General features: G+C 55.9%; 106 protein-coding genes, 4 pseudogenes and 1 riboswitch (1 of these 111 only partly in view). Of the genes and pseudogenes, 54 read left to right on the top strand and 56 right to left on the bottom strand.

All coding sequences use genetic code 11. The annotated features are described in order from the left end of the window. The first annotated feature begins 155 nt into the window (after positions 1 to 155). The 3 genes from QMQ05_RS16440 to QMQ05_RS16430 all read left to right on the top strand — a co-directional run bounded on the left by QMQ05_RS16440 (position 156) and on the right by QMQ05_RS16430 (position 3,199). Positions 156 to 1,148 (top strand): substrate-binding domain-containing protein, encoded by a 993-nt coding sequence (locus tag QMQ05_RS16440; protein ID WP_345471808.1) that lies wholly within the window; start codon positions 156 to 158, stop codon positions 1,146 to 1,148. Between the two features lie 73 nt (positions 1,149 to 1,221). After that, positions 1,222 to 2,286: an ABC transporter permease gene (locus QMQ05_RS16435; RefSeq protein ID WP_345471807.1), complete on the top strand. Its 1,065-nt coding sequence runs from the start codon at positions 1,222 to 1,224 to the stop codon at positions 2,284 to 2,286. A gap of 19 nt (positions 2,287 to 2,305) precedes the next feature. After that, positions 2,306 to 3,199 carry an ATP-binding cassette domain-containing protein gene (locus tag QMQ05_RS16430; RefSeq protein WP_345471806.1) on the top strand — a complete coding sequence of 298 codons (894 nt, stop codon included), beginning with the start codon at positions 2,306 to 2,308 and terminating at the stop codon, positions 3,197 to 3,199. Positions 3,200 to 3,272: 73 nt separating this feature from the next. Here QMQ05_RS16430 and QMQ05_RS16425 read toward each other — a convergent pair whose 3' ends face one another. Next, the gene (locus QMQ05_RS16425; protein ID WP_345471805.1) at positions 3,273 to 4,274 is read right to left on the bottom strand and encodes a Gfo/Idh/MocA family protein; all 1,002 of its coding nucleotides are present in this window, start codon (positions 4,272 to 4,274) and stop codon (positions 3,273 to 3,275) included. Between the two features lie 29 nt (positions 4,275 to 4,303). Further along, the gene (locus tag QMQ05_RS16420; RefSeq protein ID WP_345471803.1) at positions 4,304 to 5,188 is read right to left on the bottom strand and encodes a sugar phosphate isomerase/epimerase family protein; all 885 of its coding nucleotides are present in this window, start codon (positions 5,186 to 5,188) and stop codon (positions 4,304 to 4,306) included. 508 nt (positions 5,189 to 5,696) lie between these two features. Between QMQ05_RS16420 and QMQ05_RS16415 the strand changes: the two genes are divergently transcribed. The 11 genes from QMQ05_RS16415 to galK all read left to right on the top strand — a co-directional run bounded on the left by QMQ05_RS16415 (position 5,697) and on the right by galK (position 20,088). Continuing rightward, positions 5,697 to 7,172, top strand: coding sequence for a sugar porter family MFS transporter (locus QMQ05_RS16415; RefSeq protein ID WP_345471801.1), 1,476 nt, complete (start codon positions 5,697 to 5,699; stop codon positions 7,170 to 7,172). Positions 7,173 to 7,398: 226 nt separating this feature from the next. Beyond that, positions 7,399 to 8,460: a LacI family DNA-binding transcriptional regulator gene (locus QMQ05_RS16410; RefSeq protein ID WP_345471800.1), complete on the top strand. Its 1,062-nt coding sequence runs from the start codon at positions 7,399 to 7,401 to the stop codon at positions 8,458 to 8,460. A 164-nt stretch (positions 8,461 to 8,624) separates the two neighbouring features. Continuing rightward, entirely contained in the window at positions 8,625 to 10,238 is a 1,614-nt protein-coding gene (locus QMQ05_RS16405; RefSeq protein WP_345471798.1) for a xylulokinase, read from the top strand. A gap of 73 nt (positions 10,239 to 10,311) precedes the next feature. Then, a complete protein-coding gene (locus QMQ05_RS16400) occupies positions 10,312 to 10,989 on the top strand; it encodes an L-ribulose-5-phosphate 4-epimerase (protein WP_434063204.1) in 678 nt (225 codons plus the stop codon). Between the two features lie 7 nt (positions 10,990 to 10,996). Continuing rightward, positions 10,997 to 12,508 carry an L-arabinose isomerase gene (araA, locus tag QMQ05_RS16395; RefSeq protein ID WP_345471797.1) on the top strand — a complete coding sequence of 504 codons (1,512 nt, stop codon included), beginning with the start codon at positions 10,997 to 10,999 and terminating at the stop codon, positions 12,506 to 12,508. 184 nt (positions 12,509 to 12,692) lie between these two features. Continuing rightward, positions 12,693 to 13,862 carry a multiple monosaccharide ABC transporter substrate-binding protein gene (gene chvE / locus QMQ05_RS16390; protein ID WP_345471795.1) on the top strand — a complete coding sequence of 390 codons (1,170 nt, stop codon included), beginning with the start codon at positions 12,693 to 12,695 and terminating at the stop codon, positions 13,860 to 13,862. Between the two features lie 90 nt (positions 13,863 to 13,952). After that, on the top strand, positions 13,953 to 15,491 hold the full coding sequence (gene mmsA / locus QMQ05_RS16385) for a multiple monosaccharide ABC transporter ATP-binding protein (protein WP_345471793.1): 1,539 nt from the start codon (positions 13,953 to 13,955) through the stop codon (positions 15,489 to 15,491). Further along, the gene (mmsB, locus tag QMQ05_RS16380) at positions 15,488 to 16,669 is read left to right on the top strand and encodes a multiple monosaccharide ABC transporter permease (RefSeq protein WP_345471791.1); all 1,182 of its coding nucleotides are present in this window, start codon (positions 15,488 to 15,490) and stop codon (positions 16,667 to 16,669) included. The genes mmsA and mmsB overlap by 4 nt, the downstream gene beginning before the upstream one ends. A gap of 127 nt (positions 16,670 to 16,796) precedes the next feature. Continuing rightward, a complete protein-coding gene (locus tag QMQ05_RS16375) occupies positions 16,797 to 17,723 on the top strand; it encodes an aldose 1-epimerase family protein (protein WP_345471789.1) in 927 nt (308 codons plus the stop codon). 62 nt (positions 17,724 to 17,785) lie between these two features. Further along, the gene (galT, locus tag QMQ05_RS16370; protein ID WP_345471787.1) at positions 17,786 to 18,895 is read left to right on the top strand and encodes a galactose-1-phosphate uridylyltransferase; all 1,110 of its coding nucleotides are present in this window, start codon (positions 17,786 to 17,788) and stop codon (positions 18,893 to 18,895) included. After that, complete coding sequence (gene galK / locus QMQ05_RS16365) at positions 18,892 to 20,088, top strand: galactokinase (RefSeq protein ID WP_345471786.1); 1,197 nt, start codon at positions 18,892 to 18,894, stop codon at positions 20,086 to 20,088. Before galT ends, galK begins: the two co-directional genes overlap by 4 nt. Before the next feature lie 529 nt (positions 20,089 to 20,617). On the opposite strand, the gene QMQ05_RS16360 is transcribed toward galK, so the two are convergent. The 3 genes from QMQ05_RS16360 to QMQ05_RS16350 form a co-directional block, all read right to left on the bottom strand. Continuing rightward, entirely contained in the window at positions 20,618 to 20,848 is a 231-nt protein-coding gene (locus QMQ05_RS16360; protein ID WP_345474794.1) for a type II toxin-antitoxin system RelE family toxin, read from the bottom strand. A gap of 16 nt (positions 20,849 to 20,864) precedes the next feature. Next, entirely contained in the window at positions 20,865 to 21,092 is a 228-nt protein-coding gene (gene relB / locus QMQ05_RS16355; protein ID WP_345471784.1) for a type II toxin-antitoxin system RelB family antitoxin, read from the bottom strand. 120 nt (positions 21,093 to 21,212) lie between these two features. After that, complete coding sequence (locus QMQ05_RS16350) at positions 21,213 to 22,979, bottom strand: GNAT family N-acetyltransferase (RefSeq protein ID WP_345471782.1); 1,767 nt, start codon at positions 22,977 to 22,979, stop codon at positions 21,213 to 21,215. Positions 22,980 to 23,029: 50 nt separating this feature from the next. Between QMQ05_RS16350 and QMQ05_RS16345 the strand changes: the two genes are divergently transcribed. After that, entirely contained in the window at positions 23,030 to 23,836 is an 807-nt protein-coding gene (locus tag QMQ05_RS16345) for an alpha/beta fold hydrolase (protein ID WP_345471780.1), read from the top strand. Here QMQ05_RS16345 and QMQ05_RS16340 read toward each other — a convergent pair. Continuing rightward, a complete protein-coding gene (locus QMQ05_RS16340) occupies positions 23,833 to 24,807 on the bottom strand; it encodes a Gfo/Idh/MocA family protein (protein WP_345471778.1) in 975 nt (324 codons plus the stop codon). The genes QMQ05_RS16345 and QMQ05_RS16340 overlap by 4 nt on opposite strands. 262 nt (positions 24,808 to 25,069) lie before the next feature. Between QMQ05_RS16340 and QMQ05_RS16335 the strand changes: the two genes are divergently transcribed. Further along, positions 25,070 to 26,218: an intradiol ring-cleavage dioxygenase gene (locus QMQ05_RS16335; RefSeq protein ID WP_345471776.1), complete on the top strand. Its 1,149-nt coding sequence runs from the start codon at positions 25,070 to 25,072 to the stop codon at positions 26,216 to 26,218. Here the strand turns inward: QMQ05_RS16335 and QMQ05_RS16330 are convergent. Then, positions 26,164 to 26,718, bottom strand: coding sequence for an XRE family transcriptional regulator (locus QMQ05_RS16330; protein WP_345471774.1), 555 nt, complete (start codon positions 26,716 to 26,718; stop codon positions 26,164 to 26,166). The two genes, QMQ05_RS16335 and QMQ05_RS16330, sit on opposite strands and share 55 nt — an antisense overlap. A 32-nt stretch (positions 26,719 to 26,750) precedes the next feature. Between QMQ05_RS16330 and QMQ05_RS16325 the strand changes: the two genes are divergently transcribed. Continuing rightward, on the top strand, positions 26,751 to 27,677 hold the full coding sequence (locus QMQ05_RS16325) for a DMT family transporter (protein WP_345471772.1): 927 nt from the start codon (positions 26,751 to 26,753) through the stop codon (positions 27,675 to 27,677). Between the two features lie 117 nt (positions 27,678 to 27,794). Further along, positions 27,795 to 28,676 (top strand): alpha/beta hydrolase family protein, encoded by an 882-nt coding sequence (locus QMQ05_RS16320; RefSeq protein WP_345471770.1) that lies wholly within the window; start codon positions 27,795 to 27,797, stop codon positions 28,674 to 28,676. Here the strand turns inward: QMQ05_RS16320 and QMQ05_RS16315 are convergent. Both QMQ05_RS16315 and QMQ05_RS16310 read right to left on the bottom strand, forming a co-directional pair. Further along, complete coding sequence (locus QMQ05_RS16315; RefSeq protein WP_345471768.1) at positions 28,657 to 29,451, bottom strand: carbon-nitrogen hydrolase family protein; 795 nt, start codon at positions 29,449 to 29,451, stop codon at positions 28,657 to 28,659. The two genes, QMQ05_RS16320 and QMQ05_RS16315, sit on opposite strands and share 20 nt — an antisense overlap. Beyond that, positions 29,451 to 30,491: an aldo/keto reductase gene (locus QMQ05_RS16310; protein ID WP_345471767.1), complete on the bottom strand. Its 1,041-nt coding sequence runs from the start codon at positions 30,489 to 30,491 to the stop codon at positions 29,451 to 29,453. The genes QMQ05_RS16315 and QMQ05_RS16310 overlap by 1 nt, the downstream gene beginning before the upstream one ends. 194 nt (positions 30,492 to 30,685) lie before the next feature. Here QMQ05_RS16310 and QMQ05_RS16305 point away from each other — a divergent pair, with 194 nt between their 5' ends. Both QMQ05_RS16305 and QMQ05_RS16300 read left to right on the top strand, forming a co-directional pair. Further along, on the top strand, positions 30,686 to 31,282 hold the full coding sequence (locus tag QMQ05_RS16305) for a TetR family transcriptional regulator (RefSeq protein WP_345471765.1): 597 nt from the start codon (positions 30,686 to 30,688) through the stop codon (positions 31,280 to 31,282). Between the two features lie 103 nt (positions 31,283 to 31,385). Continuing rightward, positions 31,386 to 33,242, top strand: a complete 1,857-nt coding sequence (locus tag QMQ05_RS16300; RefSeq protein WP_345471763.1) for an ABC transporter ATP-binding protein — start codon at positions 31,386 to 31,388, stop codon at positions 33,240 to 33,242. Between the two features lie 433 nt (positions 33,243 to 33,675). Here QMQ05_RS16300 and QMQ05_RS16295 read toward each other — a convergent pair whose 3' ends face one another. Next, positions 33,676 to 34,410 carry a hypothetical protein gene (locus QMQ05_RS16295; protein WP_345471761.1) on the bottom strand — a complete coding sequence of 245 codons (735 nt, stop codon included), beginning with the start codon at positions 34,408 to 34,410 and terminating at the stop codon, positions 33,676 to 33,678. A gap of 126 nt (positions 34,411 to 34,536) precedes the next feature. After that, positions 34,537 to 35,370: a hypothetical protein gene (locus QMQ05_RS16290; protein ID WP_345471759.1), complete on the bottom strand. Its 834-nt coding sequence runs from the start codon at positions 35,368 to 35,370 to the stop codon at positions 34,537 to 34,539. A gap of 416 nt (positions 35,371 to 35,786) precedes the next feature. On the opposite strand from QMQ05_RS16290, the gene QMQ05_RS16285 reads away from it, so the two are divergent. Continuing rightward, positions 35,787 to 37,037 carry an MFS transporter gene (locus QMQ05_RS16285; RefSeq protein ID WP_345471757.1) on the top strand — a complete coding sequence of 417 codons (1,251 nt, stop codon included), beginning with the start codon at positions 35,787 to 35,789 and terminating at the stop codon, positions 37,035 to 37,037. Here QMQ05_RS16285 and QMQ05_RS16280 read toward each other — a convergent pair. After that, the gene (locus QMQ05_RS16280) at positions 37,034 to 37,807 is read right to left on the bottom strand and encodes an IclR family transcriptional regulator (RefSeq protein ID WP_345471755.1); all 774 of its coding nucleotides are present in this window, start codon (positions 37,805 to 37,807) and stop codon (positions 37,034 to 37,036) included. The two genes, QMQ05_RS16285 and QMQ05_RS16280, sit on opposite strands and share 4 nt — an antisense overlap. 344 nt (positions 37,808 to 38,151) lie before the next feature. On the opposite strand from QMQ05_RS16280, the gene aceB reads away from it, so the two are divergent. From aceB to QMQ05_RS16265, 3 genes are read left to right on the top strand one after another with little or no spacing between them, the layout of a single operon-like run. Continuing rightward, entirely contained in the window at positions 38,152 to 39,783 is a 1,632-nt protein-coding gene (aceB, locus tag QMQ05_RS16275) for a malate synthase A (protein WP_345471753.1), read from the top strand. After that, the gene (locus tag QMQ05_RS16270; RefSeq protein ID WP_345471751.1) at positions 39,780 to 41,033 is read left to right on the top strand and encodes a DUF6986 family protein; all 1,254 of its coding nucleotides are present in this window, start codon (positions 39,780 to 39,782) and stop codon (positions 41,031 to 41,033) included. Before aceB ends, QMQ05_RS16270 begins: the two co-directional genes overlap by 4 nt. A gap of 10 nt (positions 41,034 to 41,043) precedes the next feature. Next, positions 41,044 to 41,880, top strand: a complete 837-nt coding sequence (locus tag QMQ05_RS16265) for a bifunctional allantoicase/(S)-ureidoglycine aminohydrolase (protein ID WP_334122733.1) — start codon at positions 41,044 to 41,046, stop codon at positions 41,878 to 41,880. Positions 41,881 to 42,206: 326 nt separating this feature from the next. On the opposite strand, the gene QMQ05_RS16260 is transcribed toward QMQ05_RS16265, so the two are convergent. The 3 genes and pseudogenes from QMQ05_RS16260 to QMQ05_RS16250 form a co-directional block, all read right to left on the bottom strand. Next, positions 42,207 to 42,488 (bottom strand): hypothetical protein, encoded by a 282-nt coding sequence (locus QMQ05_RS16260; RefSeq protein WP_345471750.1) that lies wholly within the window; start codon positions 42,486 to 42,488, stop codon positions 42,207 to 42,209. A 722-nt stretch (positions 42,489 to 43,210) separates the two neighbouring features. Beyond that, positions 43,211 to 43,450 (bottom strand): annotated as a pseudogene (locus tag QMQ05_RS16255) (Txe/YoeB family addiction module toxin); the annotation flags it as partial. 24 nt (positions 43,451 to 43,474) lie between these two features. Then, entirely contained in the window at positions 43,475 to 43,717 is a 243-nt protein-coding gene (locus tag QMQ05_RS16250; RefSeq protein WP_345471748.1) for a type II toxin-antitoxin system Phd/YefM family antitoxin, read from the bottom strand. 179 nt (positions 43,718 to 43,896) lie between these two features. Here QMQ05_RS16250 and QMQ05_RS16245 point away from each other — a divergent pair, with 179 nt between their 5' ends. Then, positions 43,897 to 44,088, top strand: a complete 192-nt coding sequence (locus QMQ05_RS16245) for a hypothetical protein (protein WP_345471746.1) — start codon at positions 43,897 to 43,899, stop codon at positions 44,086 to 44,088. Positions 44,089 to 44,252: 164 nt separating this feature from the next. Here the strand turns inward: QMQ05_RS16245 and QMQ05_RS16240 are convergent, their stop codons facing one another. Both QMQ05_RS16240 and QMQ05_RS16235 read right to left on the bottom strand, forming a co-directional pair. After that, entirely contained in the window at positions 44,253 to 45,320 is a 1,068-nt protein-coding gene (locus tag QMQ05_RS16240; RefSeq protein WP_345471744.1) for a CobW family GTP-binding protein, read from the bottom strand. 93 nt (positions 45,321 to 45,413) lie between these two features. After that, entirely contained in the window at positions 45,414 to 46,112 is a 699-nt protein-coding gene (locus tag QMQ05_RS16235) for a maleylpyruvate isomerase family mycothiol-dependent enzyme (RefSeq protein WP_345471742.1), read from the bottom strand. A 203-nt stretch (positions 46,113 to 46,315) separates the two neighbouring features. Between QMQ05_RS16235 and QMQ05_RS16230 the strand changes: the two genes are divergently transcribed. Further along, on the top strand, positions 46,316 to 48,091 hold the full coding sequence (locus tag QMQ05_RS16230; RefSeq protein WP_345471740.1) for a plasmid pRiA4b ORF-3 family protein: 1,776 nt from the start codon (positions 46,316 to 46,318) through the stop codon (positions 48,089 to 48,091). Positions 48,092 to 48,101: 10 nt separating this feature from the next. Here the strand turns inward: QMQ05_RS16230 and QMQ05_RS16225 are convergent, their stop codons facing one another. From QMQ05_RS16225 to QMQ05_RS16210, 4 genes are all read right to left on the bottom strand, one after another. Then, a complete protein-coding gene (locus QMQ05_RS16225; RefSeq protein ID WP_345471738.1) occupies positions 48,102 to 49,451 on the bottom strand; it encodes an LCP family protein in 1,350 nt (449 codons plus the stop codon). A gap of 174 nt (positions 49,452 to 49,625) precedes the next feature. Further along, entirely contained in the window at positions 49,626 to 50,513 is an 888-nt protein-coding gene (locus QMQ05_RS16220) for a LysR family transcriptional regulator (RefSeq protein WP_345471736.1), read from the bottom strand. Positions 50,514 to 50,658: 145 nt separating this feature from the next. Then, positions 50,659 to 50,817 (bottom strand): hypothetical protein, encoded by a 159-nt coding sequence (locus tag QMQ05_RS16215; protein ID WP_345471734.1) that lies wholly within the window; start codon positions 50,815 to 50,817, stop codon positions 50,659 to 50,661. Positions 50,818 to 50,916: 99 nt separating this feature from the next. After that, positions 50,917 to 51,939, bottom strand: coding sequence for a LacI family DNA-binding transcriptional regulator (locus tag QMQ05_RS16210; protein WP_345471732.1), 1,023 nt, complete (start codon positions 51,937 to 51,939; stop codon positions 50,917 to 50,919). A 247-nt stretch (positions 51,940 to 52,186) separates the two neighbouring features. On the opposite strand from QMQ05_RS16210, the gene QMQ05_RS16205 reads away from it, so the two are divergent. Genes QMQ05_RS16205 through QMQ05_RS16185 form a run of 5 tightly spaced genes read left to right on the top strand, consistent with a single transcriptional unit; the run spans position 52,187 to position 58,624 of the window. Beyond that, positions 52,187 to 52,534 (top strand): L-rhamnose mutarotase, encoded by a 348-nt coding sequence (locus tag QMQ05_RS16205; RefSeq protein WP_345471730.1) that lies wholly within the window; start codon positions 52,187 to 52,189, stop codon positions 52,532 to 52,534. Positions 52,535 to 52,564: 30 nt separating this feature from the next. After that, positions 52,565 to 53,737, top strand: a complete 1,173-nt coding sequence (gene rhaI, locus QMQ05_RS16200) for an L-rhamnose isomerase (RefSeq protein ID WP_345471728.1) — start codon at positions 52,565 to 52,567, stop codon at positions 53,735 to 53,737. Next, positions 53,738 to 55,045: an MFS transporter gene (locus QMQ05_RS16195; protein ID WP_345471726.1), complete on the top strand. Its 1,308-nt coding sequence runs from the start codon at positions 53,738 to 53,740 to the stop codon at positions 55,043 to 55,045. Positions 55,046 to 55,085: 40 nt separating this feature from the next. Continuing rightward, positions 55,086 to 57,143, top strand: a complete 2,058-nt coding sequence (locus QMQ05_RS16190) for a bifunctional aldolase/short-chain dehydrogenase (RefSeq protein WP_345471724.1) — start codon at positions 55,086 to 55,088, stop codon at positions 57,141 to 57,143. Further along, entirely contained in the window at positions 57,140 to 58,624 is a 1,485-nt protein-coding gene (locus tag QMQ05_RS16185) for a rhamnulokinase (RefSeq protein WP_345471722.1), read from the top strand. The genes QMQ05_RS16190 and QMQ05_RS16185 overlap by 4 nt, the downstream gene beginning before the upstream one ends. 238 nt (positions 58,625 to 58,862) lie before the next feature. Here QMQ05_RS16185 and QMQ05_RS16180 read toward each other — a convergent pair whose 3' ends face one another. The 5 genes from QMQ05_RS16180 to QMQ05_RS16160 form a co-directional block, all read right to left on the bottom strand. Next, positions 58,863 to 59,114 (bottom strand): hypothetical protein, encoded by a 252-nt coding sequence (locus tag QMQ05_RS16180; protein ID WP_345471720.1) that lies wholly within the window; start codon positions 59,112 to 59,114, stop codon positions 58,863 to 58,865. A gap of 640 nt (positions 59,115 to 59,754) precedes the next feature. Continuing rightward, positions 59,755 to 60,405 carry a class I SAM-dependent methyltransferase gene (locus tag QMQ05_RS16175; RefSeq protein ID WP_345471718.1) on the bottom strand — a complete coding sequence of 217 codons (651 nt, stop codon included), beginning with the start codon at positions 60,403 to 60,405 and terminating at the stop codon, positions 59,755 to 59,757. A gap of 103 nt (positions 60,406 to 60,508) precedes the next feature. Beyond that, entirely contained in the window at positions 60,509 to 62,188 is a 1,680-nt protein-coding gene (locus tag QMQ05_RS16170; protein WP_345471716.1) for a cytochrome b/b6 domain-containing protein, read from the bottom strand. After that, on the bottom strand, positions 62,188 to 63,171 hold the full coding sequence (locus QMQ05_RS16165; protein WP_345471714.1) for an electron transfer flavoprotein subunit alpha/FixB family protein: 984 nt from the start codon (positions 63,169 to 63,171) through the stop codon (positions 62,188 to 62,190). Before QMQ05_RS16165 ends, QMQ05_RS16170 begins: the two co-directional genes overlap by 1 nt. Before the next feature lie 13 nt (positions 63,172 to 63,184). Further along, positions 63,185 to 63,961, bottom strand: a complete 777-nt coding sequence (locus QMQ05_RS16160) for an electron transfer flavoprotein subunit beta/FixA family protein (RefSeq protein WP_345471712.1) — start codon at positions 63,959 to 63,961, stop codon at positions 63,185 to 63,187. Between the two features lie 146 nt (positions 63,962 to 64,107). On the opposite strand from QMQ05_RS16160, the gene QMQ05_RS16155 reads away from it, so the two are divergent. Continuing rightward, positions 64,108 to 65,217: a hypothetical protein gene (locus QMQ05_RS16155; protein ID WP_334122752.1), complete on the top strand. Its 1,110-nt coding sequence runs from the start codon at positions 64,108 to 64,110 to the stop codon at positions 65,215 to 65,217. A 162-nt stretch (positions 65,218 to 65,379) separates the two neighbouring features. Next, on the top strand, positions 65,380 to 65,838 hold the full coding sequence (locus QMQ05_RS16150) for a hypothetical protein (protein ID WP_345471709.1): 459 nt from the start codon (positions 65,380 to 65,382) through the stop codon (positions 65,836 to 65,838). Here the strand turns inward: QMQ05_RS16150 and QMQ05_RS16145 are convergent. From QMQ05_RS16145 to QMQ05_RS16135, 3 genes are all read right to left on the bottom strand, one after another. Beyond that, positions 65,835 to 66,245 carry a DUF1801 domain-containing protein gene (locus QMQ05_RS16145; RefSeq protein ID WP_345471707.1) on the bottom strand — a complete coding sequence of 137 codons (411 nt, stop codon included), beginning with the start codon at positions 66,243 to 66,245 and terminating at the stop codon, positions 65,835 to 65,837. The two genes, QMQ05_RS16150 and QMQ05_RS16145, sit on opposite strands and share 4 nt — an antisense overlap. 1 nt (position 66,246) lies before the next feature. Further along, positions 66,247 to 67,644, bottom strand: a complete 1,398-nt coding sequence (locus QMQ05_RS16140; RefSeq protein WP_345471705.1) for an MFS transporter — start codon at positions 67,642 to 67,644, stop codon at positions 66,247 to 66,249. Between the two features lie 377 nt (positions 67,645 to 68,021). After that, on the bottom strand, positions 68,022 to 69,641 hold the full coding sequence (locus QMQ05_RS16135; protein ID WP_345471702.1) for an HNH endonuclease: 1,620 nt from the start codon (positions 69,639 to 69,641) through the stop codon (positions 68,022 to 68,024). Positions 69,642 to 69,813: 172 nt separating this feature from the next. Between QMQ05_RS16135 and QMQ05_RS16130 the strand changes: the two genes are divergently transcribed. Next, entirely contained in the window at positions 69,814 to 70,155 is a 342-nt protein-coding gene (locus QMQ05_RS16130; RefSeq protein WP_345471700.1) for a DUF1801 domain-containing protein, read from the top strand. A gap of 142 nt (positions 70,156 to 70,297) precedes the next feature. After that, a complete protein-coding gene (locus QMQ05_RS16125) occupies positions 70,298 to 71,908 on the top strand; it encodes an AMP-binding protein (protein ID WP_345471698.1) in 1,611 nt (536 codons plus the stop codon). Between the two features lie 38 nt (positions 71,909 to 71,946). Here the strand turns inward: QMQ05_RS16125 and QMQ05_RS16120 are convergent, their stop codons facing one another. The 3 genes from QMQ05_RS16120 to QMQ05_RS16110 are packed head-to-tail and all read right to left on the bottom strand — an operon-like array spanning position 71,947 to position 73,392. Continuing rightward, positions 71,947 to 72,555, bottom strand: a complete 609-nt coding sequence (locus QMQ05_RS16120; RefSeq protein WP_345471696.1) for a TetR/AcrR family transcriptional regulator — start codon at positions 72,553 to 72,555, stop codon at positions 71,947 to 71,949. Continuing rightward, positions 72,524 to 72,958 carry a hypothetical protein gene (locus QMQ05_RS16115; RefSeq protein ID WP_345471694.1) on the bottom strand — a complete coding sequence of 145 codons (435 nt, stop codon included), beginning with the start codon at positions 72,956 to 72,958 and terminating at the stop codon, positions 72,524 to 72,526. Before QMQ05_RS16115 ends, QMQ05_RS16120 begins: the two co-directional genes overlap by 32 nt. Then, positions 72,952 to 73,392 carry a hypothetical protein gene (locus QMQ05_RS16110; protein ID WP_345471692.1) on the bottom strand — a complete coding sequence of 147 codons (441 nt, stop codon included), beginning with the start codon at positions 73,390 to 73,392 and terminating at the stop codon, positions 72,952 to 72,954. The genes QMQ05_RS16115 and QMQ05_RS16110 overlap by 7 nt, the downstream gene beginning before the upstream one ends. Between QMQ05_RS16110 and QMQ05_RS16105 the strand changes: the two are divergent. After that, positions 73,286 to 74,220, top strand: a pseudogene (locus QMQ05_RS16105) (P1 family peptidase). The gene QMQ05_RS16110 and the pseudogene QMQ05_RS16105 overlap by 107 nt on opposite strands. 131 nt (positions 74,221 to 74,351) lie before the next feature. Here QMQ05_RS16105 and QMQ05_RS16095 read toward each other — a convergent pair. Beyond that, on the bottom strand, positions 74,352 to 75,047 hold the full coding sequence (locus tag QMQ05_RS16095) for a fasciclin domain-containing protein (protein ID WP_345471641.1): 696 nt from the start codon (positions 75,045 to 75,047) through the stop codon (positions 74,352 to 74,354). Between the two features lie 163 nt (positions 75,048 to 75,210). After that, a complete protein-coding gene (locus QMQ05_RS16090; RefSeq protein ID WP_345471688.1) occupies positions 75,211 to 77,073 on the bottom strand; it encodes an AMP-dependent synthetase/ligase in 1,863 nt (620 codons plus the stop codon). A gap of 551 nt (positions 77,074 to 77,624) precedes the next feature. Between QMQ05_RS16090 and QMQ05_RS16085 the strand changes: the two genes are divergently transcribed. After that, a complete protein-coding gene (locus tag QMQ05_RS16085; RefSeq protein ID WP_345471686.1) occupies positions 77,625 to 78,494 on the top strand; it encodes a DUF1295 domain-containing protein in 870 nt (289 codons plus the stop codon). Between the two features lie 399 nt (positions 78,495 to 78,893). On the opposite strand, the gene QMQ05_RS16080 is transcribed toward QMQ05_RS16085, so the two are convergent. From QMQ05_RS16080 to QMQ05_RS16055, 6 genes are all read right to left on the bottom strand, one after another. Next, positions 78,894 to 79,634 (bottom strand): type 1 glutamine amidotransferase domain-containing protein, encoded by a 741-nt coding sequence (locus QMQ05_RS16080; protein WP_345471684.1) that lies wholly within the window; start codon positions 79,632 to 79,634, stop codon positions 78,894 to 78,896. 440 nt (positions 79,635 to 80,074) lie between these two features. Next, positions 80,075 to 80,578, bottom strand: coding sequence for a hypothetical protein (locus QMQ05_RS16075; RefSeq protein WP_345471682.1), 504 nt, complete (start codon positions 80,576 to 80,578; stop codon positions 80,075 to 80,077). An 80-nt stretch (positions 80,579 to 80,658) separates the two neighbouring features. Beyond that, positions 80,659 to 81,210 carry a DUF6286 domain-containing protein gene (locus QMQ05_RS16070; RefSeq protein WP_345471680.1) on the bottom strand — a complete coding sequence of 184 codons (552 nt, stop codon included), beginning with the start codon at positions 81,208 to 81,210 and terminating at the stop codon, positions 80,659 to 80,661. Next, on the bottom strand, positions 81,207 to 81,578 hold the full coding sequence (locus QMQ05_RS16065; protein WP_345471678.1) for an Asp23/Gls24 family envelope stress response protein: 372 nt from the start codon (positions 81,576 to 81,578) through the stop codon (positions 81,207 to 81,209). The genes QMQ05_RS16070 and QMQ05_RS16065 overlap by 4 nt, the downstream gene beginning before the upstream one ends. Before the next feature lie 5 nt (positions 81,579 to 81,583). Continuing rightward, entirely contained in the window at positions 81,584 to 81,760 is a 177-nt protein-coding gene (locus QMQ05_RS16060) for a hypothetical protein (protein ID WP_345471676.1), read from the bottom strand. Between the two features lie 52 nt (positions 81,761 to 81,812). After that, positions 81,813 to 82,319, bottom strand: coding sequence for an Asp23/Gls24 family envelope stress response protein (locus tag QMQ05_RS16055; RefSeq protein WP_345471674.1), 507 nt, complete (start codon positions 82,317 to 82,319; stop codon positions 81,813 to 81,815). A 112-nt stretch (positions 82,320 to 82,431) separates the two neighbouring features. On the opposite strand from QMQ05_RS16055, the gene QMQ05_RS16050 reads away from it, so the two are divergent. Beyond that, positions 82,432 to 82,974: an RNA polymerase sigma factor gene (locus QMQ05_RS16050; protein ID WP_345471672.1), complete on the top strand. Its 543-nt coding sequence runs from the start codon at positions 82,432 to 82,434 to the stop codon at positions 82,972 to 82,974. Then, positions 82,971 to 83,540, top strand: coding sequence for a hypothetical protein (locus QMQ05_RS16045; RefSeq protein WP_345471670.1), 570 nt, complete (start codon positions 82,971 to 82,973; stop codon positions 83,538 to 83,540). Before QMQ05_RS16050 ends, QMQ05_RS16045 begins: the two co-directional genes overlap by 4 nt. Positions 83,541 to 83,584: 44 nt before the next feature. Here the strand turns inward: QMQ05_RS16045 and QMQ05_RS16040 are convergent. Further along, positions 83,585 to 84,145: pseudogene (locus QMQ05_RS16040) on the bottom strand (recombinase family protein). Positions 84,146 to 84,624: 479 nt separating this feature from the next. Here QMQ05_RS16040 and QMQ05_RS16035 point away from each other — a divergent pair. Both QMQ05_RS16035 and QMQ05_RS16030 read left to right on the top strand, forming a co-directional pair. After that, positions 84,625 to 85,863 (top strand): hypothetical protein, encoded by a 1,239-nt coding sequence (locus QMQ05_RS16035; RefSeq protein ID WP_345471668.1) that lies wholly within the window; start codon positions 84,625 to 84,627, stop codon positions 85,861 to 85,863. Positions 85,864 to 86,007: 144 nt separating this feature from the next. Next, a complete protein-coding gene (locus tag QMQ05_RS16030) occupies positions 86,008 to 86,838 on the top strand; it encodes a hypothetical protein (RefSeq protein ID WP_345471666.1) in 831 nt (276 codons plus the stop codon). Between the two features lie 288 nt (positions 86,839 to 87,126). On the opposite strand, the gene QMQ05_RS16025 is transcribed toward QMQ05_RS16030, so the two are convergent. The 4 genes from QMQ05_RS16025 to QMQ05_RS16010 all read right to left on the bottom strand — a co-directional run bounded on the left by QMQ05_RS16025 (position 87,127) and on the right by QMQ05_RS16010 (position 91,550). After that, positions 87,127 to 88,086, bottom strand: a complete 960-nt coding sequence (locus QMQ05_RS16025; RefSeq protein ID WP_345471664.1) for a GGDEF domain-containing protein — start codon at positions 88,084 to 88,086, stop codon at positions 87,127 to 87,129. 464 nt (positions 88,087 to 88,550) lie between these two features. Continuing rightward, entirely contained in the window at positions 88,551 to 88,940 is a 390-nt protein-coding gene (locus QMQ05_RS16020; protein ID WP_345471662.1) for a hypothetical protein, read from the bottom strand. A 110-nt stretch (positions 88,941 to 89,050) separates the two neighbouring features. Then, positions 89,051 to 90,625 carry a bifunctional diguanylate cyclase/phosphodiesterase gene (locus QMQ05_RS16015; RefSeq protein ID WP_345471660.1) on the bottom strand — a complete coding sequence of 525 codons (1,575 nt, stop codon included), beginning with the start codon at positions 90,623 to 90,625 and terminating at the stop codon, positions 89,051 to 89,053. Continuing rightward, a complete protein-coding gene (locus tag QMQ05_RS16010) occupies positions 90,540 to 91,550 on the bottom strand; it encodes a hypothetical protein (RefSeq protein WP_345471658.1) in 1,011 nt (336 codons plus the stop codon). Before QMQ05_RS16010 ends, QMQ05_RS16015 begins: the two co-directional genes overlap by 86 nt. A gap of 133 nt (positions 91,551 to 91,683) precedes the next feature. Between QMQ05_RS16010 and QMQ05_RS16005 the strand changes: the two genes are divergently transcribed. Beyond that, positions 91,684 to 91,848 (top strand): hypothetical protein, encoded by a 165-nt coding sequence (locus QMQ05_RS16005; protein WP_162989161.1) that lies wholly within the window; start codon positions 91,684 to 91,686, stop codon positions 91,846 to 91,848. Positions 91,849 to 92,177: 329 nt separating this feature from the next. On the opposite strand, the gene QMQ05_RS16000 is transcribed toward QMQ05_RS16005, so the two are convergent. Next, positions 92,178 to 94,046, bottom strand: coding sequence for a hypothetical protein (locus QMQ05_RS16000; RefSeq protein ID WP_345471653.1), 1,869 nt, complete (start codon positions 94,044 to 94,046; stop codon positions 92,178 to 92,180). Between the two features lie 359 nt (positions 94,047 to 94,405). Here QMQ05_RS16000 and QMQ05_RS15995 point away from each other — a divergent pair, with 359 nt between their 5' ends. Beyond that, positions 94,406 to 94,714: a type II toxin-antitoxin system Phd/YefM family antitoxin gene (locus tag QMQ05_RS15995; protein WP_345471651.1), complete on the top strand. Its 309-nt coding sequence runs from the start codon at positions 94,406 to 94,408 to the stop codon at positions 94,712 to 94,714. After that, positions 94,711 to 95,277, top strand: coding sequence for a type II toxin-antitoxin system RelE family toxin (locus QMQ05_RS15990; protein ID WP_345471649.1), 567 nt, complete (start codon positions 94,711 to 94,713; stop codon positions 95,275 to 95,277). The genes QMQ05_RS15995 and QMQ05_RS15990 overlap by 4 nt, the downstream gene beginning before the upstream one ends. 206 nt (positions 95,278 to 95,483) lie before the next feature. Here the strand turns inward: QMQ05_RS15990 and QMQ05_RS15985 are convergent, their stop codons facing one another. Continuing rightward, positions 95,484 to 95,894: a hypothetical protein gene (locus QMQ05_RS15985; protein ID WP_345471647.1), complete on the bottom strand. Its 411-nt coding sequence runs from the start codon at positions 95,892 to 95,894 to the stop codon at positions 95,484 to 95,486. Positions 95,895 to 95,912: 18 nt separating this feature from the next. Here QMQ05_RS15985 and QMQ05_RS15980 point away from each other — a divergent pair. Further along, positions 95,913 to 96,245 (top strand): annotated as a pseudogene (locus tag QMQ05_RS15980) (transposase); the annotation flags it as partial. A 107-nt stretch (positions 96,246 to 96,352) separates the two neighbouring features. Here QMQ05_RS15980 and QMQ05_RS15975 read toward each other — a convergent pair. The 3 genes from QMQ05_RS15975 to QMQ05_RS15965 form a co-directional block, all read right to left on the bottom strand. Next, on the bottom strand, positions 96,353 to 97,912 hold the full coding sequence (locus QMQ05_RS15975; RefSeq protein WP_345471645.1) for a molybdopterin-dependent oxidoreductase: 1,560 nt from the start codon (positions 97,910 to 97,912) through the stop codon (positions 96,353 to 96,355). A gap of 138 nt (positions 97,913 to 98,050) precedes the next feature. Then, entirely contained in the window at positions 98,051 to 98,854 is an 804-nt protein-coding gene (locus tag QMQ05_RS15970) for an anti-sigma factor (protein ID WP_345471643.1), read from the bottom strand. 721 nt (positions 98,855 to 99,575) lie between these two features. Further along, positions 99,576 to 100,271, bottom strand: coding sequence for a fasciclin domain-containing protein (locus QMQ05_RS15965; RefSeq protein WP_345471641.1), 696 nt, complete (start codon positions 100,269 to 100,271; stop codon positions 99,576 to 99,578). Between the two features lie 288 nt (positions 100,272 to 100,559). Here QMQ05_RS15965 and QMQ05_RS15960 point away from each other — a divergent pair, with 288 nt between their 5' ends. After that, positions 100,560 to 101,996 (top strand): glycosyltransferase family 2 protein, encoded by a 1,437-nt coding sequence (locus QMQ05_RS15960; RefSeq protein WP_345471639.1) that lies wholly within the window; start codon positions 100,560 to 100,562, stop codon positions 101,994 to 101,996. Next, a complete protein-coding gene (locus tag QMQ05_RS15955) occupies positions 101,993 to 102,217 on the top strand; it encodes a hypothetical protein (protein ID WP_345471637.1) in 225 nt (74 codons plus the stop codon). The genes QMQ05_RS15960 and QMQ05_RS15955 overlap by 4 nt, the downstream gene beginning before the upstream one ends. On the opposite strand, the gene QMQ05_RS15950 is transcribed toward QMQ05_RS15955, so the two are convergent. Next, the gene (locus QMQ05_RS15950) at positions 102,179 to 102,874 is read right to left on the bottom strand and encodes an EAL domain-containing protein (RefSeq protein ID WP_345471635.1); all 696 of its coding nucleotides are present in this window, start codon (positions 102,872 to 102,874) and stop codon (positions 102,179 to 102,181) included. The genes QMQ05_RS15955 and QMQ05_RS15950 overlap by 39 nt on opposite strands. Before the next feature lie 131 nt (positions 102,875 to 103,005). On the opposite strand from QMQ05_RS15950, the gene QMQ05_RS15945 reads away from it, so the two are divergent. After that, positions 103,006 to 104,046: a GGDEF domain-containing protein gene (locus QMQ05_RS15945; RefSeq protein WP_345471633.1), complete on the top strand. Its 1,041-nt coding sequence runs from the start codon at positions 103,006 to 103,008 to the stop codon at positions 104,044 to 104,046. A gap of 9 nt (positions 104,047 to 104,055) precedes the next feature. Here the strand turns inward: QMQ05_RS15945 and QMQ05_RS15940 are convergent, their stop codons facing one another. After that, complete coding sequence (locus QMQ05_RS15940; protein WP_345471631.1) at positions 104,056 to 105,546, bottom strand: SulP family inorganic anion transporter; 1,491 nt, start codon at positions 105,544 to 105,546, stop codon at positions 104,056 to 104,058. Between the two features lie 396 nt (positions 105,547 to 105,942). Then, positions 105,943 to 107,382 (bottom strand): MFS transporter, encoded by a 1,440-nt coding sequence (locus QMQ05_RS15935; protein ID WP_345471629.1) that lies wholly within the window; start codon positions 107,380 to 107,382, stop codon positions 105,943 to 105,945. Positions 107,383 to 107,452: 70 nt separating this feature from the next. Here QMQ05_RS15935 and QMQ05_RS15930 point away from each other — a divergent pair, with 70 nt between their 5' ends. Both QMQ05_RS15930 and QMQ05_RS15925 read left to right on the top strand, forming a co-directional pair. Further along, the gene (locus QMQ05_RS15930) at positions 107,453 to 107,923 is read left to right on the top strand and encodes a MarR family winged helix-turn-helix transcriptional regulator (RefSeq protein WP_345471627.1); all 471 of its coding nucleotides are present in this window, start codon (positions 107,453 to 107,455) and stop codon (positions 107,921 to 107,923) included. Positions 107,924 to 108,198: 275 nt separating this feature from the next. Next, positions 108,199 to 109,380, top strand: a complete 1,182-nt coding sequence (locus tag QMQ05_RS15925) for a glycerate kinase (RefSeq protein WP_345471625.1) — start codon at positions 108,199 to 108,201, stop codon at positions 109,378 to 109,380. On the opposite strand, the gene QMQ05_RS15920 is transcribed toward QMQ05_RS15925, so the two are convergent. Further along, positions 109,365 to 110,207: an SDR family oxidoreductase gene (locus tag QMQ05_RS15920; protein ID WP_345471623.1), complete on the bottom strand. Its 843-nt coding sequence runs from the start codon at positions 110,205 to 110,207 to the stop codon at positions 109,365 to 109,367. The genes QMQ05_RS15925 and QMQ05_RS15920 overlap by 16 nt on opposite strands. Before the next feature lie 158 nt (positions 110,208 to 110,365). Here QMQ05_RS15920 and QMQ05_RS15915 point away from each other — a divergent pair, with 158 nt between their 5' ends. Then, positions 110,366 to 110,902 (top strand): hypothetical protein, encoded by a 537-nt coding sequence (locus QMQ05_RS15915; protein ID WP_345471621.1) that lies wholly within the window; start codon positions 110,366 to 110,368, stop codon positions 110,900 to 110,902. Here the strand turns inward: QMQ05_RS15915 and QMQ05_RS15910 are convergent. Then, positions 110,899 to 111,093, bottom strand: a complete 195-nt coding sequence (locus QMQ05_RS15910) for a hypothetical protein (protein ID WP_345471619.1) — start codon at positions 111,091 to 111,093, stop codon at positions 110,899 to 110,901. The two genes, QMQ05_RS15915 and QMQ05_RS15910, sit on opposite strands and share 4 nt — an antisense overlap. Positions 111,094 to 111,232: 139 nt before the next feature. On the opposite strand from QMQ05_RS15910, the gene QMQ05_RS15905 reads away from it, so the two are divergent. After that, complete coding sequence (locus QMQ05_RS15905) at positions 111,233 to 112,306, top strand: CdaR family transcriptional regulator (protein ID WP_345471617.1); 1,074 nt, start codon at positions 111,233 to 111,235, stop codon at positions 112,304 to 112,306. A 74-nt stretch (positions 112,307 to 112,380) separates the two neighbouring features. On the opposite strand, the gene QMQ05_RS15900 is transcribed toward QMQ05_RS15905, so the two are convergent. Further along, positions 112,381 to 112,737 carry an SdpI family protein gene (locus QMQ05_RS15900; RefSeq protein WP_345471615.1) on the bottom strand — a complete coding sequence of 119 codons (357 nt, stop codon included), beginning with the start codon at positions 112,735 to 112,737 and terminating at the stop codon, positions 112,381 to 112,383. Between the two features lie 275 nt (positions 112,738 to 113,012). Continuing rightward, a riboswitch (SAM riboswitch) is annotated at positions 113,013 to 113,103 on the top strand. A 68-nt stretch (positions 113,104 to 113,171) separates the two neighbouring features. Here QMQ05_RS15900 and QMQ05_RS15895 point away from each other — a divergent pair. Beyond that, positions 113,172 to 114,212 carry a substrate-binding domain-containing protein gene (locus tag QMQ05_RS15895; RefSeq protein WP_345471613.1) on the top strand — a complete coding sequence of 347 codons (1,041 nt, stop codon included), beginning with the start codon at positions 113,172 to 113,174 and terminating at the stop codon, positions 114,210 to 114,212. After that, positions 114,196 to 114,374, top strand: the 5' end (the start) of a protein-coding gene (locus QMQ05_RS15890; protein WP_345471611.1) for a sugar ABC transporter ATP-binding protein. It continues 1,360 nt past the right edge of the window; 179 of the gene's 1,539 nt are visible here — the first part of the coding sequence; its start codon is at positions 114,196 to 114,198; its stop codon lies beyond the right edge, outside the window. Before QMQ05_RS15895 ends, QMQ05_RS15890 begins: the two co-directional genes overlap by 17 nt.

Here is a 114,374-nt window from a genome sequence, read left to right as displayed (position 1 = left end):
CTTCACATCCTTATGTCTTTACAAAGTGTTGACGGATCGCCATTCATGTCGCACACTTTAGACAACTTGTGATTCACGTCACGGGATTTTGATTAGACGGCCCACTCCTGGGGACTAGCGGGGTGCGCTGACGGATTCCTGAAGGGGAAACAACAATGGGAAAGCCAACTTGGCGCAAACTCGCGCTAACTCTCGCCATCGTGCCCGCTCTGGGCTTGGCAGCCTGTTCATCCACGGGAGGACGCCAACCGGTAGCTGAAGCGGATTCGGGCGGGACTGTGGCAACGACAGACCGCATTAAGATTGCAGTCATTACCCACGCACCTCCGGGGGATACCTTTTGGGACATTGTCCGTAAAGGAGCCGAAGAAGCAGCGGTCAAAGACAACGTGGAACTTCAGTATCTTGGAGATCCTGAAGGCGGACGTCAGTCCCAACTCATTGAGCAGGCTATTGACCAGGGCGTTGACGGTATAGCCGTGACTCTGGCCAAACCAGATGCGATGAAGGGAGCCTTGAAAAAGGCCACCGATGCAGGAATTCCCATCGTTAGCCTCAACGCTGGCGAAGACCGTTTCAAAGACCTAGGAGCTTTCGCTCACTTCGGCTCAGATGAGCAACTCGCTGGCGAAGCCGCCGGCGAAAAACTCAAGGAAGCTGGCATCTCTAATCCCATCTGCGTCATTCAAGATCAGGGGCATGTCGGTCTTGAAGCGCGCTGTGCCGGCGTGAAAAAAGTCGTCCCCGGAACCGAAGTGCTCTATGTGCAAGGCACCGACATGACGCAAGTCGAGTCCACCACAACTGCCAAGCTACAGGCGGACAAGAAGGCCGACGCCATCATCGGACTGGGAGCCCCAATCACGATGACCCTGATCAAGTCCAAGGCGACCGCAAATTCAGATGTTGAGATTGCATCATTCGACATGAATTCTCAGCTGGTTCAGGAGATTACCGCGGGTAACGTGCTGTTCACCGTGGACCAGCAACCTTGGTTGCAGGGGTACATGGCTGTTGACGCGCTGTGGCAGAACTACCGGGGTGGGTTCACCATCGGTGGCGGACAAGCAACGTTGACCGGCCCGGCCATTGTTGACAAGACCGTGGCAGAAAAGATCACCAGTTTCGCAGAAGAAGGCGTCCGCTAGCCACGTCCCGCGACGCGCGCCTTACAAAACTCGCTTATTTGCTGGCGCGCAGCAAGGACACGGAGGAAAACTCATGACATCTCTAACAGCTTCACCCTCGCATAAGAAAACTACTGCGGCCCCGGATGAGCGGGTCGGTAAAAAGAGCACGCTGTCCATCCTGCTGGGACGACCTGAAATCGGTGCCTTAGTTGGTGCCGTGGCACTATTCATCTTTTTCGCCATAGTCGCTCCGGTGTTCTTGGCCCCTGCTTCCTTGGCCACCGTCCTATACGGAGCATCAACCATCGGAATCATGGCGGTAGGTGTATCGCTACTGATGATTGGAGGCGAATTCGACCTTTCCACCGGTGTCGCCGTGATCTCGTCCGCGCTGAGCGCCTCGCTGATCTCATGGTATTTCGGCTTGAATGTCTGGGTCGGAGTCGTCTTGGCGTTGCTGGTTTCTTTGCTGATTGGATTCATCAACGGGATCATTCTGATCAAGACCAAGCTGCCTTCATTTATTGTGACTCTGGCCAGTTTCTTGATGCTCACCGGTTTGAACCTCGGTTTGACCCGCGCCATTGGTGGTTCGGTATCCTCACCATCCATTGCCGACATGGAAGGTTTTCAAAGTGCCAAGGCGATCTTTGCCTCTTCGGTGAGTATTGCTGGAATCGATGTGAAGGTGACGGTCTTTATCTGGCTAGCAATGGTCATCATTGCCTCGTGGATCTTGCTCCGCACCAAAGTGGGCAACTGGATCTTCGCCATCGGTGGCGATGAAAAGGCTGCTCGTGCCGTCGGTGTCCCAGTGGTTCGCACCAAAATAGGTCTTTTCATGGCTGTCGGATTCTGTGGTTGGGTTCTGGGCATGCATAACCTGTTCGCCTTCGACGCCGTGCAGTCCGGTGAAGGCATTGGTAACGAATTCCTGTACATCATCGCCGCAGTGATTGGTGGTTGTCTGCTCACTGGTGGTTACGGCTCAGCCATTGGCGGCGCTATCGGTGCCTTTATCTTCGGGATGGCCAATAAGGGCATTGTGTATGCCGAATGGAACCCGGACTGGTTCAAGTTCTTCCTGGGCCTGATGCTGTTGCTGGCCACAGTGGTCAACATCGTGGTGAAAAAACGCGCGGAATCCAGCAAGTAGGAAGCCAAGGACAATAATCATGAAAACTCGTAAAAACAAGAAGACCGAAGAGCTGTTGGGAAAGCTCGAGCCGAAGACCAGCGATAACCTGCTGACGCTCAAAGGCGTGGGCAAGCACTACGGCAGCATCATCGCTCTACGTGGTGTCGACATGGTGGTTGATCCAGGAAAGGTCACCTGCGTGCTCGGCGATAACGGCGCCGGTAAGTCAACGTTGATCAAAATCATTGCCGGGCTACACCAACATGATGAAGGCGACTTCAAACTGCATGGTTCCTCCATCAAACTCAAGAGTCCGCGAGTTGCCCTGGATGCTGGCATTGCCGCGGTCTACCAAGATCTGGCAGTTGTGCCACTGATGCCCATCTGGCGCAACTTCTTCCTCGGCTCGGAATTGACCAGCGGCGTGGGACCGTTCAAGAAGCTCGATGTGCAGAAAATGAAGGACATCACCAAGCAGGAACTCTCCGACATGGGGATTGATCTACGCGACGTGGAACAACCGATTGGGCAGCTTTCAGGTGGTGAGCGACAATGTGTGGCTATTGCTCGTGCCGTTTATTTCGGCGCTAAGGTCCTCATCCTTGACGAACCAACGGCCGCCCTGGGCGTCAAGCAATCCGGCGTGGTGCTTCGCTACATCCTTCAGGCGCGAGATCGTGGTTTGGGCGTCATCTTCATTACGCACAACCCGCATCACGCTTATCCGGTGGGAGACTCGTTCCTGCTACTCAAGCGCGGTAGGTCCATTGGGTACTATTCCAAGTCGGAAATCACCGTAGAAGAACTGACCGCGCAGATGGCCGGTGGGGCCGAACTGGCCGAACTGGCTCATGAGCTTGAACAGCTTGGCGGACATGATGAAGAGCTGGCTGAGGCAGAAGCCGGCGTCAATCCACAAGTAACTGCCTAATACAACATAGAAGCCAAAGCTTGGGCGTCAACACCCGTGGTGAAGACGCCCAAGCTTTGGCTGTTTTTGGTTCTCAGAGCGAGTAGTCAACGATCTCGCTATGTCCCGAAGAAATAGAACGTGTGGCTGCCTGAGCGATAGCCTGAGACTTAAGGCCTTCTCGAAGGGAAATCGGCACTTCGCCGTCTTCCTCAAGGGCCTGAACAAAGGCTCCCAAGCTGGCAGCGTAAGTTGGTTGCACTCTGTCGAACCAGTTGCTGTGCAAGCCGTGGGACTGCGCTGCCTGCCCGCGCAATATGCTGACGTGACCCGAACGCTGCCGTTCCGATTCGGCCATAGCATCAGAGCCGAGGACTTCTATGTGCTCGTCATAGCCGTAGTTGGTATGGCGAACGCAATCAATTTGAGCAAGTGCACCACTGGGGAAGGCCAGCGCGGAGATTGAAGTGTCGACGTCACCAAATTCAGCAATTTCTGGCGCGCTCAGTGCCGAACCAAATGCATGCACCCGGACAGGGTCTTGGCCTGAAATCCAACGAGCCAAATCAAAAAAGTGCACTGCCTGGTCCCGGAACTGTCCACCAGAAGTTTTCAGATAATCCAAGGGTGGCAAGGCTGGTCCACGAGAAGTTAACTGAAGTAAGGCGAGTTCTCCGATTTCCCCCGAGCTCACAAGATCCTTGAGCTCCGCGTGGGCGCGATCGAAACGACGGTTGAAATTGACCATGGCCTTGATTCCTGCGCGTTCAACATAGGCCACTGTCGACTTAGCTGTTTCAAGGTCCAAGTCAATTGGCTTTTCAACGAGAGCCGCTAGGCCCGCGTCTGCTGCATAACGGAGGTTTTGCGCATGGGAATCTGTGGACGAGGCGATAAAAACTGCATCAAGGTCGTCGTTGTCGAAAATCTGATCTAGGCTGGTCGCTGCTTTTGCCCCATGTTGTGAGGCCAGTCCAGCGGCTCGCTGTGGGTCAATGTCATAAATCAGTTTGAAATCAACGTCGGGGTGAGAGGCCAGGTTCTGTGCGTGTACCGAGCCAATGAAACCCGCGCCGATGAGGGCAAATCTTTGCATGGAGAGATCCTTTAAAGAAGGTATTGGAGTTAGGAAGTCATGATGTCTAGGAGGTTGCGCATGGTGCTGGCGACCTTATGGAAATCGTGTTCATTGGCACGGTCGGAAAACATTTCAGAAACCCACCAACCGTCATAGCCAGTCGACTTAATTGCGTCCACCCATTGCTGCAAAGGGATGGCGCCACCCCCGATCACAACATTGCGATGTACATCCTGGGTTGGAACCTCATGTTCACGATCAAGATCCAAACCGTCAGAGATGTGTGCCGCCTTGATGAGTTCCTTGGGCAGCGCAGCGACTTCCTCCAAGGTGTCGCCGACGGTCCAAAAATGCCACGTGTCTAAGGCGATGCCAATATTGTCTCGGCCGCAGCGTTCGATAATTTCAAGTGCTTGTCGGCACCGATTGATATTGGACCAGGCTAGTGGTTCCAAATAGATCTCTAAGCCATGGTCGGCAGCGATGCTAGCCGCAGCAGAAACGTTATTGGTTGCAACGCTGATGGCTTCGGCCTCTGAGAGGCCGAGCGTGCCGCGATAACGAGTATCGGATTCCGTGAGTTTTCCTGCTTTGAAGTCCTTGACTACATTCCAGTCCACGGGTCCGGTGCACATTTGAAGAATGGGTGCACCAACGACTGTAGCGATTTCAGCCATGCGTTGGACCTCTTGGAGCATCTCTTCGCGGGCAGTGCCCTGGCGTTCTAGATCGAGTACGGCACCAATCCCGGTCACTTCAAGACCATCGAGCATATCGGGCAGTGTGTTTACCGAGTAGCCAGCGTCGAGGTAACGGTAGAGCTTTGGACTCTGTAATTCGATACCGCCGAATCCAGCCGATTTTGCTGTGGCGATGTCAGTTGCAACGTTTCCGTAGAAACTAGTTGTAACGTTCATGGAGAGTTTTGCCATGGGTCCTCCCGGACTTTGAGAGCGGTAAATAAACAATCTATGTACAGTTGTCAGTACAAAGTCATAAGGAATCCTATGCCTTACCCATGCGGAAAGATAGGGATTTGTCCGAAGAATTTTTCTGGCCGAACTTCTTGTGCCGGAATAGAGCACGGCCTCAGGAATAATCCATTGCCAGGCTAGGTTCGATGCCGGTTCGATGCCGACAAATAAAGGACGGCGCGGTGCCTTCACGTTGACAAATGAACACTGCGAAGTCCCCCTGATCCGAACAACCAGGAGAGTTTGGACGGGACGGGAATTGATGAAATTATTATGACGGGCGAGAGGGGCGTACTACCCCTGTCGATTCACGCTTGAGGGACCCTGTTGCTGCCATAATACGTTGAATTTAAACGCAGACGGCCGACTCCTTGCAGACCCAACGGGCCGGACGGAATATCACTGAGCGGCGCCATGCAGAATCGAATAAAAGCGAACGGATCGCACATGATCCGAAAGGGGTTCCATGTCCAATGCTCAGGGCCATTCTGCCGGAACGCACTTACCGTCGCTGACCCGTGGCCCGCATACAAAGCGCCTAGGTCTGATCTCTCTCATCGCTTGCTTCGGTGGACTGCTCTTTGGCTATGACACCGGTGTAGCAAACGGCGCCGAAGGTCCCATGGCAATGGAGCTAGGGCTGAACCTGCTACAAGTGGGCGTCGTGATTAGCTCCTTGGTGTTTGCCGCGGCGGTTGGAGCGCTCATCGCGGGGCAAGTCGCCGACTCATGGGGCCGACGTAAAACCATCATTGCTCTGGCTGTGCTGTTCTTCGTGGGAACCCTCTTTGTGGTGTTCTCTCCCGCGGGCCCGGAACCAGGAACGTTCTCCCCAGCAGGGTTCAGTGTCCTGGTGGCTGGAAGAATCATGCTCGGACTGGCGGTAGGCGGTGCATCCACCGTGGCTCCCGTTTACCTTGCCGAGATGGCACCGTATGAGATTCGTGGGTCCATCACCGGCCGTAACGAGCTTGCCATTGTTTCTGGCCAGCTAGCCGCCTTCGTGATGAACGCAATTTTAGATACCTGGCTGGGTGAGAGCATGGACGGCGTCTGGCGCATCATGTTTTCCATCTGTGCCTTGCCGGCCCTCGTTCTCTTTTTCGGGATGCTGCGTATGCCCGAATCTCCACGTTGGCTCGTGGAGAAGGGAAAGTATGACAAAGCACTGGAGGTGCTGAACACCGTACGCTCGCCCGAGCGGGCGCTCGCCGAGGCCCGCGAAATCCAGGCAGTCACCGATAAAGAGCGACAGAAGAATAAGCCCTTAGGTATCAAAGCGGTGCTGACCAACAAGTGGTTATTGCGCATTGTCGGGGTTGGCATCGGTGTGGCGACCATGCAGCAGCTCACCGGAATTAACTCCATCATGTACTACGGAACACGAGTACTAGAAGAGGCCGGCATGACGGCTCAGCAGGCGGTCTTAGCCAACATTGCTTTCGGAGTCGTTGCTGTTGTTGGCGGTGTGTTTGCCTTGCGCAATATGGACCGTCTTGATCGCCGAACAACCTTTATGATCGGGCTGACTCTGACCACCACCTGTCATCTGTTGGTGGCCTTCGCCAGCATGCTGCTACCGGTCGGAAGCGCGCTGCGTCCTATCGTCATCCTGATTCTGGTGGTGGCTTTCGTAGCTTCGATGCAGACTTTCTTGAGCGTTGCAGTCTGGGTATGGTTGGCCGAGATTTTCCCCCTGCACATGCGTGGTTTGGGTATCGGTATCTCCGTGTTCTTTGGCTGGGGGACCAATGGTGTGCTGACACTCTTCTTCCCCTCCCTGGTCTCGGGTGTGGGAATCACCGGCTCCTTCTTTATCTTTGCTGGGGTTGGAGCAGTGGCTTTGTACTTCGTAGCCACCCAGGTTCCAGAAGCCCGTGGGCGGACCCTAGAAGCGCTCGAAGAAGCTGTTTCTAGCGGTGCTATTTACCGGAGTCGATAAGTGGCAAACGCCTCTGTGGGCACCAACATTGTTTTTTGATCGTGTTTCGAAATCCAAGAATTTTCGACACTCCTCATCTTCGAGTAAGTCAAGGAAAGCCCCTGTAATCCTGCGGATTTTTCTTCCAGAATAAACATATGCACAAAGTAGAATATTATTTCCCAGTGGCTGTTTTAGCTTTGTTGTACCCGAGGTAACAGTAGTTAAAACGCGCGTCTTTGCAATAATGACCGTTGTGAACATTGCTCAGCCCGGACAAGGGCGTCCAGGAAACCGACCACCGTCGATGGCGGACGTAGCGGCTATGGCCGGAGTGTCCCATCAGACGGTCTCCCGCGTGCTCAACGACCATCCAAATGTCAGAGCGGGCACGCGAGACCAGGTGCTGGATGCAATCCGCAAGCTCGGATATCGACGCAACCGAGCAGCCCGTGCACTGGCGACTTCACACTCCAGCACTATCGGAATTCTGACCATCGGGAGTGAATTCTTCGGGCCGCAATCCACCGTGTTGGCCATTGAAGCGGCCGCCCGTGCACAAGGCTATTTCGTCACGGTGACCGCCCTAGACCGATACGACGCTTACAGTGCCAGCGAAGCCCTAAACCACCTGGTGGATCAAGGTGTTGAAGGCGTGGTTATGGTTGCGCCATTCGAAAAAGTGATCGAGGCGCTTGATGATGCCGGACTCACGATTCCGGTGGTGGTAGTTGCCGCCCGAACCAATGTGCCCGAGGCAGATCCGGCTCACTACGTCTATGTTGACCAGCGCGAGGGAGCCCGTCAGGCCACCGGACACTTGCTGTCGTTGGGGCACCGAAAAATTGCGCACGTCTCTGGACCGACCGGCTGGTTCGATGCCACCGAACGCCAGATCGGTTGGCAGGAAAAAATGTTGGAGGCCAAAGCTCCAATCATCGAGGTGCCTGCTGAATCCTGGCAGGCTCAGAGTGGATATGAGGCAGGTAAGCGTCTGGTTGATTCGGTGCGTGCCGGTGAAGTTAGCGCGGTGTTCGCAGCCAACGACTACCTTGCCACCGGCGTTTTGCGCGCCTTCTGGGAAGCGGATCTGGAAGTTCCTACCGATGTATCGGTGATTGGCTTCGACGACCTGCAAATTTCGAACTTCCTCATCCCGTCTTTGACCACGGTGCGCCAGCCATTCCGCGATGTTGGCCATGCCGCGCTAACCGAATTGTTGGACGGTGCCACGGCGGATAAGACCCCGAAGGTGATTGTTCCAACACTCGTGATTCGAGCAAGCACGGCCCCGCCGAAGTCTAGCTAAGCGGGCCCGACGTCTCGGCGATTCAACTTTCGGTGTTGCGCATCACAAAATGTTAGCGCTAACATTGCATCGAGGTTTTGTTCTGCTTCACGTGTTTTCCCAAGCACGCAAGCAGGTAACGATGGCGATGGCGCTGCTCATTGAGCTGTGCGAACGGAGAATTCATGGCAACACAGCTCAACGGGTCTACCGCCCACGAGATCATTGACAACGGTCAGGCAGTGCTGGGTATCGAGTTCGGCTCAACAAATATCAAAGCCAGCCTGATCGGACCTGACCACCAGCAATTGGCCAGCGGAAGCCACGCTTGGGAGAACCAATACCAGGACAAGAACTGGACCTACTCCCGCGAAGCGATCATCAGTGGCCTGCAGGACTGCACGGCCCAGGTATTGGCCAATGCCCAGGAACGTCACGGGGTGCGCCCAACGAACTTCGGGGCGATTGGTATTTCCGCGATGATGCACGGTTACTTGGCCTTCGACGCCGAGGGCGAGCTGTTGGTTCCCTTCCGAACCTGGCGCAATACCTCGACCGCCGACGCTGCAGCCCAGCTCAGTAAAGAGTTGAACTTCAACATTCCACAACGCTGGTCCGTAGCCCACTACTTCCAAGCTCTCCAGAATCGTGAAGAGCACGTGTCACAGGTTGCTCGCCTGAACACGCTGGCCGGATTTGTCCATGAATTACTCACTGGAGAATTTGTGCTCGGCGTGGGTGATGCCGCGGGGATGTTCCCTATCGACCCGGCCACTGGCAGCTACGACGCACAGATGCTCTCCGCCTTTGATACGCTGGCCGCGCAACATGGTGCCACCACCAAACTGGCCAAGTTGTTGCCTGCCTCGGTGCCGGCAGGTGCCGATGCCGGAACGCTCAGTGAGGCTGGAGCATTACTGCTTGATCCCAGTGGTCAGCTGAATGCCGGTAGCCCCTTGTGCCCACCGGAAGGTGATGCCGGCACCGGCATGGTGGCCACCAATTCGGTGGCTCAGCGCACTGGCAACATTTCCGCGGGAACTTCAATCTTTGCCATGGTGGTTCTTGATCAGCCGCTGCAAGAAGTGCACCACGAAATTGACGTGGTCACCACCCCTGACGGACATCCGGTGGCGATGGTTCACTGCAATAACGGTGCCAGCGAATTTGCGGCCTGGGCCCAGGTCTTCGGTCAGTTCGCCCAAGCATTGGGCAGTGAAGCCGATGAAAACACCATCTTTGAGACCTTGCTTCGGGCTGCCTTGGAAGGTGCGGCAGATGGGGCAGGACTGCTGGCCTACAACAATCTTTCCGGTGAACCAGTCGTTGATTTGGCTGAAGGACGCCCGGCAATACTGCGCACTCCCGATTCCACCTTGAACCTGCATAACCTCATGCGCGCTCAGGTCTACGCCATGTTTGCCACCCTGAGTCTGGGGTTGCGGGTGCTGGCCCAAGAGGGAGTGGAGGTGAAGCAGATGTTTGCCCACGGTGGCATCTTCCGTACCGCTGGTGCGGCCCAGCGACTGCTGGCTGCCGCGATCAACACACCGGTTCTTGTGGGCGAAAGTGCCGGTCACGGCGGCGCATGGGGTATCGCCGTGCTCGCCGCGTACCGACGTCGGGTCCTTGATGGATTACAAGATTCTTTGCCCGAATTCTTGAATTCTGAGGTCTTTGCCCAGGCCCAGTTACATCATGCTGACCCGGTGGAAGAAGACCGTGCGGGATTTGAGGCCTACCTGCAAAAGTACGAGGCCGGTTTGGCCATTCAGCGCACTGCCATCACTGCCATCTAGGCACAAGAAAAGTTTTGAACGAAAAGAGAAACCCATGAATCAACAACGAACCTTGCAGAGCTATCCGCTCTCCATGCGTGAAGAAGTTCAGCGGGTCCGCCAGGTCGTTGCTGACCTGCATGCGGAGCTTCCCCGTTATGAACTGGTGGTCTGGACGGCGGGCAACGTCTCCCAGCGGGTGCGCCACCCGGAAATTGCCGACGGCAGCGAAGATCTTTTTGTGATCAAGCCATCGGGAGTTTCGTATGATGATCTGACTCCTGAATCCATGGTGGTGTGCACCCTGGATGGTCAACTTCTGGAAGGCGAGCATTCGCCTTCCTCGGATACTGCCGCTCACGCCTACACCTACGAGCACATGCCAGAAGTTGGCGGTGTGGTGCACACGCACTCCACCTATGCGACCGCCTGGGCCGCTCGTGGAGAAGACATTCCTTGCGTACTGACCATGATGGCCGATGAATTTGGTGGTCCCATCCCCATTGGTCCTTTTGCCATCATCGGTGATGACTCCATTGGCCGCGGCATTGTCTCGACATTAAGCGAATCACGCAGCCCCGCGGTGCTCATGGCCAATCACGGTCCTTTCACCATTGGCAAGGACGCACGAGCGGCCGTCAAAGCTGCCGTGATGTGTGAGGAAGTGGCCCGCACCGTGCATATTGCACAGCAGCTCGGGGATCCACAGCCGATTGACCCCGCAAAAATTGACTCGCTCTACGAGCGCTACCAGAACGTATACGGACAGTAAGGACATCATGGCTAAGGCATATAACGACAAAGAAATCTGGTTCTTCACCGGAAGCCAGGACCTATACGGCGAGGAAACCCTGCGCCAAGTGGCGCAGCAATCCACTGAGGTGGCCCAAACGCTCGACGCGTCGCCTGAGGTTCCAGCCAAGATTATCTGGAAGCCAGTGCTCAAAGATTCTGAATCCATCCGCAAGGCAATGCTGGAAGCAAACTCGGATGACAAGGTGCTCGGCGTCATCACCTGGATGCACACCTTCAGCCCAGCCAAAATGTGGATCAATGGTCTCAAGGCCCTACAAAAGCCACTGCTGCACCTGCACACCCAGGCCAATGTTGAGCTTCCATGGGACACCATCGATTTCGACTTCATGAACCTGAATCAGGCCGCGCACGGTGACCGCGAATACGCCTATCTCGCCACCCGTTTGGGGACGGCTCGAACCACCGTGGTGGGCCACGTGTCCAACCCGGTCGTGGCCCGTCGCGTGGGAACCTGGGTCCGTGGAGCTGCCGGCTACAACGCCGTGCAGAACCTGAACCTGGTACGTTTTGGCGACAATATGCGCAACGTTGCCGTCACTGAGGGGGATAAGACCGAAGCCGAGATTCGCTTTGGTGTTTCGGTGAATACCTGGGCGGTTAATGACCTGGTCGAAGCCGTGGAAGCTGTGGCCGAGACCGACATCGACGCCCTCGTCGCCGAGTACGAACGTGACTACGACGTTGTCGAAGAGCTGCGTGCCGGCGGGGACCGCCACGAGTCGCTTCGCTACGCGGCCCGGCAGGAAATCGCCTTGGAAGCGTTCCTCAGTGAAGCCAATGCCATGGCCTTCACGACCAACTTTGAGGATCTGGGCGGGCTGAAGCAGTTGCCTGGCCTGGCCGTGCAGCGCCTGATGGGCAAGGGTTATGGCTTTGGTGCCGAAGGTGACTGGAAGACCGCCGTGCTGGTGCGCGCGGCGAAGGTGATGGGCCAGGGCCTGCCCGGTGGCGCCTCGTTGATGGAGGACTACACCTATGACCTGAGTGGGGGTAGTGAGCTGATCCTCGGTGCCCACATGCTGGAGGTTTGTCCTTCGTTGACCACCACCAAGCCACGCGTGGAAATCCACCCACTGGGCATTGGCGACCGTGAAGATCCGGTACGCATGGTCTTTAATGCTGACGCGACACAGGGTGCCGTGGTGGTTTCCATGGCCGATATGCGTGAGCGCTTCCGTCTGACCGCCAATGTGGTTGACGTGGTGACCCCACCGGCGGATCTGCCACACCTGCCTGTGGCTCGCGCCGTGTGGAGCCCGCGACCAAACTTCAATATCTCTGCTGAATCGTGGCTGGCTGCCGGGGGAGCGCACCATACGGTGATGTCTACCGCCGCCGGTATCGAAGCCTTCGAAATTTTTGCTGAAATTGCCGGTACAGAACTGCTGGTCATTGATGAAGAAACCACGCGAAGGAACTTTGCACAGCAAATTCGCGTCAACCAGAGTTACTACCGACTCGCTCAGGGTTTCTAGTTCTACCCCGTATTTCCGCGGTTTTTTGCTCCGGCGGAGCGCAAATTTTGGGCTCCGCCAGCGCAATGAGTAAGGAATCTTAATTTATCTGCAGTTAGGGGTGGCCTAATCTGCCATGTTAGCGCTAACATGGTGTGAGCCCAGTCTCACTCGCACAGAGTGGCACATTTTCAAGGAGGAAAAGATGGCATGGAATAACTGGACCCGCAAGGCTGCAGCGACCGTTGGTTCCCTCGCATTGGTTACCGCACTGGCAGCCTGTGGCGGCAGTGGTGCAGGTGGCGGCGCAGGCGCCGGAGACGGCGAATCAAAGGCGCCGGAGGACATCCAGGTAGGCGTAGCAATGCCTACCGAAACTTCCGAACGCTGGATTGCTGATGGTGCGTCCGTCAAGAAGCAGCTCGAAGAAGCTGGCTACACCGTTGACCTACAGTTCGCGAACGACGACATCCCTACCCAGCAGCAGCAGATTGACCAGATGATCACCAAGGGTGATGACATCTTGGTAGTTGCCTCGATTGACGGCACCGCACTATCCACCCAGCTGCAGGCAGCAGCCGACGCCAACATCCCGATCATCGCCTATGACCGTTTGATCAATGGCACCGAAAACGTTGACTTCTACGTCACCTTCGACAACTACAACGTCGGCGTACAGCAGGCTACCTCGCTGCTGACCGGTCTTGGACTCTTGGATGCCGATGGCAAAAAGACCGACAAGAAGGGCCCGCTGAACGTTGAGCTCTTCGCAGGTTCCATCGATGACAACAACGCACACTTCTTCTGGAAGGGTGCCATGGATACGCTCCAGCCATACCTCGATGACAAGACCATTGTCGTGAAGTCCGGCCAGACCGACATCCAGCAGGCAGCAACCCTGCGCTGGAGCCAGGAAGAAGCCCAGTCGCGCATGGAGGACTTGATCACCGCTCACTACGCCGGTGGCAAGACCAAGATCGATGGCATCCTCTCGCCATTTGATGGCATCTCCCGCGGTGTGATCACCGCACTGTCCAACGCTGGCTACGGCAAGACCATGAAGGCTGGCCTGCCAGTAGTCACCGGTCAGGACGCTGAAATCGCCTCGGTGAAGCTGATTGATGACGGAGTTCAGTACTCCACCATCTTCAAGGACACCCGCAAGCTGGCCACCCAGGCAGTCGACGCTGTCAAGGCCTACGCCGGTGGCGGTGAGCCAGAAGCCAATGACACCGAAACCTACGACAACGGCAAGAAGGTTGTCCCATCCTTCCTGCTGGATTCGGACATCGTGATCAAGGACAACATCAAGTCCCTGCTCGTTGATTCCGAGTACTACACGGCAGAAGAAGTAAAGGCCGGTCAGAGCAAGTAGTTTCCCGCACTCCGCGCTGGCCGCAACATCAAGGTGTTGCGGCCAGCAACGGGTAGGGTGCTCACAGCACACAGCAAGGACGTGCGCACTATGGACAGCACCATCCTGCAAATGCAGGAAATCTCCAAGACTTTCCCCGGGGTCAAGGCGCTCGACGGCGTCAACCTGTCGGTTCGCAAGGGCGAAATTCACGCCATCTGCGGCGAAAACGGGGCCGGCAAATCCACCCTCATGAAGGTACTCTCGGGCGTTTACCCGCACGGCAGCTACGAGGGCAAGATCATCTACGAAGGCCAAGAACTTAAAGCCTCGAATATCAAGGATTCCGAAGCCCAAGGCATCGTCATCATCCACCAGGAACTGGCCCTGGTGCCCTACCTCTCGGTGGCCGAAAACATTTTCCTCGGCAACGAAACCTCCAAGGGCGGTTTCATCGACTGGAACGAAACCAACCACCGCGCCGCACAGCTGCTAGCCCGAGTGGGTCTGGATGAACTTCCGGTGACCCAGGTGGGACAGCTGGGTGTGGGTAAGCAACAGCTGGTGGAAATCGCCAAGGCCCTGAGCAAAAACGTTAAGCTGCTGATCCTCGATGAGCCGACCGCTGCGCTGAACGACGATGACTCCGAGCACCTGCTCAACCTGCTGCGCGGACTACGCGACCAAGGCATCACCTCAATCATCATTTCGCACAAGCTCGGCGAAATTGAAGACATCGCCAATACCACCACCATCATCCGCGACGGCCAATCCATTGAAGCCCTGGACATGGCCGACCCGACCTCCAACCAGAACCGCATCATCCGCGGCATGGTAGGGCGCGAACTCTCCTCACGCTACCCGGACCGCGAACCAGAAATCGGGGACGTGGTCTTTGAGGTGCGCGACTGGTCGGTCCAACACCCGGTCCAGCAGGACCGCACCGTGGTGGATCACGCCTCACTGTCCGTGCGCGCCGGAGAAATCGTGGGCATCGCAGGACTCATGGGTGCCGGACGCACCGAACTGGCGATGAGCATCTTTGGGCACAGCTACGGTCGGAATATCACCGGCAGCGTGCTGATGGGCGGCAAGGAAGTTGATACCTCCACCGTGGGCAAGGCCATTAAAGCCGGCATCGCCTACGTCTCCGAGGACCGCAAGAAGTTCGGGCTAAACCTGATCGAAGATATTCGCGTGAACACCACCGCGGCCGGGCTGGGGAAAATCTCCTCCAACGGCTTCGTGAACTCCAACCGCGAAATCCAGATCGCCGAACACTACCGCAAGTCCATGCGCATCAAGACCCCCAATGTGATGGCGAAGGTCGGCAACCTCTCCGGCGGTAACCAGCAGAAAGTGGTGCTGGGCAAATGGTTGCACACCGCACCGGAACTGCTGATCCTCGACGAGCCCACCCGCGGCATCGACGTCGGCGCGAAATACGAAATTTACACCATCATTAACGAGCTGGCCGCAGCCGGCAAGGCGGTTCTGGTGATCTCCTCCGAACTGCCCGAACTGCTAGGCATCTGCGACCGCATCTACACCCTGGCCTATGGCCGGCTGACCGGCCAACTGCCGGTGACCGAAGCCACCCAGGAACGCCTCATGGAACTCATGACCATCGAGAAGGAAAGTACCCGATGACGATCACCACCGAGTTGAAGGATATCTTCACCAAGAATTTGCGCACCTCGGGCATTTACATTGCCTTTGTGCTCATCGTGGCACTCTTCAGCATCCTGACCAACGGGCTGCTGTTGAGCCCCACCAACATCACCAACATCGTCCTGCAGTACTCCTACGTGCTGATCCTGGCCCTGGGCATGATCATCGTGATTGTCGCCGGGCACATTGACCTCTCGGTTGGTTCCCTCGTGGCATTAACCGGCGCGGTATCCGCGGTGCTGGTCATCAAAAACGATATGCCCTGGTGGGTCGGTATGCTCGCCGGTATCGCGGTGGGCGCACTGTGTGGTTTGTGGCAGGGCTTCTGGGTCGCCTATGTGGGCATCCCCGCGTTCATCGTGACCCTGGCTGGTATGTTGCTCTTCCGCGGTTTGACCTACGAAGTGCTCAACAACGTCTCCCTCTCCCCGTTCCCGGGTGAATATGGTCAGATCGCCGGTGGCTTCCTCAACGGTCTGCTGGGCGGATACGGCTTTGATACCTTCACCCTGGTCATCGGCGTGATCGCTGTGGTCGGTCTGGTGTACTCGCAGTGGCGTAACCGTCAGGGACGCGTGAAGTACGGGCAGAGCGTTGAATCCCTGGCCATGTTCCTAGGCAAGAACCTGCTGATCGCTATCATCATCCTCTGGTTCTTCTGGCAGATCGCCACCAGCCGTGGCATGCCGATCGTCCTGATCATCCTGGCCGTGCTGATCCTGGGCTACAACGTGCTGACCACCAAGACCGTCTTTGGTCGCCACGTGTACGCCATCGGCGGCAACCTTTCGGCCGCCAAGCTCTCGGGCGTGAACGTGAAGAAGATCAACCTGTGGATCTTCATCAACATGGGCCTGCTCTCGGGCATCGCCGGCGTGGTCTTCTCCTCGCGCTCCAATGGTGCCCAGCCCGGCGCTGGCAACATGTTCGAGCTGGACGCGATCGCCGCCTGCTTCATCGGTGGCGCTTCCACTACCGGTGGTGTCGGCCGAGTGACCGGCGCGATCGTCGGTGGCCTGGTCATGGCGGTGCTGTCCAACGGCATGCAGCTGATGGGTGTGGGTGCTTCCACCCAGCAGATCGTCAAGGGCATCGTGCTGCTGCTGGCCGTGGCCTTCGACATCTACAACAAGCGTCGCGCAGGCGCTACTCACTAAGTCGCGGCCCCGCGCAGTGTACGACTGGGCCCTTCTGCACCGGCGTGTGGAGGGGCCCAGCGTGCGCTAACACCCAAGAACTCGCACTTTGAATCGCACCAGCTAAGAAAGAGGAATCATGCCCAGCGTGAGCGAAGCACAGGTTGGCAGCGTCAACGGCCAGATCATTAAGCTGACCGCCCACGGCTTCAATGCCGAAATCGCTAGCCTCGGCGCGAGCCTAGTCAGCCTCCAATACCAGGGACGAGACCTGGTGCGATCCTTTGACCCCCAGCACCCCCGCCCGGTTTTCTCCGGAGCGATCCTCGCCCCCTGGCCCAACCGCATCACCGATGGCCGCTATACCTGGGACGGGGAAGCCCGACAGTTGCCGATCACCGAGGTTGACCGCTCACATGCCCTGCACGGGCTGGTGGTCGACACGGAGTTCACCGTTGACCAGCACAGTGCTGAATTCGCCGAGTTCCGCACCACCATCACCCCGAGCGAAGGCTACCCCCATCACCTGCAACTGGTCATTGGCTACGGGTTAGAAGCCGATGGCTTGCGCACCACCGCCACCGCCACCAACCTTGCAGATGCGCCGGCACCTTTTGGCTGGGGATCGCACGCTTACCTGGTGGCCCCGGGAGAGCAGTTGAACAACTGGACGTTGAGCCTGCCGGCCCACAAGATTCAACTCACCGAAGGCGAACGCCTGCTACCCAAAGAGGTCATCGAAGTCGCCGGCACCGAGTTCGACTTCCGCACCCCACGAGAACTGGGCACCACCTTTATTGATCATGCCTACACTGCCCTGGAATTTGATGCCCAGCATCTGACCCGCGCAGTACTCACTGATGAGCACGGGGTCGGTTCACAGATCATCTGGGATGACACCTGCCCCTGGGTACAGATCCATACCGCGGACCGTGATGAGCCTGAACTGGACCGTACCGGACTAGCCATTGAACCGATGACCTGCCCGCCGGGGGCCTTTAATTCCGGTGAGGACGTGATCCGTTTGGAACCAGCGACCATCCACCAGGCCGGCTGGTTGATCGGCCCGGCCTAGGCTCGTTGGATGAACCGACTTGCTTGAACCCACCGACTTGAGAAGTATCTGGAGACATTGCCATGCCGCAGGGCAACGCAGCACATGAAATCACCCATCGGGTGCACCACCTCGCCGACGGACGCGAAGCGATCTTCTTCGCTGACGCTACTTCGACCGTGCCCGAACAGGTCGTTGACACCCGAGCCTTGGATCCACGCGGTGAGCCCGGGGAACTACGCTTCGACCGGTTGACCGGGGACTGGGTGGCTGTGGCAGCCCACCGCCAATCGCGCACCTATCTGCCGCCCAAGGACCAGTGCCCGCTGTGTCCAAGTGTGGGTTCACGTGAAAGCGAAATCCCCGCCGAAGATTTTGACGTGGTGGTCTTTGAAAACCGATTCCCCTCACTGGGCCCGGCGCTAGGACAGGTGCCAGAACGCGCGGAGAATCAGGTGCCGGTACCGGCTTACGGGCGCTGTGAAGTGGTGGTCTTTACCCCGGATCACAACGGGTCTTTTGCTTCACTGAATGATGAACGTGCCCGTACCGTGATTGAAGCGTGGGCGCAGCGCACCCAAGAGCTCTCGGGGATGGAAGGCATCGCCCAGGTCTTCCCTTTTGAGAACCGCGGGCAGGATATTGGTGTTACCTTGCACCACCCTCATGGTCAGATTTACGCCTACCCGTACCTGACACCTACGGCCCGCAAGATGGCAGAACAGGCGGTCAAACATCTTGAGGCTACCGGTCGTACGCTGCTCGGAGACATCCTCGAATTTGAGCAGGCTGAAGGTACTCGCATGGTGGTGCAGGGTGAACACTTCTCTGTTTTTGTTCCCTATGCAGCGCGCTGGCCGCTGGAAGCCCACCTGGTTCCACACCGCCACGTGCCAGACTTTGCAGCGTTAAACGACGAAGAAAAAGACGAGCTCGCGATCATGTATCGAGATCTCTTGCGTCGTTTTGATGCACTCTATGACACCCCAACTCCTTATATCGCCGCCTGGCATCAAGCCCCGCTGGCTGCCCCAGAGCGTGCCGCCTCACGGTTGCATCTGCAACTGACCAGCCCGCGTCGAGCTGCCGACAAACTCAAGTTCCTCGCCGGGTCTGAGGCGGCGATGGGAGCTTTTATTAATGACGTACCAGCCGAAGCTACGGCAGCAAGATTGCGTGAGGTCACCCCGTGAGCATTAGTGACAGCCAAGAGCATGCGGCCCGCGTGGCCGCACTACGAGAAAAGTTCACCAAGACTTTCGGACATCATCCGGAAGGCATCTGGCGTGCCCCGGGACGAGTAAACCTGATCGGTGAACACACCGACTACAACATGGGATACGTCCTGCCCTTTACCATCGACAAGAACGCCTTGGTAGCCATCCGTCGCAAGTCGCAACTGGAACCAGAGAGCACAACACTTCACTTCGCCTCAACCTACGGTCAGGCGGACTCGCTTCCCATCACCTCCATCACTATTGATGAGTTAGTGCCGCGTGCGGTCCCAGGATGGGCAGCCTATCCGGCGGCCGTGGTGTGGGTACTGAACCAGCTGGAGGGTGTTGAACTATCAGGGTTTGAGCTATTGGTGGACTCGGATGTTCCCGTGGGCTCGGGATTGTCCTCCTCGCACGCCCTAGAAGTTGGGACCATTGTTGCTCTGAACGATCTCTATGATCTGGGGCTCTCGCTCACCGAAATGGCTCAGCTGACCCAGCGCGCCGAGAACGAATTTGTGGGTGCCCCGACCGGGATCATGGACCAGAGCGCTTCATTAATGTCGCAGGCGCAGCATGCGTTGTTCTTGGATTGCCGTTCCATGCAGGCGCAGAATGTGCCGTTGCCCTTGGCGGAAAATGACGCGGTGGTATTGGTCATTGATACGCGGGTGGAGCATTCGCATGTTGATGGTGGTTATGCTGCGCGTCGACGAAGCTGCGAAGAAGCCTGCGAAGTTTTGAAAGTAGACGCTCTTCGCGAGGTAAGCGATGTTGCCCAGCTTGAGGGCATTGAAGACCCGGTGATCAAGCGCCGCGCAAAGCATATTGTCACCGAGAATCAGCGAGTCTTGGATACCGTCGAGGTTCTGCGCGAAGGTAACCTCAATGCTGTCGGCGAGCACTTGTATCAGTCTCATGTTTCCATGCGGGATGACTATGAGATTTCTAGTGAAGAACTTGATGCCGCTGTGGAAGCAGCGATGGGGGCTGGAGCGATAGGTGCCCGGATGACCGGTGGTGGCTTTGGTGGCAGTGCCATTGCCTTGATTCACCGCGACCAGGTGGAACCGGTCAGCCAGGCGGTATTAGAGGCTTTTGAGCAGGCCGGTTATGTACAGCCGAATATCTTCGCCGTGGTGGCTGACGAGGGGGCCGGCCGCGCGTAGATGGTGGGGCCGGTGACATCATGGTGAAGATTGTGTTGTCTCAGACTTGTTTGAGCGCCCCTGAAGTGGGCCTGTCTGGTGGATTGCCTACAGCCCGTAGTCAATGGACATTAAGTAACTGGGAAAACGCCTCAGATATCGTAGCTCTGGCTCCATAGATGGTGTGAAGGAATCTGGGGCGTACGACGAGCTCATGGGATTTTCGGCCGCAGAGAAATACAGCTTGATGGCAAGAATTCTGGCAAGACCATAACTTCATTCAAGAAATAACTTGAATCAGGCGAGCAACTAAATTTATTTCCCTCGGGGTCTCTTCTGTCGGAGGATTTACCTGCTAGACAATGCCTCTGCCTGTCACCCGTCGCAGCGCTTCGGAACGGACGGCCGTAAGCCTGAGCTGCTTCGAATGCGGGAAAGGCTCACCATGGTCCGCCATCCAGTGAATCTTAGCAACGTGAACTGCTCTGACTTCTACGTCCATTGGCCAAGTTTCAGCGCTATGCGTTTGGACGGAGTGGGTATCCAATGGCTAGAGGTATATTTTGGAGCGGTGACCTAGATCCAGGGCGACGATGGTGAGTTCTCCGTCGATTACATCGCAAATGACGCGGTAGTCTCCGACGCGGTATCGCCAAAGGCCTGTCAACGGGCCTTGCAGGGGCTTGGCACGTACGCGAGGATCATCAAGTGCTGCCACTTCATCGAGGTAGTTCATGATCTTTTGTGAGACTGGTTTATCCAGCCGTTTTAAGGCTTTGATCGCCTCCTAGTCGTACCTACCCTCCCAGGCCAAGTTCACGCCTTACATCATCACTGGAAACGGTCTGGCGACGACCTGCCCGAATCTCGGAGGCGTTCTGGGCGATGGTGTATTCCCGCTCAATCCGATCAAGTCCGGTCGTGATCAGCTCGCGTAAGTAGAACGCTTTAGAGCGGCCTGTTGAGGCGGCTAATCGGTCAAGGCGCTCTTCAGTCTCTTGAGGTAGTCGAATGCTGGTTGGCATCTAGTCCTCCTTCAAAAGTGAATACATGTATTCACCAGTTTACGACTCAGACCACGACTACCAGCAGTGTAAGTGGCACATAGGATTGCACACATAGTTTTCGGATAACGATCACCAGACCTAAAGCTGCAATTTAAGCCCCACATGGCTCTGTTCATACCCCAAACGTGCATAAAACTCGTGGGCCTTGACCCTCGAATTATCGGTGGTCAGTTGTGCCAGGCGGGCACCGCGAGCCCGACCGTGGGTATGCGCCCATTCAAGCATTGCCCGGCCGACTCCTTGCGACCTTTCGCTGGCGGCCACGCGAACACCTTCAATCTGTAGACGTGTGGTGCCGTTGCGGGATAACCCCGGAATGATTGATAACTGCATCGTCCCGATGACAGTGTCTTGTTCATCGCGGACTACTGCAAGATAGTTGGATGAGTCGCGGCTGATCTTGTCGAAAGCCCGTTCATAGGTCACCAGCTCGCTGCCTTCACGGGTGGCACCCAACTTGTCATCGGTAAGTAGTGCGACAATGGCTGGTACATCAGAGCGTTCGGCTCGTTGCACACGGTAACGGCGTTCACCCAGGCGCAGCAGTCCACCGGCTGAAGCGCGGGCCTGTGAACGTAGTTTGAGGATCAGGGCATCAAGCCAGCCACCCACATGTTCACGGCCCTCGGCGGTATCGGGATAGCGGCAACGCAGATGTAGACCGGCATCATCAAGGATGAACCACAACATCACCCCATCGGTGCGGATATTGGCGCTGATGTACTGCGCTTGAAGACCGATAGAGTCAACGCGCACCGGGAGTCGGCGCAGGTCCAACCAGGAAATGGCGAACATCCCTGGGGCTTCGGGCATACCCCCAAAGGGTTCCAGGATTTCTTCCAGCGGCCACGAACCGAGTCGTACCGCTTCCTTGACGGCAGCCGCGCAGGCCAGCGGGGCAGGATCGGAGGATTCAATGACCGAATTGGTGATGAACCAGCCCACCGAGTCATTCCATTGGTGATCGTAGCGGCTATGCACCGGAAAGACCGCACGTAGCGGGGCCTGGGCCAGTTCCAACGTCACCGAGGTCATCGCCGAAACAACAGCGCTCAACGTGGAGACAGAATCCTCTTTGGCTTGAGCAGCAAAAGCCGCGCTGTCATCGACATCCAAGACATCTCGGACTTCTACCCGTTCGGCGTGGGGGACTGGTTCTCCCAGGGGCAAAGGGAAGCGGGGCATCACCGAACCGCTGGCTTCCAAGACCTCTGCCCAGCGTTGGTGCACCTCACGTGGTGCACGTTCACGTTCGGATAACGCGCGGGTGTGATCGGTAAAGCTTGGCGCGGGTAGCGGCTGTGCGACCACGTCATCATCGGAAAGCCCCAGCGCTCGCAGTAGATCACGCACGATGACCAGCATGGACCACATGTCGACGTGTGAATGATCTGAGGCAATGATGAGGGTTGATTCCAGCGCGGTTTCCAAGAGACACAAACGGTGAGACGGGGCATTAAAGGGAGCGCAGGCTTGGTCAAAAACATCTCTCAAGGCTTCATTCATTGACTGACCGCTGGCCACAGGGTGCTGCACCCAAGCACCGGGTGAAACGTTGATCTGCTCAAGTCGTAGTTCGCCTTGAGAGTCATGGCTGAAGGCTGACCGCATGGTTCCATGGTGGTTGATGACTTCTAACCAGGCGGTAGCCAGATCTTCTAAGCTCACCTTGGCTGGCAACCTGAAACTGATGGCCATCCATGATCCTGGACGTTGGCCCAGAGAGACATGACGCCTCTGATCAAAAGAAATAGGCAACTCAATATCGGTAGGTTGGACCGAGAGGTCGTAACCGTGCAACTTTCCGAAGGGCAACCGTAACTGTGCAACGTTCGTCAGTCTCATGGCGTTATCCTATTACCCAAGATTGACTATGACGGAAGCGAACTTGGATTATGGCGAAATTTAGTGTTCAAGGCGCTGAACTTGCAGTAGAACTCAGTGATGAAGGTGGGCATCCGGTAGTTCAGTTACACGGGCTGACCTCCAGCCGGGCCCGTGACCGCGTACTGAATATGGATCTCGGCCGGGGGCTGAGCGGCACACGGTTGCTTCGCTATGATGCGCGCGGACACGGAGAATCCACCGGACGCAAAGTGGTTGAAGACTATGAGTGGAAGAACCTTGCAGATGATCTCTTAGCTTTGCTCCATGAGTACTTCCCGAACGAAAAAGTGTACGGTGTGGGCCCTTCGATGGGTTGCGCTACTTTGCTGTACGCAGCAATCAAAGAGCCCGAACGCTTCTGTGGGCTGACCCTACTACTACCGCCAACGGCGTGGGAATCGCGGAAGGCCAAAGCCCAAGCCTACTTAGATCAAGCTCAAATGCTGGAAACTCAGGGGTGGGAGGCCTTTATCCAAGCTGATGTAGATCAGCCAGTACCTCCCGCAACTATCGGCAATCCGATCACTGTCCCGGATAATTCACCGCAGTTATTGCCTACTATTCTTCGTGGTGCTGCCGCCAGTGACCTGCCACAACTAGCGCAGCTGGCCCGAGTCACCGTGCCCACCCACATCCTTGCGTGGACCGAGGATCCATCCCATCCGGTCACTACCGCGCAGGCATTGTTATATGCGTTGCCGCAGGCGAGGTTGGACGTTGCCAGCACCCGTGAAGAAGTGAATGTATGGCCGCAACAGCTGATGGAGGATGTGCTCAAGCACAGTGCCCTGCACCCGGCAGAACCGATTCTCTAGCTACGGCGTAGTTCTTCGGCGATGAGATCCATCGTGTCAGCAATGGCTAACGAATCGTGCAGCGGAATCACCGGCGACTCAAGTAGCCCTTCGCTGAGGCACTGCGCGACATGCGCCGCTTCCCAACCCAGACCAGTGGCGGGGGAATGCTCGGTGAAATCCTTGCTGTCGGCAATACTGCCATCACTACGGCGCAATGTGAGTCGGCTACTGGCAAAAATGGGGCGCTGCACCTCTAGAGTTGCCTTAGTTCCGGCAATCCAAGCTGACTGCGGAGAGTCAGTTTCGATGCTGCTGAAGATGCTGGACGTGGAACCGTCCTCATTGGCAAGTAACGCTGTAAAAGAAGCATCAACACCGCTGTGGGTCATGCGCCCGGAGGCGTGCAGAAGTCGCTGAGCAGGGGAGACCATATGGCTAAAAGCAATCGGGTAGATCCCTAGATCAAGCAATGCTCCACCACCCAGCGCTGGATCATAGATCCTTGAGGTGGGGTCAACGGCAAATTGTGCTCCGAAATCCGCATTAACGGCAATGATCTGACCGAGCAGTCCCGATGTGATGACCTGCGAGATGACGCTACCGACGGGCAGAAGGCGCGACCACATTGCTTCCATAACAAAGACTTTGGCGGCTTTGGCCGCGGTGATGACCTGCTGGGTTTGGGCGGAGTTGAGAGTCAGCGGCTTTTCCACCAGAACATGCTTTCCTGCGCTGATAGCTTGTAGTGCCAAGTCCGCGTGTCCGCTGTGCGGGACTGCTATGTAGACCACGTCGACCGTGGGATCCAGAAGTACTTGATCATATGAACCGTAGGCGCTCGTGTCATTATCACCATGTTCGCGGGCGAACCTTGCTGAACGTTCCTGGCTGCGCGAACCCACCGCTGAGATGCGGCTCTGTGTCAAAGTCGTGAGGGAACTGGCGAACTGCGTGGCAATCCAGCCTGGTCCTAGAATCCCCCAGTTCACTGCGGGCGCCGTTGAGGGATGAGCAAATGATGGGCTCGGTAGTGAAAGAGGCACAGTAGCTCCCTAAACGGGTGGGTGGGTAACTGCTCTTTACCCTAGCGACCTGTCGATGTCAGTAAAAGGGAAACGGCGAACTATCTAAGTATCTGACCACCGGGGAAGTGGCCATAGAAACTACACAGGGCTAGCTGGGTCAATCCTCTGTAGCTATTCCTATGCTTTAGTTGCACCCTTTATTTCACACTTTTTCATAGGAGCATTCATGAATCCCCCACCACGTTGGTTTGGCTCTCGTCCCTTGCCCCGACCGGAAGAAGACCTCGAAGACCAGGGTCTGGCCTTCGACGTAGGAACACTCATTGAGCGTCGAAAGGTGCTGGCCGGTGTTGGGCTAGGCGCTGTAGGTTTCGCCTTGGCGGCCTGTGCACCAACGAGCAGTTCAGACTCATCCACCACCGCTGAGATTCCCGACGAAACCGCTGGTCCTTACCCGGGTGATGGTTCGAACGGCCCAGATGTTCTCGAAGAAAGCGGCATCGTTCGAAGCGATATCCGTTCTAGCTTCGGCGAAAGCACCACCACCGCTGAAGGCATTCCCATGACTCTCGAGCTGAGCATCGTGGACATGGCCAATGGCAACGCTCCCTTTGAAGGCGTAGCAGTTTATGTCTGGCATTGTGACCGTGACGGTGAATACTCGATGTACTCCACTGGCCTGGAAAACGAGAACTACTTGCGCGGTGTGCAGGTAGCTGACGCCGATGGCATTGTTCGTTACACCAGTATCTTCCCGGCCTGTTACTCGGGCCGTTGGCCACACATTCACTTTGAGGTTTACCCAGATACCGACTCCATTACCGATTCCACCAATGCCATCGCCACGTCTCAGGTAGCTTTGCCGAAGGATATCTGCGACGCAGCATTTGCTACCTCGGGATACGAAAAGTCAGTCACGAATATGAAGAGCCTGACATTGGAGACTGACAATGTCTTTGGCGACGATGGTGGCGTTTCACAGCTGGCAACAGTAACCGGAGATACAACTTCGGGCTACACGGTAAAACTGACCGTCAACGTCGATACCAACACTGAACCATCTGCAGGTTCCGCCCCGGATGGTGGCGGTATGGGTGGCGGGGGAACCCCGCCTTCAGGTGGACCAGGTGAGCAAGGTGGCACCCCACCTTCGGGCGCACCGGGCGGAACTCCACCATCGGGAGCTCCTTCGATGCCATCTGATGAGGGCACAACCTCTGCCTCACCATCAACTGATTCCAGCAGTTATCGTCTTAGGCCAGCGGAGCAGCAATGCTATCCGCTGGCCTTTAGGCTCTGTTTATTTTTCAAAACTTCGCGTCAGCTAACGACAATGCGGGCAAAACGAGTCAGCTGCTGTCCTTCGTTGACATAGGAGAAGTCCTGCGAGGTGGCAAAGGCGTAGTGCTCACCGGCAGAGCGCAGTACGGTTTCTTCGGTAGTGACGATGCGCAGGGTTCCTTCAAAAACCAGAATCATTTCTGACCAACCGGCAGGATCCGGTTCGCCAACATAACGCTCCGTGGGTTCAAGAGACCAGGTTAAAAGCTGCGCTTCTTTGTTTGCTGGAACGGAAGCCATGAGGGTCGCCACGCTTCGAGGGTGTTGCCCTCTCCATACGATTTCATTGATAAAGGAACGTGGAGCTGAGGGTTCTGCGACCAGGTCAACAAACGTCACGCCCAAAGACTCCGCAAGTCGGTCTAGCCCGGTGAGGCTGATGTTTGCTTCGCCGGCTTCCAATTTGATCACCGTGCGTCGGCTAACCCCTGATTGGTCGGCGAGGGCTGCTTGGCTCAAGCCTGTAGCAAGTCGTAGCCGGCGAACATTTCTACTGACGTGGGTCAGTACTTCTGCGCTGTCACTGGTTTGCATGTGAACTATTATTCACCATAAGATTGTGCATTATGTTGCACAATCAGTCCCGTTGGCGTGCGTTCTCCCGCCAGGAAGCCGTATTGGTTCTCGCCACCGTCGTCTGGGGCGCAACTTTTCTGATCATCCACATTGCCGTCCAATACAGTGGCCCGTGGTTTTTTGTGGGGATGCGATTCATGACAGCAGGGCTCATTAGCGCCCTGCTTTTTGCGCGCGTCCTCAAGGGGCTCACGCTCAAAGAAGTATTTGCCGGAGCCTGCATCGGAGTGATGATCTTCTTCGGCTACGGTCTGCAAACCGCCGGACTGCAGGCGCTGAACAGCAGTACTTCGGCCTTCATTTCTGCACTTTATGTCCCGCTGGTTCCACTTCTACAGTGGCTGGTCTTCAGGAAGAAGCCAGGGCTCCTGACGTGGATTGGCGTCGCACTCGCGTTTATTGGTTTGGTGCTTTTGGCGGATCCGGGAAGTATCGGGGTCACCTTCGGCACCGGAGAAATCGTCACTATTATCAGCACCCTCCCAATAGCCTTAGAGATCATCTTCATCGGCTGGTTTGCTGGCAAAGTACACCTTGGTCGGGTCACGGTAGTGCAGCTTCTTGTGGCCGGCATTCTCGGTTTTCTAGCTGTTCCAGTCACTGGTGAACACATTCCAGAATTTTCATGGGTGTGGATCGTAGCTTCTGTTGCCTTGGGTGTGGCTAGCTGCATGATCCAGCTGGCCATGAACTGGGCACAGAAGTCCGTGTCGCCAGCGCGCGCGACGATTATCTATGCCGGGGAACCGGTGTGGGCAGCCATTATCGGTCGCATCGCGGGGGACCGACTACCACCAGTTGCCATCGCTGGAGCTGTGTTTATCGTTGCGGGGGCATTGATTAGTGAACTTTCCCCGCGAAAGAAGACTGCCGTCAGCGCTCAGCACGAGGACGAGATTGAACGCGCTGAAGTGTGACGGCAGTCTTTCGGTGATTGACCACTGAAGCAGATTGGATTTGAGCGGAGCTCAAAGACTTTCCGGTGGCCCAGACGAGCTATTTACTGATCAGTAACATCGGCATAGGATGAGCTTATGTTGACCCAGAGCATCACCAGTGAAGTCGTTAGCGTCCTCGTGACCGCACGAGATAGCGTGCAAGCGACGCTCTTCAAACCAGGCACAGAGATTACTGGCGTACTGGTAATTCATCCAGCAACTGCAACACCGCAGGGCTTCTACCGGGCCTTCGCGCAGCATGCCGCCGGTAGGGGAATACTAACGATCACCTACGATTACCGTGGCACTGGACTCTCCGGGTCTCCTAAAGCGCTCCCTGAGATCAAGATGCGTGACTGGATCCAACAAGATATTCCAGCCGTCGCGCAGTGGGCGGCCGAACGCTATCCGGACCTGCCCCATTTTGCCTTGGGACATAGCGTCGGTGGACATGGGCTTGTGCTGAATTACGGGACCGAGCGTCTGAAAGCGTGCGCGATTACTTCAAGCCATGTGGCCGCACTGCGTACTATTTCTCCGCTGCCCGAACGACTTCGCGTCACTGCGGTCCTCAACCTCATCGGACCAGTGCTGAGCAGGCTCATCGGCTATATGCCAGGAAAGAAGCTAGGGCTCGGCGAAGACATTCCTCGTGAAGCTCTGCTTGATTGGAGCAGCTGGACCCTAAGGAAGAACTACTTCTTTGATGACCCCAGCATGGCCGCTGTGCAAAGGGCAGAACAGCTTCGAGTCCCAATGCTGGCGGTAGGCGCCAGCGACGACCTATGGGCCTCACCCCACCAAATGGACGCCTTAACTAGCCATGTCACCGGGGTGCCCGTTGAACGCCGCACCTACACCCCTGAACAGGTGGGCGCCAAGAGCATCGGGCACCACGGTTTGATGCGCCGAGGCATTGGAGAACCAGTCTGGGATGACATCCTAGATTGGTTTGAAGCTAAAGATCCACGGAATTAGACAGCACCGGTAATTGTTTCCGGGCAGTGTCGAGCACTGTCAGATCCAGGTCCACCACGAGCAGTTCTGGCTCAGCCCCGGCTTGGGCGATGACCCGTCCCAACGGGTCGACAACAAGTGAATGACCGACGCCCAAGGGTGCTGTGCCATGCAACTTCCTGCCAACACTGACTGGATCTGCCTGATCAACCGCCACCACAAAGGTGGTGGAGTCTAAGGCCCGAGCCTTGGCGAGTGTGGTCCATTGTTCCACTTTGCCGTCGCCGGCACCCCAAGAAGCGCTGACCACGTTCACCGCTGCCCCAGAAACTGCATTGCGGATAAAGAGTCGCGGGAATCGAAGGTCATAACAGGTGGCAAGACCTACGGTGCTGCCTTCATGCTCAAACTGGACAGGTGTACTTCCGGGGGTGACCGAGTCCGACTCGGCATAACCAAAGGCGTCGTAGAGGTGGATCTTGTCGTAGTGCGTATCGACATCGGCACCAGCAACCACGAGAGTATTGCGCACCCGGTGGCCCTCCCCAGGAGTAAACATCCCAGCGATGATGGTGATTCCAATGTCCCTAGCCAACTGGCGGACTAAAGTGGCCCACGGCCCGTCGAGGGGCTGTGCCACCTGAGTCAGGTCATTGCCAAAAGCGACCTGCATCGCCTCTGGAAAAATTACCAATGAAGCTCCAGCTTCTTTGGCCTGCTTCGCATGATCGCGTATGGTCACCAGATTGTGCTGCGGGTCTGAAGTGCTCAGTACTTGGGCGAGGGCAATTTTCATCAGACGTTGTTCCCTTCAGCCATCTGTTCTTCTTCACGGCCCTTGGATACGGACATGATGTCGGCTTGGCGCTCGCCGTCGACGCGGGCGGCCAACTCATTAAGCTGGGCCATTGATTCTGGCGAGAGCTTCACGTTCAGCGATTGCAGGTTGTCATCAAAGTGGTGGGTATAACGCGTGCCGGGGATCGGGGAAACAGCCACATTGTGGAGTCGAGCCTGTTCATAGACCCACGACAGTGCAACCTGAGCCGTCGTTGCCTGTTCTCTTAAAGCGACCTCTTCAATAATCTGCCTAAGAGGGAGATTGTTGGCCATCCTGGAATCTTCGAATCGAGGGAAGTTACGACGGACATCATTGGGCTCCAACTGATCAAAGGAATCAACTTCTCCGGTGAAATAGCCACGTCCCAATGATGCGTAGGTGACCAGACCGACGCCTAATTCGCTGGCCGTAGGCAACAACCAGCGTTCGATGTCACGGCTGAAGATGGAGTATTCCATTTGAATGGCGGTAATTGGGTGGACCGCGTGCGCACGGCGCAATTCATTGGCGGTAACTTCGGATAAGCCGACGTGGCTCACCTTGCCGGCCTCGACTAATTCCTTATATGCACCCATTGTTTCTTCAATGGGGATCCGGCTATCAACCCGGTGATAGTAGTACAGGTCAATATGCTCTACGCCCAAGCGTTGCAGGCTCTCGTCGAGACATTTCTTGATGAAGGCAGGGTCTCCATTGACCCGTGGCTCTGACGGGTTCTTGGGGCGGACAATTCCAGCTTTTGTCGCCAGGGTGACTTCATCTCGACGTGTCTTCAGCACCGTGGAAAGCAATGTTTCGTTGTGCCCGGCACCGTAGATGTTTGCGGTGTCTAAGAAAGTCACTCCCGAATCGATCACATGGTTCACGGTGCGCAGCGACTCTGTATCGTCTGCTGAGCCGTAGGCGCTACTCAACGACATGCATCCGAAACCTTGGGCAGTCACGCTCAAACCTTGACCCAATTCAATCGTGTCGATGTTGTGCTGATCTGCCATGCCGGTCCTTTGCGTTGAAGTTATTACCTGTTAGTGAGCCTAACTAAGCCGTGCGTACTGGGCATCACCATCCGATGCATGTTGAGAAAAATTAACTCTCTACTCCGCGACACGCCTAAGCAAAACATGATCTGACATGTTTAAAGAGACAGAGTCTCATAACCGAGTACCAGTCTCTGAGTAAGATTCTTGTCATGGGTAGCGTAGTACGCGAACGAGTGCGCGAGAAGATGAAAACAGAACTGGCACAGCAGTTGTACGCTGTTTTTGCCGAGCGCGGTTTAGAGAATGTCACTGCCCAACAGGCTGCCCAAGCAGTGGGTATTTCCAGAGCAACTTTCTTCAGATATTTTTCATCGAAGGAAGACGCCGTGGTCACCGCTTTACGATCCATGAATATGCATTTTTCTCAAATGCTTGAGTCCATGGTTTCGAACCCCAGTGAGAGTCTGCTTGAACTTTTGCGTCGTAGTTTTGAACCGACGGTCCTGGCCGCTGAAGGCGACCCGGGAACGATGCGCTCACAGATCAATCTGGTCAAGAGTACCCCTGCATTGCGAGCCACATGGCAGGAGTCGAGGAGGGAACAGAGTAGTGCTCTTGCCCAGGCGCTTCACCCGTATTGCGCCAATCCGCGGCTGGCCGATACATCTGCCCTACTTGCGCTAACACTCTACGACCACGCGCTTCTTAGATGGGTTGAATCCGATGAGCACAGCCTGCGCGAAATCCTCGACGAGGCCTTCGACTTTGCGGCCATGATTGACGACAAATGGTCAACCAGTAGGTAGGCGTAAATAAGCTGAGCCTACCTAGAAGTTGCGCAAGTGTTGCTGGGAAACTAGGCACGGTGGCATCCACCGAATCCCCGAGCAGGATTGCGAGCAACAACTAATGAGCATGGAAAGTGCCGCATGGCATTCGCTATGGAAACTATCTGGCGAGCGTGGAAAGGCCTACGCTTCAACGACACCCAAACGGGTCCTGAAATTTGCTGCTGGATATAAAACCCGGCTCCTGATCTTCGTATTGTTCTCGGTGATTGCAGCTGTCCTCGCCGTGGTTACCCCAGTCCTGGCTGGCCGAGTCGTTGATGAAATCGTGGCCCAGTCCGGTGTACGCACCATCGTTAATTTGGCCATCATCATGGCAGTGATCGCGGTGTTAGATGCCATTACTTCCGTCATTGTGCGTTGGTTCTCCTCGCGTCTTGGCGAAGGAATTATTTACGACCTGCGTACCGCGGTCTTCGACCACGTGCAAAAAATGCCTGTAGCATTTTTCGCTCGCACACGTACTGGTGCCCTAGTGAGCCGCTTGAACAACGACGTCATTGGTGCGCAATCAGCGTTTGCAGGAACACTTTCGGGCTTAGTCTCAAATACGGTGGCGCTGATTCTCACGGCCGCGGTCATGTTCACCACCTCGTGGCAGGTCACGCTGCTTGCGCTGGTGCTTCTGCCTATTTTCCTTTTGCCTGCCCGCCGCTTCGGCAAATCGGTGGCTCTTCTGCGCCGTGAATCCGCTGAGCTAAATGCGAGCATGGGCAATCAGATGACCGAGAGGTTCTCCGCACCTGGTGCGACACTGATCAAACTCTTTGGCAGTCCCAAAGATGAGTCGAAGCAATTCGCCCTGCACGCCGGACGAGTCCGAGATATCGGCGTGAAGATGACGATGCGCCAGTTCTACTTTGTGACGGCATTGACGTTGGTCGCGGCGTTGGCGCTCGCATTGGTTTACGGATTGGGTGGCATGTATGCCATCCGTGGAGAGCTCGCCGCTGGTGATGTTGTCACCCTTGGCATGCTACTGACCAGGCTTTATACCCCATTGACTGCGTTAGCTAATGCTCGTGTAGAAATCACCAGTGCTTTGGTTAGCTTTGACCGTGTCTTTGAAGTCTTGGATTTAGAACCACTGATTTCCGATGCCCCAGACGCACGCCGCCTCGCCGTCGGTGCCCCGGTTCCGGTGAAATTTGATCACGTGAACTTCTCGTACCCCAGTGCAGATAAAGTCTCGCTGGCATCGCTAGAAGAAGTAGCAATCCTGGACACCCGCGGCGGTGAACAGGTCCTGCATGACATTAACTTTGAAATTCCAGCAGGGCAAACATTTGCCCTGGTCGGTTCCTCAGGGGCCGGTAAATCCACTGTGGCCTCGCTGCTGGCTCGACTCTACGATGTGGATTCGGGAAGCGTTCAGTTGGCAGGTCAAGATATCCGAGACCTGAAGTTAGATTCGCTGCGAACTTCCGTGTCGATGGTGACTCAGGACGGACACTTGTTCCATGAAACGATCCGTTCGAACCTTTCCTTGGCTCGACCAGATGCAACCGATGAACAGATTTGGGAGGCGTTGGAACGTGCCCGCCTTAAGCCGGTAATTCAGGCGTTGCCTGACGGGTTGGAAACCGTGGTTGGGGAGCGCGGCTATCGGCTTTCCGGTGGTGAACGGCAACGTATGACTATCGCTCGGTTGTTGCTGGCTGCCCCACAGGTGGTCATTCTGGACGAAGCGACCGCGGCCTTGGACTCTGCTAACGAAGCTGCGGTGCAGGCAGCTCTGGCTGAAGCATTGGAGAATCGTACGGCGCTGATTATTGCGCACCGTCTATCCACCATCCGCTCAGCTGATCAGATTCTGGTAGTCGAAGCTGGTCGCATCATTGAACGCGGTACTCATACGGAATTGCTTGCGCTTGGTGGCCGTTACACCCAGCTCTACGAAACTCAGTTCGCTCAGTAGCGGAGCAACTCCATCGCTCGCGTAGCTGGAAAGAACGCTTCTGGTGACAGCCGTGCTCAAGATGATGAACGGATGCAACAGCAACTAACCTAGCTGACTGGCTAATATGCGTTAGTTTTGGGCCCGTATTGACGGCTGAAGCTACTAGGGACTACGCGCCTTGCCTGGACAGGCTAGCGGTGCAAGGCTCCCGGCATTTTGGACAGATAAATGGCCTGACACCGCATTGAGGTATGTGCGCCGTTAGATCTCATGTCCCTCGGGCTTAAGATTTTGTCAACTACATAAGGGGTCGTACGGCTGAATTTTGGGTCTCAAGTGGATTCAGTCGTGGCCGGTCCATGACTGACGGAATGCCCTCCCGCTATGAAACACTTCTTGTGGTCCATTGCGCTTGCCGAAGATTCGTGGCCCGGAGAGCAGAATTCCTGGTTTAGATGGCAGGGCGTTCGCGGGCTACATCCCTGACTCGTTGCTGACCCATGATCCAATCAGCGATGGGCTGATCGATATAGCCGGTCAACCGCGCAATGTCCTGCAGTCGCCGATTCGCCTCAACGTGGAGCAGCGGTTCGCAGTGGGCCACCCGGTTACGCAGGCTGTGGAGGTTATTCAAGGGCGCCTTGACCTGCCGCAAACCTTCAATCCCCGGTTTGATGCCGGGGAAGGCGTTCTTGACCGCTTCATCCCAGAGGCGCAGCTGAGGTGTTGGCTTGCTGTTGGGCCACGGGACCAGGTGATTCCATGTACCGAAACTGAGCTGGAAGACTAGGTCGTCGTGGGTGATCTCAGCATGCTTGCGGGCATGGGATGAAGGGCGGGAAGACTTTGCAGCACCCGCATTATTACGGGCTTTCTTCAAAGGTGTGGCCACCAGGCCGTGCAGTGGGATGGCGGTGTCGATGCACCATTGATCGGTGAAGGTTTTACCCGGATTTCGGGGGTTATCCGATTGCTGCTGGTTCCAGTCCCTCAGCTGGGTGTCGATGGCATTGCGCACAGCAACCTCGGCATGGCCCAAAACTTCGTGGAATGCCCCGGCGAGACGGGCATTCCAGGCATAGAGGTCATAGGCCAAGGACGTGTCGCCGCCAGCTGCAGTGTGGTAGGTGCTGAAACGGGAGTCCCCGAAAAACTGGGCGGGGTCAGGTACTGGTGAAGTGTGCAAGGTAGGGTCCTCCAAAGGTGAAAGTTGAATACGGGGTAGCGCGCGCGTAGGATGGAGGTATCGCGAGGAACAAGGATTCTCGCTGAATACATCGTACGAGCCCCGCTTTCGAGCGGGGTTTCTGCGTTAAACGGAGACGTTTGGATCTTGTTTTGCTGATGATTTAGCCGCAGCTTTCGCTTGGGCAAGAAGCGATTTCCTGTTCTCTTTGGAGTACGCTTCCAGCGGCCATCGATGCCAGATATGCCGATATGTATTAGTCGTGAACGGGTCATTAGCTTTACGACTGATCTCCTGCATGAGACCTAGGCAGCGTAGTTCGCCAAACCCTCGTTCCGCGGTCCTCTCGCTAATGCCGTACCACTTACCGATTTGCTCATAAGATTTATCTAACGTCATCGCTTTAGGGTCTTGGGTTTCTCGTAGCAAAATGAGCAACGTGACCTTTCCTGGCATCGTCAACTGGTCGATGTGCCCCTCGGTCCAATACGCATAAGGCAACGCAAAATAGCGTTTCTTACCCTTATGATCCAGCCCGGCTTTAAGAGCGAAAACAGGTTTCTTAGCCCGAGGATCGGCCACCGCGAGAAGATCGACCTCCGGGATGGAAAGAGCCTTCGCGGCACGTTTTACCGCGCGCATCTCACTATTTAGTACTAGAGCCCACGCTTTCCACGACAGCGGCGTGCCTTCGAGAATAGGGCTCAACGCGTGAATGCTCAGGAGCAGATCCAGTTCGAGACGGCTACGTCGTTTCAGCAACTTGGAAAGCACCGTGTCGCCACGGTCATCTCCAGAGAACTTCTGAACGAATTCGAAGTCAATATTGACGAATCCGCGTTTTGCACGCGTGAACAGATCCTTGCGAATCGTTTCGGGGGTATACGGGTCCTCATCTACTAGTTGGTCAGCGACGGAAATTTCTTTACCATCTGAGGATGTCAAAAGGTCGGTGTTCATGCTTGAACTGCACAACTTTAGGTTCGCATTTACCGCAAAAGATCATTAGTTAAAACGACCATTTGAGGTGCCATTATGTAAGGTCATGCGATTTCTTAGTGCAATACCTCTGCGATACCCTGCAACACCGTTAAGCGTTAAGGCTCTAGACGCCTGATGAGCGCATTGTCGGAATTGCAGAATGAACGCTCGGCTCTAGCTTGATATCAATTTCGGCCGATAATCCAAGAGCCACTACTTTGTATAGGTCAACCAACCACACCCGCTTTGGATTTCAAAGGGACACCCATGCTATCGACAGCTACCATTTCCCCGAACTCTAAGAGCTGTCATCAAAAAAGGGGAGCATCTTGAACTCATACATTCTGGTGAGCAATGCTTTCCGCAAGTGATCAACGGGTGGAAGAATCTAGGTCATGGATGAGCTGACGCGCGATAAGGTGCAACGAAGAACGTTGTGGATCCTTTCCATTTCTCAGATCTTTGGCACCATCGGTGTCGGGGTCGCGCCATCCATCGGTATTCTCTTGGCTGAAGAAGTGACCTCCAACGAAGCGTGGGCAGGCCTAGCTCGGACGGCCAGTACCTTGGGCGCTGCTCTGTTAGGCATACCCTTGGGCAACCTTGCCGCACGCCATGGCCGACGCATAGCTCTGGCAAGCGGTTGGTGGCTGGCAGCCCTCGGAGGCCTACTCCTAGTTCCTGCGGCCCAGTTCCAATTGGTGGTGCCCCTCTTTGCGGGTTTGCTAATGATTGGATCTGGTTCGGCCATAAGTTTGCAGGCGCGTTTTGCTGCCACTGACTTGGCCAGTGATGATCACAAGGGCCGGAGCCTGGCGTTGATTGTCTGGGTTGGAACCATCGGGACCGTACTAGGGCCAAACCTTGGAATACCGGGCCGAATCATTGGTGATGCGACCGGCCTGCACATCTACGCAGGAGCTTTCCTTATTGCCGGGGCGGCCATGGCGGTGGCGGGTCTCTTGGTGTTCGTCTTGATGCGTCCGGATCCGTTGCTGGTCAATCGCAGTAGCAACCAATTAGTCGCATCGGCCATACCCACTCGGCAACGAAGGGGTATTAAGCGATTTGCGGTAGAGCTCCGTCTCAATGCGCCAGCTCGTTATGCGGTGGTGTCGATTCTCAGTGCCCAGGTGGTCATGGTGGCCATCATGACTATGACACCTATCCACGTCACCCACCATGGAGGTTCAGTGTCACTGGTCGGGGTGACCATTTCACTGCATATTCTGGGAATGTACGCACTGGCGCCAGTGGTGGGGTACGTGGCTGACCGGTGGGGGTATCGTCGCTCCATCGCTGTAGGGCTGGCGATTTTTGTGGCCTCGTTGTTGGTCGGCGGGGTACACCCGGTAAACATGGGGTGGATCATGACTAGCTTGATCCTGCTAGGCGTTGGCTGGTCGTTTATTAACGTGTCCGGCTCTGCCCTTTTCGCCACGGTGATTAATAAGCAGGAACGCGCCTCGGTCCAAGGCGGGGTCGATGCGTTGTCTAACCTCTGTGGCGCCACCGCAGCATTTGCTGCCGGACCTTTGATGGCATTGAGTTCTTTTTCTGCGCTGACCGTGGTTGCGGGAATTGTGCTTTTGCCACTGGTCTTCATGACAGTGGTTGCGCCCCAACGCATGGCCGTGAAGCGTTAGTCGGCGGCGGCCACCAATTGCACGCCGAGCTCATTGGCTGCAGCCAGTAGTACTGGCACTGCGCTTTGGGTGAATTTATCGTCCACGCGGGTGACTGGTCCCGATACCGAGATGGCCATGGGTGTTGGAGCACCAGGCACTGGAACGGCAATGCATCGCACACCCAATTCTTGTTCTTCCTCGTCAATCGCGTAGCCACGTTCGCGGGTGGCTTCTACGTCGGTGAAGAGTTTGCCCAGCGTGGTGATGGTATTCGCGGTTTTCGGTGGCATGCCAGCCTGGGAGACTAAACGTTGCACGCGTTCATCATCCAAGACCGACAGTACGGCTTTACCTACGCCGGAGTTGTGCAACATTGCCCGGCGTCCCACCTCGGTAATCATGCGCATCGAGTGTGCCGACTGAACCTGGGCAATGTAGGTGACCATGTCGCCATCCAGGACGGCGATATTGGCTGACTCGCCGAGTTTGGTGACCAGATCCTTGAGTACCGGTGAAGCCAGTGCACCAAGCTGACGGTTGGCTACTTCACCCAAGCGAATGAGTCGTGGACCCAGGGAATAGCGACGGTTCGGTAGCTGACGGACGTAGCCCACTCCTACCAAGGTGCGCAGCAGGCGGTGGATGGTAGGCAAGGGTAAGGGAGTGTCGGCAGCTAATTCGCTCAGTGCTGCTTCACCGCCAGCGCGGGCGATAACTTCCAGAAGCTCAAATGCGCGTTCGACGGACTGGACGCCGCCAGTGGTGGACTTACTGGAAGTCTGCGTCATCTTTTTTGCTCCTTAGTTAGGACACTCATTTTGGAAGTAGCTTACGCGTAAGTTCTACAATGCGAAATCCCCGTCTCAAGAATAGCTCAAAACCATGCTTTTCTTCCACGATCCGATAATTCTTCAACAAAAATCCGTGGTTGAGCCCACAAATACCCCTTGCGTTTTCATTTTGAGGATAATAGTATCCACTATACGGAAATCTTTTGGATTGCCGGGATCATGAATCAGCAGCCAACGGCACCATGACGGTGCAGGTTGCAGCAACAAGTTGGATGCACGTCAAAACATCCAAACATGGAACAGAGCAGTGCAGAAGAGCACAAGAGGTTAAGGAACAACTCATGAGTATTTCAATCACCAGCATCCCCGACGTCGCAGATGCCCAGCAGATTCTCTCCGATGACGCCCTTGCTTTCATCCAGAAGCTGCACGAGAAGTTCGCCGGAACCCGAAACGAGTTGATAGCAGCCCGTTCAGTGCGCCGCCAAGAATTCTCTGACGCCAAAGCCATCGACTTTGACCCACGGACCGAGGCAGTGCGCACCGGTGACTGGAAGGTCGCCGAAGCACCGGAAGCCCTGCGTGACCGCCGCGTCGAAATCACCGGCCCAGCGTCCCCAGCCAAGATGGCCATCAACGCCCTGAACTCAGGCGCCAAAGTCTGGCTGGCCGACCTGGAAGATGCTTCCACTCCGAGCTGGTTCAACGTCATCGACGCAATCTCCAATCTTTCGGCCGCCGCCCGCGGCACCCTGGCTTTCACCGACGAGAAGACCGGAAAGTCCTACGCGCTGCGCACCGACGCACCACGCGCTGTCGTTGTGGTTCGTCCCCGCGGCTGGCACCTGCCAGAAAACAACGTACTGATCAACGGTGAGCCAGCGGTTGGCGCACTGGTGGACTTCGGCCTGCACTTCTTCCACAACGCCAAGGTACTGACCGAATCCGGACAGGGACCGTTCTACTACCTGCCGAAGATGGAGCACTACCTCGAAGCACGCCTGTGGAACGAGATCTTCACCTTCGCCCAGGCCGAACTGGGAATCGCCCACGGCACAGTGCGCGCCACCATGCTCATCGAAACCATTCCAGCCGCATTCCAGATGGAAGAATTCCTCTACGAACTGCGCGAGCACGCTTCGGGCCTGAACGCAGGACGCTGGGACTACCTGTTCTCCATCATCAAGACCTTCCGCGAAGCCGGCGATGCCTTCATCATGCCGGACCGTTCGGCCGTCTCCATGACCGCGCCAATGATGCGCGCCTACACCGAACTGTTGGTGAAAACCTGTCACAAGCGTGGCGCCTTCGCCATGGGTGGCATGGCAGCGTTCATTCCAAACCGCCGCGAACCAGAAGTCACCGCAGCAGCCTTCGAGAAGGTGCGCGATGACAAGTCTCGCGAAGCCAACGACGGATTCGACGGTTCGTGGGTAGCCCACCCAGACCTGGTGGATATCTGCAAGGAAATCTTCGACGCCAAGCTGGGCGAGAAGCCAAACCAGATCGACCGCCAGCGCCCAGAGGTTGAGGTCACCGCGGCCCAGCTGCTTGACGTTGCCAGCGCACCGGGCGACGTGACCGAGGCCGGCGTGCGCGCCAACCTCTACGTCGCCGTGAACTACGTGGCTGTATGGCTTTCGGGCAATGGTGCGGTAGCCATCCACAACCTGATGGAAGACGCCGCCACCGCGGAAATCTCCCGCTCGCAGATCTGGCAGCAGATTCGCAATCAAGTGGTCGCCGCCGATACCGGCAACACCATCACCGCAGAACTGGTCTCGAAGATTCTTGATGAAGAAGTTGAGCGCCTGCGCGGCGAGGTCAACAACGAGGAACACTTCAAGGCCTACTACGAACCAGCCGCCGGGCTGATCGCCACCTTGACCAGTGGCAAGGATGAGGACTTTGCAGACTTCCTCACCACCGGCGCTTATGAACTATTGGAAAAGGAGTACGTGAGCAAGTCATGATCAACCCCTTCGATGAGTCCACACTGGCCAGCGTAGCAACGCTACTGGCCGCCACGGATCAGCTACTAGAAAAGTCCTACCCGGGAGATTCCGGGGCGCGCCAGCCCATCCACACGGTGTATGTTCCAGGGGATCAGTACTCCCCGGAACTACCAGCGGCTTGGGGCCACAACGCCATGGTGGCCGCCGGTGGCCTGGTGGGACTATCAATGCTGGCCACCAAGCTGAACCTGGCTGAACCACAGCGGTTGGCCGAGTTGGTGGCCGAGAAGCTGGCCAGTGAACCCATCGAAGATTTGCGCATTGACTTTGAAGACGGCTTTGGCAATCGCAGTGATGCTGAGGAGGACGCCGCCGTACTGGCAGCGGCCGACTCGCTCGCTGCGGCCATCGCCGCAAACAAAGCACCATCCTTTATCGGTATCCGCTTTAAATGTTTCGAAGCTCCGACCCGAGCCCGAGGCATTCGAACCCTGGGCCTGTTCATTGCCCAGTTGCTTTCCCGCGGTCAGCTACCAGCGGGACTACGCCTGACCCTGCCCAAGGTAACCACAGTAGACCAGGTCAAAGCCATGGTGTTGCTGACCGAAAAGCTAGAAGAAACCCATGGTCTTGAACCCGGCACTCTTCGCTTCGAAGTGCAGGTCGAAACCCCGCAGGTCATCATCGCCGCCGATGGCACCCATCCGGTGGCCGGGCTGATCCATGCAGGCCAGGGCCGAGTATCCTCCCTGCACTACGGCACCTATGACTACTCCGCCTCACTGGGCGTGGCTGCCGGCTATCAGTCCATGGAACACCCCGTGGCTGACTACGCCAAAGACGTGATGCAGGTGGCCGTGGCAGGCACCGGCGTAGAACTTTCCGACGGCTCCACCAACATCATCCCTGCCGGTGACCCTGAAAACATGGCTGAAGCCTGGGCGTTGCACGCTCGTTTGGTCTCCCGCCACCTAGCCCGAGGTATCTACCAGGGCTGGGATCTGCACGAAAACCAGCTGCCCACCCGTTACCTAGCGACCTTCGCCTTCTTCCGCGAGGGCCTGCAAGCGGCCGGCACCCGCCTGCGCAACTACGTTCACCAGATCAGCTCCACGATCATGGATGAACCAGCCACCGCCCGAGCCCTGGCCCGCTACATCCATCGCGGGGTCACCTGCGGTGCGGTGAGCGCAGAAGAAGTCGCCGAGCTAGCTCAAATCACCCTGCCCGAACTCGAAGCCATCGCGCTGAATCGCTCCCACGCCTAAGGATCCCATCATGACTGTTCCAGCAATCCAGAACTCCGCGTCCTACTACGCGAACTTCGGTGGACACCCGCCACAGAGCGACCTGCTGACCGACCGCGCCATCGTCACCGAGGCTTACACCGTGATCCCCAAGGGCGTGCTGCGTGACATCGTTACCAGTGTCTTCCCCGAGTGGACCAATACCCGCGCATGGGTGCTCAACCGTCCGGTCGCCGGCGGTGCCACCACCTTCGCCCAGTCCATCGTGGAAGTTGCCCCCGGCGGCGGAGCCACCAAGCCAGAACCGCAGGCTGAAGTCCAGGGCTTCATCTTTGTCCTCACCGGGCAGCTGACCCTGATCATTGAAGGCACCGAGCATGTGCTCGAAGATGGCGGTTACGCTTACCTGCCTGCTGGTTCCACCTGGTCGGCGCGCAATGACGGTACCGAACTGACCAGCTTCCACTGGCTGCGCAAGCGCTACGAACCACTGGCCGGTGTGGATGCGCCGGGCCCGGTGGTGGGCAATGAGCGCGACGTAGAGCCTGGCGCCATGCCGGGGACCGATGGCAAGTGGCGCACCACTCGCATGTTGGATCCTGACGATGTTGCTTTCGACTTTGGTGTGAACATCGTGACTTTTGAGCCTGGTGCTTCGATTCCTTTTGCCGAGACTCACGTGATGGAACATGGCCTGTATGTGCTCGAAGGTAAGGGTGTGTACCGGTTGAACGGTGATTGGGTTGAGGTGGAAGCCGGGGACTACATGTCACTGCGTGCCTTCTGCCCGCAGGCTTGTTATGCCGGTGGCCCGGATAACTTCCGTTACCTGCTGTACAAGGATCAGAACCGACAAGTCGCCTTGTAAGCTGACGCTTCCGTAATCTTCCGGGGCCAGTACCCACGCAGTTCACCTTTGTGCCGGCACGTCGTATCCGCCTCACTGTCCGAGTGATGTTTCATCTTTACCAGGACATGGCGGGCCAGTACATCGGGTTTTGTGCGGGTGCTAGCCCCGGTTTTTGATTCTTTAGAATCGAGGTTATTCCAACTTGTGCGTCGCTGGCTGGCGACATGACCGCAATGATTCTAGAGTTGTGATCTCCAAGAGTCTCGGGAGTCATGCAGTGTACGGTGTGAGTCTTACCTGGAAGTGTAAGCTCAAGCCAGATTTGCAAACTGAAAGCTCCCGATTTACACCGATAGGGACTTTTGGGGTTGGGCGCGGGTTAGCGCAAGGGTAGTTATGGCCAGAACGATACCAATGATTTGAATCGCAACAGCGATGGCAAATACTTGTTCCTGCAACGCAATGCACACATTACCTTCTCGCAAATGCTCAGATTCTGGGCCCCATCCAAGTGCGCCAGCGCTGATTCCACACGTCATTCCGTCAACGTTCAAGGGGATAGCGAGAAGTATCAATGCGACAACGCCAAAGGCGACGGAGAGGCTAGCCAGTATTTTGGACGACATTGACTTCGCAGAAAATTTCCTGAGTACCGTACCAAGGCAAAGCAAGAGCAGTATTAGTGATGCGAAAACTAGCCAAAGTGACAAAGGTTGGTCCAACATTTCCATTTGAGGTTTTCCTTATTTGAGTGAGATCCCATACCAAACGGTTGAGAGTCCCTGCTTCATAAATAGTGCGATGGTCGCGCTCGAATTGACGTTAGGTCTGATTGGGTATTTCTGTGAGATTTTTGGGGCGCCGTAACTTCTGCCCGAAACAACCAGTAGATAATCAGCCGGGTCATCGTGCTTTTGTGAGGATCCATGTCAGTGACTAGATGGCAGCCAGTTCGTCCGTTCCAAATAGTCTCTATTTTTGCATAGGTCCTGTGTTTTTCGCGAAAGTAGACAAACTTCTTGCCTGGGTTCAAGTCCTAGTCGCACCCGTAATTCCGTTACCTGCTCTACAAGGATCAGAACCGTCAGGTCGCGTTGTAATCTGACGCTTGCATAATCTTCCGAGGCCAGTACCCACGCAGCACCCACGCGCGACTTTCGCCAAGGGAACCGCTGAGCGGTGAGGGCGGCGTTGACCGACGCTTGTGGTGTGAAGTGTGGTCTGCAGGGGTCGCATGACCAGACGTTGCGCCCAAATAATCCTTGGGTGCGAAGAGTAAGCCAGTACTGCTGACGAGTTCGGTTCCTCGACTACTCGACGGGATACTTCGGCATGGGCCGGACGCCATTTAGTAGTGGTATCGGGCTTGGAGGATGATCAAGTCTTCGCCTATCACAATGTGTACCAACCGGTGTTCGTCGGTAATTCGGCGGGACCATGAGCCGGTGGCCCCGTATTTGAGCTGTTCGGGTTTTCTAATCCCCTGGAAGGGATCCCGAAGACAAGCCTCGATCAGAGTGTTGACTCTCTTGAGCACGTGTCGGACGGCAGCTTGCCAGTAGAAGTAATCGCCCCATCCTGCACGATCCTAGACGAGCTGCACTTATTCGTCCTAGTCGAGCTCGTGAGTCTCGGTCACTCCCGACCGTGCACGTTCGTAGGCATCCAAGAGCCGCCGGGCGTTGGCTGGCGAACGGAAGAGGAACGCGGTCTCCTGCCATGCCGCGTATTCATCTGCCGCCATGAGAACAGCATTTCCCTTGCGAGAGATGATTTCAACAGCTTGGCGGTCATCATTGACTTGTTGAATCAATGGAACGAGTGTCTTGCGTGCTTCGCTTGCGCTAATGGACATCTTGGGCCCTTCCAACTACTGGTCGTACCACCTAGAGGTACGACGATTCTATGGTGCAGGGAAGCGACTTGGCTGAGACCGGAACCGGCTGTGCTTTATAAACAGGAGGTCACTGCCGGAATAGAAGCGTCACTTTGGTAGCGTTGCTGAGGAATCAACCCTGTAATGGAGAAGAACCATTGAAGATAGCTTTTTACGCAGCCTTTGCAGCTATGGTGATTGGTGCGATAACCGTCATTTTGACGATGCCCGAACTATTTAATGAACCTAGCGCACCGCAAGTGGGCCTGGTGATTTGGGCAGGAGCCGTCTTCCTAGCTGGGTTTATCGTTGTAGGTCTGCTGAAAAGCGTTGCGACGATGGAGAATTAGTAACTTTTTGCCGACAAGCTGGCGAAGAGCAGGCCTGAGTTTTCGCCCGGGTTCTTAGAACGATTTATTTACGCTGAACCAACAATTACAACCAACCCGCCTGAATCCCAGTGATGGCGCGGATTTTGATTTCTCGTGCCACGGCATTACTTACAAATCGAACTTCAGCTACTTACAGATTCTTCATCGGCCAATTGCTCATCCTCATCTTGGGCGGCCCGTGAACTGAGGATCAATCGGCGTTCAAGGCGCGTGAGATTTTGCGAGGTCGGCTCGACAAGGGCCGGTTGCAAGGCAGAACGCAGCGCGTCCCCAACCAACTGCTCATCCAGGTCCACTCCAACGGCCACCAGAGCATCGTCGGCAGGATCAGAACCAGCTGTGGCCAACTGAAGATGTGGTTGCCATCCGACCATATTGATCAGGTAGCGCTGGATCCCGGTGCCGGTGCGAATCTTCACGTGGCCTTTGAGCCGGTAGGCATTTGCTGGAGGATTCTCTAAGAGATCCAGGATGGCGCCCGGATCTGCAGGCTCGGGGCAGGGAACGGTGACTGCATGAGCATGCGGGGCATGGGTATGGTCGTGCTCGGCCCGAGACGCGGCGGCCAGCGGAAGTTCGTCTGCCGGGTCCTCATTCAGCGCGATATCAAAGACCAGTTCCGGGTCGATGGCAGCATGGCTGGCGGGAACAATGCTCACCTGTGGGTTGGCTTGACGTACTCGCTCGCTGATTCGAGTGAAGGTCGCCTCGCGTTGTTCTGCGGAGATCATGTCTAACTTGTTGACCACCACGAGACTGGCTGCAGTAAACCGGGCTGGAGCCATGGCGGCCGTGTCCACCGTATGTTCGTGCTGTACTGCGTCGATAACGTCGATGATGCCACCGGGGCGGACCCCGGGTGCATTGCCGTAGCGCAAGAGTCGATCCACGTTGATAGGGTCAGCTGCGCCACTGGCTTCAACGATGATCGCATCCAACCGAAGTTTTGGTGCCGCAAGTTTTTCCAGTAACTCGTCAAGGCCACCACTATCTGGCAGGCAGCACACGCAGCCACCGGCAATGGACTCGGCGGCATCGATCTGCCCGGTGATCAGTCCGGTATCAACATTGATCTTGCCGATATCGTTGATGATCACGCCAACCCGGGTGCCCGGGCGGGTTAATAATCCATTGAGCAAACTGGTCTTTCCGGCGCCGAGGTATCCAGTGAGCACAATAACGGGGATCAAGACCGGTTCCTTTTCATCGTGGCGCAGCAGGGCGTAGTTATTCTCCCTGCTAACTGTGGCAATTTCACGTGTGGATACACGTGGCTGACGCGGTTACCAGGTGGGTAGTTGGGGAATCGGGCCGTCAGCTTCGATGTTCTGAGAATTGCCACGAGCCAACCAGTCAATCAAATGTGCGCGGTCAGCCCTCACGGTGAGTGAACCATCACCAATGACCCATTCACCGCCATCGTTGCCTAGCAGCGTCATGCCCGGAGCATCCTTGAAGCGCATGGTGCGCACAGCGGCTTCCAGCGCTTCCTCTTGAGAATCCGGCTCAGCCTCGGCGATGGTCCACACGGAATTCAGGTCATGATGATGGATGACTACTTCGGCAGTACGCAAGGCAACGATGGAGGCCGCTGGAATGATCTTGCCGTGTAGATCAACCTCTTCTACTGCAAGCTTGCCGGTAAGGCGCTCACACTCTTGCGCGAAGTAGCTAGCCGATTCTTCAAAAGCTGCGAGCAGTTCTTCGCTCGGTAGTGCAGCGAGCTCATCGATTTCTGCGTTGCGTGCTTCCTGCGATGCATAAAGTTTCTGTGGCTCACCGCTGGTGACCCAGTCCACGAGCTTGACCAGAGTCCGACCGTTTGAGGCCAAATGCGCAATGACATGTGCACGACTCCAACCCTCACACAGGGAGTCGGCGGTTAATTCTTCGGTGGACAGGGCCCGCACCGTAGCGGACATCGACGCAGTTTCGCGAGTGAGACGGGACAGGTCCGAATGCAGTCGAGCAGTATTGATCATGCTGTCACCCTATCAACGGGTGCGTTCGCTCAATAATGATGTCGTTATAGATTACCGCGCGACCCTGAACCATCGCTTCACGGCTGTATGCGCATGGGGAAATTCTGATGTGTAGTCAATCTCGTCGGCCTAAATGTTGGGCAGGAACGTGGCATGGCACGTAGCCTTGAAACTAAGCGAAGCAAGGATGGGAAAGTAGCTCAGTGGCGAAGAAAAAGAAGAAGCAGAAGCCCAAGCAGGGGCACCCGGCGCGCCTGCAGGGAGATGTCATCTCCATAGAACGCGCGAAGGTTAAGCGTGGTCTGGATGCACTAACCCCGCAGTTCACCCGATGGCTTGAATCCGAGCACGGGGATAGCGAATTAGCCCCGATGGTTTTGGCCACGGTGGGTGAAACCTTGAGCTTCTATGCTGAAGCCATTGAATTGCGCAGCGTCACCGACTTTGATCCCCCGCAGCTATTCACGGTGCTGAATGCAACCATCGAATTCGAAGAAGCAGAAGATCCAGACGACGACTCCGGAGAGCTACGCGATCTGGTGTTCACCGCATGGACCGTCTATTTGGACTTCTTGCAAGAAAACGATCTGTGGGGTGGCGATCCGGCCGGTATCGAATGGTTGCTGGAAACGATCAATTCCGATGATCCTTTCAACGGCGGCAGTGCCAAGAAGCCGTTGAAGGTACCGGAAACTGTTGAGGATGCCGTGGCTGACATGGACCGAATGCAGGTTTTGAAGACGGGTCGAGTGCTCCTGACCTGGGCCACCACCAAGGGACACAACTACTGGGACGCTGGCCCGGGCCCGAAGTATATTTCCCAAGCGGCTCAGGCAGTACGCGGACTATTTCCGAAGGAAGTTGACGCGTCGAGCCGTCATCACGTGGCTTCCATCGTGCTCACTGCCCTTGAAATGGCCGGCTTGCTGGACACCAAGACCGGTGCCGTTCCGGAACACGGCAAAAATGCGCACGATTTCATGGATGTTGACGACGCGGTGACATTCCAGAGCAAGTACGGCTACCTCCAGGCGGTCCTTGATTTGCTGCTGGCTGAGCCAGAAAAAGACGACGAGGAAACTGTTGAGTCTTGGGGTCTTTCTAATCTCTGGTTGCTTAGAGCGATCGATGGCGAAGCACAGCCGGTTGTTCATGACCGCCTCGAGTCGTTCTCCGAGGCTGGATTCTCCGGCGCACATCAACGTATGAAATTACTGCGTTCACTGGGCTTGGTGAATGAGGGAAGTACTTACGACATTCCGGGAATTGTCAGGCTGGCGCTGACCGACTTGGACGACGACGCCCAGGAAGACGAGCAGGCTGAAGAACCTACCGACCCAGCTGCGATGGATCCCTTCGGACTCGCTTTTGATGAGGAGGACGAACCTAAGCGTCTAAAACGCACCGAGCCGTATAAGGGCAAGGTGCTACAACTCAAGCTCTCCTTGCGCGATGTGAAGCCACCGATCTGGCGACGCGTCCTAGTACCGACCGACTTGAATCTGGGGGATCTGCACGACATTATCCAGACCAGCTTCGACTTCTCCGACTCGCACCTGCACCAGTTCTACGGTCCAAACTACAAGGTCAGCTACGGTCCCAAGAATCCATATATGGAAAGTGATGTCGATGAGTCGACAGTTCTACTCTCCAAGCTTTTCAAGAAACCGAAGGACCGGCTGAGCTACGCCTACGACTTTGGTGATGATTGGCGAATTGGGATCGAGGTTGAGGACGTTCTCGCCGCCGATGACGGTCAATTGCCACGGTGCATCGGCGGACGCCGCATGGGTCCACTGGAAGATAGTGGTGGCCCATGGCAGTGGACCCAGATGGTTCAAGAACTCAAGGACGAGAAGCCTCTGACCATGATGGAAGATACACTGCCCGACGAATTCCAACCGGTCCCGGGCGAAGACTTTGACCCGGCAGTATTCAGCATCGAGGAAATCAACGAGAACCTCGATCTTGAGTTCTAGCTAGTAACGGCTAACCGCACAGGCTCTGATCCGCTGTGCGGTTGGTCGTTGTCACCGGCGATTTTTCCGGCTTCTGTAACTCTTGGTAGTCCTGGCCGAGACTTAACTGAACACCATCAACTGTGGCGGTTGTTGGTTTGATGTCCAGATTCAGTGCCTTGGCTAGGGCTTTCGCCGTCTCTTGGGCCTGGTCGGTATCGGCGGCCAGCAAGGTGGTACGAGCCTTCACGCTAGCGGCATTGCCGATTGATGAAACGGTGAATCCCTCTTTGGTGGCCTTGGCCGAGAAGTCAGCTGCCAGTCCTGCTACCTGAGCTGCGTTAAAGATCTGTACCGGAGCCTGGGGACTCTTACTGTTTTCGGTCTTTTTCTTGTCTGCCGAACCTGCTAGAACAACAGGTGAATCCGCGCGCAGGCTGGCAAAAAGGGATTCCGCGTCAGCGGAGGGAACCACACGATTCTTATTCTGCGGCGCTTGCTCCCATGGCATGGTCATGAAGGTAATTTTGTCTGAAGGAACCGCTTGGGCCCTCAGGGCCAGTGAGCTCAGATCGGTCAGGGAGCTCAAACCGGGGTCCACAGTTAATGAAGACGTGGCATCATCCAAGAAGGAATATAGGCGGTCTGGTCGGGCGAGCGTTTCCTTGCTGGTGGCCTGTTGAACGATGGCCGACATGACCATCTGTTGGTGACCTAGGCGTGCGATGTCACTGCCATCGCCTACCGCATGACGGGTACGGGCCAAGGCTAGGGCATCAGTTCCGTTGACGGTCTGCTCTCCGGCTGGCAGGTCAAGGTTCGCTTTGGAATCCTTCATCGCCTTTGGCAGGCACACCTTGACCCCACCCAAGGCATCAACGATGGACATGAACCCTTCAAAGTTGATTTCAACAAAGTGATTCAACTGCACACCGGTCAGTGATTCAACAGCCGTGACAGAGCAGGCCGGACCGTAATTTAGTGCCGAATTAATCATCGCCACACCGCCAGGATAACTGCCATGACCGGTGTCTTCACAGGCGGGCATATCTACCAGGGTGTCACGAGGGATTTGGACTGCATCAATGCGTTTGTTCCCCGCGGCGATGTGAACCAGAACCATCGAATCGCTGCGTGCGCCCGAGGCTTTGCCAAATCCGGTGGCGTCCATATCGCGGGTGTCCGAACCCAAGAGCAAGATGTTCAAACCGTGACTCGAATCAGGTGCCGGCGATTCGGTGCTTCGAATAGCTGCTGTAGAAATATTGCCTTGCAACTTAAACCAGAGTCCACCAGCAGCCACAATCAGGGCAATGATCAGCGCAGTGATGAGCACAAAAGTGATGCGCCGTTTGCGAGGCCGTATTCGAAGCTCGGTCATATATGCGCCTCCTGTGTGAATTCATCTGGCTATAGTTCGATCCCAGACGATCACAAAAAGCTGAACGTGCACCAATAGATTCAACGAGGTAATCCATGCATCAAAGCTATGTCAGGGTGCGGGCCCAGTATCTACACCGTAAAAATCAGCCCTAAAACCTCGGGGTGCCTTCACTCACAGTAGGTGTAAGAACTCCGTTAGAGCCGGGTTTTGGAACGGATCGCGCCGGTAGATGATCCCGATTGCGCGGCCTGTTCCTTCCGGTAGCGCAAGTTGTTTGCCGCCGAAGACTTCAGCGGTGGTGGCCATGACGCCCGGAACCATCGTGATACCTCCGCAAGCAATGCTCAGTGGCACTAGGGCGTCGCGTTGCACAGTGGTGATGACCCGTGGTGGAACGCAGCCAAGCGAACGATATATCTCGTCGGTGACTTTGCGGATGGAGGTGGGCTGGGGCAGGCTAACCAAGCTCAAGGAACTTAGTAGTTGTGCGTTGAGACCCGTTGCGGTGTTAAGGTTGGCCGGGACTACGGCAGCAAATTCTTGTTGGCAAACCAGCCGGGATTCTAAATCGGCAGGAACTTGATGGCTCACGCCGAACGCTGCATCTGCACTACCCAAGCGGATTGTTTCAACCAGTTCCTCGTGGTCTTGGACGCTGAGGATTTCAAGGTGGATCTCTGGGTGCTTCTTGTGGAACTGGCCAACATACTCGGGCAACACGCTGCCGATGAGCGAAGGTAAACCCGCGATGCGCAAGGAACCGGTTTTCAGCTCCCTAGTCGACGCACCTAGTGCGTTGATCGAGGCCAGTTCGTCAAGGATGCGTCGTCCCGCGGGGACAATACTGCGCCCAGCGTCGGTTAATTGCATGGTGCGTCCCACTGCACGAAAAATGGGCACACCCAGACTCTGTTCGAGGGACTGAATTCTGCGCGAGAGCGATGGCTGAGAGATTCCGAGGACATCGGCGGCCGCAGTGAATGATCCATAGTCAACCACGGTGATCACTGCTGCGATCTGGGGCAGGGAAACACCGCTGAGATCTGATTGAGTAGCCATGAAGTGCGCGGCCCCTAGAAAATGAATTGGCAGTAGAGTTCTATCGCCAAACGCTAGCACGGGCACCTATGTTCATTGGGTTAACGCCCAACGCGGCGGGAAGCTGTGTTTACTAGCTTCCCGCCGCGGTTGAAATGGTGAATGTTTAGTTATCTGTGCCGTCGATTGCTGCACCGGCGGGAGTTGCCCCGCCCTCATCGGTCCAGTCCTGGCCGGTTTCATCATTCAGCGCAGGATCAGAAATGGTATCGGGCAATTCGGCTCCGTCCTTGTTCAGGAAAGCTTGTGGATCATTTGCAGTCATATTTCCATCCCTTTCGTTGGCTGGACTGCCAACCTAACAAGAGACCTTTCGTGAATGCCACCCTCGGAGGCCCGTTTTGAGCAAGTCATCAGCAAGACCTTAGCTCGCGTTGGCTGTCCCCACAGTTGATTCACGGACGACAAGTTTCGGCGTGAAAACGAACTGTTCTCTCACCGTGTCTGCGCCCACCTCGGCTTCACGCAACAGCACGTCCACTGCCGTCCGTCCGATTTCCTCGGCAGGTTGGCGCACCGTAGTGATTGGGACAACTGCCGACTGGGCAAAGTCGATATTGTCGTAGCCCACCAGGGCGATATCCTCGGGGACGCGGAGTGAACCGGACATGACTAGTGCTTGCAAGATACCCAAAGCGAGCAAGTCGTTGGCGGCAAAGATGCCATCGGGTCGTTCATCTGGGTTCATTGCCAAGATCCGCTCGCCCGCGGCGCGACCTTCTAAAACGGTGAGCTGTTTGGTAGGCATAACTTGGAGGACCGCATCTGCGGTTCCTGCGATGACCGATTGAGCTCCTTCGAGGCGGTGCTGCACCTGTTCGATGCTTTGTGGTCCGCCGACAAAGGCTATTTTCTTGCGTCCGAGATCTACTAGGTGTTGTACCGCGATGCGACCGCCTTCGACGTCGTTAACGGAAACGGATGAGAAGCTGCGATCTCCACTGCCACGGTCAACCAGAACTACGGGGGTGCCGGCTTCACGGATTTTCCAGAGACGACTCAAATCGCTGTGCATGGGGGAGATCAGTACCCCGGCAACCCGCTGTTCCTCGAAGAGATCCAAGAGTTGTTGCTCCGTAGTCAGTGAGTTGTCGCTGGACCCCATCAGGACCGTATACCCGTTTTCCAAGGCCCGGTGTTGAGCGCCTTGGGTGACATCCATGAAGAAGGGGTTGCGTCCGTCCAGGACCACAAGTCCAAAGTTCCGGCTGTGACCTGCACGCAATTGTCGGGCCGCGTCATTGCGGACGAAACCGAGCTTTTCTATTGCAGCACTGACTTTGTTGACGGTGCGTTCAGAAACGACCTCCGGGCGGTTGAGCACGTTGGATACGGTGCCCACAGAAACTCCGGCTTCGGCGGCGACTTCCTTTACGCTGACGGCCACAGAGATTTCCTGTTCTTTTCGAGGGTACTGATCTTGCGAGTATATCCCGGGTCCTGGTGGAGAGCTTAACGCCAGCATGTATTGAAAGGTTTCAAAATATTTCGTCAATCATGGGCGAATCTTCTTGATCTCTAATCGTGAAATGCCTTACACTCAGTGTACCGCATGATTGAAACGATTCATTTTATGCAAAATGAAGAGATAGCGGTACCACCAACAACGACGTTTGACGCAGGAAGGAAAGCTAATGCGAGTCTGCTTCCAGCTACAAGTTCGCCCCGAGCTCATGGACCAGTACATCGAACGCCACGCAAAAGTCTGGCCGGAGATGCTCCAAGCAATCAACGATGCCGGACGCCGGAACTACTCGCTCTTTCTACGCGCCGACGGACTGCTCATCGGCTATTACGAAACGGACGACGACCAAGCAGCGCAAGAGGCTCTCGACGCTGACCCGCGCACTGCACGGTGGGAGGCAGAGATGTCTGCATTCTTCCTCAGTCTCGACGGACGAGCGGATCAGCAAGCCCAACGGCTCAGTGAAGTTTTCAACCTCGAAGACCAATTGGCAAACCTGCCAGCAACAAGAAACTAACTCACCGCATCAAGAGAAATGGAGAGGTTTATGGGCGCAACGTTGAGCCCCGAGAACCTAGAAACACTCAACCAACTGGCCATCGAAGTCCCTTCCTGGGCCTACGGTAATTCCGGCACCCGGTTTAAGGTGTATTCAACCGCAGGAACACCACGAGACCCCTTCGAAAAGATCGCCGATGCCGCACAAGTACACCGACTCACCGGTCTTGCACCATCGGTGGCCTTGCACATTCCCTGGGACAAAGTTGAGGACTTTAGCGCCCTGCGCAGCCATGCCGAGAACCTCGGTGTGCGTCTAGGAACTATTAACTCGAACACCTTCCAGGATGATGATTATAAGTTCGGCGCGCTAACTCACGAGGATCCAAAGATCCGTCGCAAGGCCATCGATCATCACCTTGAATGCATCGACGTCATGGACGCAACGGGCAGCCAAGATTTGAAGATCTGGCTTGCCGAAGGATCTAACTACCCGGGCCAGGCGGACATGCGTGGTCGCCAAGACCGCTTGGCAGACTCGCTGGCAGAAATCTATGCCCGTCTTTCCGGCGAGCAGCGCCTAGTACTGGAATACAAGTTCTTTGAACCAGCTTTTTACCACACCGATGTTCCAGACTGGGGCACCTCCTACGCTCAAGTAGCAGCCCTAGGGGAGCGGGCAATGGTTTGCCTCGACACCGGGCACCATGCGCCAGGAACCAACATCGAGTTCATCGTGATGCAGCTGCTACGTCTAGGCAAGCTGGGCTCCTTCGACTTCAACTCCCGCTTCTACGCCGATGACGATCTGATTGTTGGATCCGCTGACCCCTATCAGCTCTTCCGTATCATGGCCGAGGTCATTCGCGGTGGCGGGTTAGAAGAACAGAGCACCATTACTTTCATGCTGGACCAGTGCCACAACGTGGAGAACAAGATTCAGGGTCAAATCCGCAGCGTGCTCAACGTCCAAGAGATGACCGCGCGAGCCCTGCTCATTGATCGCGTTGCATTGACGGAGGCACAGATTTCAGGCGACGTGCTAGCTGCCAACGAAATCTTCATGAACGCCTTCTACACCGATGTCCGCTCAGAACTTGAAGCTTGGCGGGCCGAGCGTGGCCTCCCGGCAGATCCGATGCAGGCCTTCCGCACTTCGGACTACCAAAGCCGCATCGAAGCCGAGCGCGTCGGTGGGGTACAAGCAGGATGGGGAGCCTAAATGGGTACCGTAGCAACGAAGCGCGGCATTACCGGCTGGAAAGCAACTATCGCTGTGGCGATGAGCAACTACATTGAGGCCGGCGCCATCATCGCCCTAGCCACCAGCCTGAGTCTGTGGCAATCAGCCTTCGGGTTTGACGATGCGCTGGTCGGTATTATCGCCGCCGTGTCCGCTAACGCCTTCGGCGCTGCACTGGGGGCGATGATCGGCGGTCCGCTGTGCGACCGGTTAGGTCGAAAGTTCATCTACACATATGACCTGATTGTCTTCATGATCGGTGCCTTGCTGATCACCTTCACGGCTAACACCACACTCCTGGTGGTCGGTGTGGTGCTCATGGGTATCGCCGTCGGCGCCGGCGTTCCAGCATCCTGGACCTATATTGCCGAAGAAGCGCCCGAAGAATCACGCGCTGCCCACGTGGGCACCGCTCAGCTGGCATGGTCCTTTGGACCCGCAGTTGGTTTTGCCTTGGCCATTATGGTCGAACCGCTGGGTGTGGCTGGATCCCGACTGATCTTCTTCCACCTCTTCGTAGTGGCCGCGGTGACTTGGTGGGTCCGTCGTGGCCTTCCAGAATCCACCCGGTGGAAGGAACAACGTGCAAACGAGCTGGCCAACGGAACCAAGATTTCCTTCTTCTCCGGTATTCGCTCACTGCTGGCCGAACGCAAAAACTTCTCGGCTCTGCTGTTCCTGATCGGCGTTTACGGCCTGTGGAATACCGTGGCAGGCCAGGCCGGCATCTTCCAGCCGCGAGTGTACGAAGCAGCCGGAGTCGAATCGGCCACCCAGCAGAACCTCTTGCAGGTATTGGTCTGGGTACTGACCGCCGCAGCCACCTACTTCGGCTTCATGAAATACGGTGACCGCGTCTCGCGTCGATGGCTGTACTTCACCGGAGCCCTGCTGGGCATCGTGGCCTGGGCGGTATTGATCTTCGTACCACCAGGAACATTCTCGCTGCTGTTCTACGCGGTAGCTTGGGGTATTTCTGCCGGTATCGGTGCTCAGGCCTTCTACGGACTGTGGACTGCCGAGCTATTCGCCACCAAATACCGTGCCAGCGCGCAGGGAGTGCTGTTCATGCTTGCCCGTGTCATGGTTGGCCTGCTCTCACTGGTCTTCCCGGTGCTGCTGACCAACATGGGGCTAGAAAAGCTGGGCCTGCTAATCCTGGGGCTGCTCGCCGCGGCGCTATTGATCGGAACCATCTGGGCGCCAGAAACACGTGGCAAGTCCCTAGAAGAAATTGAGATTGCGCGTTACGGCAAGCTGGTCGCTGCCGACCGGGTCGACGCGTAAATACCAGCGAAGAACTCCGAGAAGAACAACCGAGAGAATCATGACTCAAAGCATTGCAACATCGAGTACCACTACGGCTGCAGCTCTTATTGAGCGTTCCAACCGACTAGGCCAAGACAAGAAAAACACCAACTATGCCGGGGGCAATACTTCGGCCAAGGGCACCACCATCGACCCGGTCACCGGGGAGAGTATCGAGCTGCTTTGGGTCAAGGGATCCGGTGGCGATCTGGGAACATTGACCGAACAGGGCTTGTCCACCCTGCGCCTGGATAGGATGCGTGCGCTGGTTGACGTTTACCCGGGCGTAGAGCGGGAAGACGAAATGGTGGCCGCCTTCGACTACTGCCTGCACGGCAAGGGTGGCGCGGCCCCCTCGATTGATACCGCCATGCTTGGACTGGTCAACGCCAACCACGTGGACCATCTGCATCCCGACTCCGGCATCGCCATCGCCACCGCCAAGGATGGGAAAGAGCTCACCGCCAAGATTTTTGGTGGCAAGGTGGCGTGGGTTGATTGGCGCCGTCCGGGCTTCCAGCTCGGCCTGGATATTGCCCGAATCAAGGACGAGAACCCGCAAGCGGTGGGCTGTATCCTCGGTGGCCATGGGATCACGGCCTGGGGAGATACCAGCGAAGAGTCGGAAACAAATGCGTTGTGGATCATTGACACCGCGGCCGCTTATATCCAAGAACATGGGGAGCCCCAGCCCTTTGGCGAGGTAGTCTCTGGCTTTGAACCGCTGCCTGAATCGGAGCGTCGTACCCGTGCCGCCGCCCTGGCGCCAACTATTCGTTCACTGGCCAGCAAAGACAAGCCCATGGTCGGCCACTTCAGCGATGATGAGCGGGTCCTGGACTTCCTTGCACGCGAAAAATTGGCCTCACTGGCCGCACTTGGGACCAGCTGCCCCGACCACTTCTTGCGCACCAAGGTCAAACCAATGGTGCTGGATTTACCGGCCACGGCGAGCGTTGAAGAACAACTGGTCCGGTTGCAGGAGCTTCATCTCGAGTACCGCGCCGACTACCAGCGCTACTACGAGAGTCACAGGCAGGAGAACTCCCCGGCCATGCGCGGGGCGGACCCGTTGATCGTCTTGGTTCCCGGGGTGGGCATGTTTTCCTACGGGGCGAATAAGCAAACCGCGCGGGTGGCCGGTGAATTCTATCTGAACGCCATTAACGTGATGCGCGGGGCCGAAGCGCTCTCCAGCTACACACCGATTTCTGATGCAGAGAAATTCCGGATCGAATATTGGGCCTTGGAAGAGGCGAAGCTGCAACGTATGCCTCAGCCCAAATCGCATGCGGGACGCATTGCTTTGGTGACCGGGGCTGCTTCGGGCATCGGCAAGGCGGTGGCCAAGCGACTGGCTGCAGAAGGTGCCTGTGTGGTGATTGCCGATCTGGACTTAGCCAAGGCGCAAGAAACCGCTGCTGAATTGGGTGACACCGATGTTGCTGTAGGGATAGCTGCCAACGTGGCCGACGCAAAGGCAGTACAGGCAGCTATTGATGATGCGGTGCTGGCTTTTGGTGGTCTGGATCTTGTGGTCAACAACGCTGGTCTGTCCCTGTCGAAGTCCTTGCTGGAAACCACCGAAGCCGACTGGGATCTGCAGCACGACGTGATGGCCAAGGGCTCATTCCTTGTCTCGAAGGCGGCCGCCAAGGTGCTGATCGAGCAGAAGCTTGGCGGGGACATCATCTACATCTCCTCTAAGAATTCCGTTTTTGCTGGCCCGAATAACATCGCGTATTCGGCGACGAAGGCAGATCAAGCCCACCAGGTACGGTTGCTGGCTGTTGAACTGGGAGAGCACGGTGTTCGTGTGAACGGCATCAACCCCGATGGTGTGGTGCGTGGATCGGGTATCTTCGCTTCGGGCTGGGGTGCCAACCGTGCCGCTACCTACGGTGTCGCCGAGGAAGACCTGGGACAGTTCTACGCGAACCGGACTATTCTCAAGCGAGAAGTCATCCCGGAAAATATTGCCGATGCGGTATATGTGCTGACCGGACCAGAATTAACTCGCACCACAGGGCTGCACATTCCAGTGGATTCTGGTGTTGCTGCAGCGTTCTTGCGATGAGCCAGAAGCAAACACAACGCCCGGTGGCCGCCATTGATTTGGGGGCCACCAGTGGTCGGGTCATGATTGGTGAGCTGGTGGACGGGCAAATTCAGTTGACCCTTGTTCACCGCTTCGCCAATGGGCCGGTTGCGCTGACCGAGTTTGAGACTGACGCTTCGAGTCAGTCCTTGGCCTGGGATATTGATGGATTGTGGTCGCAGATCAAACTGGGCTTGAAGAAGGCCTTTGAGCTGCGTGCTGACATCGCCAGCATTGGGGTTGATTCCTGGGCCGTGGACTACGCCTTGCTTAAGGACGGGCGACGACTGGGGCAGGTGCGACACTACCGCGATCCGCGCAATGAGTTGGCTGTGCCGGAACTAGAGAAGAAGTTCAGCCGTGCCGAACTTTTTGAGCTCAATGGACTGCAGTTCCTACCGTTTAACACCGTCTATCAGCTCGAAGCTGAGCAGCAAGCGCAACGGTTGGCATCGGCTGATCAATTGCTGTTGGTTCCTGACTACATCAACTGGTTGCTTACCGGGCAGGCACGCTGCGAATGGACCAACGCTTCCACCACTGGACTACTGAACCAGCGCTCGGGAACCTGGGACCAGGAGTTGGTACGAGTGCTCGGGGTTGCGGATAAGCTTGCGCAAATCGTGCATCCCGGTGAAACCGTCGGATCCCTGGTGCCGGAACTAGCACAAGAATTTGGCGCTACAAATGCAGTGCAAGTCGTGGCGGTAGCTTCGCACGACACCGCCAGCGCCGTGGCGGCGACACCGTTGACCAGCAAAAAATCTGCCTACATCTCTTGTGGCACCTGGGGCCTGGTTGGTGTCGAACTCACCGAACCCGTGCTGACTTCCCAAGCCCAACGAGCAGGGTTCACCAATGAGCTGGGACTAGATGGAACGGTACGGGTCCTCAAGAACGTCACCGGAACCTTCTTGCTTAGCGAATCGCTAAGCTACTGGAACCAGGAGGCGAAGCAGGCCGGGGACGCTGAAGTTCAATTGAATGACCTACTGGCAGAAGCCCAGAAGTTACCGGTTCCTCAGGTCTTGATCGATCCACAAGCAGAACAGTTTCTTGCGCCGGGGAGGATGCCTGTTCGGATCAGTGAGGCAATCATTGATGCCGGTGGAATTGCTCCAGAATCGAAGGCGGAACTCATCCGCATCATTATCGAGTCGTTGGCCAGCAGCTTTGCCTCCCAGGCTCATGAAGCGGCGAGGCTCGGTGGGTTCGACCTAGAGGACATTCACATTGTCGGTGGTGGGTCTCAAGGTGAACTGTTATGCCAACGCATAGCTGATCTTGCGCGGGTGCACGTCACTGCGGGGCCAGTTGAATGCACCGCACTGGGCAATGTGCTGGTGCAATTGCGGGCCTTGCCCGAAGGCACTCATCGGGTCGATGACTTGCGGGTGGTGGTTCGCCGGTCAACAGGTTTGCGCCACTACCAACCAGTTGGTGCGCTCAAGCTGGCATAGCTTCGTGTGGGAAGCGATGCCATTAGTGATCCTCCAGCTGTGCAGGCTGGAGGATCACTTGCAGTCATATCTTCATCCTTCTCGTTGGCTGGAATTCCAATCGAACAAGAGAATAATGGTGAATGCCACTTTGGGAGTCCGGTTTTGAGCAAGGCATCAGTGAGCGGCTAGCTCTCGTTCTTTGCCCCCACAGTTGATTCACGGATGACAGGTTTCGGCGTGAAAACGAACTGTTCTCTCACTTCTGCGCTGATGAATTTTTCTTCTTCTTGTTATCGCGCCAGTTTTCGACAAGCAGTTCGACCACGAGAAATAGCACGCCAGCGCCAACCATGATGAAGAATACGCGGATTCCCTCACTGGGACTTTCGAATACTCCGCTGAACAGTCCGGACATCAATGCCGTTGGTACTGCGATCAGCACAAGGATAGTAACCGCTAGCAGAATCGTTAGAGCCTTTTTTGATAATGATCGGAAAAAATCCTTCAATCAGCTACCTCTTTAGAAGTTAGAAAAGATCTTTGTCGCACCTTAGCCAACCGGTGTTGCTATAAGGCTAAAGATCCGGCCGGGCAGAACTTAATTTGCCACTTTCTAGATGATAATAAGTTTGGCAACCTTCGGGTAATTTTCTTCAGTCTTGTGTATGCAGTGGATGAAGCTTTCCACTATTGCTTGCTCTTGGGCGCCTTGCGTACGTGCAGTTCTGCATTACTCTGGCGAACTTAACACGTGGTTTGATGCGCAACCCCCGTGCAACACATTTGCTAAAGAGATTCCAATCCCAAGACAGGGTCGCCACGCCAACTTGAACATCGTCAACCAAAGAGAACTTCAGAGCGAGGCGTTCAACGTCCATCTTGTAGAATAAATCATCAGGAGCGTAACCCCATCTTTAGCGTCCAACTCCGTAATCCCTATCGCAGACCGTTAGATGGGGGCCTATTCCTCTTCGACTGCGACTTTGATGCTTCGAGAGTTCCAAGGGATCGGTCGCAAGGGGCTCTCGTACCGGAGAGCGTGCCGGTAGCGTCTGTATTGATCACCACTGTGCCGGGGACGTTGGCTAAAACGCGCAAAGAGCCCTGAGCTAAGGATCGGAATGGACGGCCGGGCCCTCTAGAGGGTGTCAGGCTGTGCGCTGAACAAACACCACTGAATCTTTCATGACCGCCGGTTCCCCGGTCGGAGCAGTGATGTTTCGTTCTAGCACCTCGGCCTGCAAGATAGTCCAATCTTCTAAGTCCAAGGCCAACGCTTCGAGATCTTGCTCTGGCGATGGGAACGCAGGCATTGCGTGATCTACCGGCGGAGCCCATGACGGGCGCGCAGCGTGGGAGAGAATCAACAGATGTCCGTCTGGCGCGACGAAGCTGGCCGCTTTGCGTAGAAAATCAGCACGCGGGAACTCGAAGGGTGCCTGGAAGAAACTCAGGGTGACCAGATCAAAGGTTTTATCCGTGTCCCACTGCCCAAGGTCCGAAGCAACAAATTGGGCCAGATCTGCGGGGATCTCATGTCGTTTGGCTTCGTCGCGGGCTCGGCTGATGGCAGTTGGAGAGATATCCAGACCGGTGGCTTGCCAGCCATGTGAAGCGAGCCAAAGAACGTCTCCGCCTTCCCCGCAGCCGGTGTCCAATGAGGTTCCCGGGGTCAGTGGTTTCACCAAGTTTTCTATGACCTGGTTGACCTTGCCTGACCACACACGTTCGGACTGTCCGTAGTGGCTTTCCCAGAAAGCTACGCCTTCTAGTTCTTCGGTGTGGTGGTGGTGGCTCATGACGTTTTGTCCTTCAGTTTCTTGGTAGATGCGTTGAAATCACCATAACTACTTACTAGCTTCTCGCGCGAGGGGATTTGCGTTAGAGGCAAGATTTGATTCTCTACCGCGAACTAACCTTTCCGAAGAATCCTGCGATAGATGAGAGAACAATAGGCCTGCAAGCAAACCATGCGGCGGTGATGACCAGCAGCGAAAGAGCAAAGTAGAGCAACCCTGCCCAATTCTCGGCGTACTGCGTCGGATCGGTTGACCCTTGAGCGGCATACATATGGTTTAGATTGCGCAACGCTCCGGTGGAAAATACCAGGATGACGTGAACAAGAATGAAAACGGCAAAGTAGAGCATCGTGGGGAAGTGCAGGGCCCGGGCCACCTCGATGGGGTATTTCTTGGACAGCGATGGTGCCTTGGGCCAGAACGCGCTTAACCGGAATCCGGTGATCGCTGCTAATGGTGCGGCAACAAAAACGGTGATGAAATACGCCAGCTGCTGTAGCGAGTTGTAGTTCACCCAACCGTTTTCCGTGGGCCAATCCAAAGTGAGGTATTGAAGGGCCGCTGAAAGCGCATTCGGGACAACCTCCCAAGACGTTGGGACAATCCTCATCCAATGTCCCGAAGCAAAGAGCAAGACGACGAACACTAGACCATTGATAATCCAGAGCACATCTAAGCTCTGGTGCAACCAGAGGTTAATGCTCACCTTGGGGCTTCGTTTGGAAGACCAGTAGGCTGGAGGCTTTTTCTGATGTCGCACCTGCAATCCTGAACGGATGATGAGCACCATCAGGAAGAAGTTAAAGAAGTGGTTCCACGCTAACCAAGCAGGAACGCCCACAGGAGCCGACTCGGGGAGATGATATTCACCGGGATAACGCTGAATGAACGCCGCAACGGCATCGATACCGGCGATTCCACGAGCAACAAGAACCACTGCCGTTGCCATGCCCAAGGCGCAAAATGCACCGAGCACGACGGCGAGAATCCACTGTTTAGTGGTCAGCGGCCCATGGCGTTTCGGCTCTGCAGCAGCTGGCTTCGAACTGGTCGTAGCCAACGGGGTATTCGGCGCTGGAGCTGAAGCCGGTGCAGGAGCGGCAACAGGTGTAGCCACTGGCTCTGCGACCTGTTGTTTCTTGACTTCGGGTTCCGCGAGAACAGGTGTCGCGATAACTGGCGCTGCGACAACAGGTTCTTGAGCCTCTGCTGATGGGCGCTGTTCTGCCTTTTCGGCTGGCACAGGCGCAGCCGTGAAAGGGGCGGCGACAAAGCTAGCTGGTGGCCACGGCTGCCCGTCCGCCACCCGAGGTAAGCCTCGCCGAATCGCCGGCGCATCACCGTTGATTTCCACGGGACGCTCCTCTTGGGCTGGCTCAGTTTCTCCAGCCGATTCAGGGGCAACCAGGGAGGCCGGTTCTTGAACCGGCGCTGACTGCGCGGGTGATTCCGGTGCCACCGCGGGCTCAGCGGCAGCCAGGGGAACCGTGGCACTGCCCGGCGTCTCGCCAGGAGGCCAAGGATCTCCGCCAACAACTCTCGGCAGACCTTGGCGAAGCTTCGCTACAGGAGCCGTCGAAACTATAGCTGGCTGTACTGAACTTGTCTCAGGCTCCGGGGTTGGGACAACCTGGGTCGTTTCCTTGGCAACGGGGATTTCAGTTTCCACCGGTAAAACGGTGGGCTCCGTTGCTGTTTTTTGGACACTGGCCGGCGGCCATGGGTCGCCCCCGGGAATCCGAGGTAGGCCCTGCCGCAGGCTCTTAGACAATGGGCTCGTCATTACTGCGCCTTGCGTGCTTCCAAAGCAGAAATTACTTGCGGGACAATCTTGAAGACATCGCCGACAATGCCAAAGTCGGCAATCTCGAAGATCGGAGCATCACTGTCTTTGTTGATGGCCACGATGGTCTTGGCCGTTTGCATACCGGCCTTATGTTGGATGGCGCCAGAGATACCCAGCGCTACATATAACTGAGGGGAGACCGCAACGCCGGTCTGGCCTACCTGAGCAGCATGTTCAATAAAGCCGGCATCCACCGCGGCACGTGAAGCACCCACCCCAGCCTCTAGGGCATCGGCCAACTGATACACCAGCTCAAACTGTTCCGCGCTACCCAGCCCACGTCCACCGGAGACCACCTTGGTGGCCGTGCGCAATTCGGGACGCGCTGAATCGGCCTGAACCGAGGACACGTCCTGCACTGTGATTTCGGCGGAATCGCCCGCAGCAACGTCTAATGCCGTCAATGCTAGTTCCTGTGCTTGGGCACGCTCTTCAATACTGCCTACCCGCACGGTGATGACTGGAGCACCAAAGGTCGGGGCGCTAGTGGTCGCAAAGGCTCCGCCATAAATCGAATGGCTGGCAATCACCCCCTGCTCATCACGCTGTACCCCGAGCGCGTCCACACTCAGGGCCAATTTGTGGCGTACCGCGAAGCGTGCGGCTACCTCGCGGGAGGTCAGGCTATGGGCTAAGAGCACTGCTTGCGGTTGCACCAGTTCATAAGCTTGCTGCAGGACATCGGCCAATGGCGCGGTGAGCACCACGGAATCAACCTGTGCGCTCAGTACCGAATGAGCCCCGGCCTTCGCGGCATGGGCGGCCAAGGCTTCAAGGTGCTCTGCCTCCGCGGCAATGACCGCAACCGGGGTGCCGATACCGGCGGCGGCGCCAAGTAATTCGGCGGTGCTTTTCGCCGGTTCACCGCCAAGTGTGGTCTCAAGAAATACCAGGATGGAATCCGGGGCAAATGTAGTCATGATAATTTTCCGTTCACACCAGGTTGTTCTTCGCCAAAAATTCAACCAGCGCTGTGGCGGCCTGGCCGTCATCAGTCATGATGGTGCCCGCTTCACGGGCAGGGCGCTGATTCACGGAGAGCATGATCGACCGGGCGGTATCGGCAGGCAGTGCCTCCACGTCCAGATCTGCTAGAGAAAGTACCTCGATGGGTTTCTTCTTGGCGGCCATGATGCCTTTAAAGTTCGGGAAACGCGCATCGGGCAACGCCTCGGTGATCGAAGCGATGGCCGGAAGCGGGGTGCTCACCTGCGCGGTGGCGCCCTCCAGTTCGCGGGTGCCTTGCAGTACGCCATCGGTGATGGTGATTTCAGACAGCGAGGTAGCAGCCGGCAGGGACAGTAGCTCGGCCAGCATCACCGGCAACATGCCTGCCGACCCGTCGGTGGACATGTTCCCGGTGAGAATCAGATCGTACTGATCACGGCGCAGTGCCGCGGCCAAGACCTGCGCGGTGAGCATGAGATCGGCTCCGAGTAGCTGCTCATCACTTACGTGTATGGCTCCGGCGGCCCCCATGGCAAGGGCCTTGCGCAGGGTTGCTTGGATGGTCTGCGGCCCCATGCTCAACACCGTAATGTGGGTTTCTGGCTGGGAATCTAAGATCTTGAGAGCGACTTCCAGTGTGCGCTCGCCGATTTCATCAAGTACCGCTTCGGAAGCAGCCCGATCAGCTAGACCCGTGTGTTGATTCAGCGTACGGTCCGCCCCGGTATCCGGGACCTCCTTGATTAAAACGGCGATCTTCATTCGGTTCTCCCTCGTACCGCAGGTGCTAGGACTTCCAAGTTCCTCTGTTGCTCATCTTGTCCGATTCCCACCGATAGGTCAATGGATTTTCGCCGGACACCGTAGGCTTGAAGAAGAGAGACTGTCGATTACTCAAAGGATCGCTCATGGCCAGCAAAAAGCGTCACAGTAAAAAGAACTCCGGCGCAGGAAATCCTGCCAAAGCCGCACAGCGCGGACGCAGCGTTTACCGTATCCAGGTGGAACAATATATCGACGCGCTGCGTGAAGATTATGCGGCGTGGGTAGCAAGTACCGTTCCGGCTTTCTCCCCTGAAGATGCCACCGCAGCTGCAGATATTCAGCTGTATGTTATCGGCGCAGTAGGTGCAGAATATGCACAAAAGGCCAATAGCTCTAACCTGCACGATATCGATATTGACCTCTTCGGCGAGTCCTTGGCCGAGCACCTGATGGGGCTTCCCGAGACTCTCGCCCCGGAACCAATCTTCAGCTCCTGGCTGGACTACCTCAGCTACCTCGAGGAGAAAAACCTCTGGGAAGGTGAAGCAGAAAACTTCGAAGCGCTGCGTGAGATGCTTGAAGACACCTTGGAAGGCTTTGCCGAAGGCGATGCAGAAATCTGCGAGCTGCTGCGTGAGACCAAATTGTTCAATCAGGTCAAGGCCTTCGCTTTAGCCATCGGAGACGGCGTTGATATGTCCGATGAGAGCGAGGCCAACAAGGAAGCGCGCGTTCGGGTACTGAATTCCTTGGGCTTGGACGCAGAAACTTTCGACACTGATGGTCCGGCACCACTTGTCTTCACCTACATCTGGGGTGCAGCTCGACTGTCCGTGGTGGACTTTGACGGACCAACGATGCGTCTGGACGAAGAATCCTATGATCTGCTGGTTGACGGAGATCAAGCGGCCAGCGCGCAGATCCTCTTCGAGATGGCAGTGGGCTGCGTACAGGCCCACTTGAACCCGACCTTTGATGTCGCGCTGCGCGATGAGGCCCACTATCTGGTGTTGCGTAACCTCTTGGTCACCGCTTCCACCGGACGCGAGGGGGACCTTGAGGGCTTGCGCCGCAATGTTGGACCGAAGATCTACGACTCGGTGTTGCCTGAAGCGCAGGCCGCTATGGATTCCTTAGTTGGCTATGGGCTGCTCTCCAAGGATGGCGAAACTTACAGCATTGATGAGCGTCTGGTCCCTGTCATTTCCGCAGGTATTACCGAGGTGGAGACCTTCTTCGAAGAAGCTGAATAGGGCATGCTCCGAGGGCTTTAGGGTGCCAGTCGGTTAGCGCACTACCGCTGCTATTCGGTGCGCAGGTGCTCAAAATTCTTTCTGCCAAACAATCCTGCACCACGCTCAAATCTTAGGAACAGCTTAAATCATTACTGATGAAGTGGCATATAAGATGAACGCATGACTGGATGGAAATTGCGGCAGGTGCCCCACACCAAGAAAGGCCAGAGCTGGCTAGCCGGCGCCTGTTCAATCCTCTTTGCTGTACTACTGCTCGTCGTTGATCCAGTCATATCGGGCGCTTCGTGGTGGGCCGTGCCCGATCTCTGGTTGCCCTTGGCTTTCCCGTTGCTTCCATGGTTGGGCATTGCAGGCTTGATGACGTGGCTGGGAAGCGCCACGGATCGTTGGCGGCATGCCCTAATCGTCAGTCTCATCTCGCTCGCGACCGGAGTGATTCCGAGCTTTATTTGGGGCCTTTTGCTTTTTGACGCCTTCCCAGATTATTCCAGTGCGCAATTGCCCTTGACCGTCTCACTGTGGGCCGGTGTCGCCGCGGTTCTCCTTGGAGTGGCATTTGCGGTCAGCGCTATGATCCGTCGCTGGCGCACAATCAGTGGCGCCACAACAGTTAATTAGTGGCGCGAATTGCCGATTCTGATCAGTTCCTTCAAAACTTCCAGATCAATATCTTCTAGTTTCTTCACGTAGACGCAGCCAGCACCCTCGGTATATTTGCCCAATTGGGGCAGTAGGGCAGCCCCTTCGGGAAGATCTTTAAGCCCGTAGATCGATAGTTGCGCTTTACGCGGTGAGAAGCCGGTCTTTGGCCAGATCCCAGTATTTTTTGGGTTAGACGGTGAGACGTAGGTGTAGGTTCCGTAACCAACAATGCTCGGCCCCCACATCACCGGCGTTTCCCCGGTGACCTCGCTAAAAATCCGCTCGAGAACCTCGCCATCTTCACGACGTTTTGCCGGTGTCGCTGCGGCAATAAACTCGTGAACATCAGCATCGGTCGGCAAAGTCTTCTGGGTAGTTGCCAAGTTAGTGCTCCTGAACTGTTGATGGCCCGTCGGCTTGGAAAATTGTGGAGAGCTTGCGGTACTGCTTGGTGCTCATCGCCAGCAGTGCCACCAGTATCATAATCAGCCCGCCCACCAGGAATATCAATGCGATACCGCGCGCTTGGCCACCACCGAGCAACCAGCCGAATTGCTCGGCGCCTGACTCGCTTCGCATATACGGGATGATCCAGTATTGGGCGATGGGTGCAATCAAGAAGGCGGTTACCGGTGCTGCGGCAGCTTCCATCATTTGAGCGAAGCCAAAGACTCGGCCCTGACGGCGGAAGGGCACGACCTTTTGAATGACCGTCTGTTCCGAGGCTTCAACTGCCGGAATGAGCGTCATGTACAACCAAATCCCCGCGATATAGAGCCACGACCATTCGCGGATGGTGAAGATGGCACCGAGTAACCCCATGGCCGCGACCAGCCAGAGCATGGTGCGAATCGGATTTTTCCCCAGCCCAAATTTTGCGATTAATAATCCACCGACGATAAACCCTGTAGAGGCCAACCCGAAGGTCAGACCCCACGCCTGCACGGACATAATCGTCAGTCCATATGGGTCCATCAGTGCCATATAGGTGCCACCGATGAAGTTGTTAAACATTGAGAAGACGATCAGTGCGAATAGCCCGGGTATGGCCATGACCGTGCTGAATCCTAGGCGTAGGTCACTGGTTTTGGTGCGTCCTTCTTCCCTGACCGGTTCTTCCTCGGGGATCTTGATCTGCAATAGATGCAGCATGGTTAGCACGACCATGACGATCGAAATTGTCAGCGTCCATCCCATGCCCAACCAGCCGATGGCCAAGCCACTGAAAACACTGGTGATGATGAAGGCGATACCCTGGACGGTTCCCACCAAGCCGTTGGCATTGGCATGGCGATCAACGGGGATCAGTAGGGTAACCGTGGTGGACAGCGCGATGCCACGCATCTGTTCGACGATGGCGCCAAAGAGGATCACCAGACAGAAGAGCCAAAATTGCCAGCCTCCGACATTCAAGATGTCCTCGGTTGGCAACCACAAATAGATCAGACCTGCCAGGCTGAAGGCTATAGCGGTGATGAACGCAGAAAACAAAAATACCGATTTCTTGCGATGGTTATCCACGATAGTTCCGAAAATCATGGAGAACACCGCAATGAGCAGCATGAACGCACCACCGATGATGCCGGTGGCCATGACATTTTCGGTTTCAAGATACACCCAGAAGGTCAGTGCGAACCATAGGAAACTCGTGGTGAAGTTTGCTACCGCGGTGTTAATGAGAATGTGCAGAAAACTACGTTGTCCGCCAGCAGGTGCCACGCCGTCCGGTGATGAGGACGGCGCGGTATTTTTGGCAGTTTCTTCTACGTACTCGTCACTCATGAGGCGGCCTGCTCTTTGTGGTGCCGGTGCTTGTAGGAACAGAATACTCTGAGCGGTCTGAGCAAAATAGACGCACCGGGTCGTTCCCAAGGTTAGGGAGTCAGATCGTCGTGACGGAATTTTTCCGTCATTCTTCGAGTGCTGTGACCAGCTAGTAGTTCGGGGTCGGCATTGACCATGCGCACAAGGGTATGGCAACGATCGTCAGGTTGGCTGACGGATTTTATCCTTCAGACAGAGCAGGGCATGAAGCAGCACCTAGTGCCCGTCGTGATTCACTGATGGCCACGGATAGTGAAGTGGAAGTATTGGTGGTGTGATTCGTTCGTAGTGACGGAAAATTTCCGTCACTCAACATCCTGGGTATGGGAAGGCCCTCAGGCGGCAGCAGAGCCTGACCCTGGCGGATCCGGCTCCTGCGGATCGAGCTCTGTGTTCCCGTCAATGATGCGGGGGTTCTCAACCCGGATATGCAGTTCCTCATCGCGCAGCGATAGGTTTCCCAGTAATCGTCGAAGGTCCGCGGGAGAAGCGACTTTTCGTTCCGGGCAATGGTTGTGCACGTGGTCTAAGCGCTCTACATTCTCAACGCTTCCTGGAACAACGAGTGCATTGAGCCCATGTGGGGTGCGCCAACACTTGGTGCCATCCGGGCGGTTAATCACCTTCCAGCCAAGGGCATGCTTGAACATCTGGTGCTGCTTGCACAATAGCTCGGTGTTTTCGCGGTTGGTATGGCCGCCGGTTTCCCAGGCCTCAACGTGGTCCACTTCGGACTTATCGGCGGTACGCCGGCATCCGGGGTAGCAACAGTGCTGATCCCGGGCCCTCAAAAACTCTTTGAGCACCCGGGTCGGCTTATAGCGCTTGCGACCTACATCCATCACGGCCCCACTGAAAGGATCGGTGAGCACCGGGATGATGGATGGGGCGTCTTTGGCCAACTGCAGGGCCAGTGCCATGGGAATTGGTCCGTGACCTTCGAGATCTGCCAGCGCATATTTTGGATTCGCCAGCATCTGGAGTGCCGGGATGGTCACCACAACACGTGGCCTTAACGGTGTGCCGTTGGTCGTTGGCCATCCGCTAATCAACGCGTCGCAGAAAATGTCCGCCATCAACTGGGCCTTGGTGCGGGTGTCTTTGGGGTCGGTGTGCTGGGTGGTCTCGTAGTCCAGGGTGTTCATGATGGACCGCACGTTGGTGATGGGGCCAACAAGTTTGATGACTCCGGTCCCGTCCTTCAAATCCCAGCTGGTGACCTTCCTACCGTCAGCAGCTTCTTCATGGCGCGCGGTCGCCTGCTCGGGGTTAGACCGATCGTGAAACCGGCGGGCTCGTTGGCTTACCGTGTCATCGCTGGCGGTAGCAGCAACCGGTAAGAGCTGCTCCTCCATCAGGTTGATCTGCTCCTCAGAAAGATCTTGCGCGTTTTTCACGATGGCGCGTGCTGCCGACGGGGTAATCTGCCCGGCGGCGAGGGCTAGGAGGGTCTGCGGGCAAGCGTGCCGCAATCCCTTGGCGAAGAACATGTGTGCACTGGCTTTCTTTGTCGTTTCGCGCAGCGCGATGGCCGATTCGGCAACAAAATTTGAGGTGATGATTTGGTCGCTAGCGCGATCTACGGCGTAGTAGTTAGCACTGAGCCGTTCGCGTCGTTCTTGCTCCGATTCAAGATAGGGTTTGGCGATGGGTTCCTCCGCATAGATTTGAGCGACCAGCTCAACACTGTCGGCCATGACGACCGCGCGAGCAGCATCTAACATGCTGAGGAGTTTCTGGATTTTCTGCAGTCGTACTAGGCCTTCGCCGGGGTCCTTGAGCGGACCGGCTTCGAAGAGCTCATCAACGAGCTTCTTCATCGGGCCGAAGAACATCTGGTGAATGAGGTGGTCGGCGAAGAAGGAGCTGGATTGGGATTCGCCGCGGGTGCCCGGCGGATCTAAAGGCAGACGATTCTCATTGTCGTCATCGGAAGCGAAATACTGATTTGTCATGCTTAATTTTCCCGCGGAACTAGGACAGTTTGGCCTGTTATCCACAGGTCTTGTGGCCTGTATCGGGTAGGTTATTGAATTGTTAGCTCAACGCTTACCGGTCACAATTTGGCCAGTAGGAAGTCAGCGAAGATCCGCTATCAACGGCGGGTAATCCGAAGGGGAGAAGACCATGATTTTTGCCAAGAAGGGCGAGGAAGCAGTCCGCAATAAGTTAGCGGGAGCACCGGCCCCCTACCAGGAGATTGCCCTGCGACTGCACACGATTATTACCGAAAGCGCGCCGTCGCTGGAGCCAGTGGTGCGCTGGGGTCTCGCGTTCTACGTCAAAGATGGCAAAGATATCTGCTACATCAAACCGGACAAGGACTACCTTGCCTTCGGATTTGGTGAAGTGGTCAACCCGGCCTTTGAAGAAGGTTCGCTGATGCACCCGGTGGCGTGGACGATCACCGCACTGGATGAAGCTACCGAACAGAAAATTCGCGCCCTGGTTCAGAAGGCAGCTGGTTGATCTTTTAGCTTGACGCGGGGTGGGATCGGAGGAGGGCAAAACCACAGATCACGATCAACCCCACGGTGACAGGTGCAGCACCTAGGACTAGTCTTTGAATGTGACGCAGGACACTATTCAAATTCGGTCGAAGGGCTTGTTGATGAAGGCGTATGCCAAGGGTGAGAGTGAACCACAGCTTCTGGAAGAAACGATCGGGGCGAACTTCGAAAGAACCGTGGCTCGTTTCTCCACGGCCGAGGCCCTGGTGGAAGTGCGCAGTGGGCGACGCTGGAACTGGAATGAGCTGAACGCCGAAATTGATGCCTTGGCCAAGGGGTTGATCGCCGCCGGATTGCAGGCCGGGGACCGGGTGGGGATCTGGGCACCGAACTGTGCCGAATGGGTATTCACCCAGTACGCAACAGCAAAGATCGGCGTCATCCTGGTCAACGTCAACCCGGCCTATCGCACCCATGAATACGCTTATGCGGCCAACCATTCCGGGCTCCGCCTGTTGGTGGCCGCCAGCGAGTTTAAGACCAGCAACTACAAGGCGATGGTGGAACAAACCCGCGAAGATACCCCGCAACTAGAACGCGTGGTGTATCTGGATACCGGGGATTGGCAACAATTGCTCGATGAGGGCACAAGCATCGACGATGCCGTGGTGTCGCAACGGTTGGCAGCCACCAGTGCGCACGATCCGATCAACATTCAGTACACCTCGGGCACCACCGGGTACCCCAAGGGTGCGATGCTCAGCCACCACAATATCTTGAACAATGGCCACCAGGTCACTGGCATGATCGACCTCGATGAGCGCGACCGGCTGTGCATCCCGGTGCCGTTTTATCATTGCTTCGGCATGGTTATGGGCAATCTTGGGTGCACCTCGCGCGGGGTCACCATGGTCATTCCGGCCCCGGGTTTTGACGCCGAGACCACCTTGCGGGTGGTGGCCGAAGAGCAATGCACGGGCCTGTATGGGGTGCCCACCATGTTTATCGCCATGCAGAACCACCCGGACTTTGCCAACTACGATCTATCAACTCTGCGCACTGGCATTATGGCCGGGTCCATCTGCCCGGTACAGGTGATGCAACGCTGCGTTGAAGAGATGGGAATGAGCGCGGTCTCCATCGCCTACGGCATGACCGAAACTTCCCCGGTCTCCTGCCAGACCCGCAGTGATGACGACTTCGAGCGTCGCACCGCCACCATCGGCCGGGTGCATCCGCACGTGGAAATTAAAGTGGTGGATCCAGTTTCGGGTGAAACCTTGGAACGTGGGGATACCGGGGAGTATTGCACCAGGGGGTATTCGGTGATGCTCGGCTACTGGAACGACGAAGAGAAAACCCGGGCCACCATCGATGAGGATGGGTGGATGCACACCGGCGATTTGGCGGTGATGCGTGAAGATGGATATTGCACGATCGTGGGACGCATCAAGGACATGATCATTCGTGGCGGCGAAAATATTTACCCGGCCGAGATCGAGGAATTCCTCTACCGACACCCGGATATTGAAGACGTTCAGGTGGTGGGAGTGCCCGATGAGAAGTACGGGGAGGCGGTGTGCGCGTGCCTGCGAATGAAGGCCGACCGTGCTCCGCTCAGTGCCGAAGAGGTGCGCGAATACTGTTCGGGAAAGCTCGCCCACTATAAGATTCCGGCCTATGTGCAGATCCTTGAGGATTTTCCGACCACGGTCACCGGGAAGATTCGCAAAAACCAGCTGCGTGAGGATGCGGCGAGGCAGTTCGGGTAGCAGCATCCGGGCCGTCGGCCGCAGCCGGCGTGTACTGGCTACTCCTGGAGCGTGCAACCCAGGGCGAGCTCGGCGTAGGATCGGACGTTCGCGCGCTTTTCGGCACCGCTCAACGGCACTCCGATCACCGGGTACAGGTCGTAGGCGTCTTCCAGCGCGATCAGATTCTGCGCGATCCGCAGGGCCGGTGCCTCTGGGGTGAATTCGCCGTTCTCCTGGCCGGTTTCAATTATGCTCAGGTACAGGCTCACCTGGCGCTTGTACAGGCCCTCATAGAGCGCGAGGTCTTCCGAGTTGGTGGGTTTGAGCGCGATGCTCTTGTACAACCGCGAGAGATCCTCGCCGATGTCATCGGGCACCCCGAGATCGATGAGCTGCGAGAGCCGCTGCGCGGCGGTGCCGAAGGAGGCCAGCACGTGCAGCTGCTGGGCGAAATACCGGTCCATGACGCTTTCCACGGTGCGGCGCAAGAGCTCGTCGATCCCCGAGAAGTAGTAGAGCACCGAGCCCACGCTGATCTGCGCTTCCTGCGCCACCGCGCGGACGCTGGCCGCGCCGATGCCTTCGCGCATCACCACGCGCACCGCCGCGGCCACGAGTTCGGCTCGCTTGGCCTCAGCCTTCTTGCCGTTCGATGAAGTGCTCATGGGCAGCCTGCTGCGTGCCGAGATCCGCATACACGGCCGGGGAGCGCCGCTTGAGCCACGCCGCGTAGAGCAGCCCGCCGCCGAAGAGCAACGGTGTGGGTGCCAGCAGAATCCAATTGACCGCTCCGTCCATGCCGGTAGTGATTTCGAAGTTCCCTACGATCATAATCAATCCGACCACTAGGCCCAACGCGCCGAGCACCGTGGCGAACACGACACGCCACGGGCAGTGCCCCCTGCGGTCCCTGAGGAAATAGGCGACCACGGAGATCGAGGCGATGGTCTGCCCGAAGACCAGCCCCTGCACGCCGGTGGCGTAGGTCCAGGTGGCCAACCCGAGGTAGGCGTCGGTGACCAGGTAGCCGGCGATGGCGATGGCCGCGGCACAGAAGGCGCTCAACACGATGGAGGCGGTCGCCGGGGAGTTGTGGCGTCGGCTGATGCGCCCCAGGGCCGCAGGCAGGATCCGTTCGCGGCCCGCGAATACATGTAGCGCGCCGCGGCATTGTGGAATGCGAGGATGCAGGCGAAGAAGCTGGTGACGATCAGCACCTGGATGCAGATCGCGGCCCAGCTGCCCAGGTAGCTGCCGGAGGCCTCGAAGATCATTGATTCGAAGTTCTCCCCGGTGGCGAAGGCGATGCTCCCGTCGACGCCGAACGCCACCGTGAGCACCCAGAAGGTGAAGGCATAGAAGCAGGCGAGCAAGGTTACTGCCAGATAGGTGGCAATGGGGATGGTGCGTTGCGGACTGCGGGCCTCTTCGGCGTATTCACTGAATGGGAATGGCGAAATGACTGGCCGCGCCTGGATCGAGGAGTCCGGGCAATTTTCCACCCCGATCCTCATCAGCAATTCGCATGCGGTCGGAGCATGCCACACCGGGGTCGACCAGTGGATGCACAAGAATCATCCGCAGGTTTCCGCGCAATGGATGCTGCCGGTGGTTGCAGAAACCTGGGACGGGTACCTGAACCGCATCAATGACAATCTCATTACCCCGGAGCATGCGGTCCAGGCCCTGGACAATGCGGCCACCGGCCCGGTTCCAGAAGGGTCGGTCGGCGGTGGCACCGGGATGGACTGCTATGGCTTCAAAGGCGGCTCGGGGACCTCATCGCGGCTGGTGACGGCCAGCGGGCAGCAGTACACCGTGGGGGTCTTCACCCAGGCGAATTTTGGAAGCCGCAAGGAGCTGCAGATCAACGGAACGCCGATCGGGCGCAGCTCCCAGGCGCCCTGCCCGATCGAGGACACCAGCTGGTTCGAGAACGACCAGGAAGCCGCGGCGATTCCTGGCGGATCCGGCTCGGTCATTGTCGTGGTCGGCACCGATGCGCCGCTGCTTCCGGGGCAGGCCAAGACCCTGGCCCGGCGGGTCCCGCTGGGGCTGGCCCGCACAGGCACCACCGGCGGGCACTTCTCGGGGACATTTTCCTCGCGTTCTCTACGGGCAACCCCGGGGCATTGCGCTCGGTGCTGGAAAAGAAACCCGATCCGGTGCCGCTGGACGAGATCAAGTTCCTGCCGTGGAGCCAAATGGACGCGCTCTATGAGGCCACGGTCGAAGCGGTGGAGGAAGCCGTCCTGAACGCGCTGGTCAATAATCGCGATGCGATCGGCCGCGAGGGCACTTTTCGCCGGCTCTGCCGCATGCTGAAGTGAAGGCCGCGCTGGCGCAGCGTCAGGCCGTCTAGCCGGGGCGGAACCCCGGGTCCAGGATAGCGCAAAGCCAGGAAACGAGCCGATCAAGAAGACCGGTTCATTTCCTGGCTGCGTGCGGTGATGCGGCAGTGCTATTTCTTTGCCGGTGGCATCAGAACCGAATCAACGAGGTAGACGGTGGCATTGGCAGTCTGCACGCCACCGCAAATGACCTTGGCATCGTTGACCATTAGGTCATCACCGCTGCCGCTGATCTTGACCTTGTCGCCTTCAACAGTTTTCAGATCACCCTTCAAATCATCGGGAGTTATCTGGCCGGGGACCACATGGTAGGTCAGCACCTTGGTCAGCATGTCGGCATCCGACACGACAGCGTTCAGGTCTTTTTCTGGAATGGCCTTGAATGCGTCATCCACCGGTGCGAAGACGGTGAACTCATCGCCGTTGAGCGTGTCCACCAGGTCCACGTCCTTGTTCAGCTTTCCCGAGACGGCCTTGGTGAGGGTGGTCAGCAACGGGTTGTTGGATGCTGCCACGGCAACCGGATCCTTGGCCATGCCGGCCACCGAGCCATCGCCTTCAGGCACTGCCTCCGCGTAGGCCGCGCAGCCCGGGCCCACAAGATTGGAAGCAGGGTCCATGGCCGATTCGCTGGCCATGCCCGAATCCTCGGATGCGCTCGGGCTGCTCTCGCTCATGCTGGAGGCCGAGCTTTCGCTGCTGGGGGCGGTCTCGCTGCTGTTGTCCATCGAGCAGGCGCTCAATCCGAACGCGGCGACCGCGGCGATCGAGAGCAGTCCTGCCGTCTTGCGCTGCATGGTTTTCATGTCGAACTCCTTACCTGGCGACCCCGTTGGGCCAGTCGTTGATCCAAACCCCTTGGCTTGGGCTGTCATAGGGCATTCGGGGCCAGGGATGTTCCGGATTGGATTATTTAAAAGTTTTTTGCCCTTCCATCCGAACGTAAAGGGCTCATATCATGACTGATAGTTAGCGCTTAGTTGAGTCATAGATCTCGTTGACGAAGCTGTTTGTTCTCTCAAGAAACTTGCTTCGCTTGAGTTTCAAGGTCGGCGTCAGCAGCTCACTGTTTTCCCCTAAATAGGTGGAAAGCATAATAATCTCTTTGACTTGTTCACTTCTTGCTACCCGGTTATTGGCTGAGCTGACGGAGTCGGAGATGACTTGAAACAGGCGCTGGTTTCTAATCCTGTCAATTGATCCTTCTGTGCGATGCTGAAAGAGGGATGCGTCTGTAATCCCTTGGCTTGAAGCCCACTGTTGAACTGCTTCCGAGTCAATGAGCACGAGGCATCCCAGGAACGGCTTACCTTCCCCGACCATTACCGCGTGGGCAATTAGTGGATCAGTTTCGACATATCCTTCCCATATGCTGGGAGATATTGTTTTTCCTCCCGCAGTTACTATGACGTCTTTGATTCTTCCCCTCAGCGTGATGCGTCCACGCTCGTCAATTGATCCCAAGTCTCCTGTGCGAAAGAACCCATCGGTGAAAGCGTCGGCGTTATCGTCGGGATTGGTATATCCAGCAAATACGCCGACTCCTTGCGCGAGCACCTCACCGTCGTCCGATATTCGTACAGTGGTCCCAGGCATCGGAACTCCCACGGTTCCCGACATGATCGACCCGGGCATATTCCCCGTTAGCGGCGCTGTAGTTTCTGTCAGCCCATACCCCTCAATTACTGGTAAGCCGATCCCCCTGAAAAAGAGGGAAACTTCTCTATCTAGGGTTGCAGCTCCTGATAGCAGGTACTCTAGACGACCGCCGACTACTTTTCGTAGACGCGAGTAGAAAATCCGGTCAAAAATGAAATGTCTCATCCAAAGGCTAGGAGAAGCTTGCTTCGACGAACCGGCATCGTTTACCTCAGCCATCTCGCCCCACTGCGTTGCCGTGTCGCTGGCCCACTTCCAAATAAGATTAAGGCGTTTCTGATTAGCGGCCTGTGCTGCGGAGTCTTGGATCTTTTGTAACACCCGTGGCACCACTACGAGAAATGTGGGTTTGAGGATTTCCAAAGACGGTATTACTTCTTTGGGTTCTGAGAGATGCGCGATGCGCATCCCGTTGGCCAAACAGATCAGCTGCAGACCACGAGCCAGAACGTGGGCCATGGGAAGGAAAATAATCGTATTTCCTGTCTCCTTGACCACCTCAGTGTAAGCGGCAGCGACATTGAGTACTAAGCCAACGAGGTTACCATGCGTAATTAAAGCGCCCTTGGGTACTGCCGTCGTTCCCGAAGTGTAGACGATGGTCGCTATCGTCTCTGATGTTGCTATCACTCGTCGTTCTTCAACCGCATGATCGGTGATAGATTTCCCTACTTCAAGAAGATCTTCAAGATCGAGATCATTCCGGGTGTCCATTGTCCAGATTCTCGACCCGCCTATTCCCGCTTCAGTTAGTCCGCGCTCGAGAATCGAGGCCTGGTCGGTGCTTCCAGCAACTATAAATTTTGGGGAGCAATCGGCAAGTATGGCTGTGACCTGATCAAGTGACGAAGTTTCATAAATCGGGACCACGACCGCACCTGCAAACCATGCAGCCATATCCACCTGAGCCCATTCGTAGCGTGTAGGTGACATAATCACTAGCTTGTTTCCAGGTTGCAGCCCACTAGCGATGAGCCCCTTGGCCAATGCCTGCACTTCGAGAAAATATTCTCGAGTAGTTATTTGCTTCCATGGGGCAGCGACGGCGCCATCAGCAGATCGAACTTCGAATGCTATATGCTCAGGCGAATTCTTCAGGCGCTCCATCAAGAGATCGGTGGCATTCCTGTGCATGTGCAAAGTGGCCAATAGTGGCGTCGAAAATTCCCTCATAGCTTTTCCTTCTGGTCAGGGGTATCGATGGATATCAAATACGGACAGGACTAACCTGTTGTGGGCTACTTCTCGGCCAGGCGTCATTCAAGGTAGGTATTGTTGGGCGCTATCATCTCAGATAGGCAGCATAAGCAGGGACGAGGCGATGTTCGCATAGCTTGGTTTCAAGCTTGTTTAGTGTGAGGCTTGAAACCAGGCCATGCGTTCCGTTTCGACGTAATAACTAGTCAATCGATATTAGAACGGTTTTCATCTGGCATTCAGAATGCTTGATTTGTCCAGTCAGGCCAATTAACAGGTCGCGAACAATTCTGGGGACGAAAGCTGTTTCTGCAATCTTCCGCCAACGGCAGGGATCTCCTAGACGCTAGCCCCACGAAGAGAGTCCATGAGAAGCGTCAAGCCGCGATTCCATCAAAAGCTTTGGCTCAACCTGTGTCCAATAGTATTGCCCGGTCCCAAACAATATGATGAAGCGACTCTTGGATAAGAGTATCGCAGGATCCCTGGGTTGTCCCTGAGGGAAATTTAACGGAGGAAACCTCATAATGAAAAGCAAGGAACGCAAGGCGCTGACCGCCATGCCTGTAGTGCTTCTGCTAGGTGTGATACTTGCATTGTCCGGTAGTGATGGTGGGCTTACATGGGGTTCGATGCCCCTCTTCGCTCTGGCTGTACTGACGTCCTTCATAGTCCAATGGGTCGCTTTCATACCTTCGTTCCTAGGACAAACAGAGAGATTCTACGACCTGACCGGGACTCTGACCTATACGGCAGTCACATTGCTTTTGCTTCTCTTAGCCCCTGAAGTTCACTCCAGATCACTATTATTGGCGTTTATGGTGTTGGCCTGGACTCTTAGGCTGGGAATCTTCCTCTTCCGCCGTGTTAATAGGGACGGCAAAGATGATCGCTTTGACCAGATCAAACCGTCTTTCATACGGTTCTTCGGTGTCTGGACCATCCAGGGTCTCTGGGTCTCTTTCACTGCTGCTACTGCTTGGGCTGCCATGACCTCGGAACACGCTAGTGAACTGGACGGATTCGCACTGGCTGGGTTCGTCATCTGGGCGATAGGTCTCGGTGTGGAAAGCCTAGCCGATCACCAGAAATCAATTTTCAAACGCGACCCGGAGAATAAAGGGGAATTCATTTCCTCCGGCTTGTGGTCCAAATCCCGTCATCCGAACTATTTCGGAGAGATTCTGCTTTGGATCGGAGTGGCTGTTGTTGCCGCTCCGGCATTGCAGCACTGGCAGTGGGTTGTGATGATTTCACCGGTATTCGTGGCTGTGCTGCTCATCAAGATTAGTGGAGTCCCGCTGCTTGAAGCGAAAGCTGAATCAAAATGGGGCGGTCGCTCCGACTATGAAGCTTACAAGGAAAATACGCCAGTGCTTATCCCCAAGTTCTGGTAGGAAGACGGTTTGCGCAATTATTTGCTGACGCTCCCTAGACTCTGTCATTTCTAGAACTTGCTGTATGTGAAGTCGTCGAGATGCAAAACGAATCTAGAGCAGATAAAAGCGGGCTGCACATAGTCGACGGGGGCAGGTCGCCCTGCATCGTAGGTGACAGCGCGGGCCAGCCTGGCCAGTGCGAATCTGCCAACCGGCCATGCTGGATAGTGAGTGTGCCTGCCACTGCGATGCAGACCCTCGGAAAGTTGTGATGTTTCCGCCGATAAGCGGAGGGCGCGCATGCTTAAACGAAAAAATTCCTCGTAGGTCTCCGTCTACCTACGAGGAATATTTTGGCCGGATACAGCCGCTTATGAGATATCCGCAGGTGTAGAAAATCGTTACCCACAGATTTTTTTAGTCTTCCACGGCCTGGGCTGAGTCATCGTCTGAGGAAGCTTCATCAGTGGCCTTTTCTTGACGAATCACTGCGGCCAGAAGCTTTTCCATTTCCTTTGCAACACCGGCAGCCGAGGCAGGGTTCTGACCGGTGACCAGACGCTCGGATACTTGGATATTTTCTTCAAAATCATCGGCGGCGATATGGTTGGCCCCCTGCTCAACGAGTTTGTCGGCCAATGAGAATGGAATGATCTTGTCCTTGCCGACCGCGACTTCTTCATCGTTGGTAAAGGCAGCAACATCCTTGCCACTCAGCAACTTGATTCCGTGGTGCAGTTCTACATCCAGTAATCCAGCCGGACCGTGGCATACTGCTCCAACTATGCCTCCACTGTTGTAGATGGCCCCGATGAGCTTTTGCAAGTCTTCGTTGTTGGGGAAGTCCCACATGGTGCCATGGCCGCCGACGAGATAGATGGCATCGTACTGGTCCGGATCAACTACCTCGACCCTCGCCGTGTTGTAGAGACCGGCTCGTGTGGTTTCGTCTTGGGTAAATTGCACCTGGATCGGGTCGTCGGTATCGACCGTATCTTGTGGTGGCTGTCCGCCCTTGATAGAGGCGAAGTCGACGAAGTGTCCCGCGTCCCGGAAAACCTTCCAGGGATGAGCTGCTTCCGCGACGTTGTAGCCGGTGGGTTCTCCTCCTGCACCGAGTTCGGAAACGCTGGTCAGGACCATGAGGATTTTCTTCACGTTAAGGGCCTTTCATAATTCTAGATTGCGAGTTTCTTCTTCCCTTGCTGAGAGGGAATCTGTGGGAGGCAATGTGAGTTTTGTTCGGAAATAGTGGTCTCGCGCCATGCCGCGTCCTTGCAAACCACGGCAGAATTGCAGATCTGCTGAAGCATTGACACCCTGCTAAGTTACTAGCGGTAGGATGCGTTGTCGGCCTAGCTGAGCATGGCAACCGACGTTCACGGATTCATCAGCCCAAAGTTGCTTGTAGGCATCTTTGACAATCTCTGTGGCACCCCGCCGGCTATGTCATATTGGCCCATCAGCTCCCTGATCCTTGTCGCTGAAGGAATCATCAATGCTTTCTTTGACTTGTCCGATATTTCCTGAGCCTTGCTCTGGAGGGTGCCTCCATATCCCCTGCTGCTTTCCGCCGATTGGCTGACTAGTACAAATTATTAGGTCAGGGTCGTTTTGGCGGATGTTCCAGATATCTTAGGCTGGAAATCAATGTTCACGTGTTTTCTGGCGAACCGGGCGCCGAGAGCTTGCTCCATCTGAGGAATGAGAACATCCCTTACGAGGCCCATGCCATCCATTGGCCGGGCATCCACGCGCAAAGCGAATCGTGCGTAAAGAATCGGGCTCTTCACTGTTCCATTAATACGTATATCTGCATGGGCAACCTCAGGTGAGCTTTCAGCTGCTTCCCGGGCAGCCAGGGCGACGGTTCCTGAATCAACAGTGGATATGCCAGTGCCTTTATCTGATTGGTAAATGAAGGTCCGTTTACCCGGTTTCTTGGGTAGAGCTGACACCATCACAACGATCAGCATGACCGATATCAGGGCTAGTGCGCCGGCCATGTAAATGCCCAATTCTGGCATTTGTGCAGGAAAGCTATCGACGAGACGTTTCTGGGCAAGTCCGTTCTGAGTTGAATCCCAGCTTAGCCAGGCCACGCAAGCACCCCCTGCCATAAGAAGCAATCCAAGGAGCGCCAGGAAGACCCGTTGCCGAACGCTATTGGGTTTCCACAAATCTACTGCCCTCCTCGGGTAGTTGCTTTGACGCTGACGCTTATCGAATGTGCTAACGGGATGGCCGATAGGGCTTCCTGGACGTTCGCTTGCACCGACTGCGAAATATCTTTGGTTTCATGCACCGGAGTGGAAACGCCGACATGCAGCTTCCTACCCCGCAATATGGGCGAGGAGCCGCCCACCCCATCAGTACGCTCTGCTTCATAACGCGCCAGATTAGCCAAGCCGCGGTTATCCGCAACCCACTCCTCGTGTTCGTGGACAGAATCCCATTCAAGCAGTGCTGTCCTGCGCTTTCCCGGGACCAAAGCGGCAATCAACAGAACCAGACCGATAACGGCGACGCCAATAGCTAAGGCCAGCAAACTGCTATTTTCCCAAACAATATTCTTAGCAGAATCCAGAAATCCGGTTATCCAGCTCGGCCAAGAACCGCTAGATACTCTGATTAGGCAAATCACCAGGAATGTAGTTGAGATGCCTAATAACAACAGGCAGGTACTGAGCAGGGTTGCAGTTCGAGCACTGCGAACATGCCAAAATCTGCTCATCGCAGCCTCCTCTTCTCAGCATTGGTTGAAGCTGCATGAAGCCATGCAACATCGATGTCGACTTGGACGGATGAAGCGCCAAGGAATTGAACGAGCTCATCTGTCACTTGTTGACGTATGGCCTCGCAGGTTTGCTGCAAGCTCAGCGGGTATCGAATGCCGACTTTCAACTCGACTGCTACGGCACCGCCGAGAACCTCTGCTGTAGCAGTAGGTTTCCCTGTAATATCGCGTGGTTTGCCCAATTGCAATAGGCCGCCAGAGCTGGCTCCGACTCCAGGGATCTTGGAGGCCGCTTTTGCCGCAATCTTGGAATAGATCTGGTTATTCACGGTAGTAACACCCACGGTGGCACTATTTGTCGCCATATTGATCACCGCCGACGGCTAATGAACACACGCTCCCAGTCGACGCGGGTCTGCAGGAACCAGCCGACCACACCACCGATGAGCACGAAGAATGCTACGACTATGAACTGGGTGAATGAGCCAAACGCTATGAGCAGTCCGGCTACTAGCCCTATGACTAGTCCCCACCTGAGCTTATCCATGGGTATTCCTTTCGTTGCCCATCGGCAGTGTTGCGGCCTACTTCGAGTTTTCTTACTTTAGGTCTTCTCGCGGCTCGTCGTCTTCGTCATCTTCTGGCAGGTGGACGTCGGTGACATCGACATTCACTTCAATGACTTCCAGTCCTGTAGCACGTTCCACCTGGGAAACAATGTTCGAGCGGATATCCCCGGAGACCTCCACAATAGAGAAACCATAAGAGACGACGATGGAGACGTCGATGGCGGTCTGCTGCTCTCCCTTTTCCACGCTCACTCCGCCGGAGGTGTTCGCCGAGGCACCCGGAATTCGTTCTGCAAGGGAATTGAAAGTTCGCCGTGCTGCATTACCCATTGCGTATACCCCGGGCACTTCGCGTGCTGCAATGCTGGCGATTTTCTGAACGACTCGGTCTTCAATGGTCGTCTTGCCCAGCTCGGTGTGCAATGGACCAGAAGGCTGTTCCGCTGACGCTTCGTGGTTCCCTTGGCGCTTTTCCTGGCGTTCCAGTTCCTCGCCGGTTGGCTTGATGATCTTATCGTTCGACATTGGCTGTGCCATGTTCTTCGCTCCTATATCGAGGGAAACTTTTTCGCTTACACTCATACAGACGAGGTCCGTACCAATATCCTCACACACAAGATAAGTGATCTGCATCACACAAGGGGGTTGTGTGGACGAATTAGAGCGGCTGGCGATCGTGGGCCGATCCCGTGAGGGCGATCCAGAAGCTTTCGGGGTGCTCGTTGCCGAATTAACACCGGGGCTTGGGAGATATTGTCGTTCCTTCTTTGAGAATTGGCAGGACGCGGACGACGCTGTGCAGGAAGTTTGGATCAAAGCGTGGAAGAACCTGCATACGCTCAAGGCTAATGGTGCCTTCAAGACGTGGATTTTCCGGATGGCAAGGAATGTTTGCTTGGATCGAGTTCGTTCTGCTCAAAATCGGGTTCACGTTGTTGATGCTGAAGAATTCTCTGGCCACCCGGCGCCGGAGCATCTTTCACCCGAATACTTGGCCGTACAACGAAGTGAGGTTGACATGGCATGGGGTATCGTCGCTAAGCTTCCTTCGACCTTGAAGCAGGCTTTTGTTCTGGTATGCCTTGAGGGAATGACCTATGAGCAAGCTGCCGCAATCGCCAACACGTCGGAATCAACTATTCGAGGGCGGGTCGCCCGGGCGCGCAAGGCAATTATTGAGGCGGTGTCATGAAAAATCTTCCCTGCGGACGCACGATAGAGGACGTACTTCATAAGCTTGATGACGCACCAGACCTGCATGAGCTCGAATGCCGATGGTGCCATCAAGAACGACGCCGTCTCAAGGACCAAACCGCTACTGTCCTGGATCAGCTTAGAGGCGAAGATCGCTTCGCCGACGGCGCTGACATAACTAGCACTGTTCTGGCCAAGATTTCAAAACTGCGACCTATGCAGAGGACTTGGGAAGCTGCTTCTGGTGACACGGGAGAAATTGTACGTGTCCCAGCGAGCGAGATTATCAGCAGCATTAGGCAGCAGTTCTCGCGATCCCAAACTGCCCAGTTGAACTACACCGAGGTTAAGGCCACGGACACGAAAATACCTCATGTTCAGTGGCTGGTTAGATGCACCGTCAGCATGCTCACCGAAGCTACCGTTCAGCAGATCGAACGGGAGATCCTGGAGCATGTTCAGAGGGGCCTTGGTGCCCAGCTACTCATTGAACGTTTACGAGTGGAGATCACGGTCGAGGATGTTCATGGAGAAATTCTCGGTTATTCGGAGATCGGAGCCTGATTGTTTCGATCCAAGAGTAGCCGTTACATTCGAAAGGTTCACTCCTAAGCGTTGCGTCTCAGCGCCCGATAAACGGTGCTGCGGCTGACACCCAGAACTTCACCAATTTGCGCGACCGTCATGTCCTTCTGCTCATACAGACTCTTCGCGGGACGCAGCTTGTCGGGGGAGAGGGAGGAGGGGCGGCCGCCGGTACGTCCACGGGCACGTGCCGCAGCTAAGCCGGCATTGGTGCGTTCACGGATGAGGTCTCGCTCAAATTCCGCCAAGGAAGCAAAGATGTTGAACACGAGCCGGCCACCGGAAGAACTGGTATCGATATTCTCCTACAGGGACTTGAACTCAATGCCTTGTTGCTGCAAGGCGTCCGTGTGGTTAATCAGGTGACGGATGGACCGGCCGAGTCGGTCCAGGCGCCAGACTACGAGAGTGTCTCCGGGGCGAACCTGGTCCAGGAGCTTATCAAGCTCTGGACGTGACTCAAGAGCGCCGGAGGCAGTGTCTGTAAAGATGCGATAGCAGCCGTCGTTAGTCAATGCATCGAGCTGAAGTTGCGCATCTTGGTCGCCGGTGGAAACTCTGGCGTATCCGAGGAGGTGTCCCATGACTCTAGATGTATCAATACTCGTGGCGCGGCCACTATTCCGACGCATAGTTTGTGACACTGGGTTTTGCGACCAAACGAACTTAAAAATCTACTGAGTTTTCCACTGTCAAGGATCTTCAACACAGAAAGCAAGATGGTGTGTCATAAACGAATGATTGTGATACTCGATCGAGACGTCTTGAACTTAGAGTTGCAAAGTTCAAGATTTCTCTGTCTGACTTTGGGAACGCTAGGGTTAGAGTCCCTTTAGCCACTTATCCATCTCGGAATTAATCGGATCGCCGTCATATCTCGCCGAGGCTTCGATGTCCTTTACCGACAATAGTGATTTACGGTGTTCGTCTAGATTCGTGTGGATATTTTTGCTCGGAAAGAAGGGTTTTGCCCCTTCCTTGCCCGCCTCCTGAGCTAGGTAAGGCTCGCGGCTCATATCCTATTTGAGTCTCTGGGATTTTGTGGGCGAATCAGGTTACCCTCATGACCATGGTTGATTTACCTAATATTGCGCCGTATGGTTCGGCGGCAGACCTTCCTTCTTTCAAAGAGTCGGAACAGCTTATTGCGGGATTTAAGCTAATGGGCTTACTGCTTCCGAAGGAACAACGAAATCAGATCAAGGAACTGCAGGCTGAACAGCAACGGACGGTCGGCATTGTCGATGCTTTCTATGCTCTCCTTGGCAAACGGAACTGGGTGTTTACAGGTGACTTCAATCTGCCAGCTATCGAGCATGTCATCGACACTGAAGATCCTTCAACTGCCGAATGTCGGCTTATCGAGTACTTTAAGAGCCCCGATAGGATCAAATTGTCACTCCGTCGTCTACATCGCTTTGATGCCATGCGCCCACGCCTACCGTTGCTTCAGAAGGCGCTAGCTGACTACCAGGAGCACCGCTACTACAGTACCGTGCTTGTCTTGCTAGCGATGATGGATGGGTTCGTGAACGACCTTGAAAAATCTTCGAGTCAAGGGCTACATGCGCGTCCTGTCGAGGAAATGGTGGCTTGGGACAGCGTGGTTGGCCATCATATGGGTCTTAGCCACGCACATCAGACATTCCGTAAGGGGTTCAGAAGAACTGATACGTCAGAAGTAACCGAACTGTTCCGCAATGGGATCATGCACGGCATGCTTACTGATTACGACAACGAAGTGGTCGCAACGAAAGCTTGGAACCGTCTATTCGCAGTCGCAGACTGGGCCGAAGCGCGCGATCGTCAGGCTAAACCGTTCGTACCAGCGCCGACGCTGCGAGAAGTAGTTTCACAATGGAGCGTTGCTCGAGAGCAAAAAGTCAAGATCGAGATGTGGGAGCCCTGCGAATATGAAGCAGAGCAATTGAACGAGACCTCGTCTAATGTTGTTGCGGTGTGCACGGAGTTCTTGGACCGGTGGACAAAGAAGCATTGGGGACCGCTTGGTTCGTTCTTTCTGGAACCTGGAAGTATTCGCTCGTCCGTAGGAAAACTTGCAGTCGAAGCCAAAAGCCTTTATCAGTCATTAGAGCTCACCTCGTGGCGGATACTTCGAGTCCGTCACGTAGCAGCCGCCGTTGCGCACACCGATGTTGAACTCATTGTGAACGGCGAGACTTATCGAACCGATCTCCGTTGGGTACACACTGACGATACAGGGCATGCAACGGCTGAATGGGAGCAAGGACGCTGGACTCTATCCCTGTATGGCCCCTCTCATTTTTTGAAGCCTCAGTAAACGAAACCACTTAGATTTAGGGTTCTGATCGAGCAAATCGCGTCATACGATCAAAATTAGACTCAGAGAAACCTATGGGGCGATGAAGATTTGAGCAAGAATCGTCCGCCTCGACGCTATGAGCTACAAGAACTAAGGAAATGCATGGTGGGGAACGGAAGACGAACTCGCAAACAACAGGCGCGGTCTGAACCGGCACAACGGCAATCGCTGTCGACGCGAATCGCATACAAAGATGAGCAAGAAGTGATCGACCAAACGGCAGCGGTCCGTGACACGAACATCTATTTCTATCCGAGCGAGAGTGAGCTGGGGAGGCGTGTGCTATTAGCACTTCGCGATGGCTCCTTTAAGAAGCGCGAGCGTCCAGACTTCGAGTGCACCAGTCCGGAAGCATTGTTCTTGCTGGAAGAGATGAAAGTCGATGATCATGTGCGTACGGGCAAAAGACGGAAAGACAGATCTCGAAGCAATGAGGCCGAATTCGTCGCGGAGCTTCAGGAGTCAGGGTTGCTCGAAATATTCCCTAATGCACGGATCGTCACTAACGTCAGCAGCGGGCTCGGAACTGATCGAGACCATAACTACAGTTCCTACGTAGAGCACTTCGCACGTAATATACGAAAACATGCGCGGAACAATGCGCATTACCGCGCCCAACTCGCTGGTGCCTCATTGGGATATTTAGTGTTTGACGAGTCAAGCGCTTACTTCGAGTCACGGTCAGAGGGATCGGCATTCGGCTTAGGGATGGTCGGCCGACCTCACAATTGGTATTGCGATCAGGCTTTCATGAGCATCATTCTAGAATCGGGTGCCGATTTCATCGTATGGATGACTCCATACAAGTTAATGAGGAGCCAAGAACTTGGATATATGCGGCTTCCGGAAATGACGATTATTGATGTTGGATTACTGAGGATCGACGAGTTCGACACCTACGATCTTGAGCGAATGAAATCAACTGAAAACTAGTTACCCTACATGCTGTTCGACTAGGACTTGCGGAGGTGCCTTACCAATGGATTATCGAGGGGACCGCGAGTGCGCATGTTCTTACAATACAACAGCCTTCACTTTACATAACGGAGGTTATCGGCGAACGAATTCCGTCCAAAGAAGCGGTCGCAGAGGTAGATAAGATCAGCAAAATAGCATGTCAGTAATGATATTAGTGAACACAGTTTTCGATCTAGAGATCTTCCTGGCAAGAGCGCATTTAGATGGATATAGTTCTCTAAAGGCCGTTGCAAGGACAGCCTATTAGCTGTTTTTCCTGGCACGAACGCGACTCTGATATTTCTGCTGATACATTAAAGCATCAGCCGCGGCAATGCACTGATCAATGTTGGTACTACCTGGCTGAGCTGAATAGAATCCCATGGCTGCAGGAATCCCTGCCTCTTCTAAGGACTCTTTGAATACTGAGAAATAAGCCTCTGTCTGGGATGGAGCTACTCCGTTGGCCAAAATCATGAACTCATCACCCCCATATCGAGCGACGCGGCAGGACTCACTGCTTTTGCCTCTCAGGATCTCACCAGTGCGCCGCAACAATAAATCTCCAGCTGCATGACCTTGGCTGTCATTGACCTGCTTAAGTCCGTTGAGGTCTATCACAGCAACCGAGACGGAATCGCCAAAAGCGTCGAGTCGTTCTTGCGCATCACTGACGATCTTATCCCAGCCGCGTCGGTTCAACAGACCAGTCAAAGCATCTGTTTGCGCCAAGGCATCGGATAGCTCACAATTTCGCCGTTCTCTATCAGCTACTCTTGCTAACTTCAATTGGGCAGATAGAAGTGAACTGATGAGGGCAACGAGTTCTTCATCTATTTTCTCTCCTTCAGTGAGTGGATCGGTGCGCACCCCGCACAGGACACCAAACATCTCATCCCGGTCATCATTGATGGTGTACCCGGCATAGGCCCCCACCTCGGCTGAAAATCGCATACCCGAATAGTCAGGATCTAGCTGCGTATTGTCCACAATATGAGCAGCTCCATTGGCCATCCGACTGCATAAAGATTCCTCCCACTCAACACGTAGACCAGGTTTGAGCAACTGATCCTGCTGCACATGCAAGTGGACCTGCTCTCCATCGATCACACGAGAAACTGACCAATCTGTCAGCGGAGTATGCTTTTTAAGGTAAGAAATAGCCTGTTCGGCCGAATCGGTGAATATCTGAGCACCGTTAAATACCTGCGCATCTTTCGCCATGCGTGTCATCTTAGGCTTTAACCTCCATACGGCTCAGGCGACAATACCCTCAGAGCACCATTCGAAATTAATCAAACATAAATCCTCAACGAGAACAGCGATCTGGTGTGGAACTATTTCCTGCTGAACAGCATAACAACCATCAGTTGCTGAATTGATATCTAAGCTCAGGATAAAATTCGTCTCGATACTCGCGTCGTAGCATTTGAGAAAAATTGAAAACTAAATTATCCGGCATCACGAATATCGGATATTGGTTGACTTCGTCAGTAAGCAGGAATGGCGGAGACGTCGATTCTGCATGGTACGCGGACTCCGCCGTCGACTATGTACAGCTATGTCCATCATTTGAGGTTCTGAGCGGTGTTCGCTTTGTGCTTAGGTCCGCGCTTGCTCATCCTCGCAGCAATTTGTCCGACCTGGGAACTAACAACGAGCTGGTCGCAGATGAAGATCCGATTAGATTACTCCTTTAGAAATGCGATGGCATCATCAAATCTAGTGACGTACTTCGCGATTTTAGTGGTGGAGAGATCAGCCATCAGAAAGCCAGAAAGCACTTGGTCGACATGGCTGTTCCCGAAGAGCGCCAATCGAGTCGATTCTGGTGCCTTACTTAGGTGCGCAGCCACATCAGGGCACACGTCTACCAATCCACTTAGATGCACGATTACGCGGATGCGGTCATTTTCATTTTGCCTACAATATTGACTACCGATTTCATCGAGCAAGAAGCGATTGAGTGTGGTACCTTGAGTGAACTTAATTTCATAAAACGCTGAGTCCCCGTGAGACATTGTCCAATGAGGGTCTACTGTCGGCGCTGACGGTGAATCTGGCAGGTTGATGGTCATTGGTCCCCAAATCCTGATCGCTGAAATCACCGAGGGAGCTTGCGCTCGAACCTGAGGCGAATGTCACTTTGTATTTCTGGACACAGCCTACCCTATGATTAGGGAACTTATCAGGACCTGTTCAAGGGTGGGATGTAAAGGTCTGGTTTTCCATATAGATAGCCTTGGAAATAAGTGGCTCCAATATCACGCAGTGCAGCTTCCTGCCCCTGGGTTTCCACGCCTTCCACAATGCAATCTAATTCGCAAGCTCGTCCCAAATCCAGCACAGAACGCAATATCGACTGTTGCATCGCACTGGTATCTATTTCGGTTATTAGAGAACGGTCAATCTTCACTCCCGAGATCGGGAGCTTATCAAGATAACCGAAGGCGGAGTATCCGGCCCCGAAATCGTCAATGTAGATTCTAACGCCCATGCTCTTGAGCCCTCTGAGTGAATATAATTCAAGGTTTCCACCTGAAATGTATTCGTTCTCGGTGAGCTCAATGGCTAGTGAAGAGGCGGGTATCTGATAGTCGCGCAACTGACTTTTCACGAAGTCTGGAAATGCCAGATTACTCAGTTCTGAAGGGGTGACATTTATATGCATGCGGAATTCTTCAGTGACACTTCGGTTGGCTCGCCACTGAGCCAGATCGGCAAGAGCTCCAGAAAGGATCCGCGCAGTCAAGCTATGGTCCAACCCCGCGCTAGTTGCTAATGGCAGAAAATCACTTGGTGGCAGAATTCCTAAACTCGGGTGAGCCCATCGAGCTAATGCTTCTACGCCTACGTGCTCACCGGTGGCCGAACTAACGATGGGTTGGTAGATCGGATAGATCTCTTTTCGTTCTAGAGCTATGCGCAACTCGGAACTGAGCCTAGCTTTATGTTGTCGTTCATAGAGCATGTACTTTTCGAACCGTTGAACTTTAGTGACATTACCGCGTTTGGCGACGTACATCGCTGTATCGGCTTGTTCTATCCATTGTTCGGAGTGCTGGGATGGTGTGCTTGCACTGAAACCGATACTTCCACCAGGTGTGATGACCGATGAACCGATGTTCATTGGCTCATGCAGGGCGTTGAGGATACGCTGTCCCATCGATTCCGCTACGGCGATGTCAGTGTGTGCCAGGATAGCAAATTCGTCGCCACCTAAACGTGCCGCGACATCTCCTGGGCGAATATTCTCCTTCAAGCGCCGAGCGACTTCCTTGAGAACTAAGTCGCCGGCATTATGACCCTGGGTGTCATTGATGTGTTTAAAGGAATCGAGATCCAATAGAAAGAGGACCGCTGACGGCTCCCCGCGACCTAGGGCAACTAAGTGCGCATCAAGTTTACGCAGAATTGCAGCGCGATTATCTAGTCCGGTTAATGCATCGGTAAATGCGAGAACCTCAAGGTCGCGTCGTGCCTCTTCCAATAAGCCAGTTCGTTGCCGGACCCGCTGTTCTAAAGCCTCATAGGTTGCTTCCAGCCTTAACGACATAGCCTTAATACCGACGATAATTGCATCCACCTCGTCACGTAATGGACTGGGAGATAGTGAGACAGAAAAGTCGCCAGCGGAGATCTTGACTATTGAATCAACGATCTCTTGGATGCGTGGATCAGAATCCGCCAGTGACATTCTCTCTCGATTCATCATTCTTCTCTTGGACAATTTTTTCGATGAACTTCTGTTTTTCGTCAGCAAGCTCTGATTGATCCGTGAGGGCCAGTAATTCGGACCACCACTGGTACAACGGGATGAGGTGTTCAGGAGCCCCCGAATAGTCAGCACAAAATTCTTCGAGCATCTTCAATCCTCGAATAGGGTCTCCACCTAAAGCTATGAACCGGGACTTAGTCATGCACAATCCCACCTGGTCCAAGTCGCCGGGCTGCACCAGCCCGAAAGCAATCTCGGCACGACTAAGGCAATCGCTGGTGGAGGGTTCGAACAGACCCGCTTGCAATCTGAGCTCTGTCGAAGCTCTATTGAAACGTGCCCAAAGCAGCATGTCTTTCGTCGGGCTGAGCAATGTCGCCGCACGATCATGATAACGCATGCCCAGAATGGGCTCTGAAACCAAGAACGCCAGATTTCCCAACGTCCAGTAAGCCTTACCCTGTTCATGTAGATCAGCGATCAGGTGAAGCGAGCTATCTAGTAAATTGTGCAGTTTCCACGCCTCATGTAGCTGGCCAGTTTCTACTAGGGCGGCCAGAAGGACTTGGAGAACCTGAACGCGCAATGGGAAACTATCGGGAAAATTCGCTGCTTGTGCACGCGCTGCTTCCGCTATGTCTAGCGCCGCATCTCCATCGCCTAAGCATCTTTTAGCCGTCGAAGATTTACACAAAGCCATGATATGCAGATCAGGGCGGTCCATGAGATTTGCGGTATGTAGCAACTCTTCAGCGATGGTATTCATCAGTTCGTAGTTGTCTGTCTCATGCGCGGCAGAACAGATAGCCTCCTGTACAAGCCATATTGTTGAAGGATCCGTGTTTGGCGACATCTGGGTAAGCATAGTCCTGCCGAGAGTAATCACCGCATCATGGTCTTTGAGTCGTACGTTACTCAGCAGCTTAGAGACCATCAATTGGAAAGAGGCTGCAGGGAGTATTGGGTTCATGTAAGTAGTATTCCATTGCCGACCCAAGCAGTTGTCGGGAGTCGGGGCATTCACTAAGATTAGGCACGACGCTCGCTATGTTCTCAAGGCGTCGTGCCGCATTGAAGCTTTTAACATTGAAGGACGCACACCCATGATGATTAAGTTTAAGAAGCTACTAGTTTTAGCGGTAGCAGCCGTGGCGTTGTTGGTTGGTGTTACCGTCAATTCTCCAACACAAAGTGATACTGATGCCGGTGGATTGTGGCCTTATAAAGCCTCCGTTACAAATCCAGCTGGTGGGCTCTGGCCATACTAAGAGTGATTTGATCCCCGGTAAGCGATGAACCTTGTCCAGTAACATCAGCAACCGGGAGGCAAATCTCCGCGTCGATGTGGCTACCGATTAAAGTCCGTAGGAAACTGCTCCCTGAAAGTTGAACTCTACAAGTCAACAACTTTCAGGGAGCATTTTCATGCGTGCACCAAGCACACTATCCGAGTATCAACTCTCAGGGAAAGCTCTTTGTGCGCACAAATTAAACTCTCAGCCGTGTTCTCGACGATCCCTACAATAGCAATGAAGCGACTGGACAGCTGACTTGACGCAATAGCTGCACCGCAGGTTCTTCTCGACGCAAAATGGTATTAGTTGGCAGTCACTACGCTGCTCTTCGTTGTGTAGCCCTTCTTTATTGCGCTCACCTTGACTGTCAGCTTCTTGCCTTTGTCAGCTTTAGTAACCCTGTAGCCGCTCTTGGTTGCACCTTTGATGTTCTTGCCGGAGCGTTGCCACTGGTACGTCACTTTCTCAGCAATGGGGCTATAGGCGCCGGATGACGCTTTTACGGTTTTCCCCACGATCTTTTTTCCTGAGAGAGTCGGTTTCTTACTCACCTTTAGCGTTCCCGGTGCCACTGTCTTGGTCGCTGTACTTTGAGTGACCACGGTGTTGTAATAACGGTGGGTGAACTGTGTTTTTACGCTGATCTTCTTCCCCAGGTCGGCGGGAACAAGAGTATAGGTGCTGCGGTTCTGCTGGAAAATTTCCTTTCCGTTGCGCAGCCAGATGTAAGTAAGTTTCGCATCCTGCTTGGATACCGTTCCCGGTTTGGCCGTCAGCTTCGACCCCACCCTAACGGATCCAGAGATGGTCGGTTTCCCGGATTTCAGATTGCCATGATCGATCTTTACGGATTTGGAGATCAGCTCGACCGGCTCCGCATGTGCGCCAACGAAAGTTACGACGGCGTGGACCCGCTTCAAGTTCAAAGAATCATCTGGGATGAAGGTGGGACCAGTCGCGCCCTTGATCGCAGTAGTGTCGTCTTTGAACCACTGATACGTCTTCTGGGCATGGGAGAACACGGTGGGATCCAACGCAACACTGAGTTTCTCCGTCACGAATCCGGTGCCGGTCAGCTTGGCAGCGGGGTGAGCGGACTCAGAGGCCGGGATCTGTAGGTCGTACTCGGTGGACAAGGTAGCGGTAGGGACGTAGACAATCTTCTTGTCCCAAGAAGTTTTCTCAACGCTGCTGTACTTTGCGGTGATCTTCTTCCCGGCATCAGCGGGGGTCAGCTTATAAGTGAGCCCGGTAGCCCCAGGGACCGCGACAGCATCGCGGAACCACTGGAAGTTCTTTTGCGCATAAGAGCCCCAAGGTATTTCCAATTCGTCACCGACGATAGCGAAAGGAGAGTCGGAATTGCCCTTTCGTGCTGTGCGGTAGTTGACTCTCAACGGGCTTGACTTCGCGGTATCAAATACGTCGGTGACCAAAACAACGTATATATCAGAAGAGATCAGGGAGGAACCCGTGGTTGCATCGGAAGTTGCGACCATGACGTTGCTGCCAGCCACCATGGGCAGCACGGATGTGGCAGTAAGTTTCGTGTAAACAGGCTGTGGATCAGCGGCCCCTGAAGGCCGATGCGGAACAAGGGCTCGGCCGTCCACACCAACAATTGGTGCGAAGGCTAGCGTTTTGCCCACCCAGCCCTTGGAAAGCGAATGCGTCTCATTGGCTTTGAACTCTTCAAGCAGAGGCATAGCTGCCACCCACGAGTAATCCGTGAGGCCCGCGTCTTGCACGGTCAGACTGGTTAGCTTTGTCATCTTGGTCAGAGCAGTCCGCGTGGCCTCAGTGACACCGGACGCTGGCAGGAAGGTGACCCACAGCTTCTTCAGGTTGGGCAACTGAGCCGCTGCCGCAACCGCCTCGTTGGTGGCACCGTAGATTTCCACAGAAATCAGCTGTTGCATGTCCTTCAGACGCTCCAGCCCCGCTATGGTTGATTCGTCCTGGTTCAGAATCCTCAGCTCGGTCACCGTGGTGGGAACATCCAGATCCGCCAATGATTCAACCTCAGAGCATTCCATATGGAACGGGCGATCTTCTTCATCGCTCCATGACCAGCAACTGTGCGGTGGGGCTGCCTGAGCAGCCGGCGTGAGGCCGCCGACAACGAGAGCCAGGGCAGCGCTGATGGCTAGTGTTGTGCGGTGAAAGTTCATGTGCCCCTCGGGATGCTTAGATTTGAGAACTGGGTAAATCTTTGCACAGCTTTTCGGATCAGAGTATTCGCGGGCGAACATCGCCTCAGAATACGAGCACATTCGACGGTTAGACTAAAAATCCGCCGAGTATCAGCGATACCATGGCGCGCTTCAGCCGCCCAGGGTCGGGGATCGATGCGAGACGTTACCTGAAAGTTCATTATGTGCGGTGAAAGCAAATAAAGTCTTTTCTACTTTACATAAGACAGGTTATCGGCCTCTAAGCCAGGTAGCGGAGGTGCCGCCAAGCGCAACGAGCGAGCCTGTAAACTCGCGCGTGATTGGAATTCTAGGTAGAAATCTATATAGTTTTTTGTATGACTACTCTGAGTATCACTGAAGCTTCGCGCTCCGGCCTTTCTGCGTTGGTGGCAGCAGCTGAAGAAGGCCACGATACGGCGTTGTCGCGCCACGGTAAGGTCGTAGCCGAAGTGGTGTCAGCCCAGGAAATCGCTCGGCTGCGCCAGGACCGGGAGACACTTCGCGATGCCGCATTGGTCATGGCACGCTTCGCCACAGACAGCGGCGTACGCACGACCCTTGACGAAGCCATGGAATTCTTCAACTTAGACCGCGCAGAGCTTGAAGCCGAAAATGCCGAAGAAGCTAAGTCAGCGGATTCGTGAATCCATCTGAAGACCGGTTGTGCATTGTTCGGCTGACTGAAGACGCAGTGTCCGATCTGCATCGTCTTCACAAGAAAGACCCCCAGATCGTCCGTGCAGTGTTCAAGAAAATACTGCTTCTGGAAAAGTCACCCGAAGCCGGCGAACCCCTACTTGGGGCGCTGGTTGGTTTTCGGAAGCTAGTTGTCGGTGACCGGGATTGGCGCATCGTTTGGCGCATCACCGAGGACGCCTGCGGGATGCCTATCCTTGACATCTCCGAAATCTGGGCAGTAGGCGCTCGTTCAGATGGCGAAGTCTACGATGAGCTCACTTCACGGGTTACGCGCATGGGCAATAACCCCAAGATTCGGCCTTTGAAGGATGTCATCATCCAAATGGGCCGGCTCTACGATTCGGTTGAGGCAACAGCAGAGCCAGACCACACGTCGGCCCTTCCCGAATGGATGATCAGTGCAGTAAAAGATCAGCTGCACCTGTCTGATCAGGAAATCTCGGAGCTCAGCGAACAGCAAGGCCAAGAACTGCTTATGGCGTACTGGTCTCGCGCATCCGAAAACTAAATCTCCTGCGACCACCTCGGGGTAGAACAGTCGCGTCCACTCAACTACCGTGCTCGGCACTTCAGATCCATTGCCATGGATGGAATCTATGCACCCCCTGCTCTTTTATATGTCCTGTGAGCTCATTAGTGACAGGTGCAGCAGGAGCCTTGTTTCCCTATATGAGTTCAGTGGCCCTCCAGCTATAGCTGGAGGGCCACTGGCGGCTATGCATTATTCATAGAACTGTTCAGTAGCTCTGTTTGTGTTTGAAGCTGGGTGGCCGCTTGCTCGAGCGGCCCCGTGACGATGTTCTGCAGTATCTCGGCAAATCCGGTATCGAAACTAGCATCGGGGCTAATAGCAACCTCAGGGTAGTCCGCAAGCTCATGTTGAAGTTCTTGCAATGTCTGGATCGAAGCATCCAAAACTGATTTCAGCATCCGATCTTCGGCATGCTCAAGATGCACTAGGTCCAAGACATACAACGAAGACACCGCGAGAGAAGCTGCCAGCCTTTCGGCACCTTCCAGCGTTGAAGTCCAAGCGGTGATGAACTCATCAGCAACCTCGGGGTGTTCTCCCGCCACGTTGCGAAGGACATCCACGACTCCCGAAACTGGCTGCCTTGAGGCCACTTGCACTGCAGCGCTTACCTCTGCAGGATGTCCGGCAAGACCTTCCCCAGCGCCGCAGCCATGGCCTCCTACGCCGGCTTGGCACCAACCACGCGTCAATCAGGCACCTCAATCAAGTCCGAACGGGTCATCCATTCAGGGAACAAACGCTTCAAACGAGCTCACTTCCTCTCAGCGTTCGCGTCCATCCGCTTTGATCCGACCAGTCGGAACTACTATGACCGGAAACGGGCCCAGGGGAAACGCCATAACCAAGCACTCATCGCGCTAGCGCACCGTCGCCTCACAGTCATGTTTGCCATGATTCGGGACGGCTCACTTTATGACGTTCCGGAGCCGAAAATTGCTTGACAAAAAACATAGGGGCAACCCCTGTGTACAGGCTGAAGCCTGGAGCTTCAGTTTGCTCACTCAACGTTTTTTAGACGTGTAGGAGTGGCCTAAGAAAGCAGCATCGATTATTCGACGCTGAACTGCAGCCGGTGCCACCCGGAGGAACCGTTTGGAACGGGCGCGGCGGTTTCTTCTGTCTGTAGCTGGCCATGGGCATTTGTCATGCGGACGGTAGCGGAGTGATTGCCCGCGGTTGCCTCTGTCCATTCGAATCTCCATTGACGCCAGGTGTCTACGGAGAGCTCGGTGGCCAGTTCGACCTCTTGCCACGGCCCGCTATCGATACGGATCTCCACTTTGGAAACTCCCGTGGTCTGAGCCCATGCGGTGCCGCCAAAGACGACCTTGCCGGCGGGCAACTTTGCGAAGGACCGTGGGGTATCTATCCGAGATGACATCTTGATTGGTCCTCGTTCCGACCAGCCCCGCGTTGTCCAATAGGCTGCTTTGTCTTGGAACCTTGTCACTTCCAGATCAACCACCCATTTGGTGGCCGAAACATACCCGTAGAGTCCTGGAACCACCATACGGACCGGGAACCCGTGCTCTAGTGGCAGGGGTTCGCCGTTCATTCCGATGGCCAGCAGGGCTTCGCGACTATCGGTGAGAGTTTCCAGCGGTGTGGAGGCGCTGAAGCCGTCGAAGGAGGTAGACAGAACCATATCGGCACCCGGTAAGGGTTTGGCCTGGGCCAGTAGTTCTCGTAGTGGGTAACCAAGCCACTTGGCGTTGCCGACGAGATCGCCACCGACCGGGTTGGAGACACAGGTCAAGGTGAGGTAGTGCTCAACCAGATCCATGTCTAAGAGTTCATTGAACGTGAGTGTGAATTCTTTCTCGACCATTCCGTGAATTTTTAATGACCAGTCTTGAGGGTCGATTTGCGGCACAGACAAGGCCGTGTCGATTCGATAGAAGTCCTGGTTCGGTGTGACAAATCTAGAGGCTCCAGGGACGTCTAGTTCGGCTCCTTGAGGTGGGGCTTGTACTTTCACTTTCGCCGGCGGAAGACCTAGGGCTGAGCGGGCTGACTCTGCGGTATTTCTAAAGGTCCGCAGGGCCTGGGTTGTGCCGACGGCTAGTAGTCCGAGTGCCACGCTTCCCGCTGATCCGAGGAGAAATTTTCTTCGTGATGTTGTGTTTTCGGACTGGGGATGGACCGTTGGTACACCGGCACGGGTAGCCATGCCGGCAAGAAGTGTGAGTGTTCCCAGGCCTAGTATGGTGCCGACTATCGTCGGTATTAGATCGAGGAAGTTTGTTGCCGAGCGGCTTAGCACGGAAGCACCTAATAGTACTGATAGCCCTATTACCAAGCTCAATCCGAGTGCAAGGCTCCGTGCCGTGGCAAGTCCCACTGTGGCCGCTAAGAGGGCGGCGGTGATCGATAAGGTGATGAATAGAAAAAGCTTGTCGTTGGTGCCGAATAAGCCGATGGCCAGATCTTTGAGCCACGGTGGAGTGAAATCAATGATTGTTGACCCTAGAGCGACGAGGGGCGATGAAGCAGTCCCGAAGAATGTGGACGCTGCTTGAGCGATAGTGAACAAGACAATAGCTGAGCAGATGCCAGCTATTGGATAGCGCCAGATATGACGCTTGCTTTTTCTTTGTTGTTGCTCCATGGCACTGAACCCCACACTTCGTTGCGGTGCGTTCGAATGCTTTACTCGAACACCGGATAACTCCTATTCGGTGTCACCCGGTGCCTGGATTGGATGTTAAGGAATTGCGGCATGAGCGCTGCATGCGTGTCTGTGTTTCTAAAGGCTTTGCAAGAGAATTGGTTCGGTAGTCGGAGCAGGTGAGCCCGTTGCAGGTTCCACGGTGATTCCGAAGTGGGTGATGCCCTCCATTGAACCGGTAATTATTGCGGTTGCTGAGGTGCTGGAAGGATCCAGCATGCCGGCAGGGATAGCTTTCTCAGCGGAGATGAGCCAGAGTTCGTAGCCTTTCGTTTCTGGGAGTTCAGGCAGCGCGTGGGTTGATACGGCCATGACGCCAGACTTTGCGGAGTATGAAAGCCTAATTGTTGCCCCATTATCTAATGTCTGGGATTTAGACTGCATGTCCTGAGCGCTCAAGATCTGCTTCATCGTATCCCGCTCGCTCTTCATAGCCTGAACAACCATGTCCATCTGCTGCTGATTATTCAGATTCCATGCCAGCGCACCGAGACCACCAGAAGCAACAAGTAAAATCCCCGCAGCTAGGGCAAAGAACTTCCGCGGCTTTCTGTGAGCGCTCTGCATACTTCCAGCCAATTCGTTATGAGGGTAAAGCAGAGCTCTTGCTTCCGTTGCGGAATGCTCGCATTGAGTCTCATCAATTCTTGCGGGAACCTGTTCAACGGTGCGAATCGCATCCATGACGTAGGTCTTAATTCTCGGTGGCGGCTTCACCTCAGGGACGGTGAGAGCAAGGTAGGCAGCAGTCTGTTGCAGAGAAGCAAGCTCTTGTTCGAGCGTGGCGGCATTGGCCTCAGACTGCAACGCCTGGTCACGTACAGTTTGGGTCAGCGCATTCAGGGCGAAGCCGCTGAACAGTCTACTTTTGTGCTTGCCCATGACATGGCTCCCAGTAATTCTCGTATTTCCTTCGTTCTGTCTCGTGAGCCGGCTTTCACGATCACCACAGGTAGTTGAGCATGATCAAGGATCTAACAATGCGTCAAACCCCGAAATAGACCAGTTGGATCGTACCTCTTTGCTCTTCAGTCAGTTGGCGAAGAGCTTCGATCATGCGTTTGACTTCATCAGGCCGTACTACTCTTCCCTACATTGGTTGATGTCTTGCTTAGGAGGTTTCAACAGCGATTTCCAGTTCAGATTCCGGGCGCTCTGAAGTGAAGCGGATCTGTCCGACAGCAGGCTGATGGACGATCTTCAGCAGCCAAGTTGGTGCGGTAGTTCGCACAGTGGCGAAGCCATCAACATGCTGTCAGGCGTCTGGAAGTATTTCTTGGATAGCTTCCTGCCTTTGGACTTCATCGCTCAGTTGACGGGCGTTAAAACCGAACACTCTTGGGACAAGTCCGCCATAAGGCTGCGTAGCTGCTTCATCTCCTTGCGCTGCTTGAAGCAAGAGAGCTTCATCCGGCGCTGAACCGTCGGTGACTTCAACTTCTCGATTCAGAATCTTGGGTTCAACGACCCCGTAGCGTCAAGGGCCATTGCTCTCGTTCAGGAAACGGCTGCAGGTCAAATCTTGGGTAGACGGAAGCCAGGGAACGGGCTCCCAAATCGTGCATCGCTCATTCCCTGGCTTCTTCGGTATTATGCCGTAGTGCTATTTCTTTGCCGGTGGCATCAGAACCGAATCAACGAGGTAGACGGTGGCATTGGCAGTCTGCACGCCACCGCAAATGACCTTGGCATCGTTGACCATTAGGTCATCACCGCTGCCGCTGATCTTGACCTTGTCGCCTTCAACAGTTTTCAGATCACCCTTCAAATCATCGGGAGTTATCTGGCCGGGGACCACATGGTAGGTCAGCACCTTGGTCAGCATGTCGGCATCCGACACGACAGCGTTCAGGTCTTTTTCTGGAATGGCCTTGAATGCGTCATCCACCGGTGCGAAGACGGTGAACTCATCGCCGTTGAGCGTGTCCACCAGGTCCACGTCCTTGTTCAGCTTTCCCGAGACGGCCTTGGTGAGGGTGGTCAGCAACGGGTTGTTGGATGCTGCCACGGCAACCGGATCCTTGGCCATGCCGGCCACCGAGCCATCGCCTTCAGGCACTGCCTCCGCGTAGGCCGCGCAGCCCGGGCCCACAAGATTGGAAGCAGGGTCCATGGCCGATTCGCTGGCCATGCCCGAATCCTCGGATGCGCTCGGGCTGCTCTCGCTCATGCTGGAGGCCGAGCTTTCGCTGCTGGGGGCGGTCTCGCTGCTGTTGTCCATCGAGCAGGCGCTCAATCCGAACGCGGCGACCGCGGCGATCGAGAGCAGTCCTGCCGTCTTGCGCTGCATGGTTTTCATGTCGAACTCCTTACCTGGCGACCCCGTTGGGCCAGTCGTTGATCCAAACCCCTTGGCTTGGGCTGTCATAGGGCATTCGGCCCCGGGCGCGCGACGGATTGGAATCTTCGTGAATTTTTTCCGGGAGGTGCGCATCCCCCGGAATCCCCGGTCAGCGTGCACTTGCCCGTTGTTGGCTGCGGCGACGGAACATGTTAGTTTTTTTCTAACTGGTGGAACTGCCGCGCAGCCGGCAGGATTTCCCGCCACCTCTCACAATTCCTGCCGATACGGAAATGGGGCACTACATTGCATAAGCACTTTGGCCGGCTGGTCGGGATCTTGGTCATCCTCATCGTCGCGCTTGCCGCAGCCTTGCTGGTCTGGGCGCTGGGTGCGCGCGGCCAACCGGTGCAGATGTGGAATCCAGCGGAATTCCACATCGGCAACCTGTGGACGACCTTCTACAGCAGCGAGCTGCCGGCGCTGGATATTCTCCTCTTTGCCGTCACCGCCGCCGTGGTCCTCGTGCTGCTGGTGGTCATCGGCGAACGAATCGTCACGCTGCGCTACCGACGTACCCCGGTGCAATCCTCCGGCCGCCCCCTGGCCCCCAAGGGGATCATGGACCGGACCCGCGGGGTGCATGCCGGACCGGTCACCATCAGCGTTCTGATCCCGGCCCACAACGAGGAACGCTCGCTTCCCGAAACCCTGAAGGCGCTCGACCAGCAGCACTTTGCTCCCTCGCGCGTGATCGTCGTGGCCGATAACTGCACCGACAAGACGGTCGAGGTCGCTCGACAGCACGGGGTGGAAGTCTTCGAATCCCGGGACAACATCCACAAGAAGGGCGGGGCCCTGAACCAGGCGCTGAGCGCACTGCTCCCGGAGCTGGGCGATAATGACTGCGTCATGGTCATGGATGCCGATAGCCAGATCGGTGATCATTTCCTGGCCACAGCCCGTGATCGCTTCACCCAGGATCGTGCGCTGTGCGCGGTGGGCGGGCTGTTCCACGGCGAGGAAGGCCACGGGCTGCTCGGCCAGTTCCAGCGCAATGAATACACGCGGTACCAGCGCGAAATCAGCCGCAGGAATGGCCGGGTGTTTGTCCTCACCGGAACGGCCTCGGTCTTCCGCGCGTCGGCGTTGCGCGAAGTCGCGGCCTGCCGCGGCACCGTATTGCCCGGACGCCGCGGGGACGTCTATGACACGGCCGCGCTGACCGAGGACAACGAGCTGACGATCGCGCTGAAGACCCTCGGGGCGCTCACGACCTCGCCCGAGCCCTGCACGGTGGTCACCGAGCTCATGCCCACGTGGAAGATGCTGTGGGCGCAGCGCCTGCGCTGGCAGCGCGGTGCGCTGGAGAACCTCGGCGCCTATGGGGTCACGCCCCAGACGATGCGCTATTGGGCGCAGCAGATCGGCATCGGCTATGGGGTGATCGCCCTGTTCAGCTACTTCGCGCTGATGCTGATCATGCTCGTTTCAATGGACACCTGGGTCTGGTTCCCCTTCTGGATGCTGCTTGGCGCGCTGTTCGCGGTGGAACGCGTCGTCACGGCCTGGCAGGGCGGGTGGCGGGCGCGCATCGTGGCCGCCCTGGTGATCCCCGAACTGGTCTACGACGCCTTCCTCGACCTCGCATTCCTCAAGGGCGTGGCCGACATCGCCTTCGCGCGCCGGGCCGAATGGAAACACGTAGAACACGCCGCCACCAGCAAGGAGACCTCCTCATGATCCTGGGCCACCTGGTCATACTACCGCGCGGAATACTGCTGCCCGAGAGCATCTTGCTCACCCCCTGGTTCGGCATCCTCGCCTCATTCGTCGCCATCAACACCGTGCTGTATCTGGTCCTGAGCCTGTCCAAGATCCTTCCGGTGCTGCGCCTGGGCGGCTCCAAGGGGCGGGAACGGCGCTCAGAAACAAGGAATATCGATCCCGACGCGTCGTCCTAGGTCGCGCATCCCGGCGGCCAGGTCGCCTTCGAGCAGTCCGGGCGAGAAGTAGTAGCCCTGTGCGTAGTCGAAGCCGAGGAGCTGCACCAGCTCCAGGTGCTCCTCAGTTTCCACGCCTTCGGCCAGGGTTTTCGCCCCGGTGCGCCTGGCGGCTTCCAGCAGCGAGTCGACGAGGTCGCGGATGCATTCGGAGGAGGCGTACCGCCCGATCATGGTGCGATCGAGCTTGACGATATTCGGCTTCAGCAGCATGATGCGTTCCGCGGTCGCGTAGCCGACCCCGGCATCGTCGATGAGCAAGAGGCAGCCCAGCAAATCGGCATAGGAGCGGGCCCGGGCGCACAGCTCCGGCGCGGATTCCTCGTTCAGCTCCAGCCCCCAGGTCAAGCGCGCGTCCAGGCGCTGGCCGGCGGTCGCGAACGCCTCGATGGTGGGGCCCGAGGCGTTGACGGTCAGCAGCATGCCGTCGGGGATGGCCGCGCTGGCGGACAGGATTTGCTCGATGGCCTCCAGCTCCAGGCTGATCAGGCGCCCTTCGGCAGCTGCCTGCGCGAAGTGCTCGTGCGGACCGCGCCCATCGTCGAATCGTGCGAGGGCTTCAAAACCCAGTAGAGTTTTCGAATGTAGGTCGATTAACGGCTGAAACGCGAACTTCATAGTCCACCTAACCTGGCGATTTCGATTGAAAGTATGGGCACTGATTAGGCCGATGCGCACAAAGGTGATCATACCCCGTCATGGCCCGAAAAGCGCCGAAGCCAGCACATTACGGGAAAGGAAAGTACGTAATGCCGATTGTTTCACGACGCCGTGAAAGTGATGGTGCTTTCTGGTGGGCCCGCCTCCTACCGGCCCGGCTGCTGCGAATCAGCCGCCTGGAGGTGGCCGTGACAGGCATGGCGTCCGCCTTCCTGTTGGTGTTCTACTCGGTCAACCTGGTCAATGACTTCAGTTCGCCGGTGTTCCACGCCCTGGCGGTGGCCCGCGTGCTGGGGGCACTGGCCGGCGTCATCCTGGTGTGGATCTACCTGGATCGCTTCCCGCTGTGGATTGCCTACCTCGGAGCCGTGAGCGAGCTGTCGGCCTTCGTGATCTTCGTCGGCTTTTCCGTGAACCATGAGCAGATCGTCTTCAGGCTCCAGGAGTTCCCGCTCATCGCGCTGTATCTGTCCTGGCTCTTCAGCCCGGCCGTTACCAGCTGGACGATCTACCCGGTCATGCTCTTCACCATCCCGTATTCGGTGTATTTCGGGCCGGCGGCGGGCACCGAGCACCAAAGCGGCTTGCTCAATATCCTGAGCCTGGTCTTCTTCACCATGGCGGGAATGTTCATCGGTCACTTCGTCAAGCGCCGGTTCCGGCAGCAGACCCAGATCGATGCGCTCACCGGTGCCCTGAATCGCACGGGGCTGGCGGTCAGGGGAGAGGCCGCCCTGGTGGCGTCGCGACGCGCCAGCAGCCCGCTGGCCGTGGCGCTGCTGGACATGGACGGATTCAAGCAAATCAATGACAACGAGGGGCATGAAGCCGGCGACCGCGCACTCAAGAGCCTGGTGAATCACCTGCGCAGCAGCACCCGCGCGGGAGATCTGGTGTGCCGCCTGGGCGGGGACGAATTCGTGGTGGTGTTCCCCAGCACGTCGCGCTGCCAGGCGCAGCAACTCATGGAGCGCATCGAGGCCTCCTCGGACCTGGCGTGGAGTTTCGGCACGGCCCAGGCGCGCAGCGATGACAACCTGAGCACCATGATCCTGCGGGCGGACCGGGACATGTACGCCTTGAAACGCAGCCGGGCGAGCGAGCGGAAGCGCGCCGATGGCGAAGGCTAGCCTGCTGGCTCAGGACAGCTTCCCGCCCAGCCGGTCCTGCATTTTCTGGCTGGCCTCGTTCAGGCCGCGGATTTCAACGGTCTTTCCGTAGTTCTGGTACTTGGCGCGGATCGAATCCACCGACGCGATAGTCGAGGCATCCCACAGGTGTGAAGCACTCAGATCAATCACGATCCGCTGTGGATCCTCGGCGTAGCGGAACTGGGTGTACAGGTCGTTGGAGGAGGCGAAGAACAGCTCTCCGTTGACCTCGTACAGGGCCTGTTCGCCATCCACGGTGCGCGTCACGGTGACCATGTGGGCCACGCGATTGGCAAAGAGCACCATGGCTGAAAGGATGCCCACGCCCACACCGATGGCCAGGTTGTGGGTCAGCACGGTGAGCACCACGGTAATGAGCATGACGAAGGTTTCGCTCTTGGGCATCATCTTCAGCGTGCTGGGGCGAATCGAATGCCAGTCAAAGGTGGTGGCCGAGACGACGATCATCACCGCGACCAGTGCGGCCATCGGAATTTGCGCCACCACATCGCCGAGCAATACCGCCAGCAGCAACATGAAAATTCCGGCAAAGGCCGTGGAGATGCGCGTGCGGCCCCCGGAGACCTTCACCCCCACCATGGTTTGCCCGATCATCGCGCAACCGCAGATCCCGCCAAAGAATCCGGTGACAATATTTGCGGTGCCCTGGGCCCAGGACTCGCGGGTTTTACTCGAGGGCGTATCGGTGATGTCGTCCACCAATTTGGCGGTGAGCAAGGATTCGAGCAACCCCACAAAAGCCACCGCGATGGCGTAGGGCGCGATGATCTTCAGGGTTTCAAGGTTCAGCGGCACCCCGGGCAGATGCAGTAAGGGCAAGGATTCGGGCAGTTCGCCCTTATCACCCACGGTGGGCACCACGATTTTTGCGAAGATCGTGATCGCGGTGAGCGCCACGATGGCGATCAATGGCGCGGGCACCGCCTTGGTGATTTTCGGGAAGTAGCAAACGATCACCACTCCCAGAATGACTAGCGGATACACCTGCCAGGGAACATTGCGCAGCTCGGGCATCTGTGCCCAGAAAATCGAGATGGCTAGACCGTTAACAAAGCCGATCATGACCTGCCGGGGAATGAAGCGCAGTAATTTGGCCACGCCCAACGCGGCAAGAACCACCTGAATGACCCCGGCAAGGATCACCGTGGCAAAGAGATATTCCACCCCATAGGTGCGCACCAGTGGTGCGACCACCAAGGCTACCGCGCCGGCAGCGGCCGAAATCATGGCCGGGCGTCCGCCGGTGAAGGCGATGACCACGGACATGGTGAAAGAGGCGAAGATCCCCACGCGTGGATCCACCCCGGCGATCACGGTAAAGGCGATCACCTCGGGGATCAGTGCCAGGGACACCACCAGACCGGCGAGCAATTCGGTCTTGAGCAGTCGAGGAGATTTGAGGGTGCGCCATACCGACTGGCGTTGTAACGGGGTTAGCTGTGCAGTCGGGGTACTCACCGGGGCTCCATTCAATCTGGTGTCCCGGGTGTTAAAAGCTCGGGGACCAAATAACGTTATCGCACCGAGGGTGATGGTGTTTAAATTCGAAGCCCCAGCCGGGCCGGATAATTCCGGTGAGGCTGGGGCTTCTCGATCATCACTCGCACCTTCATGAGGTACTTAATACTCTAGGGGCGCTGCCTGTGTGCGAAATAAGTAGGGACTGCGCATTGGATATGGATGCGACAGCGGGCATGCTGAACGCAAAAAACGGCAAAAAACTGGCCCTGTCGCAAGACCGACAGGGCCAGTTTTTCGTCATCACTCGCACCTTCATGAGGTACTTATAACTCTAGGGGTGCTCTCTGTGGATGCAATAAGCATGCACTGCACGCTCACCATGTATTCCTTGGCCTAGGCGTTCTGGGTTGCCTCTTCAAGCCGAACCTCGGTGGCTTTCTTGGCGGCGGGAATGCAGGCGGCGATCACCGCTGCGAGAAGGCTAATGCCGGCACCGAGCCAGAGGGCCGTGTGGAAGCCGGTTTCGGAAGGAAGGACCGTGCCATGGAAGTCGATGGTCATATCGGCGAGCACCAACCCGAAGATGGCCGCACCGCCAGTAGTACCCAAGGAACGCATGAGGGTGTTCAGACCGTTGGCCGCCCCGGTTTCACTGCGCGGTACAGCGCCCATGATGATGGTGGGCATGGCGCCATAGGCCAGTGCCACGCCACTGTTAATGACCAGGCTGGTAGCGAGTAAGCCCCAGGTTGAGCCCATGCCCAACTGCCCGACGCCATAGCCGGCAGCCATGATGAGGATGCCCAAGACCAGGGTGAATTTTGGTCCCTTGGCCCCGGTGAGTCGTCCTCCCACAGGGGAGAGGACAAGCATCATCAGTCCGGCCGGTGCCATCCATAGTCCGGCGGCGAGGACGCTTTGCCCCAGCCCATAACCGGCTTCGGCGGGCATCTGCAGGATCTGTGGCATCACCAGCGAGCTGGAGTACATTCCAAAGCCCACAAAAATCGAGGCAATGTTGGTCAGCAGTACCCGCGGAATCGCTGCGGTGCGCAAATCTACTAGGGGAGCGGTGGCTCGAAATTCCCACAGGCCCCACAGCAACAGCACCACTACCGCAGCGATGAGCAGTCCCAGAACCAGCGGGGATCCCCAACCCCAGGTTGAGCCCTTGGAGATGCCGAGCATGAGGGCAATCAGTCCTACGCCCAGTCCAATGGCCCCGGCCCAGTCGAAGTTGGTCTTGGCGGTGGTGGTGCCAACGACGGGAATGAACTTGAAGATCAACAGGGCGACGATCAGGGTGATTGCCGCGCAGAGGTAGAAGAGCACACGCCAGGAGGAGAACTGGATGATGGCTGCCGAGAGTGGCAGGCCGATCGCTCCACCCACACCCAGAGTTGCCGACACGGTGGCGATGGCCGAGGGTAAATGTTCCGCATCGACGAGGTCGCGGAGCATGGCAATGCCTAGTGGGACCATACCGGAGCCTAAACCCTGAAGTGTGCGTCCCAAGATCATCACGGTGACATTGGGTGCCAGCGCGCAGATTGCGCCACCGAGGATCAGCGGGATGGCCAGTAACAGGAGTACTCGACGCTTGCCGAACAGGTCGCCGAGTCGGCCGGAGATGGGCATAACGACGGCCGCCGCCAGCAGTGTTGCGGTGATAATCCACGCGGTGTTATCCGGTGAGGTGTTAAAAATTTCGGGCAACTGAGGGATCAGAGGCGTCACCATGGTTTGCGTCAATGATGAGGCGATGCCTGCGGAGGCGAGGATGCCGACCGTCATTCGGGAACTGGGTTTTTCGGTGAGAACAGGTGAGGGCACTGGGAACCTTCGAGTGAATGTGTAAGTTACATACAATATGTATCATACATATCAGGGTTAAGATGGAAAAATGCCAGAAGGAAAAACCGGATCAAAGAGCCGCATCGCGGATATTGAGTACGAGCAAATGTTGCTCAGCCGCTACACCATCGCCCAACACCGCCACTCCAGCGGCATGGATCGCAGCGTGTACCTGATCATGAGCCGCATAGATGGCTCCGGCCCGATGTCTATTGCCGAATTGAGCCACGCCCTGCGCCTCGACAGCTCAACCCTGCAACGCCAGGTGACGGTGGCCATCAAGGACGGGTACCTCGAACGCATCCCCGACCCAGAAGGGCACGTCGCGCGCAAGATCGCACTGACCCGCTATGGAAACGAACAGTTAGCCGACGCCCGAGGTACCTCCATTGATGCGCTTGAGCAGATTATGGGGGACTGGAGCGCCAAGGACATTGACCAGTTCGCGCATCTTCTTCACCGCTTTAATAACGACATTGAGGACTATAGCCAGATGCGACGAGGTCTCAAGGCTGAGTAATGCAGAAGCTGATTAACGAAGAATTCCCGTTGGGCAATATCCAACGGGAATTCTTACGATCATCACTCGCACCTTCATGAGGTGTTTTAAACACTACCCACGCTTTCTGTGCCATCCCTTTGGTTCAGCTTCACGTTTCTCATGCTTTAAAAATTGCTTCAAAGATCTGCTCGTACCTGCCAAGGCCAGATGCACATAGCCGTACCACTTTTCCCTCGCGAACTCCGGGCAATTGACCATAGGCGTCATTGGCCCAGTTCCCTAAGCTGGGAAACATGACTTCTGAACAGAAAATGATCCGAGCAGATCATGACCTGCTGCGCGTAGCGATCGTTCCTGACTCCTTTAAAGGCAGCGCCCGAGCCAGCGAAGTGGCACAAGCTTTGGCACAGGGAGTATCTAAGGCGGCGAAGAGCCGCAACCAGCAGATTGAAATCACCGCGCTGCCCTTTGCCGATGGTGGCGAAGGAACCTTAGAAGCACTAATCGATGCGTGGGGCACCGAAGCAATCACCGTGGAAACCACCGACGCGCTCGGCCGCCCGGTCACCTCACGACTGGGATTATCCAAGGACCAGAAGATCGCTGTTGTGGAAGCCGCCGAAGCAGCCGGCCTGCCACAGGTCAGCGATGTGCCACGCAAACCCTTAGACGCTAGTACCGCGGGGCTCGGCCCTCTGGTATTACGAGCCCTAGACCTCGGGGTGCAACAGATCATCTTGTGCCTCGGCGGCTCAGCCACCACCGATGGCGGTACCGGATTGCTCAGCGCGCTGGGCGCCACGTTCCTGGATGAGCATGGAGAAGAACTGCCACCAGGTGGTGGTGCGTTGGAAAAGCTGGCAAAAATTGACGTTTCCAATTTGGATCCAAGAGCAGCAAAAGTGCAGTGGCAGATCGCCTGCGATGTCACCAATCCTTTGCTCGGGGACCAGGGAGCGGCGGCGGTGTTTGGTCCGCAGAAGGGGGCTTTGGCCCAGCAGGTGCAGGTGCTAGATCGTGGGTTAGCCACGTTGGCCCAGGTACTTGAAGCAGATACCGGAAGGACACTCAAGGAACAGCCTGGGATGGGTGCCGCTGGTGGTTTGGCGATCTGCCTGGCCTCGTACTTCCAAGTGGAGCTGACCCCCGGATGGGAGTTGGTGGCGCAGGTGCTCGACGCGCACCGCATCTTAGGTGCCGCGGATCTGGTCCTTACCGGTGAGGGACGCCTGGACAGTCAATCCCTGAACGGCAAAGTGGTGTGCGGGGTACTTCAGGCGGCGGGTGAAGCGACCGAGGTGATCGTGGTGGCCGGATCGGTTGCATTGAGCGATCAGGAGCTTGATCAGGCGGGGATCCTGGCGGCCTACTCCATTGCTTCCGAGCCAGCGAGCCTAGAGCAACTGTCGGATCAGGCCCCAGAACTGATCGAACGCACCGCCTTTAGCGTCATGCGCACCTATTTGCGCAGGTAGTCAGCGAAGGAACGGGGAGCGGCCCCGGTGATGATCTCAATGTGGTCGCTGACCTTGGCCATGGAATTACTGGCAATCGCGGTATAGGTGCTCACCCACGCATCAAGCTGCCACTGCGGTGCACCATAACTGGAGCGCGAAGCATAGGCCTCTTCGATGGTTTCGTTGTGGAAGGTAATGCTTTGCTCCCGTGCGGCACTGAGGATCTGTGCCACATCATGCATGCTCAGGGAATGCGGTCCCGTCAGCTCATAGGTGGCGCTGGCGTGTTCGGAAGGCGAAGCCAGAATGGTGGCGGCGGTACGTGCCACGTCTGCTCGGGCCACCGGCGCGAAATGTCCATCGCCAGCAGGTCCGCGGATGACTCCGTCGTCTCCTACCAAGGCCGGCAAAAAATCCTGGTAGAAGCTGTCGCGCAAAAAGGTGAAGTGCATCCCGGAAGTTCGCAAGTACTCTTCGGTGGCGAAGTGTTCGCGGGCCAGCGTGAATTCAGCATCTGGTGCTGCGCCGGTGAAAGAGGTGTAAACAATGTGCTTCACCCCGGCGGCACGCGCTGCATCGATGAAGCTGGTGTGAAGTTGAATGCGGTGCTCACTCTCCGGGGCGGAAATCATAAAGAGCACCTCAATACCTTCTAAAGCTTTGGTACTGGTGGAGGCATCTGCATAGTCGAACTTGTGGGCTGTAGCTTCTGGGAGTTTCGGCGCCCGGGATGTGTCGCGGACCAAGAGCCGCTGCGGGATGCGCCGGTCTGCCAGTTCGTGGGCAACGAGGGAGCCGAGCGCCCCGGTGGAGCCGGTGACGGCAATCTTTTCGGTGGGCGCCATGGGTGATCACTCCTGGAACGAGACGTCGATGCTGTCAGTTTAGGCGGTGAAGTAGGAGAAATGTTGAGCACTGCTCCACCGAGGGGATGAAGCGTAGCGCGATCTTTTCCAACAGGAAGACGATGTGCCTAGTGGCGGTCGATTTCTACGATGGAATCATGATCAAGAAAAAGTATGTCGCCACCGCATTATTCGCCGCACCCATGGCCTTGGCGCTCTCCGGTTGTTCCGTTTCAGACCTCATGACGGACAAATATGATGAATCCACTGAAAAGACTGCCAAGTCTTCCCAAGAGGCTGTTTCCTCCGGACTACTGCCCAATTGGGTGCCAGAAGGCGGAAGCAACATCAAGCTGATGCAGCGCAATACGGGGATGGAAAGAATCTTTGTGATGGACTACAGCGCAGACGTGCCAAGCGATAAATGTCTAGCACTGAACACCGTTGGCAAGCCATCGGAAGCAGAGCTGAAGAAGGCCTACGCCTCGGATTCGCGAACCAAAAACTTTGAGGCGAAAGAAATCTCGTCAACCAGAACTCTCGAAGCTGACTGGTGGCCAGAAAACGCTGAGAACCAAACAACCGACCTCTGCGGTCGTTTCTGGGTGCACGTGGCAGATGGAAAGTTATACGCCTTTGCCCCGGACACCACCAACACGGTTCAAGCAGTGCAGCGCGAGCGCGACGCAGCCTAAACTTCGCGTGGATCCTGCCAGTGGGGTTGGTTCTTGGCGGTATAGATACGGCAGGCAACTAACCCCGCCAGGCACACCGCGATCAGTACAGGGCCAAGTAGTCCAGGTAAACGCTGGTGCCAGGTCATGTTGAGCGATACGAGCAAGGAGACAAGGAAACCCCCGGTTAAGTAACTGATCGCCGAACTCATGGTGAACCTTTCCTTGCGATACTTGACTGGGGTGAGCCTAACATCATCCAGCGGCAAGGTGAAGGACGAAAGTGCGAAACCTTGATGCGCGTCGCGGTGAGTCCTCCATGTTTTTGGGGCAGGAAGCTAGGATGACTTCATGAGCGAAATGGAGCAACCACGACTAGCCAGCGCACTAGCGCAAAAGGTTGTCGACACCATTTCACCAACGATTAATCGCCATGTGAACATCATGAATGAGCATGGAATAATCATCGCCTCCAGTGATAGCTCGCGCATCGGAACGTTGCACGCAGGAAGCCTTGAAGTGCTTCGAGACCAGCGGGTCATCCGAGTCACTCACGGCGATGAAACCGCCGGGACCCAGCCCGGGGTGAATCTTCCGCTGAAGATTAATGACCGCGTGTGTGGAGTCATTGGACTTACCGGTGCACCCCATGAGGTGGAACCACTAGCTGAGCTGATTGCGCTGACCGTGCAACTGCTGGTCGCCCAAGAACGTGAGCATTCGCGTAGCGCTCGCCGGGCAGCCGAAGCCAGGGATATTCTTTCCGCCTTGCTCGCCGGGAATGTCGCACCGGAAATCATTGGCCGGATGCTTCAGGCACATGGGCTCAGCGGGCACCTGCACTTGGAAGTGTGTCTAGTCGGCAAAGGACAAGCGGCAGGGCAAGAGTCAGCCTTTGCACAGCCAGGAACCCAAGGGGTAAGTACCTCTTGGGTGACGTTGTTTGGCGCGAGGTGGAGACTTCGCAAGGCTAGTGAAGATCATGGCCAAAGCGTTGTTGGACCCGATGATCGGTATCTTGGCGGCCCGGGGATGGCAGATGTCGGTGAGCTCTTGGCCCGGGCGGAAGTATTGCGCACCTTGGTGGCACGTCCTGAACTGATTCCAGATCAGGGGCATCGTGAACTGTGGACTGAAGAGATCGCGGTGGCTATCGCCCGCACACCGGTATCTAACCTCAAATATCTTGCGATGCCTGCGCAGGAATTGAATCAAGAACAAGCAAAAACCCTCTTGGTGGTGGCAAGCGTTGCTTCGATGTCTCAAGCGGCCGAGATTTTACACATTCACCGCAATACGCTGATGCAGAGGCTGGAGCGTATCGGGCAGGTCACCGGTGTGGATACGCGCCTCACCAGTGAATCGTTACGCCTACAGCACGCGATTTATGCGCGAGTTGCCTTGGGGCAATTACAGATCTTCTAATGCAACTAGCCTGTTGGCAGATGGATATTTTTGATCCTTCGCGGCCGAATCTTCGCCACGAGAGACACTAGCGACTAACTACTCGGGTACTGCTTGGCAATCTTATTGGCGCGGAATCCTGCCACGAGCAAAAGCAAAAGACTGAGGCAGAAGCCGACAGCGGTCACGGTCAGCGCCCACGGGAATTTCTGCATAAAGCAAAGAACTGCGGCGATGGCCAACAGTACCCATCCAATCCACGCTGTCATTCTGAGCGTGGGTGCGGCATGGCGGTGAGCAGCCAACCACGCTTCATCACTCGATAAGGTGTGACGGGTTTTGATGCCTACCGCAGTGTTGCGTTTGAGCTGGCCCGAGGCAGTCATCGGAGCCAAAATGCTGGCGGTCACGGTCAGTATGACCAGCCCAAACATCAGACTGATGGTGTTCATTGGGTCCATTGAAATTTCCCTTAGATGGTGACTTTGTATTCAGTCTATACAGTGGCCATATTTCTCAACACCCGTCCTGTTACGAAAACTGAACAGTGCAGTTAGACGTGCAACTCATCCGCAGAGCTTAATATGCGGAAATATGACGTGACTCCGGCACTTCTGACACCGTTTTTGGCCGGATGAACCCGTGTTTTGTGAAGAGTTCTGACGCTTTGTTCCCTCCGGTGACGCGTTAATGGCACGCCCATCGGATCGATGTTTAACTCGAAGAATACCCATCCAGAGCGGCTGAGAGACCTGGCTCCGTGACGCCGCAGCAAGTCTGCAACCCGCAGAAAGTGCTAACGCCAGGAGCGATGGAATTCCCGGGTAGCGAAGCGCAACTTTGAGTTCGGGATCCCTCGGTTCACTATGTCTAAGAGAGGGACGGCATGACTCGCACTCGCCCGAACACCCTGAAATTATTGGCAGTAACCATGGCAGCAGCAACACTGCTGACCGGTTGCTCGCTCAAGGAACCACGACCTGACGTGGCACCGGTAGCGGCGCAAAACACCACCCCACAAACGGAACAGTCACTGAACGATGTGCCGTCACTCGAAGGTAAAAAAGTCGGAATTGCTGCCAAGGACATCCTGCACGACTACTCGCGCGTGGTGTATCAGCAGATCCAAGAACGGGTCAAAGAACTCGGTGGCGAAGTGATTGCCACCCAGGCCGAAGCAAAAGACGAAAAACACGTCTCTGATGTCGAAAACCTGATTACCCAATCACCAGATGCCATCGTGGTCATCTTGGGCGACGCCCAGACATTAACCCCTGCGCTGGCCAAGGTAGATGCGGCCGGTATCCCACTGTTCACCATCGATTTCCAGAGCGAATACTCCAAGAACAACGTCACCAGCGACAACTGGAATGTCGGCACCACGCTGGCGCGCACCATGGCTGAAGATCTACATGGCAAAGGCAAGATTCTCGTCTTTAACGGCTTCCCCGGTGTGACTCCGTGCCGTATTCGCTACAACAGTCTGAATCTGGTGCTGGAAGACTACCCAAACATTGAGAAGATCACCCCTGAGCTACAGGACAAGTACGAAGGCACGATCGAAGATGCCAAGAACCAGATTCAGGATCAACTGCGCAGGCTACCGGAAGGTGAAGTCGACGCGATCTGGTCTTGCTGGGACATGCCACTGATCGGTGCCGCGCAGGCCATCGACCCGACAGATAACGACATCAAGTTGTACGGCGTGGACGCAGAGCCCGGAGCCTTGGACCTCATCGCAGATCCACAGAGCTCATATCAGTTCACCGTTGCTCAGCCCACCAAGCAAATTGCGGCCACCTCGGCCACAAACATCGCGCTCTTCCTCGACGGGCAAACCGACAAGGTACCAGCCACCAGCTACGCCGAGCCGATTTTTGTTGACAAGGACAATGTGAATCAGGTGCGCAATGACAACGGGATCTAATGAACTGCTGAACATGCGCGGTATCAACAAATCCTTTGGTACCGTGAGCGTGCTTGAAAAAGTAGAGCTGAAACTTCGAGCCGGAGAAGTCTTGGGCCTCGTAGGTGAAAACGGTGCAGGGAAGTCCACACTGATCAAAATCCTCACCGGTTTATACACTCT

The sequence above is a fragment of the Glutamicibacter sp. B1 genome, from assembly GCF_039602135.1.
In the GTDB taxonomy this organism is placed as follows: domain Bacteria; phylum Actinomycetota; class Actinomycetes; order Actinomycetales; family Micrococcaceae; genus Glutamicibacter; species Glutamicibacter ectropisis.
This window is presented reverse-complemented; position numbering and strand designations above follow the sequence as displayed.

Bases quoted from the DNA above. Each gene is read 5' to 3' on its own strand.
- QMQ05_RS16440 (WP_345471808.1), top strand. From the start codon at position 156: ATGGGAAAGCCAACTTGGCGCAAACTCGCGCTAACTCTCGCCATCGTG.
- QMQ05_RS16435 (WP_345471807.1), top strand. From the start codon at position 1,222: ATGACATCTCTAACAGCTTCACCCTCGCATAAGAAAACTACTGCGGCC.
- QMQ05_RS16430 (WP_345471806.1), top strand. From the start codon at position 2,306: ATGAAAACTCGTAAAAACAAGAAGACCGAAGAGCTGTTGGGAAAGCTC.
- QMQ05_RS16425 (WP_345471805.1), bottom strand. From the start codon at position 4,274: ATGCAAAGATTTGCCCTCATCGGCGCGGGTTTCATTGGCTCGGTACAC.
- QMQ05_RS16420 (WP_345471803.1), bottom strand. From the start codon at position 5,188: ATGGCAAAACTCTCCATGAACGTTACAACTAGTTTCTACGGAAACGTT.
- QMQ05_RS16415 (WP_345471801.1), top strand. From the start codon at position 5,697: ATGTCCAATGCTCAGGGCCATTCTGCCGGAACGCACTTACCGTCGCTG.
- QMQ05_RS16410 (WP_345471800.1), top strand. From the start codon at position 7,399: ATGACCGTTGTGAACATTGCTCAGCCCGGACAAGGGCGTCCAGGAAAC.
- QMQ05_RS16405 (WP_345471798.1), top strand. From the start codon at position 8,625: ATGGCAACACAGCTCAACGGGTCTACCGCCCACGAGATCATTGACAAC.
- QMQ05_RS16400 (WP_434063204.1), top strand. From the start codon at position 10,312: ATGCGTGAAGAAGTTCAGCGGGTCCGCCAGGTCGTTGCTGACCTGCAT.
- araA (WP_345471797.1), top strand. From the start codon at position 10,997: ATGGCTAAGGCATATAACGACAAAGAAATCTGGTTCTTCACCGGAAGC.
- chvE (WP_345471795.1), top strand. From the start codon at position 12,693: ATGGCATGGAATAACTGGACCCGCAAGGCTGCAGCGACCGTTGGTTCC.
- mmsA (WP_345471793.1), top strand. From the start codon at position 13,953: ATGGACAGCACCATCCTGCAAATGCAGGAAATCTCCAAGACTTTCCCC.
- mmsB (WP_345471791.1), top strand. From the start codon at position 15,488: ATGACGATCACCACCGAGTTGAAGGATATCTTCACCAAGAATTTGCGC.
- galT (WP_345471787.1), top strand. From the start codon at position 17,786: ATGCCGCAGGGCAACGCAGCACATGAAATCACCCATCGGGTGCACCAC.
- relB (WP_345471784.1), bottom strand. From the start codon at position 21,092: ATGCCAACCAGCATTCGACTACCTCAAGAGACTGAAGAGCGCCTTGAC.
- QMQ05_RS16350 (WP_345471782.1), bottom strand. From the start codon at position 22,979: ATGAGACTGACGAACGTTGCACAGTTACGGTTGCCCTTCGGAAAGTTG.
- QMQ05_RS16345 (WP_345471780.1), top strand. From the start codon at position 23,030: ATGGCGAAATTTAGTGTTCAAGGCGCTGAACTTGCAGTAGAACTCAGT.
- QMQ05_RS16335 (WP_345471776.1), top strand. From the start codon at position 25,070: ATGAATCCCCCACCACGTTGGTTTGGCTCTCGTCCCTTGCCCCGACCG.
- QMQ05_RS16330 (WP_345471774.1), bottom strand. From the start codon at position 26,718: ATGCAAACCAGTGACAGCGCAGAAGTACTGACCCACGTCAGTAGAAAT.
- QMQ05_RS16325 (WP_345471772.1), top strand. From the start codon at position 26,751: ATGTTGCACAATCAGTCCCGTTGGCGTGCGTTCTCCCGCCAGGAAGCC.
- QMQ05_RS16320 (WP_345471770.1), top strand. From the start codon at position 27,795: ATGTTGACCCAGAGCATCACCAGTGAAGTCGTTAGCGTCCTCGTGACC.
- QMQ05_RS16315 (WP_345471768.1), bottom strand. From the start codon at position 29,451: ATGAAAATTGCCCTCGCCCAAGTACTGAGCACTTCAGACCCGCAGCAC.
- QMQ05_RS16310 (WP_345471767.1), bottom strand. From the start codon at position 30,491: ATGGCAGATCAGCACAACATCGACACGATTGAATTGGGTCAAGGTTTG.
- QMQ05_RS16305 (WP_345471765.1), top strand. From the start codon at position 30,686: ATGGGTAGCGTAGTACGCGAACGAGTGCGCGAGAAGATGAAAACAGAA.
- QMQ05_RS16300 (WP_345471763.1), top strand. From the start codon at position 31,386: ATGAGCATGGAAAGTGCCGCATGGCATTCGCTATGGAAACTATCTGGC.
- QMQ05_RS16290 (WP_345471759.1), bottom strand. From the start codon at position 35,370: ATGAACACCGACCTTTTGACATCCTCAGATGGTAAAGAAATTTCCGTC.
- QMQ05_RS16285 (WP_345471757.1), top strand. From the start codon at position 35,787: ATGGATGAGCTGACGCGCGATAAGGTGCAACGAAGAACGTTGTGGATC.
- QMQ05_RS16280 (WP_345471755.1), bottom strand. From the start codon at position 37,807: ATGACGCAGACTTCCAGTAAGTCCACCACTGGCGGCGTCCAGTCCGTC.
- aceB (WP_345471753.1), top strand. From the start codon at position 38,152: ATGAGTATTTCAATCACCAGCATCCCCGACGTCGCAGATGCCCAGCAG.
- QMQ05_RS16270 (WP_345471751.1), top strand. From the start codon at position 39,780: ATGATCAACCCCTTCGATGAGTCCACACTGGCCAGCGTAGCAACGCTA.
- QMQ05_RS16265 (WP_334122733.1), top strand. From the start codon at position 41,044: ATGACTGTTCCAGCAATCCAGAACTCCGCGTCCTACTACGCGAACTTC.
- QMQ05_RS16260 (WP_345471750.1), bottom strand. From the start codon at position 42,488: ATGTCGTCCAAAATACTGGCTAGCCTCTCCGTCGCCTTTGGCGTTGTC.
- QMQ05_RS16250 (WP_345471748.1), bottom strand. From the start codon at position 43,717: ATGTCCATTAGCGCAAGCGAAGCACGCAAGACACTCGTTCCATTGATT.
- QMQ05_RS16235 (WP_345471742.1), bottom strand. From the start codon at position 46,112: ATGATCAATACTGCTCGACTGCATTCGGACCTGTCCCGTCTCACTCGC.
- QMQ05_RS16225 (WP_345471738.1), bottom strand. From the start codon at position 49,451: ATGACCGAGCTTCGAATACGGCCTCGCAAACGGCGCATCACTTTTGTG.
- QMQ05_RS16220 (WP_345471736.1), bottom strand. From the start codon at position 50,513: ATGGCTACTCAATCAGATCTCAGCGGTGTTTCCCTGCCCCAGATCGCA.
- QMQ05_RS16215 (WP_345471734.1), bottom strand. From the start codon at position 50,817: ATGACTGCAAATGATCCACAAGCTTTCCTGAACAAGGACGGAGCCGAA.
- QMQ05_RS16205 (WP_345471730.1), top strand. From the start codon at position 52,187: ATGCGAGTCTGCTTCCAGCTACAAGTTCGCCCCGAGCTCATGGACCAG.
- rhaI (WP_345471728.1), top strand. From the start codon at position 52,565: ATGGGCGCAACGTTGAGCCCCGAGAACCTAGAAACACTCAACCAACTG.
- QMQ05_RS16195 (WP_345471726.1), top strand. From the start codon at position 53,738: ATGGGTACCGTAGCAACGAAGCGCGGCATTACCGGCTGGAAAGCAACT.
- QMQ05_RS16190 (WP_345471724.1), top strand. From the start codon at position 55,086: ATGACTCAAAGCATTGCAACATCGAGTACCACTACGGCTGCAGCTCTT.
- QMQ05_RS16185 (WP_345471722.1), top strand. From the start codon at position 57,140: ATGAGCCAGAAGCAAACACAACGCCCGGTGGCCGCCATTGATTTGGGG.
- QMQ05_RS16175 (WP_345471718.1), bottom strand. From the start codon at position 60,405: ATGAGCCACCACCACCACACCGAAGAACTAGAAGGCGTAGCTTTCTGG.
- QMQ05_RS16170 (WP_345471716.1), bottom strand. From the start codon at position 62,188: ATGACGAGCCCATTGTCTAAGAGCCTGCGGCAGGGCCTACCTCGGATT.
- QMQ05_RS16165 (WP_345471714.1), bottom strand. From the start codon at position 63,171: ATGACTACATTTGCCCCGGATTCCATCCTGGTATTTCTTGAGACCACA.
- QMQ05_RS16160 (WP_345471712.1), bottom strand. From the start codon at position 63,961: ATGAAGATCGCCGTTTTAATCAAGGAGGTCCCGGATACCGGGGCGGAC.
- QMQ05_RS16155 (WP_334122752.1), top strand. From the start codon at position 64,108: ATGGCCAGCAAAAAGCGTCACAGTAAAAAGAACTCCGGCGCAGGAAAT.
- QMQ05_RS16150 (WP_345471709.1), top strand. From the start codon at position 65,380: ATGACTGGATGGAAATTGCGGCAGGTGCCCCACACCAAGAAAGGCCAG.
- QMQ05_RS16140 (WP_345471705.1), bottom strand. From the start codon at position 67,644: ATGAGTGACGAGTACGTAGAAGAAACTGCCAAAAATACCGCGCCGTCC.
- QMQ05_RS16135 (WP_345471702.1), bottom strand. From the start codon at position 69,641: ATGACAAATCAGTATTTCGCTTCCGATGACGACAATGAGAATCGTCTG.
- QMQ05_RS16130 (WP_345471700.1), top strand. From the start codon at position 69,814: ATGATTTTTGCCAAGAAGGGCGAGGAAGCAGTCCGCAATAAGTTAGCG.
- QMQ05_RS16125 (WP_345471698.1), top strand. From the start codon at position 70,298: ATGAAGGCGTATGCCAAGGGTGAGAGTGAACCACAGCTTCTGGAAGAA.
- QMQ05_RS16120 (WP_345471696.1), bottom strand. From the start codon at position 72,555: ATGAGCACTTCATCGAACGGCAAGAAGGCTGAGGCCAAGCGAGCCGAA.
- QMQ05_RS16095 (WP_345471641.1), bottom strand. From the start codon at position 75,047: ATGAAAACCATGCAGCGCAAGACGGCAGGACTGCTCTCGATCGCCGCG.
- QMQ05_RS16090 (WP_345471688.1), bottom strand. From the start codon at position 77,073: ATGAGGGAATTTTCGACGCCACTATTGGCCACTTTGCACATGCACAGG.
- QMQ05_RS16085 (WP_345471686.1), top strand. From the start codon at position 77,625: ATGAAAAGCAAGGAACGCAAGGCGCTGACCGCCATGCCTGTAGTGCTT.
- QMQ05_RS16070 (WP_345471680.1), bottom strand. From the start codon at position 81,210: ATGAGCAGATTTTGGCATGTTCGCAGTGCTCGAACTGCAACCCTGCTC.
- QMQ05_RS16065 (WP_345471678.1), bottom strand. From the start codon at position 81,578: ATGGCGACAAATAGTGCCACCGTGGGTGTTACTACCGTGAATAACCAG.
- QMQ05_RS16060 (WP_345471676.1), bottom strand. From the start codon at position 81,760: ATGGATAAGCTCAGGTGGGGACTAGTCATAGGGCTAGTAGCCGGACTG.
- QMQ05_RS16055 (WP_345471674.1), bottom strand. From the start codon at position 82,319: ATGGCACAGCCAATGTCGAACGATAAGATCATCAAGCCAACCGGCGAG.
- QMQ05_RS16045 (WP_345471670.1), top strand. From the start codon at position 82,971: ATGAAAAATCTTCCCTGCGGACGCACGATAGAGGACGTACTTCATAAG.
- QMQ05_RS16035 (WP_345471668.1), top strand. From the start codon at position 84,625: ATGACCATGGTTGATTTACCTAATATTGCGCCGTATGGTTCGGCGGCA.
- QMQ05_RS16030 (WP_345471666.1), top strand. From the start codon at position 86,008: ATGGTGGGGAACGGAAGACGAACTCGCAAACAACAGGCGCGGTCTGAA.
- QMQ05_RS16025 (WP_345471664.1), bottom strand. From the start codon at position 88,086: ATGGCGAAAGATGCGCAGGTATTTAACGGTGCTCAGATATTCACCGAT.
- QMQ05_RS16020 (WP_345471662.1), bottom strand. From the start codon at position 88,940: ATGACCATCAACCTGCCAGATTCACCGTCAGCGCCGACAGTAGACCCT.
- QMQ05_RS16010 (WP_345471658.1), bottom strand. From the start codon at position 91,550: ATGAACCCAATACTCCCTGCAGCCTCTTTCCAATTGATGGTCTCTAAG.
- QMQ05_RS16005 (WP_162989161.1), top strand. From the start codon at position 91,684: ATGATGATTAAGTTTAAGAAGCTACTAGTTTTAGCGGTAGCAGCCGTG.
- QMQ05_RS16000 (WP_345471653.1), bottom strand. From the start codon at position 94,046: ATGAACTTTCACCGCACAACACTAGCCATCAGCGCTGCCCTGGCTCTC.
- QMQ05_RS15995 (WP_345471651.1), top strand. From the start codon at position 94,406: ATGACTACTCTGAGTATCACTGAAGCTTCGCGCTCCGGCCTTTCTGCG.
- QMQ05_RS15975 (WP_345471645.1), bottom strand. From the start codon at position 97,912: ATGGAGCAACAACAAAGAAAAAGCAAGCGTCATATCTGGCGCTATCCA.
- QMQ05_RS15970 (WP_345471643.1), bottom strand. From the start codon at position 98,854: ATGGGCAAGCACAAAAGTAGACTGTTCAGCGGCTTCGCCCTGAATGCG.
- QMQ05_RS15965 (WP_345471641.1), bottom strand. From the start codon at position 100,271: ATGAAAACCATGCAGCGCAAGACGGCAGGACTGCTCTCGATCGCCGCG.
- QMQ05_RS15955 (WP_345471637.1), top strand. From the start codon at position 101,993: ATGATCCTGGGCCACCTGGTCATACTACCGCGCGGAATACTGCTGCCC.
- QMQ05_RS15950 (WP_345471635.1), bottom strand. From the start codon at position 102,874: ATGAAGTTCGCGTTTCAGCCGTTAATCGACCTACATTCGAAAACTCTA.
- QMQ05_RS15945 (WP_345471633.1), top strand. From the start codon at position 103,006: ATGCCGATTGTTTCACGACGCCGTGAAAGTGATGGTGCTTTCTGGTGG.
- QMQ05_RS15930 (WP_345471627.1), top strand. From the start codon at position 107,453: ATGCCAGAAGGAAAAACCGGATCAAAGAGCCGCATCGCGGATATTGAG.
- QMQ05_RS15925 (WP_345471625.1), top strand. From the start codon at position 108,199: ATGACTTCTGAACAGAAAATGATCCGAGCAGATCATGACCTGCTGCGC.
- QMQ05_RS15920 (WP_345471623.1), bottom strand. From the start codon at position 110,207: ATGGCGCCCACCGAAAAGATTGCCGTCACCGGCTCCACCGGGGCGCTC.
- QMQ05_RS15915 (WP_345471621.1), top strand. From the start codon at position 110,366: ATGATCAAGAAAAAGTATGTCGCCACCGCATTATTCGCCGCACCCATG.
- QMQ05_RS15910 (WP_345471619.1), bottom strand. From the start codon at position 111,093: ATGAGTTCGGCGATCAGTTACTTAACCGGGGGTTTCCTTGTCTCCTTG.
- QMQ05_RS15905 (WP_345471617.1), top strand. From the start codon at position 111,233: ATGAGCGAAATGGAGCAACCACGACTAGCCAGCGCACTAGCGCAAAAG.
- QMQ05_RS15900 (WP_345471615.1), bottom strand. From the start codon at position 112,737: ATGAACACCATCAGTCTGATGTTTGGGCTGGTCATACTGACCGTGACC.
- QMQ05_RS15895 (WP_345471613.1), top strand. From the start codon at position 113,172: ATGACTCGCACTCGCCCGAACACCCTGAAATTATTGGCAGTAACCATG.